Origin of the sequence: Pseudomonas sp. PDM04 (assembly GCF_014851765.1) — a bacterium.
In the GTDB taxonomy this organism is placed as follows: domain Bacteria; phylum Pseudomonadota; class Gammaproteobacteria; order Pseudomonadales; family Pseudomonadaceae; genus Aquipseudomonas.
In genome coordinates this window covers 742,450-857,792 of sequence record NZ_JACVAI010000003.1, presented here as the reverse complement: position 1 = coordinate 857,792, position 115,343 = coordinate 742,450, and the positions used below count along the sequence as shown (strand labels likewise).

Here is a 115,343-nt window from a genome sequence, read left to right as displayed (position 1 = left end):
GTCGGCGCTGCGCCGCATCAAGGCATCGCGCATGCGGTTGAGCGGTACCAGCCCCTGGCCGATGCCCAGCCACAGCAGGCACAGGCACCCGAGCAACGCCACGCCGACCGGCACCGAGGCGGCCAGCAGGATCGACATGTTCAGGGCTTCGCGCTCGATCTGCCGATCAGCGGTGGTGATGCGCAGATCGCCCCGGGCCAGGGTGAAGCTGCGCCACGGCGCACCATCGATGATCTGATCGTGGAAGCCCATTTTCTCGGCTTCCAGGGTCTGCTGCGGGTCGGTATGGCTGCGGGCGAGGATTTCACCGCGCAACGAGCTGACCTGGCATGCCATGCCGCCCGGAATGTTCAGTTGTTCGGCGCTGAAATGGGCGCCCTCGCCCTTCGGCAAGGCCGGCAATTGCTCCATCAGGCCGGCCACCATGCGTGCTGACGCCACCAGGCGCTGGTCGAGGGAAAACATCATCTGGTTGCGCAGGTCGCTGAGCATCCAGGCCGCCGCCAGCGCCCAGATCAGGGCAAAGGCAGCCCCCAGGGTCAGACTCAGGCGCACACGCAGGCTCATCACTTCGATTCTTCTCCGCCATCGGCCGGCCCGAGGCGATAACCCAGGCCGCGCACCGTCTCGACGATGCCATTGCCGAGTTTGCGCCGCAGGTGATGGATATGCACGTTGAGGGCGTTGCTTTCCAGCTCGTCGTTGAAGCCATAGACGCTGTCTTTCAGCTGTTCGGTCGACAGCACCCGGCCCCGGTTGTGCAACAACGCCTGCAACAACGACTGTTCGCGCCGCGACAGGTCCACCGGTTGGCCGCCGAGCAGGGTTTCGCGGCTGCTCGGGTCGTATGTCAGGCGGCCGTGTTCGATCAGATTGACGCTGCGCCCCGCCACCCGCCGCAACAGGGTGTGCAGACGGGCGGCGAGTTCGCGCAAATCGAACGGCTTGAGCAGGTAATCGTCGGCACCCGCTTGCAGGCCATCGACCCGATCGGTCACCGAGTCGCGCGCGGTCAGGATCAGCACCGGAATTTCCAGGCCGCTGTGGCGCAGTTGCTGCAACAGCTTCAAGCCGTCTTCATCGGGCAGGCCGAGATCGAGCACCATCACGTCGAATTCCGCGACCTTGAGCATCGCCCGCGCCTTCGAGGCGGTATTGACGTGCTCCACGGTCAGGCCCTGCGCGGTCAGCCCGGCCACGATCCCGCTGGCGATCAGCTCATCGTCTTCGCAAACCAGTACGTGCATGGAACCTCCCGTGATAAAGACCCGAGTCAAACAGCCGCGGATTAAGCCGCAATTATGGCAAGCGACCGGGCTGACGAGAAGCACGCAGTGTTTTACCCTGATGCCGGCAAAACCCAGGACATCCGGGCTCGACGCATGGACACTGGCGGTTAATCATCGGTTAATCGCTACCCTCCACTGTGCACCCACTTGCACAGGAACAAGGCTTTTTCATGCGTCACTTCTTTCTACTGTTTATTCTGCTGATGTCGGGGTTGGTCCAGGCAGGCACCGATCCCTTCGCACCAAAGCCAGAGTTCCTGCCGGTCGACAAGGCCTTCGTCCTGACTTCCGAGCGCCTGGAATCCGGTGAAACCCAGCTGTTCTGGCAGATCGCCGAGGGTTACTACCTTTATCAGAAGCGCATGAAATTCGACGGGCTGGCCGCGCAGAACATGCCGGCCCTGCCCGAAGGCGAATCCCACAGCGACGAGTTTTTCGGCGAGCAGCCGGTGTATCGCCAAGGGCTGGAGGTAAAGATCCCGGCCGCGGCCAGCGGTCCGATCAAGGTCACCTACCAGGGCTGCGCCGATGCCGGCCTGTGTTACCCGCCGCAGACCCGGGTGATCGACCTGGGTGGCGGCGCGAGCGCAGCCACCGGCGGCGAAGCCCCGGACCAGGCCCTGGCCAGCGGCCTGCAACAACGGGCACTGGGCTGGAGCCTGCTGGTGTTCTTCGGCCTCGGGCTGTTGCTGGCCTTCACCCCTTGCTCGTTGCCCATGCTGCCGATCCTGGCCGGTTTGATCGTTGGCAGCGGCGCCACGCCCAGGCGCGGTTTTGCCCTGGCCACCAGCTATGTCGTGAGCATGGCGCTGGTGTACGCAGCGATGGGGGTCCTGGCGGCCCTGCTCGGGGCGAATTTGCAGGCATTGCTGCAAAACCCCTGGCTGCTCGGCAGTTTCGCCGCCGTGTTCGTGCTGCTGGCGTTGCCGATGTTCGGCTTCTTCGAGCTGCAATTGCCGGTGGCCGTGCGTGATCGCCTGGAAAACGTCTCACGCAATCAACGCGGTGGCAGCCTGCTGGGCGCCGGCGCGCTGGGCGCGCTGTCCGGTCTGCTGGTCGGTCCGTGCATGACCGCGCCGCTGGCCGGTGCCCTGCTCTACATCGCACAAGGCGGCAATGCGCTGCACGGCGGGTTGATCCTGTTCGCCCTGGGCATCGGCATCGGCGTGCCGTTGCTGTTGCTGGTGACCGTCGGCAATCGCTTCCTGCCCAAGCCAGGCGCCTGGATGAACCTGCTCAAGGGCGTGTTCGGTTTCCTGTTCCTGGCCACCGCGCTGCTGATGCTGCGTCCGGTATTGAACCCGTCTCTGTGGGTCGGCCTGTGCGGGGCGTTGTTGCTGATTGCCGCCTACAGCGCCTGGAAACAGTCGGAAGGTTTCACACGCGTGGCTCACCTGTTCGGCGCCAGCTCGCTGTTGCTCGGCTTGTGGGGCAGCCTGCTGATGATCGGCGCGGCAGGCGGCAGCGATGACCTGCTCCAGCCGTTGCAGGTCTACCGTGTCTCCAACGCCAGTGCCGCCGCCCGCCCGGTCGGCCACGAGGCCTTCACCACCATCAATGACCCGATCGCACTGCAACGGGAACTGGACGCCGCGCGGGCCCAGGGCCAGTGGGTGCTGCTGGATTACTACGCCGACTGGTGCGTGTCGTGCAAGGTCATGGAAAAGCAGGTGTTCGGCCAACCCCGCGTGCTGGATGCCCTGAGCGATGTGCGCTTGCTCCGGCTGGACGTCACCGCCGACAATGCCGCCAGCCGCGAATTGCTCGGCCGGTACAAAGTGCCGGGACCGCCGAGTTTTCTGTGGATCGGTGCCGACGGCGAAGAACGTCGCAGTCAACGCATCACCGGCGAGGTCGATGCCGACACCTTCCTGCAACGCTGGACCCGCACCCGAGACGCTCGTTAATGCTGACCCTGACCCTCGGCACGTTTGCCATCGCGCTTAATCACCTGCTGCTGATCAGTGCCCTGGCGCTGGCGACGTTTGTCGGCTGGCGCACGGCCAAGCGCGGTGGCGAGAACCCCGAGTCGGTGCTGTTCAGCCTGTTTCTGCTGGGCATGCTCGCCGCGCGGATCAGTTTCGTGGCGCTCTACTGGACGCACTATCGCAACGATCCATGGCAAGTGATCGACCTGCGCGACGGCGGTTTCCTCGCCCTGCCCGGGGTGATCGTGCTGCTGCTCGCCGCGTTCCATCGCGGCTGGCGTCGTCCGGGCCTGCGCCGCCCGTTGGGTTTTGGCGTGGCCAGTGGCCTGGCCTTCTGGTTGCTGGCAACTTTCTCCCTGGGCATCTACGAACAGGGCACGCGCCTTCCGGACATCGCCCTGCGCAATGCCGCCGGTGAAACCGTGCAACTGACCGACTACCAGGGAGGACCGCTGGTGATCAACCTCTGGGCCACCTGGTGCCCACCCTGTCGCCGGGAAATGCCGGTGCTCGAGAACGCCCAGCAACAGCGCCCGGACCTGACGTTCCTGTTCGTCAATCAGGCCGAAAGCATGCAAAGCGTCAGCACCTTCCTGGAAACCCAGGGGCTGAGCCTGTCCAACGTGCTGTTCGATGGCAGCGGCCGCCTGGGTCAGGCCGTCGGTTCAATGGCGCTGCCGACTACGCTGTTCTACAGCCCCGACGGTCGCCTGCTGGGCAGCCACCTGGGTGAACTGTCGGAAGCCAGCCTGGCCCGCGCACTGGAACACTTCGGTACGCCGAATTCGGCCACCCCCTCCACTTCGTCAAGGAAACTGCCATGCCCCGCCTCCGCCACCTGCTGACACTGACCCTCGGCGCAGCCCTGCTGCACCTTCCGGCGGTGCAGGCTGCCGAAGAATTGCCTGAGGCGATCAGGAAGATCGAAGCCAAGGGTGCGAAAATCGTCGGTCAGTTCGACGCCCCCGACGGCTTGCGCGGTTATGCCGCGCAGTATCAGAACCGTGGTATCGCGCTGTACCTGACGCCCGATGGCAAACATGTGTTGCTGGGTAACCTGTATGACGCCGACGGCAACGACCTGAGCAGCGCACCATTGCAGAAACTGGTGTATGCGCCGATGGCCAAGGAAGTCTGGGCCAAGTTCGAAGCCAGCCACTGGATTCAGGACGGCAACAAGGATGCGCCTCGTACGGTGTATCTGTTCAGCGACCCGAATTGCCCTTACTGCAACATGTTCTGGGAACAGGCACGGCCGTGGGTCAAGGCCGGCAAGGTGCAACTGCGGCACATCATGGTCGGCATCATCCGCGAAGACAGCCCGGGTAAATCCGCCGCCTTGCTGGCCGCCAAGGACCCGCAAAAAGCCCTGCAGGACCATGAGTCGGCGGGCAAGGCCAGCGCGCTCAAGGCCCTGAAAGAGGTGCCGCCCGCGATTCAGGCAAAACTGGCGGCGAACATGCAATTGATGGAAGACCTGGAATTGCAGGCGACCCCGGCGATATTCTACCTGGACGACAAGGGTGAACTGCAACAGCAGCAAGGTGCGCCTTCGCCGGACAAGCTGGTGAAGATTCTCGGGCCCAAGTAACTGGCCTGCCCCTGTGGGAGCGCGCCTGCTCGCCCCCACAGGAAATGCTCAGACCACCCGATTCCTCTCGCTTAGAAACTTCAGCAACGTCTCGGTCACGAACGACGGGTTCTCCAGGTTGGAGATATGCCCGGCCTCAGGCACCTGCACATACGGGCAACCGATCAGCTCCGCCATTTCCCGGGCTTCGGACGGCGGGCGCGGCTTGTCCTGATCGCCGCCCATCACCAGCGTGGTGGCGGCATTCAACTGCCCCAGGCGCGACAACTCATCCTCACGCCCGAACGTGATCCGCCCCATCGGCACAATGCTCTGACGCAGACGCTCCGCCGGCAGCGCCGCCAGTTTCGCGCGAAAGTCCCGGTACAGCGCCGACTGCGGGTCGATGCCTGGGCGGAAGAAGATCGGCACCACGATATCGAGCAGTGGCGCTGCAATCACGCCGCTGTCCTCGATCTGCTGGAGCAGCGAAAAATAATACTGGCGGGTCGGTTCGGGCTCGGCGCCGAGGTAGGTGTCCATCAACACCAGGCCGTTGAGCCGTTGCGGCGCCGACAAGGCCAGGCGCGCGCCCCACATGCCCCCTACCGACAGGCCGACCAGCGTCACCCGGTCGATGCCCAGTTGATCGAGCAAACCCAGGGCCTGGCGGGCGATGTCGTCCAGCGTTGCAGTGCCTTCGGGCAGTTGCCCGGATTCACCGTGGCCCCACAGGTCCAGGGCAATGACCCGGTAGTGCGGCGAGAGCGCAGCTATTTGCGGCGCCCACATGGCCTGGTCCCAAAGGTAACTGCCGGCCAGCAGAACGGCCGGGCCCGTGCCCTGGTCGATGTAGTGAAGGGGTTGTCCGTCAATCGTTACGAAGGGCATTGACTGGCTCCTCTGCCAAAAAGGGAGAAAGCAGACTGATGCGCAACGAATCGACCGTCAACGCACAAATTGTGACGAGCGTGCAGACACCATCGCTAGCGGGCTCGCTCCCACAGAGGCCTGCGGACACAGAGCCATCGTGGGAGCGAGCCTGCTCGCGGAGCGGTCGGTACAGGCACTGAAGAACTAGAACCCCTCCAACTCGGCCATCAGGTCATTCAGGCGGTCCGCCTTGTCCCCGGTGATCTCACTGGCCGCCAGCCCTTCGATGTACTCGGCCAGTTCCTGTACCGTGCTGCACTCGAACATGGCCCGCAACGGCACATCCCGTTGCAGGGTCTTTTGCACCCGCGAAGCGATCTGCGTGGCCAGCAACGAATGCCCGCCCAGTTCGAAGAAGTTGTCGCGAACGCCCACCTGATCGACCTTCAGCACTTCGGCCCAGATATCGGCCAGGGTCTGTTCCAGCTCATTGCGCGGGGCCAGGTAATCCTGGCCCTGCAACTGGCCGATCTCTAGCGCCGGCAAGGCCTTGCGGTCCAGTTTGCCGTTGGCGTTGAGCGGCATCCGCTCCAGCCACAGCCAGTGCAGCGGCACCATGTATTCCGGCAGCTCGGCGCGCAGGCGCTGCTTGATGCGTTCAAGGCGCTCGGTCGAATTCAGCGTGGCGTCCGCCGCCACCAGGTAACCGACCAGATGCTTGCCGTTCGCACCCTCCTGCACGCCGACCGCCGCTTCACGCACTTGCGGTTGTTCATGCAGGCGCGCCTCGATTTCACCCAGCTCAATGCGGTAGCCGCGAATTTTCACCTGATGGTCGATGCGTCCGACGTACTCCAGCACGCCGTCGCTGCGACGCCGGGCCAGGTCGCCGGTGCGATACAGGCGCGCGCCCGGTTCGCCAAACGGATCGGGCACGAACACCTGCGCGGTGCGCAGCGGATCGCTGACATAACCGCGCCCGACGCCGGTGCCGGCGACGCACAACTCACCCACCGCACCCAGCGGCACCAGCTCCAGTGCGCCGTCCAGCAAGTACAGACGGTTGTTGTCGGTGGGCGTGCCAATCGGCAGGTAACTGCCACGGGTCGAGGCCCTGTCGACGCGGAAGAACGCCACGTCATCCGAACACTCCGCCGGGCCATAGGCATTCACCAGCCCGATGTCCGGGTAACGCAGCAACCACTGATGGGCCAGTTCCGGCGGCATCGCTTCACCGGTCGGCAACATCCAGCGCAGGCCGTCGAGGCTCATGCGCTCCTGGGCGAGCATGCCCTGGATCAGCGACGGCACGCTTTCCAGCACGGTAATGCCCTGTGTCGCCACATGCGCCAGCAGTCCCTGTGGATCATGGGCAAGGGTATTTGGCACGATGTCCACCCGCGCACCGAACAACGGCGCGGCGAGGAACTGCCAGACCGAAATGTCGAAGCTTTGCGAGGCGGTCTGCGCGATCACGTCAGCCTCGCTCAGATTCAGGTACGGCACCTTGCTCAACTGGTTGTTGAGCATGCCACGCTGCTCGACCATGACGCCCTTGGGCAAACCGGTCGAACCGGAGGTGTAGATCACGTAGGCCAGGTTGTCCGGGCCGCTGTAGATCCCGGGGTTGGCCACCGAGCGATCGCTGGCCTGTACCTCCTCCCACACCAGTAACCGTGGGCGATGGGCACAGCCCGACTCCTCGAGCAACGCCAGCGCCTGCTCGCGACAGGCCTGGGTACAGACCAGCAAAGGCGTGCGGCTCAGGTCGATGATCCGGCTCAGGCGCTGGCTCGGCAGCCCCGGGTCCAGCGGCAGGTAACCCGCGCCCGCCTTGAAGCTGCCGATGATCATCCCCAGCAGATCGAGGCCGCGTTCGGCCAGCAACGCCACCGGCTGGTCCAGCCCGACCCCGGCTGCGATCAGCGCGTGGCCGAGACGGTTGCTGCACGCGTTGAGCTCGGCGTAACCGAGTTGGCGGTCAAGGCAACTGGCGGCGATGCGCTGCGGATGTGCGGCCACTTGCGCTTCAAACAACGCCACGTAGCTCTGCTCCAGCGGGTAATCATGGCTGCTCTGGTTGCAACCGTGGACCAGGAAATCTCGTTCCTCGGCGCCCAGCAGCGGCAAGTCGGCCATGTCGCCATGGAAACCTTCCACCAGCGCCAGCAACAGACGCTTGAACTCGCCGAGCATGCGCTCGACCGTCGATTCGTCGAAGTAACGCTGGTCGTAGGACAGGTGCAAGCCAAGGTCATCGCCCGGATAACACACGGCCGTCAGCGGGAAGTTGGTGTGGGTGCGGCCGGAGTCCGACGTCGCATTGAGGCTTTGCGCACGATCCAGCACCGACACCTCCACCGGGGCGTTCTCGAATACGAACAGGCTGTCGAACAGCGGCTGGCCCTTGGGCAACTCGCTGTTTTCCTGAATGCTCACCAATGGCAGGTATTCGTACTCACGCAGTTGCATGTTGCTGTCGAGCAGCGCCGTCAGCCACTGACGCACGCTGCAACGCTGATCGTCCCCGGGCATTTTCACCCGCAGCGCGATGCTGTTGATGAACAGGCCGACGGTGCGTTGCATCTCCGGCATCTCCACCGGCCGTCCGGCCACCGTCACGCCGAACAGCACGTCGCGATCACCGCTCAGGCGCCGCAGCACCAGGGCCCAGGCTGCCTGGGCGAAAGTGTTGATGGTCAACTGATGGGCCTGCGCCAGCTCACGCAATCGCGCACCGTCGCGGGCGTCGAGCCTTGTGTAGCGGTCACCGACGATCATGCCGCCGCTGTCGCCGGCGTGTTCGCGCAGGAACGGGCGGTCGCTGGGGATTGGCGTGGTCCGTTCGAAGCCTTGCAGATTGGCTTTCCACCACTGCCGCGCCTCGGCCAGGCTCTGGTGTTGCAACCAGCCGATGTAGTCGCGATACCGCGGCGCCGCCGTCAGTTGCGCTTCGCGGCCTTCGCCCAGGGCCCTGTAGATTTCGAAGAAATCGCTCATCAGCAGCGAGCGGCACCAGGCATCGATGAGGATGTGGTGGTTGCTCATCATGAACCAGTAGCGCGCTGCGCCGACGCGAATCAGGCGCAGGTGGAATGGCGCCTGGTTGAGCAAGTCGAAACCGGCTTCGCGTTCGCTCCTGAGCAGGCGTTGCAGCTTCGGCTCCTGCTCGTCGTCAGCGATGTCACACCAGTCGAGGTACTCGATTGGCGTGCTGCCCGGCTTGTGGATGACTTGCAGCATGTCTTCGCCAACGTTCCAGCAGAACGACGCACGCAAGGCTTCGTGACGGGCGATCACCGCTTGCCAGGCCTGGGCGAAACGCTGCGGGTCGAGTTCGCTGTTGATGCGATAGCGGTCCTGCATGTAGTAGAGACCGGTGCCCGGCTCGAGCAGGGTGTGCAGCAGCATGCCCTCCTGCATCGGTGTCAGCGGGTAGACGTCTTCGATGGCCGCTGCGGCAATCGGCAAGGCATCGAGTTGCGCCTGGGTCAACCTCGCCAGTGGGAAGTCCGACGGGGTCAGGCCTCCGGTGTCGTCGCGCAGGCAATGGTCGATCAGGCTCTGCAACTCGCCCAGATAGGCATCCGCCAGCTCGCTGATGGTCTGCGCATCATGGCGTTCGGCGCTGAAGGTCCAGCGCAGCACCAGTTCGCCGCCATAGACCTGACCGTCGACGCTCAGTTCGTTGGGCAGCGGCGCGTGCGGGTCGTGAGCGGCGCCGACTGGCTCGTCCAGCGGACGGAACAGCGCCTGCGCGCCGAAGCTCTGGTCGAACTGGCCCAGGTAGTTGAAGGTGATCGGCGCCATCGGCAGCGCGGCCATGGCCTCGCGGCACGGCTGATCCGCCAGGTAACGCAACACGCCATAACCCAGCCCCTTGTGGGGCACACCGCGCAGTTGCTCCTTGATCGCCTTGATCGAGGCGCCCTGCCCGGCGGCTTCCTCGATGCTCACCGGGGTCAGGCGCAGCGGGTAAGCGCTGGTGAACCAGCCGACCGTACGGGTCAGGTCGATGTCATCGAACAGCGTCTCACGCCCGTGGCCCTCCAGTTGAATCAACGCCGAGTCGTGGCCGCTCCAGCGGCACAGCACGCGGGCCAGGGCGGTCAGCAACAGGTCGTTGACCTGGGTGCGATAGGCGCTGGGCGCCTGCTGCAACAATTGCCGGGTGCAGTCGGCATCGAGGCGCACGCTGACCGTTTCGGCATGGCGATTCTGCCGCCCGCCGTCGGGGCGATCGCACGGCAGATCGGCACTCGGCCCGGCCAGTTGCGCTTGCCACCAGCCCAGCTCCTCGCGCAGGGATTCGCTGCTGGCATAGGCCTGCAGGCGTGCGGTCCAGTCCTTGAAGGCGCTGGTTTTCGCCGGCAGTTTCACCGATTGCCCGGCCTCCAGGTGCCGATACACCGTCTGCAGGTCGTCCAGCAACACACGCCATGACACGCCATCCACCACCAGATGGTGGATCGCCAGGAACAACCGTTGCTGCCCTTCAGGGCCATCGATCAGCAGCACCCGCATCAGCGGCCCCTGTTCGAGGTCGAGGCTGCGTTGCGCGTCCGCGAACAGCGCTGCGCATTTGTCCATGGACGTCACCCGCACCTGCCACAGCACCGGCAGATCGGACACGTCCTGGTGCACCGCCGTCCAGGCGCCCGAAGCCTGGCTGAAGCGCAGGCGCAAGGCATCATGCTGTTCGATCACCGCCAGCAGCGCCTGCTCCAGGCGATGGGGCTCGAGCACCCCGTTCGGTTCCAGCAGCACTGCCTGGTTCCAGTGCTGGCGCTGGGCAATAGCGGTGTCGAAGAACCAGTGCTGGATCGGCGTCAGGCGCGATTCGCCGCTGAGCAGGCCCTGCTCGGCGATGACCTGCTCGGCACGACTGGCGACGGCGGCCAGGGTTTGCACAGTCTGGTGCTGGAACAGGTCGCGCGGGCTGAAGTGAATGCCCTGTTGCCGCGCACGACTGACCACCTGGATCGACAGGATCGAGTCACCGCCCAGTTCGAAGAAGTTGTCGTTGAGACCGACCTGCGCGACGTTCAGCACGTCGCACCAGATCTGCGCCAGCGTCTGTTCCAGCAGGTTGCTCGGCGCCACGTAGCATTGACGATTGAGCTCCGGGTCCGGTGCCGGCAACGCACGGCGGTCGAGCTTGCCGTTGGCGGTCAACGGCATGCTCGCCAGCAGGATCAGGTGCGTGGGCACCATGTATTCCGGCAGTTGGGATTTCAGGTGAGCCTTGAGCGCTTCGCGCAGCTCGGCCTGTTGCCCGTCGTCCCCTTCGGCGACGTCGGCGACCAGGTAGCCGACCAGTTGTTTGCCGCTTGGCGCGTCGAGCGCCAGCACCACCGCCTCACGGACTGCGGCATGCTCCAGCAGACGGGTTTCGATCTCGCCCAACTCGATACGGAAGCCGCGAATCTTCACTTGATGGTCGATGCGCCCGAGGTATTCCACCAGACCGTCGGCGCGCTGACGCACCAGGTCGCCGGTGCGGTACATGCGCTCGCCGCCATTGGCGAACGGGTCGGCGACGAAGCGCTCCGCCGTGATATCCGCACGTTGGTGATAACCCTGGGCCAGGCCGGCCCCGCCGACATACAGCTCGCCGGTCGCGCCTGGCGGCACCAGCGCCAGGTCGGCATCGAGAATGTACGCCACGCGGGCGCCGATCACGCTGCCGATCGGCACGCTGCCCAGCCCTTCTTCCAGCACCGGCGGCGCCAGGCTGGCCAGCGGCATGACCACGGTTTCGGTCGGGCCGTAGGCGTTGAAGAACAGGCTCGGGGTGAACGCCGCGCGAATTCGCTGCAGGTGTTCGCCGGTCAAGGCTTCACCGCCGGTAATGCACATGCGCACCGGCAGGGTTTGGCCTTGCGTCGCCAGCCACTGCGCGAGCTGGCTGCCATAGCTGGGGGTGAAACCCAGGATGTTGATGTGATGGCGGCGGATCAGCCCGCAGATTTCCTCGGCGTCCCACTGGCCCTGCGCTCGCAGGACGACTTGCGCGCCGCTCAACAGGGGCACCAGCAGGCGCTCGGTCGCCGCATCGAAATTGATCGAATAGAAGTGCAGCTCGCAATCGTCCGGGCGCATGCCGAAGCGCTCGATGACGGCCTGGCAATGCATGGCGATTTCACCGTGGGACACCACCACGCCCTTGGGTTTGCCGGTGGAGCCGGAGGTGTAGATCAGGTACGCCTGATGTTGCGGCAGGCTGATGAAAGGCAGTTCGGTGGCCGGGTAATCGGCCAGTTGCGCCGCGTCTTCTTCCAGGCACCAGCGGGCGATGGTCGACGGCAGCTCGCCCAACGCGGCAAACATCGCCGCATCACTGAGCAGCAAGCCGACGCCGCTGTCTTCGATCATGTAATGCAGGCGGTCGAGCGGGTATTCCGGGTCCAGTGGCACGTAGGCACCACCAGCCTTGAGGATCGCCAGCAAACCAATGACCATTTCCAGCGAACGCTCAAGCGCCAGGCCGACGCGCACCTGCGGGCCGACGCCGCGTTCACGCAGCATCCAGGCCAGGCGATTGGCACGGCTGTCGAGTTCGGCGTAGCTCAGGGTCTGCCCGGCGAACGTCAGCGCCGGTGCATCCTTGCGCAGCCGTGCCTGCTCGGCGAACAGCTGATGCAGGCATTGGTCGAGGCGATGTTCGCCGGGCCCGACACCCAGGCTCTCGAACAACTGCCGTTGCTCGGCGACGGGCAGCAAGGGCACCTCGCTCAGCCGCTGCTGCGGATCGGCAACCAGCGCTTGCAGCAGGTTGCACCAATGCCCGGCCATGCGTGCGATGCGCGGCTCGTCGAACAGGTCGGTGCTGTAGGTCAGGCAGCAACCCAGGCGATGATCGAGGTCGGTGACCTCCAGGTTGAGGTCGAACTTGGTCGCCCGCGCATCGTTGGCCAGGTACTCGACCGTCATGCCGTCGAGCCGGCGGCTTTGCTGGAACTCCCAGCGCTGCACGTTGCACATCACCTGGAACAGCGGGTTATACGCGGCACTGCGCGGCGGCTGCAGCGCCTCCACCAGATGATCGAACGGCAGGTCCTGATGGGACTGGCCTTCAATGACGGTTTGGCGTACCTGCTCCAGCAATTCGCCGACCGACATCTGCCCGTCGAGCCGGCAACGCAGGACCTGGGTATTGAGGAACGCCCCGATCAGCCCTTCGCTTTCCGGGCGGATGCGGTTGGCCACCGGCGCGCCGATGCGCAGGTCGGTCTGGCCGCTGTAGCGGTAAAGCAGCAGCGCCAGGGTGGCGGTCATGGTCATGAACAGGGTCAGGCCGTTGCGGGCATTGAAGGCCCGAACCCGCGCCGCGAGGTCGTCGCTCAGGTCGAAACGGAACAGCTCGCCCCGATGGCTTTGCACCGGTGGGCGCGGACGGTCGGCCGGCAGTTCCAGCAACGGATGTTCACGGCCCAGTTGCGCGGTCCAGTAATCGAGCTGGCGCTGGCGCTCGCCGGACTCCAGCCACTGGCGCTGCCAGACGCTGTAATCCAGGTATTGCACCGGCAACGGCGCCAGCGGCGACTCGCGGTCATCGACAAAGGCTTCGTAGAGCGCGCTGAGTTCGCGGGCGAAAATATCCATCGCCCAGCCTTCGGTCACGATGTGGTGCAAGGTCAGCACCAGGTAGTGTTCCTGCTCGGCGGTCTTGGCCAGACAGGCACGCAGCAGCGGTCCGGTTTCCAGGTTGAAAGGCCGGTGTGCTTCGCTGTCCGCCAGTGCCTGCACCCGTTGCTCACGCAGGTCGACGTCCAGCGCCGAGAAATCCTGCCAGTCCATGCGCACGCCGGTTTGCGGGTGGACCCGCTGCTGCGCCACGCCATCGACGCTCGGGAACGTGGTGCGCAGGGTTTCGTGACGCAGGATCAGCGCCTGCAACGCCGTCTCGAAACGCCCGACATCCAGTACCCCGCGCAAGCGAGCCATGCCGCCAACGTTGTAGGCCGGGCTGTCCGGCTCCATCTGCCAGAGGAACCACATGCGCTGCTGGGAGTAGGACAGCGGCACCGGTTGGCTGCGGTCGACTTTCTCGATCGGCGGTTGCTGGTTGGTGCGGCCGCTGGCCTGGATCAACCGGACCTGCTCGGCGAATGCACCCAGTTCGCTGTGTTCGAACAACGCGCGCAACGGTAATTCGACGTCGCAGGCCTGACGGGTGCGCGAGATGATTTGCGTGGCCAGCAGCGAGTGGCCGCCGAGGGCAAAGAAGTCGTCGCGCAGGCCGACCTGCGCCAACCCCAGGACTTCGCGCCAGATCGCGGCGACCTGCTGCTCCAGCGCCGTGACCGGCTCGACATGTTCGGCCCCCTGCCAGCTCGGTTCGGGCAAGGCGCGGCGGTCGAGTTTGCCGCTGGGGCTCAGGGGCATTTCGTGCAGACGCAGGAGCTGCGCCGGCACCATGTAGTCCGGCAACTCGGCGGCCAGCGCGGTTTTCAGGCGGGCGCTTTGCGCCGCTTCGGTTTCATCGGTGAGCGCTGCAGTGTAGTAGCCGATCAACTGAGCACCGGCGGCGGTCTCGCGCACCAGCACCACGGCTTGGGCGACGCCCTGCTGGGTGAGCAGGCGAGCCTGGATTTCTTCCGGCTCGACCCGGAAACCACGCAACTTGACCTGCTGGTCGAGGCGGCCGAGGTATTCGATCACCCCATCGGCCGTCCAGCGGGCCCGGTCGCCGGTGCGGTACAGGCGCGCGCCCGCCCCGCCCACCGGGTCGACCACAAAACGTTCGGCGGTCAGGCCAGGGCGCCCGAGGTAGCCGCGCGCCAGCCCGATGCCGCTGATGCACAACTCACCCGGCACCCCGACCGGCAGCGGGTTGAGGTCGGCGTCGAGGATCCGGCAGATCACGTTGCCCAATGGCCGGCCAATCGGTGAGCGCTCGCCATCGAAGTTCGTGCAATGCCAGTGGGTGACGTTGATCGCGGTTTCGGTCGGGCCATAGCGGTTGTGCAGTTGCACCGCCGGCAGGTGTTCCAGCACTCGGCTGCGCAACTCGGCCGGCAAGGCTTCGCCGCCGGAGAATACTCGGCGCAGACTGGTGCACTCGGCGCTGAGCGGTTCATCGATGAACAACGCCAGCAGCGGCGGCACGAAGTGCAGCGTGGTCACACCGAACTGCTGCACCAATTGGGCAATGCGGTGCGGATCGCGATGCTCGCCGGGGCCGGCGATCAGCAAGCGCGCGCCGGTGATCAGCGGCCAGAAGCATTCCCAGACCGACACGTCGAAACTGATCGGGGCCTTCTGCATCAACACGTCGCTGTCGTCCAGGCGATAGCTGTCCTGCATCCATTGCAGGCGTTCGGCCAGGGCGGCGTGGGTGTTGCCGACGCCTTTGGGTTGCCCGGTGGAGCCGGAGGTGTAAATCACATACGCCAGGTTGTCGCCGTGCACATGCAAGCCCGGCGCCTGGCTCGGCCAGTTCTCCAGGTGCAGCGCGTCCATGGCGATCACGCAGACACCGTCGGCAGCCGGCAGGCGGTCGAGCAACGGGGTTTGCGTCAGCAGCAGCTCCACGCCGCTGTCGCGCAGCATGTAGGCGAGACGTTCGACAGGGTAATCCGGGTCCAGCGGCACGTAGGCCCCACCGGCCTTGATGATTGCCAGCAAGCCGATCAACAGTTGCGGCGAGCGTTCGGCGGCGATGGCCACGCACACGTCCGGCCCCACGCCTTTGTCGCGCAGGTAATGCGCCAGCCGGTTGGCCTGGGCGTGCAGCCCGGCGAAATCCAGCTGGCCACCCTCCCAGATCAACGCCGTCTGTTGCGGGGTCCGGCGCGCCTGTTCGCAGAGCAGTTCCGGCAGCCATCGGCTGGCTGGGTTGCACGGCGCAACGCTCCAGTGCGCTTGTTGCTCGAGCTCGTCCGGCTTCATCAACGGCAGGTCACCGACGGCGGTTGACGGTTGTGCACAGACCGCGCGCAGCAGGTGGCCGAAGTGCCCGGCCAGGCGCTCGATGGTCGCAGCGTCGAACAGTTCGCTGGCGTAGTCGAAGGACAGGCTCAAGCGCCCGTGACGATCCTCCTCGCTGTGCAGTTGCAGATCGAACTTGGCTTCGCGGCTGTGCCACGGCAGTTCTTCGGCAAGCAGGCCCGGCAGGCGCCGCAGGGCCCCGAGGTCCCGTTGCTGGTGATTGAACATCACCTGGAACAGGCCCTGCTCGCGGGCCTGGGGGAACGCTTCGAGCAGTTGTTCGAACGGCAGGTCCTGATGGGCCTGGGCGCCCAGGGTCGCGGCGCGGGTTTGCGCCAGCAGTTCAAGGAACGGCAGGCGCGAATCCACTTCGGCACGCAACACCTGGGTGTTGATGAAGAAACCGATCAGCCCCTGGGTTTCCAGGCGCGGGCGGTTGGCATTGGGCACGCCAATGCGGATATCGCGCTGGCCGCTGTAGCGGTGCAGCAGGCTCTGGAACGCCGCGAGCAAGAACATGAACGGGGTGGATTCATAGGCCAGGGCGGTCCGGCGAATGGCCTCGCTGAGGCTCGCCTCCAACCGTACCGTGTGGCGGGCGGCGCTGCCCAGGTGTTGCGCCGAGCGCGGGTGATCGGTGCTCAGGCTCAGGGTTGGATGTTCATCGCCCAACTGCGCCTTCCAGTAGGCCAGTTGCCGCTCGCCCTCCCCCTGCGCCAGCCACTGGCGCTGCCAGCTGCCGTAGTCCGCGTACTGGGTGGTCAAGGGCGCAAGCGCCACCGGTTGCCCCTGGGTGGCGGCGGCGTAAAGCCGCGAAAATTCGTCGATCAGCACAGTCAGCGACCAGCCGTCAGCGATGATGTGATGCAGGGTCACCAGCAACTGGTGCTCGTCATCATCGAGGCGCACCAGGGTCACCCACAGCAACGGGCCTTTCTCCAGGTCGAACTGAGTACGGGCTTCGTCGTCACGGATCTGTTGCGCCCGAGCCTCACGCTCGGCGACGGGCAGGTCGCTGATATCGATCCGCTGCAAATTGAAGGCGGTCGCGGCATCGACCTGCTGCAGCGCCACGCCATCACGCTCGAAGAAGCGCGTGCGCAGGGATTCGTGGCGTTCGATCAGGTGCTGGAAGCTGGCGAGCAAGGCCGCTTCATCCAGTTCGCCGCGCAAGCGCAGGGCACCGGGGATGTTGTAGGCGCTGCTCTGCGGGTCCAGTTGCCAGGTGATCCACAGGCGGTTTTGCGCCAGCGATTGCGGCAGCGCTTCGCTGCGCGACAGCGGGCTGATCGCCCCCTGGGCCAGCCCACCGTCCAGTTGTTGCTGCATGACGGCAGCGGTGAATGCGCCCAGGGTCGGCGCTTCGAACAGCAGGCGCAGGTTCAGCTCCAGACCCAGCGCTTCGCGCAACCGCGCCACCACCTGGGTCGCGGCGATCGAGTTGCCGCCGAGCAGGAAGAAGTGGTCATCGGCGCCGACCTGCGGCACGTGCAGTTGTTCGGACCAGATCTGGCCGATCAGACTTTGCAGTCCAGGACCGGTCTGCGGTGGTGTGTGCTCGGCAGGGGTCGCCGACGGGAACAGCGCATAGCTGTCGAGACTGCCATCGTCCAGGCGACTGCGGCAGGCCGAGCGCTGCAACTTGCCGCTGGAGGTTTTCGGCAAGGCCCCCGGATTGAGCAGCACCACCACGCCCGGGGCTTCCTGACAGGCCTCGGCCACGGCCTGTCGGATGGCCTTGATCAGCGCCTCGGGCGGCAGGATCTTCTGCACGCTGCGGCTGATTTCCGCCGCGATGCCTATGCTCTCCTGGCCGTCGACCGTCACGGCGAACGCCGCGACCCGACCTTTTCGCACCACTTCCACTTCCCGCTCGACCGTCTGTTCGATGTCCTGCGGGTACAGGTTGTGGCCGCGTACGATCAGCATGTCTTTCAGGCGACCGGTAATGAACAGCTCACCCTCGTGCATGAACCCCAGGTCACCGGTGCGCAGCCAGGTCTTGCCCTGGTGCTGGACAAAGGTCCCGGCGCTGGCCTCGGGGTTGCGCCAGTAGCCCTGGGCGATGCTTGGCCCGCTGGCCCAGACTTCGCCGACCGCCTGTCCGGCCCGTTCGTCGAGCGTCACGGGATCGACAATCAGCACCGCGTGGCCCGGCTGCCCGATGCCGCAGCTCATGATCGCGCTGCCCTCGCCCGGCTCGACACGGTGTTGCGCCAGTGCCTGTTCATCCACCCGCAGATGGCCGATGCCATGGCCGCGCGGTGTGCCGGCAACGAACAACGTGGCTTCCGCCAGGCCATAGGACGCCATGAAGCTGTCCGAGGTAAAACCACAACTGGCGAACTTCTCGGCGAAACGCTCCAGGGTGTCGAGGCGAATCGGTTCGGACCCGGAATACGCGACACGCCAGCCGCTGAGGTCGAGGCGCTCCAGTGCCGACTCGCTGACCCTCTCGCTGCACAGGCGATAGGCGAAGTCCGGCCCGCCGCTGATGGTGCCGCCGTATTCGCTGATTGCTTCCAGCCAGCGCAACGGCCGGCCGAGGAAGTACGCCGGCGACATCAATACGCAGGGCACGCCGCTGAAGATCGGCTGCAGCAGGCCGCCGATCAGGCCCATGTCGTGGTACAGCGGCAGCCAGCTGACGATCACATCGTCAGGGTTCACATCGATGCCGAAGCCATGGCGGATCAGCAATTCGTTGGCCACCAGGTTGCCGTGGCTGACTTGCACGCCCTTGGGCAGTGCCGTCGAACCGGAGGTGTATTGCAGGAAAGCGATGTGGTCGTGCGGCAGGTGCGGCTCGACCCAGCGTTCGGCCAGGACGCTGTCGAGGGTGTCGACGCACAACAGCGGCGGCGCGCCGTCTATCTGTTGCAAGGCATCGCGCAGCCCGGCACTGGTCAGCAACAGGCGCGGCCCGGCATCGCCGATGATCGACAGCAGGCGTTCCTGGTGATGACGCCTGGCCGATTCCGGCGGATAGGCCGGCACCGCGATTACGCCGGCATACAGGCAGCCGAAGAAGGCCGCGACGTAGTCCGGACCACTGGGGAACAACAGCACCGCACGATCACCGAACTCCGCCTCGGCCTGCAACGCCCCGGCAATCGTGCGGGCCCGCCGGTCCAGTTCGCGATAGCTGAGCACCACTGCCTGATCCGGGGTTTCGGCGAGAAAACGCAAGGCCACCCGATCCGGCGTCAGGGCCGCGCGGCGCTGAAGGGCTTGGACCAGTGTGCTAGGGATTTCGAACGCGTCGGTCATGAGGTTTCCTGCCTGAATTCGGCTTGCAAGTGGTATCGATGAGCGGATGTCACGCCCTTCAGGGGCATGCGGGACGTGGTCTTCGCCGACCACGCAAGGCATTGGCAATGCTGTTTTGACCGGGGCTCGCGCCCGCAGCCATTCACCAATGAGAACGGATGACGTCCTGAAATAATTAGTCGGCAGGCTGGATCGTCAATGGGGTGGGAGCGGCGAAAAAAGCCGCAGGCGCGCACTACAAGCGGGCGCGTCAATGTGTCGCAATTCTCACTCTGCACCTTTGATATGCATTGTTTCTCTTTCTCATTTGACAATCATTATCATTAAGAATAATTTGTCGCTCGATATGTCGGACGGCCCCTCGATCCCACCTGCCGTCCCATGACCCCATTCGCAGCAAGGTGATTTCCATGACGGAACAAGTATCGACAAGCACGTGCGATTCACCGCTACTTCAGGCATTCGTCGACAATCGACTGATACTGGTCAAAATTGCCGCGCGCATCACCGGTTGCCGGTCGCGTGCCGAAGATGTGGTTCAAGACGCGTTCTTCCGCCTGCAATCGGCACCGCCGATCACCTCCTCGATCAAGGCCCAGCTCAGCTACCTGTTTCAGATCGTGCGCAACCTGGCCATCGATCACTACCGCAAGCAGGCGCTGGAGCAGAAGTATTCCGGGCCGGAAGAGGAGGGATTGAATGTGGTGATTCAAGGCGCATCACCCGAAACCTCGCACATCAATTTCTCGACCCTGGAAAACATCGCCGACGCGCTGACGGAACTGCCGACCCGCACCCGCTACGCCTTCGAGATGTACCGCCTGCACGGGGTGCCGCAAAAGGACATCGCCAAGGAACTCGGCGTTTCGCCGACCCTGGTGAATTTCATGATTCGCGATGCGCTGGTGCATTGCCGCAAGGTGTCGGGCAGCCGGGCGGCTGTTCGGCGGTAGGTATCGAAACCGCGTCGCCTCCATCGCGAGCAGGCTCGCTCCCACAGGGTCATCCGATCGACCTGTGGGAGCGAGCCTGCTCGCGATGACTGACTGAAAATCGCCGCCGGCCTTGAAGCCTTCTCCTCAAGCCAACCCACACCGCTCGAAAAACCGCTCCCGCCCCAGCACCATCAACGCCGCGCGCTTGTGCGGAAAGTCGAACTCCTTCTCGCAATGAAACCGCTGGCCCTGCAGGTAGCCGATCATCTTCGCGTTATCGGCCCGCGGCTCGGCAACCACCCGCTGGGTGCGCGGATCGTCGAGAAACAGGTAATGGGTCAGCGCCGATAGCCAACTCGCCACCTTGTGCGGGCCGCGATGATGCTCTTCACCGACCAGCATGTGAATGCCACGGTCGTAATCGCCCGCCTCGTAGAACGGCGCGATGCGGTCTTCCTTGGCCCAGTAGGCTTCGAAATAGGCAAACGGCTGATCGTCGAAACAGCCGATCAGTGTCACGGTGTGCGGATCGGCCGCGAGTTTGTCCAGGTACTCGCGATGCTGTTCGAGGCTGCCTTCCTCCTGCCAGAAGTTCGCCACCCGCGCGCTGTTCTGCCAGCGGTTGAACCGTGCAAGGTCCAGCTCGATGTCCAGGGTTCGCAGGGAAATCCACGCTCCCAGCCGGGCGTCGAAGCGCCGATAGACTTCGCCTCGCGGTTTCATCGGGCGCAACGGATGACGCTTGCCGCCGCTGATCACCCAGTGCTGCGGGTAGCAGGCGGTCAGCGCATTGCCCAGCCACGGCTGCGGCAACTGCCAGAACAGCGTGCGCTGACCGTGGTACTGGCCGGCGTGGTCGGTCGGCACCAGCAAGCCGCTGAGCAAGGCTTGGGCAGGTGCTTCATCGAGGTGCCAGGTCAGTTGCTGACAAGACGCATCGCGGGCAAACAGCCAGTAACTGGCGGCCCACAAGGACTGGGCGTCGCAGCGCCCTTCGACGCGCAGCGTCAACCCGGGCTCATGGCTCAGGCGCAGGGTCATCAGCGGCTGCGTGTCCAGGCTCAGGTTCAGGCGGGTTTCGCTTTCTTCAGCGACAAGGCGCTGGCCCGTCGGCAGCGCCAGGGCACTCAGGTCATTCAGATCGGGCATGGGTCGGGCTCACGTTATTCGTCGACAGTTCAACGAGGTGACGTCAGCCAGAGGGAAAAATTTAAGCGGCGGCGATCAGCCGTGCGAATTCAGTTGCCCGGCACCGGCACTACCGCGATCTTGTACGGATCGAAAATCTTCATCATCTGGCCGTTGTCGCGCAACCCTTGCAGCAACCGCGCGAAGGCCTCGCCGCTGATCGGTGCGGCCGGGCGCAGAATGGCGTAGTGGTGATAGATCTGGTCGATGCGCTCGGACACCAGCAACTGGTCGCCGACCTTCTCGTTGCGCAACAGGTAATCGCTCAGGTAGGAGCGTGTCACCAGGGCAATGTCGGCCCGCCCGCGCAGCACCATCAGCAGGTTGCTGTCGTGGGAATAAGTCAGCGTGGCGTTGTAGTTCTGCGCGAGGTATTTGGGGTCGGCATTGAAATTGGAAAACTCGTAGTGATAGCCGCTGAACAGCGCCAGACGCTTGCCGGCCAGTTCGGCGAAATAGTCCTGCTGGCGATTGGGCAGGCGCTGCGCGACAAAGATCTCGGCGTCCTCCAGCCCCATGTCGACGCTGACGTGCGGGATGTCCTTCCAGCCCCACTGCGGGTTCTCGAAGATCGCCATGTCCACCCGGCCTTGCTTGAAGTCGCCAAAGCGTCGCGGAATGGACGTGGGCACCAGGACAAACTGGTAGTCAGTTTGCGAGGCATTGAGCGCCTCCACCAACTGCGGCAGCAGGCCCGTGTCGGCGCCGGATTCCGGGCGCACGGTATAGGGCGGGAAATGCGCGGCACCGACACGTACCAGTTGTGCGGCCGGAGACGACAATACCCAGCCTGTCGCAAGCGCTGCCAGCAAAAGCTGCGAAGCCGTCCGAATTGGCGAAGACCTCAAAACGTCCCACTCCCCAGTCATACCCATCAATCCATTCAAGCCAGGGGCTTTCGCCCACTTAGCCAGTTCCAGCAGTCCTGTGCAAACTATTGTTTCTCTTCCAGCACCAGAATCAATGCCTCATCGGCCAACTGATCGAGGCTCAGGCTGCCGCCGGGACGAAACCAGGTGGTGGTCCAGGACAATGCACCGGTCAGGAAGCGTCGCGTGATGAACACGTCGCCACGAATGAAACCGGCGGCCTTGGCCTCCCCCAGCACCTGCAGCCACAGCTCCTCGTAGATATCGCGCAGCGCCAGCACCTGGGCCTGACCGTCCTCGGACAACGAGCGCCATTCATACACCAGCACCGCCATGGCTTCACCGCTGCCGCCCATGATCGACTGCAACTCACAGCGGATCAGCGCCAGCACCCGTTCGCGCACACTGCCTGCCTCGGCAATGGCCGCGCGCATCAAGGCCGTGTTGTAGCGAATGGTTTCTTCCATCACCGCCCGCAGGATTTCGTCCTTGCTCTTGAAGTGGTGAAAGATGCTTCCCGACTGAATGCCCACGGCGCCGGCCAGATCACGCACGGTCGTGCGTTCGAAGCCTTTGTTGCGAAACAGGTGGGCCGCCACTTGCAGCAGTTTGCCACGGGCGCTGTCCGGGTCGGTCAACTGGTTGCTGTCGACCAGTTCGCGCATGACCTTCAGGGCTTTTTGCTCATCCACCCGTTCTCTCCTACAGTCGAGTCCATCGCCAAAACAGCGGGGTTGCGCGGGCAATTTAAGCTGGCGCAGGCAACCAAGCAAGCGCTCGGGCAGAAGATGTTCAAGGGATTTACAAACCAAGCGCTTGCTTGGTAGTCTCGGTGCACGTTCGATGGAGGTGACTATGGAAAGGTCTGTGCCCGAAAGTGTTCGCATCGGTTGCGCCAGCGCGTTCTGGGGCGACACCTCGACGGCTGCCGCACAATTGGTGGACGGTGGGCGCCTGGACTACCTGGTGTTCGATTATCTGGCCGAAATCACCCTGTCGATCATGGCCGGTGCGCGGATGAAGGATCCCCAGGCCGGTTACGCCGGTGACTTCATCGAAGTCCTCAGCCCCTTGCTGGGAAAACTGGCCGAACAGAAGATCCGCGTCATCAGCAATGCCGGCGGCGTCAACCCGCAGGCCTGCGCCGCTGCCCTGCAGGCGGCCTGCGACAAGGCCGGCGTGCCGCTGAAAATTGCCGTGCTGCTGGGCGATGATTTGCAACCGCAGTTCAAGCAACTGGCCAGTCGCGGCCTCCAGGAAATGTTCAGTGGCGCGCCATTACCGGCGCTGTGCGTTTCCACCAACGCCTACCTGGGCGCGCCGGGCATCGTCGAAGCCCTGCGTCTGGGGGCCGACATCGTGATTACCGGCCGCGTGGTCGACAGCGCCGTGGTCAGCGCCGCGCTGGTGCACGAATTCGGCTGGTCCTGGCACGACTACGACAAACTCGCCCAGGCCGCACTGGCGGGTCATATCATCGAATGCGGCGCCCAATGCACCGGCGGCAACTTCACCGACTGGCGCGACGTCCCCGACTACGAACACATCGGCTTTCCCATCGTCGAAGTCAGCGCCGACAGCCAGTTCATCGTCAGCAAACCCGAAGGCTCCGGCGGGCTGATCACACCACTGACCGTCGGCGAACAGATGCTCTATGAAATCGGCAACCCGCAGGCGTATCTGCTGCCCGACGTGGTCTGCGATTTCACCCAGGTCAAACTGGCGCAACAAGGCAAGAACGTGGTCCACGTCCATGGCGCCAAAGGCCTGCCGCCTTCCGACCAGTACAAGGTCAGCGCGACGTACCCGGACGGTTTTCGTTGCACCGCCAGTTGCCTGATCGCCGGGATCGATGCCGTCGACAAGGCGCGACGGGTCAGCGAAGCGATCATCAACAAGACTTCCGACATCTTCCTTCAGCGCGGTTGGGCTCCCTACAGCGAGGTGAGCATCGAACTGCTGGGCAGCGAGGCGACCTATGGCCCCCACGGCCAGCGCCACGACAGCCGCGAAGTGGTGATCAAGCTCGCCGTGCGCCATCCGGACAAACGGGCCCTCGTCACCTTCTCCCGTGAAATCGCCCAGGCGGCCACCGGCATGGCGCCAGGGTTGACCGGGATCGTCGGCGGTCGGCCGACGGTGTATCCGCTGATCCGGCTGTTTTCGTTCCTGATCGAAAAAAGCGCCTGCACCCTGCAGGTCGAGGTGGACGGCCAGCGTCACCCGTGCGCCCTGCCCGCCCCCGCCCCCCTCGCCAGCGCGGACCTGCCCCTGCCGGTCGCCCCGCCGCCCCCCACGGGCCGCGCCGATGCCAGCGTGGCGCTGGTCAAACTTGCCGTCGCGCGCTCCGGCGACAAGGGCAATCACAGCAACATCGGCGTCATCGCCCGCGAGCCGGAGTACCTGCCGTGGATCGCCGAGGCCTTGACCCCGGAAGTGCTCGTCGACTGGATGAGCCACGTGCTCGATCCGGTCCATGGACGCGTCGAGCGCTGGTACCTGCCTGCAACCCACAGCCTCAACTTCCTTCTGGAAAATGCCCTTGGCGGCGGCGGCGTGGCCAGCCTGCGCATCGATCCGCAGGGCAAGGCCTTCGCCCAACAATTGCTGGAGATTCAGATTCCAGTGCCTGCGCACATCGCCGATCAGGTCAACTAGAGGACTGCCGCCGTGGCCTACGATTCGATTTTCAAAGCCGATCTGTTTGCCGACCAGACCATCATCGTCACCGGTGGCGGCAGCGGCATCGGTCGCTGCACCGCCCATGAACTGGCGGCCCTCGGAGCCCACGTGCTGCTGGTGGGGCGCAAGGCCGCCCGGCTGGAAGCCGTGGCGGCCGAGATTGTCGAAGATGGCGGTCGCGCCGATTGGCAGGCGTGCGACATCCGCGAAGAGGAGGCGGTCAGGCAACTGGTCAGTGAGCTGATCCGCCAGCACGGCCCGATCCATGGGTTGGTCAACAACGCCGGCGGCCAGTTTCCGTCGACGCTGGCCGCAATCAACCAGAAGGGTTTCGAAACCGTGATGCGCACCAATCTGGTGGGCGGCTTCCTGATGGCGCGGGAAGTGTTCAACCAGTCGATGAGCAAACACGGCGGCGCCATCGTCAACATGCTCGCCGACATGTGGGGCGGCATGCCCGGCATGGGCCACTCGGGCGCGGCGCGCTCGGGCATGGATAACCTGACCAAGACCGCGGCGTTCGAATGGGGTTACGCCGGCGTGCGGGTCAATGCGGTGGCGCCGGGCTGGATTGCCTCCAGCGGCATGGACACCTACGAAGGCGCCTTCAAGGCAGTGATTCCGACCTTGCGCGAACACGTGCCGCTCAAGCGCATCGGCACCGAATCGGAAGTCAGCGCGGCGATCGTGTTCCTGCTCAGCCCCGCCGCCGCCTTCATCAGCGGCAGTACCTTGCGCATCGACGGTGCCGCCAGCCTGGGCGGACGGGCATGGCCGCTGCACAAGGCGACCCACAGCGAATCCTATAACGGCTTCCACCGCGCCTGTCTCCCAGACGTGCTTCAGGACAAGGACTAAGTCATGCCAGTGATCGAGTCACACATCGACCCGCTCAGCGAACAGTTTGCCCGCAACCGAACGGCCATGCTGGCCGCTGTGGAGCACCTCCGTCAGCTGGAACAGAACCTGCTGGACAAGGCCGCTGAAGCCAAGCCCAAATTCGACAAGCGCGGGCAGCTGCTGCCCCGCGAACGTCTCAACCTGCTGCTCGACCCCGGCGCGCCGTTTCTCGAGCTGGCGAGCCTGGCCGGCTACAAATTGCATGACGACAAGGACGGCAGCTCGGCCGGTGGTGGCTTGATCGCCGGCATTGGCTACGTGTCCGGCGCCCGGGTCCTGGTGATTGCCAACAACAGCGCGATCAAGGGCGGCACGATTTCCCCCAGCGGCTTGAAAAAGTCCCTGCGCCTGCAACAGATCGCCATGGAAAACAAACTGCCGGTGATCACCCTCGCCGAAAGCGGCGGCGCCAACCTCAATTATGCGACGGAGATTTTCGTCGAAGGCGCACGCAGCTTTGCCAATCAGGCGCGGATGTCGGCCCTGGGCCTGCCGCAGATCACCGTCGTCCACGGCTCGGCCACGGCGGGTGGCGCCTATCAGCCGGGGCTCTCGGATTACGTGGTGGTCGTGCGTGGCAAGGCCAAGCTGTTTCTCGCCGGACCGCCGTTGCTCAAGGCCGCCACCGGTGAGGTGGCCACCGATGAGGAACTCGGTGGCGCCGAAATGCACGCGCAAACAGCAGGCACCGCCGAGTACCTGGCGGAAAACGATGCCGACGGCGTGCGCCAGGTGCGCGAGATTGTCGCGATGCTGGCCTGGAACGCTCAGTTGCCCTGGTTACCCGAACGCCAGTGGCAGCCGCCGCGCTACCCCATCGATGAACTGCTCGGGCTGATTCCCGACGACCCGAAAAAACCCTACGACGTACGCGAAATCATCGCGCGGATCGCTGACGGTTCGAACTTCCTCGAGTTCAAGGGCGAGTTCGATCAACAGACCGTCTGCGGCCACTTGCAGATCGAGGGTCGCGCCTGCGGCTTCATCGGCAACAATGGCCCGATCACGCCCAAAGGCGCGAGCAAGGCCGCGCAGTTCATTCAACTCTGCGACCAGAGCCGCACACCCCTGCTGTTCTTCCATAACACCACCGGTTTCATGGTCGGCACCGAGTCCGAGCAACAGGGTGTGATCAAGCACGGCGCCAAGATGATCCAGGCGGTGGCCAATGCGCGGGTGCCGAAACTGACCATCGTCGTCGGCGGTTCCTATGGCGCCGGCAACTACGCAATGTGCGGTCGAGGCCTGGATCCACGCTTCATTTTCGCCTGGCCCAACAGCCGCACGGCGGTGATGGGCGGCGCTCAGGCCGGCAAGGTGCTGCGCATCGTCACCGAGGCCAGGCAGCTCAAGGACGGGCTGACACCCGATCCGAAAATGCTCGACATGCTGGAGCAGGTCACCGCGCAGAAACTCGACAGCCAGTCCACCGCGCTGTACGGCAGCGCCAGCCTGTGGGACGACGGTCTGATCGACCCGCGAGACACCCGCACCCTGCTCGGTTACTTGCTGGACATCTGTCATGAGGCCGACGTGCGGCCACTGCACACCAACAGTTTTGGCGTAGCCCGGTTCTGAGCCGGCCAGAGGAGAACAATAAAAATGATCTTCACCCAGGAACACGAAGCACTGCGCCGTACCGTGCGCCAGTTCGTCGATCACGAGATCAACCCGCACGTCGAAGAATGGGAAAAGGCCGGGCGTTTTCCCATCCACGAGGTCCTGCGCAAGGCCGGTGAACTCGGCTTGCTGGGGATTTCCAAACCGGAAAAATTCGGCGGCATGGGCCTCGACTACAGCTATTCGATCGTCGCCGCCGAAGAGTTCGGCACCATCCATTGCGGCGGGATCCCGATGTCCATCGGCGTGCAGACCGACATGTGCACCCCGGCGCTGGCGCGGTTCGGCTCCGATGAATTGCGCGAGCAGTTCCTGCGCCCGGCGATCAGCGGCGAGCAGGTCGGTTGCATCGGGGTGTCCGAGGTCGGTGCCGGTTCCGACGTTGCCGGTTTGAAAACCAGCGCCCGCAAGGACGGCGACGACTACGTGATCAACGGCAGCAAAATGTGGATCACCAACTCGCCAAGCGCCGATTTCATCTGCCTGCTGGCCAACACCTCGGATGACAAGCCGCACGTCAACAAGTCGCTGATCATGGTGCCGATGAACACCCCGGGCATCAGCCTCAGCTCGCATCTGGACAAGCTGGGCATGCGCAGTTCGGAAACCGCCCAGGTGTTTTTCGACAACGTGCGCGTCCCGCAACGCAACCGCATCGGTCATGAAGGCGCGGGGTTCATGATGCAGATGCTGCAATTCCAGGAAGAACGCCTGTTCGGCGCGGCCAACATGATCAAGGGCCTGGAGTATTGCGTCGACAGCACCATCGAGTACTGCAAGGAGCGCAGGACGTTCGGCAGCGCGCTGATCGACAACCAGGTCATTCACTTCCGCCTGGCCGAACTGCAAACGGAAATCGAATGCCTGCGCGCGCTGGTCTACCAGGCCACCGAGCAATACGTCAGAGGCCAGGACGTCACGCGTCTGGCCTCGATGGCCAAGCTCAAGGCCGGACGATTGGGCCGGGAAGTCACCGACAGCTGTCTGCAATATTGGGGCGGCATGGGCTTCATGTGGGACAACCCGGTGGCCCGCGCCTACCGCGATGTGCGGCTGGTCTCCATCGGCGGCGGGGCCGACGAAATCATGCTGGGGATCATCTGCAAACTCATGGGCATCCTGCCGGGGAAAAAGAAATGAGCCCCCTGCCGGATTGCCAGACGTTGTTGCTCGAACAGCATAACGGCGTGCTGCACATCACCCTCAACCGCCCGCAAAGCCGCAATGCCATGAGCCTGCAAATGGTCGCCGAACTGCGTTCGGTGCTGGCGGCCACCCGTGATGACCGGGCGATCCGCGCCCTGGTGATGGGCGGGGCCGACGGGCATTTCTGCGCCGGTGGCGACATCAAGGACATGGCCGCTGCCCGTGCCCAGGGACCGGGCGCCTATCGCGACCTGAACCGCGCGTTCGGCTCGCTGCTGCAAGCGGTGCAACACGCGCCGCAAGTGGTGGTCACGGTGCTGCAAGGGGCGGTGCTCGGCGGTGGTTTTGGCCTGGCTTGCGTCAGTGACATCGCCATCGCCGATCATAAGGCGCAGTTCGGCCTGCCGGAAACCAGCCTCGGCCTGCTGCCCGCGCAGATCGCGCCTTTCGTGGTCCAGCGTATCGGCTTGACCCAGGCCCGTCGGCTGGCCCTGACCGCCGCACGCTTCGATGGCATGCAGGCACGTCGCATGGGCCTGGTGCACTTTGTCGAACAGGACCCGCAGGCCCTGGCCGAACGCCTCGATGAAGTGTTGGCCCATGTGTTGTGCTGCGCCCCGGGGGCGAATGCGGCCACCAAGCAGTTGCTGCTGGCCAGTGCGCTGCAGCCGTCGGATGAACTGCTCGATCAGGCGGCCGAGTGGTTCAGTGAAGCGGTGACTGGCGCGGAAGGAACCGAGGGCACCATCGCCTTCGTGCAGAAACGCAAACCGGGGTGGTCCTGTTGAAAGGCATCGCGAGCAGGCTCGCTCCCACACTTGAATGCGTTGCCACTGTGGGAGCGAGCCTGCTCGCGATGACGGCCTGACCGGCAACATCAACACTCGAGGAACAGCCCAATGCCCGGATTCAACAAAATCCTGATCGCCAATCGCGGTGAAATTGCCTGCCGCATCCAGCGCACCGCCCAGGCCCTCGGCTATCGCACCGTCGCAGTGTTCAGCGACGCCGATGCCGATGCCCTGCACGTACGAATCGCCGACGAAGCCGTCAACATCGGCCCGGCCCCGGTGCAGCAGTCCTATCTGAACACGGCGGCCATTCTCGAGGCCGCCCGCCGCAGCGGCGCCGACGCGATCCACCCCGGTTACGGTTTTCTCTCTGAAAACGCCGGCTTCGCGCGCGCCTGCCAGCAGGCCGGCCTCACCTTCATCGGCCCGAGCCCCGACGCCATCGAGCTGATGGGCAGCAAACGCCTGTCGAAACTGGCCATGCTCGACGCCGGCGTCCCCTGCATCAAGGGCTATCAGGGCGCCGAGCAGGACGACGCGACGCTGAGCCGCGAAGCCGAACGCATCGGCTTTCCGCTGATGATAAAGGCCAGCGCCGGCGGTGGCGGGCGCGGCATGCGCCTGGTGCACGATGCCGCGGACTTGCTGGCGCAGGTTCGCACCGCGCGCTCGGAAGCCTTGAATGGGTTCGGCAGCGATGAACTGATCCTCGAACAAGCCCTGATCGATCCGCGCCACGTCGAAGTCCAGCTGTTCGGCGATCAGCACGGCAACCTGATCTACCTCGGTGAGCGCGACTGTTCGATCCAGCGTCGTCACCAGAAAGTCATCGAGGAAGCGCCCTGCCCGGTCATGACCGCCGAACTGCGCCAGGCCATGGGCGAAGCGGCGCTCAAGGCCGGTCGGGCGGTGAATTACGTGGGCGCCGGCACCGTGGAGTTTCTGCTGGACGCGCGTGGGCAGTTCTACTTTCTGGAGATGAACACCCGGTTGCAGGTGGAGCATCCGGTCACCGAACTGATCACCGGCCTGGACCTGGTGGCCTGGCAACTGCACATCGCTCAGGGGCAGCCGCTGCCGTTGCGCCAGGAGCAGGTGCAACTCAGCGGCCACGCCATGGAAGTGCGCCTGTATGCCGAAGATCCGACCCAGGGATTCCTGCCGCAGACCGGACGCGTCGTCGCCTGGCAGCCGGCCCTGCAAAACGGCGTGCGCATCGACCATGGCCTGGTCGAAGGACAGCACGTCAGCCCGTTCTATGACCCGATGCTGGGCAAGCTCATTGCCCATGGCGCGACCCGGGAAGAGGCCCGGCGCAAGTTGCTGCGGGCGGTGCAGGACAGCGTGCTGCTGGGCCTGCCGAGCAATCAGCGCCTGCTCGCCAGCCTGCTGGACCACCCACAGTTCATCAGCGGGACGTTCAGCACCGGCTTCATTCCGACATTTTTCGCCGACCATCCGTGCCTGCACCCTCATGTTCCCGGCGCCGAAGAACTGGCGACGGCAGCGGCGCTGTTCCATCACACCTCGGCCCAGGCTCATCCCGGCGCACGGGCCGGTTGGCGCAACAACGCCAGCGTGCCGCTGAAGTACCGCATCGGTGTCGAGGATCAGGACTGGCCGGTGCAGATCAACGCGGTCGCAGGCGAACCTTATCGCGTCGAGGTCGGCACGCGGGTGCTCGCCCTGAGTGTGATTCACTGCGACGGGCACTGGGCCACCCTGGAAATCGATGGCCTGCGCCAGCGCCATGCCTATCGCCTCGAAGACGGACAGCTCTGGCTGTTTTCCCGCCCCGGCAGCCTGCGCCTGGTGGACCGCACACAGGCGCAGGTCAGCCGTCAGGCGAGCGCCAGCTCCGGCACGCTCAAGGCGCCGATGGACGGAGCGATCGTCGATGTGCTGGTGACAGAAGGCAGTCCGGTGAGCAAAGGCCAACTGCTGGTGGTGCTCGAAGCCATGAAGATGGAGCATCCGCTGAAATCCGGCATTGATGGCGTGCTCAAGCGCTTGCAGGTGAGGGTGGGCGACCAGGTGAAAAACCGGCAGATTTTACTGGAGGTCGAATAACCCGCTAGGCGGATGCGTCGGCTTTGGCTACGCTCAAGCGCATCAGCACGCGGATATCAGGAACCCTGCAATGCCTCATTGGCTGGTCATTGACCTGGAAGCCACCACCGATGAAGGCGGTTGGCCGGTCACGGAAATGGAAATCATCGAAATCGGCGCCACGCTGGTGGATCGCCAAGGACGCGAGCAGGACCATTTCCAGCGATTCGTGCGCCCGCTGCGGCGGCCGCTGCTCACGGCGTTTTGCCGGGAGCTGACCCACATCACCCAGGCCAACATCGACAGCGCACAACCCTTGACCGAAGTCTGGCCATCTTTCGAACGCTGGCTGGGCCAGCATCACTCGCGCCTGGAAGGCTGGGCCAGTTGGGGCGACTACGACCGCAAGCAACTGGTTCAGGAATGGCAGCGCCTGCAACTCGACAGCCAGCTGAGCCGCGTACCGCACATGAACCTCAAGCAGCGCTTTGCCAAGGCCAGGAGGCTGGATCGCCCGCTGGGCCTCAACGGCGCACTGCAACTGGCGGGATTGCAGTTCAACGGCCAACAGCACCGGGCGCTGGAGGATGCGCGCAATACAGCACGTCTGTTACCGCTGATTCTGCCCCTCTAGAGAGGTGACGCGGCCCGGGGCCTTGTGCATACTGGCCGGCCTTTTTCAGCCCTTTTCGAGGAATCGCCCATGTTCAAAGTCAACGAGTACTTCGACGGCACCGTCAAGTCGATCGCGTTCGGCACCGCTGAAGGTCCGGCGACCATCGGCGTCATGGCTCCGGGCGAATACGAATTCGGCACCAGCCAACGGGAAATCATGCACGTGGTCAGCGGCGCCCTCACCGTCAAGCTGCCAGACAGCAGCGACTGGGAAACCTTCGACGCCGGCAGCCAGTTCAACGTGCCCGCCAACAGCAAGTTCCAGCTGAAAGTGGCCGTCGACACCGCTTACCTGTGCGAATACCGCGGCTAACCCTGCGATTTCAAGCGCAAAAAAAATGCCCGTGTCCCAGGACACGGGCATTTTTCATTCAGGCTCGTTTATTCCAGCACGGTCACCGGCATGCCCACTTCGAGTTGACCGTTACCGTCGTTGACCAGGTTCTGGCCGAACATCGCCCCCTCTTCCCGGGCCCGGTATTTCTGCAAGGTCGCGAACGGTTCACGGTCGTCGCTGCGCACGCCGGTCTGCGGATCGATGGTGGTCAGGATGCAGCGTGAACACGGCTTGACCACGCGGAACTCGACCTCGCCAATGCGGATTCGCTTCCAGTTGTCCTCGGCGAAAGCCTCGGCGCCCTCGATCACCAGGTTCGGCCGAAAGCGCAGCATTTCCAACGGGCGCCCGACCTTGTTCGACAAATCCTCGAGGGAGGCCTGGCCAATCAGCAACAAGGGGAAACCATCGGCGAACGCCACCTGATCGTCGTCCTTGCCGTAGCCCGCCTGCGTGGTGCGCGCGCGGTCCAGCGGTATCTGCACAAGGCGAGTCGGTTTGCCGATGAAGCCACTGACCCAGGCGGCCGCCTCGTCACCGGCATCGGGCACACGCAAGGTGTCGCGCCAGATGGTCACGCCGCGCAGCTCTGCATCATCTGCCGGCAGGGCGACATCGATCGTCGGGTGGCCCGGCGCGCTGAGGGTCAAACCGCCACGGGCATTCCACAACGCCGACAACTGACTCATCTGCGCCACTGCACGCTGGGTCAGGAAACGCCCGCTGGCCTCGTCCACCAACATCCAGCGTCGATCCCCGTCCAGCCCGAGCTTGTCGAGGCTGACCTGATTCAAGGCTTCGCCCTTGCCGGATTTCAACGGAAAACGATAAAGCGCGCTCAGACGCAGCATGTCCAGCTCCCCAGATGGTCAAAAACGCCACCCTATACGAGCTTCAGCGCCGAATCAAAGCGCAAATCGTGGAAGCGAGCCGGCTCGCGAAAGCGATTCCACATTCAGCCTGAATGTCGAATAGCAGTCTCGCTCCCACAGTAGGCGTCAAGCAGGCACAGCGTCGAGCATCAGGCGCTGGCGCACCACGTCGACCAGCTTGTCCGGCTGGAATTTGGAGAGGAAATTGTCGCAGCCGACCTTCTTCACCATCGAGTCGTTGAAGCTGCCCGACAGCGACGTGTGCAGCACCACGTAGAGGCCGCGCAGGCGCGGGTCATTGCGGATCTCGGTGGTCAGGCGATAACCGTCCATTTCCGGCATCTCCGCGTCGGTAAAGACCATCAGCAGCTTGTCGGTCATGTTGACGCCGGTGTCCGCCCAGCCCTTGAGCATGTTCAACGCTTTCAAACCATCGCTGGCGATGTGCATCTTCACGCCCAACTGGCCCAGGGTGTCGCGCAATTGCGAGAGGGCCACGTTGGAATCGTCCACCAGCAGCACTTCGCGGCCACGGGCACGCTCCAGGACCGGATCGTCGAGTTTGTCGCGGGACACCTTGGCGTTGTACGGGACGATTTCAGCCAGTACTTTTTCGACGTCGATGATTTCCACCAGTTGATCGTCGACCTTGCTGATCGCGGTCAGGTAATGCTGGCGGCCAGCGCTGCTCGGTGGCGGCAAAATGGCTTCCCAGTTCATGTTGACGATGCGGTCCACGCCACCGACCAGGAAGGCCTGCACCGAACGATTGTACTCGGTGACGATGATCGTACTGGTCGGACTGGGCACCAGCGGACGCATGCCGATGGCCTGGGACAGGTCAATCACCGGCAGGGTCTGACCACGCAGGTTGACCACACCGCAGACGAACGGGTGACGCTGGGGCATCAGGGTCAGCTTCGGCAGTTGCAACACTTCCTGGACCTTGAACACGTTGATTGCGAACAATTGCCGCCCCGCCAGTCGGAACATGAGAATTTCCAGGCGATTCTCACCCACCAGTTGCGTGCGTTGGTCTACCGTGTCGAGAATGCCGGCCATCAATGACTCCTGGGCTTGTTCTGATGAATTCACTAAAGAGGGTTATCGGCTGTTTTGGCCGGAGCTTGACCCCCGCACAAAATGCCATCACAGCATTGATGTCACATTAACATCATGCTTTACTAGCGTCCTCAATTCATCTGCTTCAATCCCTGCGGCGCGACCACAATTCGCACGTTAGGTTCCCGTGCGTAAGGGAATCCCTGAGCAACAATCAGGCCCAACCTGATATTCGCAATATCCAATAGCCATTAATGTGACGCCATTCTCACTGCATGAACGGAGTCAGGCTTTTGTGTGCGATCGCAGATCAGTGGATTTCCACCTTCTCGAGCTCCCCTGCCTGCCTTCACGTCGGTTGGAACGCGATCTCTTACAACCGGCCAGCATCGGCTTCAGACCATCCTAATCAATACAAACGACACGCCCTCACTTGACATGAAGTTGTGGAGATAAGCATGCCGAACGACCGTAAAGAGTGGGCCCAACGGCTCCCGGAATTTCTCGTCGAGGCAGAAACGCTCCTGGCCAAATCCGAGGAGTGCCTGAGTCATCTGCAATTGATCAGCAATGACAAGGACGCCATCGAGTGCATGATGAGCACCCTGCTGAAACTGGCCAGCAAGGCCGACGCCCTCGCGCTGGTCGCTGTTTCGGAGTTCTCGCTGCACATTCATGGCCTGCTCAATCATGCCCAACAACACATGGACCTGCATGCCCAGGCACTGGGAGCGCTGAAAGACTGCTTCACCCTGATGGCATGGCAACTCGAATTGATCGATCAGACAACCGGGCAACTGTGCCTGGATGACAGCGAACAGACATCGCTGATCGAAGCCTTTGCCTTCCAGGTCGGGCAAAGCCAGTTTCATCCACCCGCCCACGCAAAACCGCTCAGGCTCATCTCTTTTCCATAACCCCGTCGTGGGTTTCTGCCAACTATGCAGTGGTTCGTATTCTTATTTACCATGAGACCAATCGGTAACTTGAATACACTTGCGCGACGCGATTGAATATTGCGCCTACGACAATTCGATACAAAAAAACCTTCTCCCTGAAAACTTCCCCATTGTGGAACTAACGTCCTACACCCTTTAATTCCTGACGACTCGGACATATTTACCAAACGCGACCAACGGTATCTTAAGTGGTATTATGCCGGCCATTAATTGAAGTCAATTATTGGCAAACAGTGACCCAGACAGAGACTCGTCGACAACTCGACCGGTCTGCCCGCAGCGAACATCCATTGGCTCCATCCGTTATGTACGCCAGCCTCAAGTCAATTATCTCGTGGCCACCCTCCGGAGAAAACGCACGCCGGTTCACGCTGTTGCTGTGTGCCTGCTCGACACTTGGAAACCTGGCGGTCTTTTGCCTGTCCACCCGCCTGCCCCTCATTCTGCTCTTGCTCAATATGGCGACCCTGGCTGCACTCCTGGTGCAGTATGGTCTTTCGCGAAAGTCGATAAAATTCGAACCCCAGGAGTTGGCTGACCGACTGTTGAAGGTTCAGGAAAATGAACGCCACCGACTCAGTCGCGAACTGCATGACGATATCGGCCAATTGCTCACAGCCGCCAAACTTCAAGGGCAATGGCTCAAGCGCCGAATGCCTGAAGAACTGCAGGAGCAATGCGCCGTGCTTTGCGACACCCTGGAAGAAACCCTGACCAAAGTCCGGGATGTATCGGCCATTCTCAACCCCAGGCAGTTGACGAGCCTGGGACTGGAAGCCAGCCTGCGTGCGCACCTGCTCAAGACCCTGGCCAATACACCGGTGAACTGGAGCCTGGAATGCCACTCGCGCCTGACCGGCATCCCCGAAGAAATGGCCCTGGCTGCCTTCAGGATCACCCAGGAAGCCGTCACCAACATCCTGCGCCATGCCGATGCGAACAACCTGTTGGTTCGCCTGCAACGCCAGCCTGAGGGCCTGACGTTATCGATCAGCGATGATGGCCAGGGATTCGCCCCGGCATCAGACCCGGGGCGCGAGGGCCAACGCGGAATGGCCGGGATGTCGGAACGGATCGACCAGTTGGGAGGCACGCTGCGTGTGATCAGCGAGCCCGGCAAAGGCACTCAAATCGAAGCTCTCTTCCCCTGGGCGCCGCGTGCGCTGGAACGGGCCAGTACCCATAAGGTTATGCATTGACTTGTAATTTACTACTGGTGGATGACCACTCGCTGATCAGGGCGGGCGTGCGCGCCCTGGTGCTGGATATCCCCGGCTATGCGGTAATCGGTGAAGCCAACGACGGCTCGCAGTTGCTGGAGATGTTCGAGCAGTTATCCCCGGACATCGTCCTGCTGGACATTTCCATGAAGCAGACCGGCGGCCTGGAAGCCTTGCAGCGGCTCAAGCGTCTGCATCCGCAAAGCAGGGTGTTGATCCTGTCGATGCACACCGACCCGGCATTGATCATGCAGGCACTGGAATCCGGTGCCCATGGTTATCTGCTCAAGGACACCACGGCCACCGAGCTCGAACATGCCCTGATGGCCTTGAGCAATAACGAACGCTACCTCAGCCCGGCCATCGCCCACACCGTCATCAACCAGGCGCTGACCCGAAACCAGAAGCTGCAGCCCGACCCCGCCGACTCGCACAACCTGACGGCGCGCCAGCTGGAAATCCTGCGACTGATCGTTCGCGGCAAATCCACCCGGGAAATCGCCAACGGCCTGGGCCTGAGCATCAAGACTGTTGAAACCCATCGCTCGCAAATCATGAAACGCCTGCAGATCTACGACGTGGCCGGGTTGGTGCTGTTCGCCGTGCGCGAGCAGATCATCAGCCTGGATGACTGATTGCCGTCGGATGACTCAGTAACGGCGAGTCAGGCGGCAAATGCACCCGCAGTGCCGCCGGGCGCGCCGAGAAGCGCAGACTGTCGCCTTCCAGAGGCTCGCCATCGAGGTTGATGCAGAGGCCTTCCGCAACCTTGATTTCAACCCACGGCAGGCGAGCCCGCACGAACAGGCTGTCCATCCCGAAGCCATCGGAGAGCAGGCTTTTCAACGTACCGACCACTTCCTGCGGGGCCGGCAGAATGCTGATATCCAGCAGACCATCGTCAGCCAAAGCCTGCGGGCATAACTCATGCCCACCCCCCGCCTGGCGACCATTGCCAATGCCCAGCGCCAGCAACTCGCCGCTCCACTGGAAATCCGGGCCATTGAGTTCACCATAAGCCGCATGCAACTCACTGAAGCGTGACAGCCCGGTGAACAGGTAAGCCGCGCCTCCGAGCACTTTTTTCAATTCCTCGGAGGTGTTAGCGGTGACCTGACTGCCAAAGCCACCCGTGGCCATATTCAGGAACACCTGCCCACCCACCTCGCCGAGATCAATGGCACGCGGCTCGGTATCCAGAAGGTCCAGGGCCTGGGCTGGCTCAAGGGGCACCCCGGCGGCGCGGGCAAAGTCGTTGGCGGTTCCCAGCGGCATCAGCACCAGACTGGCCTGCGTCGAATGCGCGGCCATGGCCTCGGCAATGTCGCGCAATGTCCCGTCCCCCCCGCCGGCAATGATTCGCTCGTATCCCGCCGCCAGCGCTTCGTCCACCCATCGTTGAGCGTCGCCGGCCTCCCAGGTGAGGCGTACAGCCAGCTCCCAACCTTGTGCACGTCGATCCTGAACAGCCGCCCGGACCTCCTCGTTGAGCGCCTGTTTACCGTGCAGAATCAACAGTGCCTTGCGTTCGCCCATCGTGGTCACTCCCGTGTGTGTAATACGTATGGAAATGTGACCCCTGCGCACCGCATAAAAGTCGCAAAAATATGAATTATTTCAAGCTGAACGCTGGCGAGGTCCTACAAAGCGGGATTTTTTCTTACAAAACGTGAGGAATCGGCTCAATTGACCCGCGAGGATGATTGGTCCAACTTGGCGATCAGGTTGACCCGTCATCACCCGCACTACAGGGACGTACCATGCAAAGCCTTGACACCCATGCACCGGTCGCTCCGGTCTCACCGCTCGCAGAAAGGCGGGCCTTTTATCAAACCGAACGGAAAACCACAGCACAATCCACTGGAGAAGTTGATATGGAACCTCGTGTCGTCGAGCTGGAAACGCACCTTAAATACATCCGCAGAGACATGGAGGAAGTCCGGTGCGACGTCAGGTCCATCAAGCACAGGCTCGCCTATTCCGCCGGCGGAACAGCCGTCGTGCTCGGCCTGCTCGGATGGATCGCCAACAGCCGCTTCGATCAACTGGTGGCCCTGGTCGTTCATTAAGCGGCAACCACACAGGCTAAACCCGGCTCAATGAACCGGGTTTGCGCACGACAGGCCTCAGCCCAGCACTTCACTCAACGGAATGAAGCCAACGCTGTCACCTTCGACCAAGGTGCGTCCTTCCAGCACCTCCACCAGGCCATCAGCCCACGCAGCACTGCGCAAGACGCCCGAACTCTGGTTTCTGTAGATGATTGCCCGGCCGTTCTCGAGGCGTCCGCGCAAATACTCACGTCGCTGACCGGCCTTGGGCCAGGCAAATCCGGCTGGCACCTGGAACTTCAGGGGCTCAAGCTCCGTGACGCCCTGGCGGCGCAGGAGGTAGGGCTTCGCCAACAACGCAAAGGTCACCAGAGTCGACGCCGGATTTCCGGGCAAACCGATCACAGGAACACCACGGAAATGCCCGAACGTCAGCGGCTTGCCCGGCTTGATCGCGAGTTTCCACAAGGTCAGCTCGCCCTCTTCCCGCAGGACGATACCCAGGAAATCCGCCTCCCCCACCGAAACGCCGCCGGTCGACATAATCAGATCGACATCCTTCAGCTCACCCAGGCGGGCACGCGTCGTCTCAAGGTTGTCGGGAAGAATGCCGGCGTCGATCACTTCACAACCCAGACGTTGCAACCAGCTGCACAGCAGCACTCGATTGCTGTTGTAGATCTGGCCCGGCCCCAACGCCTGCCCCGGTTCAACCAGTTCATCGCCCGTGGACAGTACAGCGACGCGAACCTTGCGGACCACGTCCAGCTCCGCACAGCCCAGGGACGCCGCCAAACCCTGCTCGATCGAGCCCAGTCGCGTGCCCGCAGACAGGATCAGCTCACCAGCGGTGGCTTCCTGGCCCTGTGGACGAATATTTTGCCCAGACGCCAACGCCTCGGTGAATCGGACACGGTCATCGGCCAGCACCTCGGCGTTTTCCTGCATCTCGACGCAGTCGGCGCCTGCCGGGACCGGTGCGCCGGTGAAGATTCGTGCACACGTCCCTGGCGTCAAAGGCTGCGCAGCGTTACCCGCGAAAACCTTCTGGCTGACCGGCAACGGCTCTCCCGTCCAATCGGCCGCGCGCAAGGCGTAACCGTCCATTGCACTGTTGGGCCACGGCGGCAGATCCAGCGTCGAGACCAGGTCATCGGCCAATACGCGGCCCTGTACCTGTGCCAGCGGCAGGCGTTCACGCTCGACGATCGGCGAGAGCGCAGCCATTTCCAGCAAGCGCGCCTGAGCCACTTCGAGCGCCATCAAGCTGCCGGTCTTCCCTGGCTTACCCGCGGGATTCACAAGGCGCCGCCTGTTTCAGATGAGGCACGAAATTGCACGGACGGTGCCGGGAATCCAGTTGCTCGGCAAGAATGCCGTCCCAACCGGTGCGCACGGCATTGGTCGAACCCGGCAGGCAGCACACCAGCGTGCCGTTGGCGAGGCCGGCCAGGGCCCGGGATTGAACCGTGGAGGTACCGATATCCGCTACCGATATCTGGCGGAACAGCTCGCCAAAGCCGTCAACCTGCTTGTCCAGCAGGCAGCTGACGGCTTCAGGCGTACTGTCGCGTCCGGTGAAGCCGGTGCCGCCGGTGATCAGCACCACCTGTACGACATCGTCGGCAATCCAGTTGGCAACTTGCGCACGAATTTTGTAGAGATCATCTTTGAGCAGAACCCGGGCGGCCAGGTTATGACCGGCAGCGCTCAAGCGATCGACGAAGACCTGGCCCGAGGTATCGGTTTCCAGGGTACGAGTGTCACTGACCGTCAACACCGCGATATTGAGCGGTGCAAAAGGTACATCAGCCTTGGCTTTCATAGGCTCATCCAGTTGTAGGAGAAACAGCCCGGTGTTATATCACAGCGCCCTCTTTTTTTGCCGCTCCCATGGAGACCTGCCATGAGCTCGAACACACCGCTGCCACCCTGCTCCATTCTGCTCCTGGCCGGTGGACGCGGCCAACGCATGGGCGGTCGCGACAAGGGCTTGATCGAGTGGCAAGGCGAACCCCTGATCGCACATCTTCAACGCAAGACCCGTCCGCTGACCGACGACCTGATCATCTCCTGCAACAGGAATCTGGATAAATACGCGCCCTACGCCGACCGGTTGGTCCATGATGACGAAGGTGAGTTTCCCGGCCCCCTGGCCGGTATTCGTGCGGGCTTGCAGGTCGCTCACCATCGCTTCCTGATGGTCTTGCCCTGCGACGTGCCACGCATCGACACCGCGCTGTTGCACAGCATGCTTGAAACCGCCGGCCAGCATCCGGATCACCCCTTGATGCTGCGACACGGTGAACACTGGGAACCCCTGCTCAGCGTGATTCCCGTCGCACTGCGCGATACGTTCGAAAGTGCCTGGCATGACGGCGAGCGCAGCCCGGGTCGCATCATGCGCAAACTGGGCGCCACCGCGCTGCAATGCCCCGACAACGATCCGCGCCTGGCCAACCTCAATACGCCGCAATTGCTCAATGTCCCCATCAACGCGTCAGAGTGACACTAGCCAAGGAACTTGCGCGCGTTGTATACGTCTCACCCACAGTGACCAAAAGAATTCCCATCGGAGATACACTCATGACTCAACGGACCCTCGCCACTTGCATGCTCGCACTGGGCCTAGCGACCCTGGCCGGTTGCGCATCGCCTACTGTGATCACCCTGAATGACGGTCGCGAAATCCAGGCCGTCGACACCCCGAAATATGACGACGAAGCCGGTTTCTACGAGTTCGAACAATTGGACGGCAAGCAAACCCGCGTCAACAAGGATCAGGTTCGTACCGTTAAAGAGCTGTAAGAGCCGGATGCGAAAAAGCCCGCTTCATGCGGGCTTTTTTACGCCTGAAAACCGCGCTCACCATGACAAGGTCAGCGTGCTTGCAAAATCTCGTTGCTCACCGGTGACCGGATCGACGAACCGCAAGCCCTGGGCGAGCAGCTTCAGGGGGTTGGCATAATCGTCCGGGGCGTCCTTGACCACGTGCGGGTAGAACGGGTCATTGCAGATACTGGCTCCCAGCGCCGTCATGTGCACACGCAACTGGTGCTTCTTGCCCGTCACCGGGTAAAGGCCGTAACGCCATAGATCACCATTCTTCTCCCGGACTTCGACAGCCGTCTCGCTGTTACAGGCACCGGGGCCTTCCTGCATGCGGAAAAACGGTTCGCCATCGATCAACCGGCTTTTGTGAGTCAGGGGAAAGGTCAACTCCGGTAACGCCCGGGCAATGGCCTCGTAGCGTTTTTCGATCTGTCGCGTGGGAAACAACGATTGATAGGCGGAACGGCTCAGAGGGTTGGCGGAAAACAACACCAACCCCGCCGTATGCCGGTCAATGCGATGCAAAGGCACGAGGTGCGGGTTATCCAGGCGCCGGATCAACCGCCGCAGCAGGGTCTGCTCCACGTACTCACCCGCCGGGGTCACCGGCAGGAAATGCGGTTTGTCGGCGACCACCAGATGCTCGTCGGCATACAGGATCGACTCGATCACCGGGATGGGCTTCTCGTCCGGGACTTCGCGAAAATAATGAATCCGCAAACCTTCCCTGTAGGCCAGATCCAGGGGAATGGGCACGCCATTGCCGTCAAGGACGCGCCCCCGGGCAATCCTGTCCAGCCATTGCTCGCGGCCAATGGCGCTGAAGTGTTCACACAGGCAATCGAGTACGGTCTGCCACGACCCCGGCGGCAGGTAAAGTGTACTGGCCTGGTTGTGCGCAGCGGAAAATGAAGTAGTGGACATACAGACGCTCGGACCCTCGATGCAGGCCCGCATTATCCAGCAGCGCCCTCATCGAGCCTAGAAAAGAATCCTCAGGCTCGGATCGACTGAGCGCTGGCGGCCGCTTCGGTGTACTCCTTGAGCCAACGCAGCACATCCACCGCTTCCCAGCGCATCGGATCATAGAGTGCATACAACAATCCCTGATAGCCCACGACGTCCAGCTGTCGGTGATAACCCGCACGCTGGAACAGCGCTTCGATCTCGGCAAAACAGGTGTTGAAATGCAATTTGTTGAACGGTGTCTTGCCTTCCGTGACCAGGCCGTCCAGGCGCAACTCACTGACAGCCTCCCGCACGACGTCCGCCGACATCAGGTTAACGCTGCTCTTCAATTGTTCGACATTGACCAAGGTGCATCCTCTGACTGGCGCGATTGCCTGTGCGGAACCGAAAGATAACGACAGGACAGGCAACCCAGTTAACTGTATGAACATACAGTAACCGAATAAACCCGCTTCGCCAATGCTGGAGCACATTCAAAGCATCGGTCGGTCAGCGCAGAAACGCGACCACCTGCTCGGCGTCGAACGGCCAGTCGAGTTCGGCCCCCGTATCCAGGCGCCGCAGGACCGGAATGCGCAAACCGTAGTCTTCGACCCAGTCTTCGTTCTCCGCAATATCGACCAGTTCCACCAGCAAACCGTGCTCGACCAGCGGCATCAGTTCTTCTTCGGCAAGCTCGCAAAGGTGACACCCCAGGGTGCCGAACAGCTGACATTCAGGAGGCATGAGTGAAGGATCCGGCAAAATAGGCACTTATTCTAGGCCGGGGATCAGAAGCAGTCGAGTCACTGCCCAGGCCCACTGGCACAGGCGAAACTCGGAAAGATTCGGGCAACGGCTGACACACATCATCCGCCCCTGGTAACAATTGCGTGATCCTCGCCGCTTTTTGCCTCTACGCTGGAGTGGCCAGCGTTCGTTCCCGGAGTGTCCCGTGTTTGCCAATCTGCTGATCATTCTCGCCTCCTCACTGGTGGTGATTGCCTTGTTCCAGCGTCTGCGCCTGCCGCCGGTACTGGGCTATCTGTGTGTCGGGCTGATGATCGGGCCGACGGCGTTCAACTGGGTCAACGAGAGTGAAGAATTGCCCGATCTCGCCGAACTCGGGGTGGTGTTCCTGCTGTTTTCCCTGGGGTTGGAGTTTTCCCTGTCGAAAATGCTCGCGTTGCGCAAGGTGGTGTTCAGGCTGGGCAGCCAGCAAGTGCTGCTCACCGCGCTACTGCTGGGCGGGCTGCTGATGCTGTTGGGCCTGCCGGCGACGCCTGCGCTGCTGCTGGGTGCCGGCCTGTCGCTATCGTCCACTGCCATTGTCAGCAAGGAGCTGGGCAGTCTCGGCGAGATTTTCAGCAGCCACGGGCAGAACGCCATCGCCGTGCTGCTGTTCCAGGACGTGGTGGCCGTGTTGTTGCTGACCCTGGTACCGGTCTTCGCCGGCAGCAGCGATCAGGCCTGGTACTGGGCATTGCCGGTGACACTGGGCAAGACCGTGGTGCTGTTCTTCGGCCTGCTGCTGGCCAGTCGCTGGTTATTGCCGCGCCTGTTCCACGAAGTGGCGGCTGCCCGCTCCCCGGAGCTGTTTGTACTGCTGGCCTTGGTGATCGTGTTGCTGACGGCCTGGTTGACTCATCTGCTCGGACTCTCGCCGGCGCTGGGCGCGTTTCTCGCTGGCATGTTGCTGGGGGAAAGCCACTATCGCCATCAGATCGAAGCCGACATCCGCCCGTTCCGCGACATCCTGCTCGGCGTGTTCTTCGTCAGTATCGGCATGCTCATCGACTTGCAGCTGTTCGCCAGCCACGGACTGCTGATTCTTGGCCTGACCCTGGGGTTGCTGGTGATCAAGGGCTGCGTCGTCGCGCTGCTGGTCAGATGGCGTGGCAGTGACGCCGAGACTGCCTGGCGCAGCGGCCTGGCCCTGGCCCAGGGCGGCGAGTTCTGCTTTGCGCTGATGGCCCTGATGCAACAGAACGAACTGATGCCGGCCGAGATTGGCGGGTTGCTGCTGGCCGCAACCTTCTGCTCGATGCTACTGACGCCCCTGTTGCTACGGGCCGCACCGCGCATCGCCTTGCGCCTGCATCGCAAGCCCAATGAGGAAGCCAAGCTCGAGGAAATCAGCGCGCTCAATGCCGGGTTGCACAGCCATGTGGTGATTTGTGGCTACGGTCGGGTCGGTCAGTCCATTGGCCGCTTTCTGCGGCACGCCCAGCAACCCTACATCGCACTGGACAACGACCCGGTGCGCGTCCAGGAAGCTGGCGTGAGCGAAACCTGCGTGCATTATGGAGACTCCCGTCGGGGCGAGCTGCTGGTCGCCGTCGGGCTGGAGCGTGCGCGGCTGCTGGTAATCGCCGTCGACCAGGCCGACATAGCCCTGCTGATACTCAAGGAGGCCCGCCGGTTCAATCCGGCGGTGCCGATCCTGGTGCGCACCCGGGACGACAGCCAGTTGACCGAGTTGAAAGCGGCGGGCGCCAGCGAAGTGGTGCCCGAACTGCTCGAGTCCAGCCTGATGCTCGCTTCTCATGCGCTGATCATGCTGGGCCTGCCCGGCCAGCAGGTCCAGGATCGGGTCGATCAGGTGCGGCGCGATCGTTATCGCCTGTTGCACGACTTTTACCCCGGCGCCGAGGACGTGGAGAATTGATTCAATCCTGGCTGACGGCGCCGATCTTGTGCACCGACAGGTCGGCACCGTAATACTCTTCTTCCTGGCTCAGGCGCAGGCCGTGCAACGCCTTGATCACCCCGTACACCGCGAAGCCACCGGCCAGCGCAACGACCACGCCCAGCGTCGTGCCGATCAACTGACTGATCAGGCTTACACCGCCCAGGCCTCCCAATGCGCTCTGGCCGAAGATGCCACAGGCGATCCCGCCCCAGACACCGCACAGGCCATGCAACGGCCAGACACCCAGCACATCGTCGATGTGCCATCTGCCTTGGGCGGCGGTAAAGCACCAGACGAACAGGGCTCCGGCAATGGCTCCCGTCACCAGCGCACCCACCGGGTGCATCAGATCGGAACCGGCACAAATCGCCACCAGCCCGGCCAACGGGCCGTTATGCAGAAAGCCCGGGTCATTGCGCCCAACGATCAACGCCGCCACGGTGCCACCGACCATCGCCATCAGCGAGTTGACCGCCACCAGGCCACTGACCCCCTGCAGGGTTTGCGCGCTCATCACGTTGAAACCGAACCAGCCAACGATCAGGATCCACGAGCCCAGTGCCAGGAACGGGATGCTCGACGGCGCGAATGCCACCAGTCTTCCCTCGCGATAACGTCCCTGCCTGGGTCCGAGCAGCAACACCGCCGCCAGTGCCAGCCAGCCGCCCATGGCGTGGACCACCACCGAACCGGCGAAATCATGGAAGCCGGCGCCGAAATGCTCCAACAACCAGGCTTGCAAGCCATAGTTACCGTTCCAGATCATGCCCTCGAAGAAGGGATAGATGAACGCCACGATCAACGCTGTGGCGCACAACTGCGGCACGAACCGGGCGCGCTCGGCGATGCCGCCGGAAATGATGGCGGGTATCGCAGCCGCAAACGTCAGCAGGAAGAAAAACTTCACCAGGCCGTAACCATGATCGGCATTGATCACGGCTGCCGGTTGCAGGAATGTCACGCCGTAGGAAATCCAGTAGCCTATAAAGAAGTAGGCCAGGGTCGAAATCGCGAAGTCGCTGAGAATCTTCGACAGGGCATTGACCTGGTTCTTCTGGCGAACCGTACCGACTTCGAGAAAGGCAAAACCGGCGTGCATGGCCAGGACCATGACCGCACCGATCAGGATGAACAGGGTGTTGGAGCTGTGGACCAGACTCTCCACAGCGCTTTGCAGATTTTCCATGGATGGGCAGACCTGAAGGCTAGAAAAAGCACCAAAGCAGTTCGCGCAGGACGCTCATGCACCAAGTTGACCCCATCTGGAGTCGACGGACTGATCCAGATGAACCGCTTTGGCGCAAAAAAGGGAAACCTTCGCGCGGGTTTTCGTTATTGAGATAAGGTTTTGCTCGATTCACGCCCAGCAACAGCGCAGGCATGCGGGCTGACGCACCACGACAAAGCAAAAGACGTACCACTGATTTGTACTGAACCTTCGCGCAAGGCTCATACTCGAACGCAACAGAAGCCACTTACGGAGATTCACCATGGCCAGCCTCAAGGCAAAGACTGCTCAAGAAATCCTGATGAACGACTTTCAGACGCTCGTCAGCGACACCGAACGTTTGCTGGAACACACGGCCACCCTGGCGGGCGATCAGGCTGACGAGTTGCGCGAACAAATCCACGACAGTCTGCTGCGCGCACGCGAAACCTTGAAACTGACCGAAGACTCCTTGCGCGAACGCGGCCAGGCCGCTGTCACCGCTACCGAAGACTACGTCCAGGCCAACCCATGGCAATCGGTCGGCATCGCCGCCGGCGTGGGTTTCCTGATCGGTCTGCTGGCAACGCGGCGCTGATCATGGCGATCGGTGAATCCGGCTCGTCCGCAACGGGCCCAGGCTCCTCATCGCGGCGCCTGGGCGCCGCATTCCTTGGATTGCTGCACAGCCATGTCGAACTGTTCGGCATCGAATTGCAGGAACAGAAAGCCCGCACCGTCAGCCTGTTGCTGTTCGCCGGCCTGGCGCTGGTGTTTGCCTTGCTGTTGCTGGTGGGCCTGTCGACGCTGGTCCTGATCCTGTTCTGGGACACCTATCGCCTGCCCGCCATCATCGGGCTCTGTGTGTTCTACACCCTGGCCTGCATCTTCTGCGGACTACGCCTGAGAGCCGCAATCTTCGATGAGTCCTCGCCCTTCCACGGCACGCTGGAAGAACTGGCCAATGATCGGGAGCGACTGTTGCCATGAACCTGCCCGAACTGCCTCGCAACAGCTCACGCACGGAGATGCGCAAGGCGCTGATCCGCCTGCGCATGGAAATGCATCGACAGGAAATACGCCAGGAGTCCTCGCAACTGCTGCAACCCCTGCAGCGGGTACGCGGGATGACACAAAACCTGCACAGCGGTCTGGGCATCAAGCATGCCCCGCTCTGGGGCATGGCGGCCGTTACCCTGCTGGGGTTCCTGACCGGCAAGGGTGCCAAAAGCGGTGGCGCCAGCGGCCTGACGCGACTGGTACGCCTGGCCACCACCCTGGGGCCATTGATCAAACTGGTCGTGACCGCCCCACCCAAACACTGAAGCCACTATCTGGCTGCATTCTTGCAACGTCTGCGCGATGAACCTCTTCAACGAGAGGTTCAGGCCTGCGTGCCCGATGGCTGACAGGTGGTATCCAAAAACAAGATCGACTAAGGAGGCTTCGTGATCGACGGGCAACCGCTCGCCTGCTTTCAACCATTCATCGATACCGCTACCGGCCGTATCGCAGGCGTCGAGGCCCTGGGGAGGCTGCGCCAGACTGATGGTCGACTGGCGTCTGTAGGACCACTGTTTGCCGACCCGCGAACACCGGCCATCGCCCTTCGCCGGCTCGATCGCCAGATCCGCGATAACGCCTTGAGTCGCCTGCACGAAGCACCCAATGACTGGTTTCTCGGCCTGAACATGTCGCCGCGCTGGATCAATCGCTTGCGTGCGGGTCAGGCGCTGCCGAGTCTCAAGCAATTGAGCCGGCATGACGTCGATCCCCGGCGCATCGTTTTCGAGATCACCGAACTGGGTGGCGACATCCAGCGCCTGGCCGACGTGGTGACGCGATATCGCCAAGCAGGTGCACGCATCGCCATCGATGATTTCGGCGCGGGCTACTCGCAGCTCGATCGCGTGCTGGCCCTGCAACCGGACATTCTCAAGCTGGATATGCGACTGTTCCAGGCTGCCGCACTGGGCGGCCCGAGCAGCGATGTGGTCAAGGCGCTTGCGCAGATGGCGGAGAAGACCGGCTGCTGGATCATTGCCGAAGGAGTGGAAACCGAAGCGCAACTGAATTTCGCCCTGGAATGCGGCTCACGCTACGTGCAGGGCTACCTGTTCGCCGGGGCGCAAACGGACTTCTTCGCCACGGACGCCTTCGTCGAGCGCTTCGCCCAGTTGCGTCAGCGCTATGTCCAGCAGAAGCTGGCCGAACGCGGCCGGTTGATGCTCATGCGCCAGCAACTCTGCGAGCTGATGGCCATCCTGCAGACCTGGGCCCAGGCCCGTGCCCCGCTCAGCGCCCTGCCACAACTGGATGCCTTTCCGTGGTTGTTGCGGTTTTATCAATGCGACCGCCATGGCACGCAATTGACGCCGAACATGGAGTGGCGCAACCAACGCTGGGAAGCGGACGATCGCTACCTGGGGCACAACTGGTCATGGCGCCCGTACTTCTATCAACTGCTGGCCGAAGGCTGGGAGGAGCGCCGGCTGACGCTTTCCAGCACTTACCGCGACGCCACCAGCAATCAGTACTGCCTCACGGCCGGACAGTTTTTCAACAACGGCGAGCGCCTGCTGCTCATCGATATCGATGCGGCCGGCCTCTAGTTCCACTTGCAGGCACTGGCGCGAAACGGGAAGCTAGGCGCTCAGTCACCTGACGGAGAGAACCAGCCTTGGATTGGCAAACCCTGCTTACCCGCGAACGCCTCGGGAAACCTCTGCACAGCTCGGAAGAACTCGGCCGCAGTCCTTTCCACAAAGACCACGACCGCATCATTTTCTCCGGTGCCTTTCGCCGCCTCGGGCGCAAGACCCAGGTCCATCCGGTCACCAGCAACGATCACATCCACACGCGCCTGACCCATTCGCTGGAAGTCAGTTGTGTCGGCCGCTCACTGGGCATGCGGGTCGGTGAAACCATCCGCGGCGCCCTGCCCGACTGGTGCGAACCGAGCGATCTGGGCATGGTCGTGCAATCGGCTTGCCTGGCTCACGACATCGGCAACCCGCCCTTCGGTCATTCCGGTGAAGATGCGATCCGCCACTGGTTTCAACAAGCCGCAGGTCGGGGCTGGCTGGACGCGATGAGCGAAGTGGAACGCCACGACTTCCTCAACTTCGAGGGCAATGCCCAGGGTTTCCGGGTGCTCACCCAGCTGGAATATCACCAGTTCGATGGCGGCACCCGGCTGACCTACGCCACGCTCGGCGCCTACCTGAAATACCCCTGGACGGCCAAGCATGCGGACTCTCTGGGCTACAAGAAACACAAGTTCGGCTGTTATCAGAGCGAGCTGCCGCTGCTGGAACAGATCGCCCATAAGCTCGGCCTGCCGCAACTTGAGGACCAACGCTGGGCACGCCATCCGCTGGTGTACCTGATGGAGGCCGCGGATGACATCTGCTACGCGCTGATCGACCTCGAAGATGGCCTGGAAATGGAATTGCTGGAGTACGCCGAAGTCGAGTCCCTGCTGCTCGACCTGGTCGGCGACGATCTGCCGGAAACCTATCGCCAACTCGGTCCGCTGGATTCGCGTCGACGCAAACTGGCGATCCTGCGGGGCAAGGCCATCGAGCACCTGACCAATGCTGCGGCCCGTGCCTTTGTCGAGCAGCAGGACGCGTTGCTGGCCGGCCGGCTGCCCGGCGACCTGGTGGAGCACATGCACGGTCCCGCCAAACGCTGTGTATTGAATGCAAAAGACATGGCGCGCAAGAAAATCTTCCAGGACAAGCGCAAGACCTTGCACGAAATCGGTGCCTACACCACGCTGGAAATCCTCCTCAACGCTTTCTGCGGCGCAGCGCTGGAGCAGCACAATGGTCGCACACCCTCTTTCAAGAGCCGCCGCATCCTCGACCTGCTGGGCAATAGCGCGCCCAACCCCGATGGACCGCTGCACACCTCGTTCCTGCGCATGATCGACTTCATCGCCGGGATGACTGACAGCTATGCCAGCGAAATGGCACTGGAGATGACCGGCCGTTCAAGCCACTGATGCAAAACGGTCGATGGGTCATCGAGTTACAAAAAATGGCCATCGACCCCTTCCTGTCCAAGTGCACTCAGCGATCTGCGAATCGCCCTACACCTCGTGCCGAGCAAACTGATCGAATGCTAGCCATTCTTGCGAAACAATGAGGCGCCCCGCTGTGTGAGAGATGAAGCGTGAGTAATCCCGGGTCAAAAGACGATTTACGCATCCTGCTGGTGGAAGATCATCCCTTCCAACTCATGGCGACTCAGTATCTGCTTGAAAGTTACGGCTTCACCCAATTGACAACTTGCGACAGCGCTCAGGGGGCCCTGCAACAAATGCTGACGGCGGGGCAACCGTTTGACATTCTGTTGTGCGATCAATGTCTTCCCGATCTTTCCGGACTTGACCTGGTCGAACTCGCCAGTCATCAAGGGATGATCAGGCAGGCGATACTGTTAAGCAGCCTCACGTGTACAGAACTTGACGGACTTGAGAAAACTGCGAACGCCCATGGATTACCGTTGCTGGGTTATTTGATAAAACCGTTGAAACAATCAGAATTCAGAAAATTGTTGAACTCAATCAAAATATAAAACCAACCCCCGATAAAACCCACTCAAAGTCATATATATACTTACAAACTACCCCGTCTGAACCCGGCTGATCGCCACTTACTTCCCTTCCTCATTCAAAACCTATTTGTTCCGTAGTCCTATTCTTTTTCGATTGTAGGAAGTTTCCTATATTGCAGCTTCCAGCCCGTCAGTTCATGCGTCCTGTCAACTATCTGAGCTAAGGTGCGCGCTTTATCTGAGCTCGCATGGGATTTGATTATGAACTCCGTTTTTATTGTCGACGATCACCCTGTCATCCGACTTGCCGTCAGAATGTTACTGGAACACGAAGGTTATAAAGTGGTGGGCGAATCCGATAACGGGGTCGATGCCATGCAGATGGTCCGCGAATGCATGCCTGACCTTGTCATTCTCGATATCAGTATTCCCAAACTGGACGGCCTCGAAGTCCTTGCCCGCTTCAACGCCATGAGCACCCCGCTGAAGACACTGGTATTGACCGCACAATGCCCGACGCTGTTCGGTATCCGCTGCATGCAATCCGGTGCATCGGGTTATGTCTGTAAACAGGAAGACCTGAGTGAACTGGTCAGTGCCATTAAAGCGGTATTGTCAGGTTACAACTATTTCCCCAGCCAGGCCTTGAACCCGGTTCGCGGCGATGACATTCGATACGCCGAACTGGAACTGTTCAAGTCAGTCAACGACAGGGAACTGATGGTCTTGCAACTTTTTGCACAGGGTCGCACCAACAAGGAAATCGCCAAAGGCATGTTCCTGAGCAACAAGACCGTCAGCACCTATAAAAAACGACTCATGCAAAAACTCAAGGCCAAATCCCTGGTTGAACTCATCGAGATGGCAAAACGTAACGCGTTAGTGTGAGCCGCAGGATGACCCGTCGTATAAAGGATTATCTGACACTCATGGTCGCAGGTGTATGCCTGAGCACTGCAGTGAATGCGGCGCATATCGCAAGCGAAGACTTCACGCTGCTCAGCCGCTCGACGGTCAGGCCCCTGGACGTCCAGCTGAACGTCACACAACGACAATGGATTGCCGGCAAGCGCGAACTGGTTCTCGGCACATCGGCCCCGGACTACCCTCCTTTCGACCTGACCATCAGCGGCAAGGATTACGAAGGTTTCACCGCCGATTATGCGGGCATTCTTGGCAAGACCCTTGGCTTGCCGGTCAAGGTCCAGCGCTTTGCGTCCCGTGGCGCGGCCATCAGGGCACTGGAAAAAGGTGAAGTCGACCTGCTCGGCACGGCCAATGGATTCGAAGCGCACAATGCCGACATCGTGCTGTCCGCACCGTACGCCGTGGACCAGCCGGTTCTGGTCACCCGCGAAGGCGAAACCCGCTCCCTGACCGATGGCCTTGCCGGCTTGCGCCTGAGCATGGTGTATCACTACCTGCCCCTGGAGGAAGTCAGGAGCCTCTATCCCAAGGCGATCATCACGTCCTATCCCTCATACCAGAATGCAATCAATGCGGTGGCCTTCGATCAGGCCGACGTCTTCCTCGGCGACACCATCTCGACTCACTACATGATCAACAAGGGTTACCTGAACAACATCCGCATGGCCAACTTCGGCAAGCACGAAGCCCATGGGTTCAGTTTCGCCGTGCACAAGGACAACCCTGAACTGCTCGGGATCATCAACACGATGCTCACGGCCATCCCCGCCAACGAACGACAGAACATCGCCGAGCGCTGGAGTGCGGGCAGCGACATTCTTCTCACCGACCAGAAGCTGCAACTCACCCATGCCGAAGAACAGTGGCTGACGCAACACCCAGTGGTGCGCGTGGTGGTCAACGAAGCCTTTGCCCCCCTGACCTTTTTCGACAGTGACGGCAATTTTCGCGGGGTCACCGCCGACCTGCTCGAACTGATCAGGTTGCGTACCGGGCTGCGCTTCGACATCCATCGCAGCCGCAGCGATGACGAGATGATCGAGCAGATCAAACACGACAAGGCCGACATGATCGCCGCCCTGCTCCCCAGCGCCGATCGCGAAACACAGCTGAATTTCACTCGGCCCTACCTGCAGAATTCCTTCGTGCTGCTGACCCGCAAGGCCGCCGACAGCCCGGCCAACCTTCAACAGTTGGAGGGCAAACGCCTGGCCATCCCCCAGGGCCATCCACTACTGGATTACCTGCGCCGCGAATTCCCGCGCATCAGGCTGGTGCAAACGCCGGATTCGTTCAGTGCCGTGGAGTTGCTCGCCGAAGACAAGGCAGAAGGCGCGGTGAACTCACTGGTCATCGCCAACTATTTCATTTCGTCTCGTTATTTTGAACGCACATTGCAGATCCGCACCACCATCGGTACCCGCCAGGCCGCGTTTTCCCTGGCGACCGGACGCGATGCCAGGGAGCTCAATGCCATTCTCGACAAGGCACTGCTGAGCATCGCCCCAGAGGAACTGGGCATCATCAACAGTCGCTGGCGTGGCTATTCGGCCTCCTCGCAAAGTACCTGGCGCAACTACCAGCGACTGTTCTATCAGATCGTTATCGGCGCCGGCGCGTTGCTGCTGCTCTCCGCGGCCTGGAATGCCTACATGCGTCGCCAGATCAAGCAACGCCAGGCGGCCGAACGAGCACTGAACGATCAGTTGACCGAACGCCGCCAACTGGTCGAACAGCTGCGCCATGCGAAGGAGCGGGCCGACGAAGCCAACCGTGCCAAGAGCACCTTTCTGGCGACCATGAGCCATGAGATCCGCACACCGATGAATGCGGTCATCGGCATGCTCGAGCTGACGCTCAAGCGTATCGATAGCAACCACGCCGACCGCCCGGCCATTGACGTGGCGTACAACTCGGCCAAGGACCTGCTGGAGCTGATCGGCGATATTCTCGACATTGCGCGCATCGAATCCGGGCGCCTGAGCCTTAGTCCGGAGCGGGTCAATCCGAGCGAAATCGTCGGGTCGGTGGTGCGAATCTTCGAGGGGCTGGCCCGTCAGAAAAATCTCGAGTTGCTGGTGGAGCTCCATCCGGCCAATCCGGCGACCGATGTCCTGCTGGATCCGATGCGTTTCAAGCAGGTCTTGTCGAACCTGGTGAGCAACGCGATCAAATTCACCGAGCAGGGCCATGTCCGCATCACCGTCGAGTTGCTGGCCACGGCGCAACCCGAGCATGTGCGGATGCTGTTGCAGGTCGAGGACAGCGGCATTGGCATCAGCGAACGCGACCAGCGCCGCTTGTTCGAACCGTTTGCCCAGGCCGACGCTACCGGACAGTCAGGCCGAGGCGGCGCAGGACTGGGCCTGGTGATCAGCCGGAGCCTGTGCGAAATGATGGGCGGTACACTCAAGCTGGACAGCCAGCCAGGCGTGGGTACCCAGGTACAGGTTTCGCTGCTGTTGCCCACGCTGCCCATGGAGCAGGTGTCTCCATCCTCGGCCCCGCCGATCCACACGAGCACCGCCCCCTTGAATATTCTCGTGGTCGACGATCATCCGGCCAATCGCTTGTTGATGTGCCAGCAACTGGAGTTCCTGGGCCACCGGTTCAGTGTTGCCGAGGAAGGTGAGGCGGGCCTGCAGGCATGGAAAGCCGAGCGATTCGATCTGGTGATCGTCGATTGCAACATGCCGATCATGAATGGGTACGAGCTCGCCCGCGCCATTCGTGACGATGAACAGCAGTCGCATCGCCCGCGCTGCACCCTCCTCGGATTTACCGCCAATGCCCAGCCGGAAGAACTGCAGCGTTGCAGACAGGCCGGGATGGACGACTGCCTGTTCAAGCCATTGACGCTGGCCGCCCTGAGCCAATGGGTCGCCGGGATCGTGCCGACCGACCGCGATCCGGCCTTCAGCGTGAGCGGGTTGCACTCGTTGACCGGCGGCAACCCGGCCATGGACCTGCGTCTGCTGAGCGAATTGCTCACCAGCAACGCTGCGGACCGACAAGCGCTGCTCGCCTTGTCCGGGTCTGACGAGCCGCAGCCGTTCCTCGATATCGCGCACAAGATCAAGGGGGCCGCGCGGATCGTCCAGGCCCGCCGCCTGATCGAATGTTGCGAAACGCTCGAACACGCCTGTCGCGGCACCTTTCAAGCAGACGAAGTGGACCGGTGCTGCGAAGCGCTGGTGCGCGCAATGCTCGAGCTGGAGCAAGCCTTGCAGCAACAAATTGCGCAAATCGACAAAAGCAGAATGACGGAGCCTTAACTATGCTTGATCGCTGAGCAGTGTGTTCCCCCCATGGAGAGACTCCGCAATGCCCAACCCACTGCGTCCGGATCAACGGCGGCTTCCCCTGCACGTGCACATCAGCGTGATGTTCACCCTGCTGCTGTTACTGACCGGCGTGGTACTGGGGCTGTTCAACTATCAGCAAACCACGCAGATCATTCTGTCCAGCAGTGAAAAACTCTTCCAGCGCATCGAGCAGGACGTCCGTCTGGACCTGCATGCCACCTATGAACCTATCCGCCATCTGCTGAGCCTGCTGGTACTCGACCCGGCGACACAGGCTTCCAGCCTGGAACAACGCCTGGCATTGCTCCTGCCTTTCAGCCAGTCGCTCAGGGACAACCCCGACCTGGCGTCGTTGTACGTGGGTTACGACAGCGGTGATTTCTTCATGGTCAGGCCGTTGCGAACACCCGCCCTGAAAACCCTGCTCAAGGCACCGCCGGCAGCGGCTTATCAGGTCTGGAGCATCGAACGCCTCGACGGCGAACGGGAGCACTCGCAAACCCTGTTTTTCGATCAGGACCTGAACCCCATCAGCCGTCAGGACAACCCCGATGACCGCTTCGATCCTCGCACCCGCGCCTGGTTTTCCAGTGCCCGCCGTGGCAGCGACCAGATCACCACCGAACCCTACGTGTTTTTTTCCACCCATAACGTCGGCACCACCCTGGCCCGTCGCAGCGGCGCACACGCCGTCATGGGGGCCGACCTGACGTTGGCCGAACTGTCCGCGACCCTGGCCAAGCATGTCGTCACCCCTGGCACCGAGATCGTGCTGCTGGATGCCGAGGGCAACGCCATCGCCTACCCCGACAGCAGCAAGCTGATCGTTGACGACCAGACTGCGCGCCTGAGCAAGGCCGCCGACCTGAGCCCCGGACTCGCCGCATTGCTCGGCAGCCCTGCCGGCGGCCAACGGCTGATGGCCGCTGGCCGTCAATGGATCGTTGCTCGCAGTCACATGGAGGAAGGCGGACCTCAAGGGTTGCAACTGGCGCTGCTGGTGCCGGAAGACGAATTGCTCGCCGATGCCTATCGCATGCGCTGGCAAGGTGCGTTGATCACACTGGCCACGCTGCTGTTGTGCCTGCCGCTGGGATGGCTGACCTCGAGGATTCTGGTCAAGCCCTTGAGCACGCTGGTGCAGGAAGCCGATGCCATCCGCAGTTTCAATTTCCACTTCCCCATATCCCGCCGTTCTCTGGTCCTTGAAGTCGATCAACTCAGCGTGTCGATGGCCCGCATGAAGGACACCCTGGCCAGCTTTTTCCAGATCACCGACAGCCTGAGCGCGGAAACCCGGTTCGCTCCTTTACTCGAACGGGTGTTGTTCGAAACCGTGAAAATCGGCCAGGCCCAGGCGGGCCTGATCTACCTCAGGGAAAACGATGGCGATCGCATGGAGCCCCAGGGACTGGTCATCGACGGTCGCTCGGAGGCATTGCCAGCGTTCGGCATTCGCGGCCACGACAGCCAGGACCCGCACAGCCCGTCATGGCTGCAGCAGTTGTCGAGTGCCAACAATGTGGTCACCAGCCTCGGCTTCGAACAGGCGGGAGATTTGCAGAAGGTGCTGCTGGCAATGGACAGCCCGAGGGTGCACCTGATCGGTATCCGTCTGCACAATCGCCACAACGAAACAGTGGGCCTGCTGATCCTGCTGCTGGCGGACAGCGGCGATCAAAGTGATCTGGAAAAGCTTCGTCCGGATCGTATCGCGTTCCTCCAGGCAGTCTCCGGGGCCGCAGCCGTGAGCATCGAAAGCCAGCGGCTGCAAGCCAGGCAGAAACAGTTGCTGGACGCGTTCATTCAATTGCTGGCCGGGGCGATCGATGCCAAGAGCCCCTACACCGGTGGCCACTGCCAGCGGGTGCCGGCACTCACCCTGATGCTCGCCCAGGCTGCCGCGGCCAGCCAGGAACCGCCCTTCAATGACTACCATCCCACCGAAGACGAGTGGGAGGCGCTGCATATCGCGGCGTGGCTGCATGACTGCGGCAAGGTCACCACCCCCGAGTACGTTGTCGATAAAGCCACGAAGCTCGAAACCCTGAACGACCGAATCCACGAAATCCGCACCCGTTTCGAGGTTCTCAAGCGCGACGCCTGGATCAGCTACTGGCAGGCACTGGCCCAGGGAGGCAACGAGCAGCAGCTGGCCGAGCGGCGCGATGCCAGTCTCGCGGCGCTGGACGATGACTTCGCCTTCGTGGCCCGCTGCAATCTCGGTGGCGAGGCGATGGCCGAATCCGATCTGCAACGCCTGCGCAGCCTGGCCCAACGCACCTGGACCCGCACCCTGGACGATCGCCTGGGGGTGTCATGGGAAGAGAACCGGCGCCAGGCGCTGACCCCGGCACCGGTGCTGCCTGTCAGCGAAGCGCTGCTGGCGGACAAACCCGAACACCTGTTCGAACGCGCCGAAGCCGAACTGATACCGCAAGACAACCCCTGGGGCTTCAAACTCGACGTGCCCCACTACAAGTACAACCGTGGCGAGCTCTACAACCTGAGCATCGCCCGGGGCACGCTGACGCGCGAAGAACGTTACATCATCAACCACCACATGGTGCAGACGATCCGGATGCTCAGCCACCTGCCTTTCCCGGATCACCTGGGTAACGTGGCGGAAATTGCCGGCGGCCATCACGAAAAAATGGACGGCACCGGTTATCCGAAACGGCTGAAACGCGAGGACATGAGCCTGCCGGCACGAATGATGGCGATTGCCGATATTTTTGAAGCGCTGACGGCGGCCGACCGCCCCTACAAGAAAGCCAAGTCATTGAGCGAAGCGCTGGGCATCATGGCCACCATGTGCCGTGACGCCCACATCGACCCGCAGTTGTTCGGCCTGTTCATCAATGCCGGCATCTATCGGCAGTACGCCGATCAATTCCTCGATCCTCAGCAGATCGATGCAGTGGACCCGCCAACCCTGCTGGGCAAGGCTGGCCTGGCATGATCAGCAATCGGTCAGGCGCAGGAAAATGGCCGCCAGCTGTTCGATGCCGGCCTGGTCCTCTGCGCTGAACCGGGCGAGTTTCGGGCTGTCGAGGTCCAGCACGCCGATCAGGCGACCGTCCTTGACCAACGGCACCACCAGCTCGCTGTTCGATGCGCTGTCGCAGGCGATATGCCCGGGGAACGCATGGACGTCTTCGACCAACTGGGTCTGCAAGGTCGCGGCCGCCGTCCCGCACACCCCGCGCCCGAAGGGAATTCGCACACAGGCGATCTGCCCCTGAAACGGGCCCAGCACCAGCTCGTCGTTGCGATTGAGGTAGAACCCGGCCCAGTTCAGGTCATCGAGCTGGTTGAACAGGAACGCCGAGAATTGCGCGGCGTTGGCAATGAAATCACGCTCGTCCGCCAGCAGGGACTCCAACTGAGCATGGAGCATGCCGTAGCCCTCCAGCCCCTGGCCACTTTGTTGTAAATCGATCATGCCTTGTGCTCCAACAGCTTCAGTCCCACCCAGTAGCGGGCAAATTGATAGGCGCAACGTCCATTGCGATTACCCCGTCCGGTGGCCCAGCGCACCGCCAGGATGTCCAGTTCCTCGTCTCGCTGCCACGGCAGCCCGGCCTTGTCGGCCAGTTGGCCGATCCAATGCTCGACCACGTTGAGAAAATGTTCCTGGGTAAACGGGTAGAACGACAGCCACAGGCCGAAACGGTCCGACAGCGCGATCTTGTCTTCCACGGCTTCGCTGGGATGCAGTTCCCCGTCGACACGCTTCCAGTTTTCGTTGTCGCTCTCCTTTTCCGGCACCAGGTGGCGGCGGTTGGACGTGGCGTACAGCAAAACGTTGTCCGGGGCCTGCTCGAGGGAACCGTCGAGCACGCTCTTGAGCACGCGATAATCGCCTTCGCCCGCCTCGAACGACAGGTCATCGCAAAACAGTATGAAACGCTGGGGCAACTTGGCGATCTGTTCGACCACCCGCGGCAAGTCCGCCAGGTGATCGCGCTCGATCTCGATCAACCGCAGGCCGGCCTTGGCGTGTTCGGCCAGCAATGCGCGCACCAGCGACGACTTGCCGGTGCCACGCGAGCCCCAGAGCAACGCGTGGTTGGCCGGCATGCCGTCGATGAACTGCTGGGTATTGCGCCCCAGTTGCTCCAGCTGACGCTCGACTCCGATCAAGTCGGACAGGCGCATGTCGAGGCTGACCTGCAGCGGCAACAGAAAACCGCTGCGCCCCTCGCGTTGCCAGCGTGCTGCCAGGCATTGCGTCCAGTCGATGGCTTGACGGGGCGCAGGCAGCAGGGGTTCGATACGGGCCAGGACGGCATCGGCGCGTTCAAGAAAAGCATTCAGTCGGGAATCCACGTCTTCTCCTCGGGCACGTTCACAGTAATGATGGCACTGCAGCGGCAAACAAAGCTTTCGGTGCCGGGGTCCCCCTTGTTGCACAAGGGCTCGCGAGAACATCGGTAGCAATGCATGATCGACTATGCTTGAGCAGCGAAGGGAAACGGAAGTGGTTCGACACCCCATGGATATCAAGTTCACCAACCGGCTGTCCTATAAACAGGCCCGGCTTACCGTGCTGGTCGGTTTTATTCTGGGCACGCTGCTCAGCCTGCTGCAAATAGGCATCGATTATGCCAGCGAAGACGCCTCCATCAACCGGGAAATACAATCCCTGCTGGAAATCAGCCACAACCCCGCCTCGCGCATTGCCTACAACATCGACGCCGAACTGGCCCAGGAGCTGACTCTGGGCCTGTTGCGCTCACCGGCGATCATCGGCGCACAACTGACCGACAACAACGGCTCGGTGCTGGCCAACGTCAGGCGCCCCGGCGCGCAGAGTGGCTACCGTGTCATCAGCGACTTCATGTTCGGCGCCGATCGTGCGTTTGAAGACCGCCTGTACCTGGACCACCTGCCGAGCGAATCCCTCGGCACCCTGCGCCTGGATGTCGACACCTATGCCTTCGGCAGCCGGTTCCTGAAGCGGGCCGAGGTGACCCTGCTCAATGGTTTCGCCCGCAGCCTGTTGCTGACCTGCATCCTGTTGGCGCTGTTCTACGTAATGTTGACCAAACCCCTGGTGCGGGTCATTCGCGAACTCAGCAGCCGCGATTCGCGCAGCATCAAACCCACCTGGCTGGAGTGCCCGAGCGGCCATGAGAACGACGAGATCGGGGTGTTGGTCAAGGTCGCGAACCAGCAGTTCGAAAACATCGCGACCGAAATCCAGCAGCGGCGCAATGCTGAAAACCGCCTGACCGATTACCTCGGACAACTGGAAAACATCGTGTCGGCACGCACGACGGAACTCAAGGCGATCAACTCCCGGCTCAGCCAGTCCAATCAGGAACTGGAAATCGCCCGCAGCACCGCCCTGGACATGGCCGAAGCGCGCTCGGTCTTCCTCGCCAACATGAGCCACGAGATCCGCACGCCCCTCAATGGCTTGCTGGGAATGATCGCGCTGTCGCTGGACGGCCCGCTCACCGCCGAACAGCAACAACAGCTGTCCATTGCCCATGACTCGGGCAAAGTGCTGGTGGAATTGCTCAACGATATTCTCGACCTGTCGAAATTCGATGCCGGCCAGCTGGAACTCGAACACATTCCCTTCGACCTTGGTGCTTTGATCGAGGACACCGCCAACCTGCTGTCGCAGAACGCCGCGCCCAGCGTCGAACTGACCTGCCTGATTGAACCGGCGTTTCCGGCCCTGGTGCTCGGCGACCCGACGCGTGTGCGGCAGATCGTCAGCAATCTGCTGTCCAACGCCCTCAAGTTCACCCGTTTCGGTCGCGTCGATGTGCGCCTGTCGACCTACGAAGAAGGCGTCAGGATCGAAGTCTGCGACACCGGCATCGGCATTGCCCAGGACGCCCAGGTCAAGATCTTCCAGCCCTTCACCCAGGCCGGTGCCGGCATCACCCGGCAATTCGGCGGCACCGGCCTGGGGCTGGCGCTGACCTACAACCTCTGCGAAGCCATGCAGGGACGGCTCACCATCAGTTCCGAAGCGGGCTTTGGCAGCCAGTTCTGCGCCGACTTGCCGCTGCCTTGCCACACTCGCGCCCTGCCCCCGGCCTCCTTGCGCGGCAATGTCATTGCGATCACGGCGGCCAACAGCGGCCTGGCCGAACTGTTACAGAGTCTGCTGCCGGGTTGGGGGCTCGATTATCAGCAGCGCGCGATCGACGATCCGATGACGAACCTGTCACCCGACATGGTCATCACCGACTGCCCGCAGTGCCTGTTCAGTATTCGCCCCCATTGCACGGCACCGATCCTGCTGGTCACGGCCTACGGCAGTTTCCTGCCCAGTGAGGAGGCCAGCGCCCTCTCGCCCCTGCAACAACAGGCGCGTCCGCTGGCGCGCAATGCGCTGTACCAGACATTGCGCCGCATCCTGCAACCGGAAATCAACACCCTCAACGATGCCCGACTCGAAGCCCTTTCACCCCAGCGACGCGGACGGGTGCTGCTGGTCGAGGACAACCCGGTCAATCAACTGGTGGCCAAGGGCATGCTGGGAAAACTCGGCTGCGAGGTGATCGTCGCTGCCCATGGTGGCGAGGCGCTGGATCAACTGGAGCACAGCGAATTCGACCTGGTGCTGATGGACTGCAACATGCCCGTGATGGACGGCTATGAAGCCAGCCGGCAGATCCGCCGTAGCGGGCGCTGGCCGCAGTTACCCATCGTCGCTCTGACCGCCAACGCCATGTCCGAAGAACGCGAACGTTGCCGCGCCGCCGGCATGAGCGATTACCTGGCCAAACCGTTTCGACGCGAAGAACTGGCCACGCTGCTGGATATGTGGATGCCCACTACGACAGCGCCTTGATTTGCCCCAACAGGTGATCCAGGCCGGTGCGCAGGTCGCTGAGCTGATCCAGATCGACACCGCTGTCGCACAACAGGCGGGCCTTGAGCGGCCCGACCTGCTCGCGCAAGGTCTGCCCGGCAGGCGACAGGCTCAAGTGCACCTCCCGCTCGTCCCGCACCGAACGCTGGCGCTGGACCAACTGCAATTGCTCAAGACGTTTGAGCAACGGTGTCAAGGTCCCGGAATCCAGCGCCAGGCGCTCACCCAGGGCCTTGACCGTCGGTTGCTCGGGCGCCACGTCCTGCCATTCCCACAGCACCAGCATCGCCAGGTACTGCGGATAGGTCAGGCCCAGTTGATCGAGCATCGGCTTGTAGGCGCGGATCACCGCCCGCGAGGCCGCGTACAGCTTGAAGCAGAGCTGGTTATCGAGTTTCAGGGAATCGACGGACAAGTCGTTCATTTGAGCAGGGCTTCGATCTCGCGGCTCAAATCCTGTGGCTTGGTGGCCGGCGCGAAGCGCTTGACCAACTGGCCATCCTTGCCGATCAGAAACTTGGTGAAGTTCCACTTGATGCCCTGGGAGCCCAGCACACCCGGCGCGCGCTTTTTCAACTGCACGAACAGCGGATGGGCACCGGCACCGTTGACCTCGATCTTCTTGAACAGCGGGAAGCTGACGCCGTAGTTCAGCTCGCAGAACTCGGAAATCGCCCCCTCGTTACCCGGCTCCTGCTTGCCGAACTGATTGCAGGGGAAACCGAGCACCACCAGCCCCTGGTCCTTATAGGTCTGCCACAACGCCTCGAGACCTTTGTACTGGGGAGTAAAACCGCATTTGCTCGCGGTGTTGACCACCAGCACCGCTTTGCCGGCGAAATCCGCCAGGGTCTTTTGCTCTCCCTTGATGGTGGTGCAAGGGATGCTCAGCAAATTGTCGCTCATGGTATGCGCTCTCGTAGGGAGTTGGACGAGGTAAAAATAGCGAGCAATTGAATTGTGTGCAATTTAAATATCGAAGAAGCGATCGGTCGATCGCTTCCCCAGGCTCAGCCGCGCGGCACCAGGTCCAGGCACACCGAGTTGATGCAATAGCGCAGGCCGGTCGGCGGCGGACCGTCCGGGAAAACGTGCCCCAGGTGCGCATCGCACTTGGCGCAGACCACTTCCGTGCGGATCATGCCGTGGCTGACGTCACGGATTTCGACCATGGCGCTGTCGGCGATCGGTTCGTAGAAACTGGGCCAGCCGCAGCCGGAGTCGAATTTGGTTTTCGAGTCGAACAGCGGCTCATTGCAGCAGATGCAGTGGTAGACGCCGTCGACCTTGCTGTCGTTGTACTTGCCGGAAAACGGCCGTTCGGTGCCCTTGAGGCGGCAAACGTTGTACTGCTCCGGATCGAGCATCGCCCGCCATTCTTCCAGGGTTTTTTCCAACTTTTCCATCATCACACCTCAGCAGCTGAAAAAGCCCGATCTGTACCTTTTCCACGGATCGGGCGGCACGTATGATTGCGCCTCGTCAAACGCCAGTCTGGCAGCCAGTCCACGCGCATTCAAACGGATTTGTGGGTGCCGCCTCTCAAGGCGCCAGGTCTGTGTGTTTACGCAGGATTCCCAGTACGGTAGGTCAAATGCCGCCTGGATCGTTCATTTTCGGGAACACATCGCCATGCAGGTCAGCAAATCGAACAAGCTCGCCAACGTCTGCTACGACATTCGCGGCCCAGTGCTCAAGCACGCCAAACGCCTGGAAGAGGAAGGCCATCGCATCCTCAAGCTGAACATCGGCAACCCGGCGCCCTTTGGTTTCGAAGCGCCGGACGAAATCCTCCAGGACGTCATCCGCAACCTGCCAACGGCCCAGGGCTACAGCGACTCCAAAGGCCTGTTCAGCGCCCGCAAGGCGGTCATGCAGTACTACCAGCAAAAGCAGGTGGAAGGTGTCGGCATTGAGGACATCTACCTGGGCAACGGCGTCTCCGAGCTGATCGTGATGTCGATGCAGGCGCTGCTCAACAACGGCGACGAAGTGCTGGTGCCGGCGCCCGACTATCCGCTGTGGACCGCCGCGGTGAGCCTGTCGGGCGGCAATCCGGTGCACTACCTGTGCGACGAGCAAGCCAACTGGTGGCCAGACCTGGCCGACATCAAGGCCAAGATCACCCCCAATACCAAAGCGCTGGTGATCATCAACCCGAACAACCCGACCGGCGCCGTGTACTCCAGGGAAGTGCTGCTGGGCATGCTGGAACTGGCCCGCCAGCACAACCTCGTGGTTTTTTCCGACGAGATCTACGACAAGATTCTGTACGACGATGCCGTGCACATCTGCACCGCCTCGCTGGCGCCAGACTTGCTCTGCCTGACGTTCAACGGCTTGTCCAAGTCCTATCGGGTGGCCGGCTTCCGCTCCGGCTGGATTGCCATTTCCGGTCCGAAGCACCACGCGCAAAGCTACATCGAAGGCATCGACATGCTGGCCAACATGCGCCTGTGCGCCAACGTTCCGAGCCAGCACGCCATCCAGACCGCACTGGGCGGCTATCAGAGCATCAATGACCTGGTACTGCCGCCAGGCCGCCTGCTGGAACAACGCAACCGCACCTGGGAACTGCTCAACGACATTCCCGGCGTCAGCTGCGTCAAGCCGATGGGGGCGTTGTATGCATTCCCGCGCATCGACCCGAAAGTCTGCCCGATCCATAACGATGAGAAGTTCGTCCTCGACCTGCTGCTGTCGGAGAAGCTGCTGGTGGTGCAAGGCACGGCCTTCAACTGGCCATGGCCGGACCACTTCCGCGTCGTGACCCTGCCGCGTGTCGATGACCTGGACATGGCCATCGGCCGTATCGGCAACTTCCTCAAGTCCTATCGCCAGTGACGGTCTGAGCGGGTGCGGCTTTCCCGGGGAAGCCGCACCAGGATTAATTCAGCAACACATCTTTGCGACCGGCCCCTGGTTGCGACCTTTCTGGCTGTCCGATAGCGCACCGAGTGCTCGCGTCCAACGTTGACGGGGGGCTGCGACGGCATTTGCCTGACAATCACTTCCCTCGCTGCCATCGGAAATACCCTGCAACCGACTAGACTCTGGCTGTAGGACACAGTTTGAAATAGTCACCCAGTTGAATAGCCGGGTGCAGCACCTTATATACCCCGCAGTACGCTACATCTTTAGCATAAGGAGATTTCTACAACCATGATGCGCATCCTGCTGTTTTTGGCCACTAACCTTGCGGTCGTGCTGATTGCCAGCATCACCCTGAGCCTTTTCGGCTTCAACGGGTTCATGGCGGCCAACGGGGTTGATCTCAACCTCAATCAGCTGCTGATTTTCTGTGCGGTCTTTGGTTTCGCCGGCTCGCTGTTCTCGCTGTTCATCTCCAAGTGGATGGCGAAGATGAGCACCAGCACCCAGATCATCACCCAGCCGCGCACCCGCCATGAGCAATGGCTGCTGCAAACGGTCGAGCAACTGTCCCGCGAAGCCGGGATCAAGATGCCCGAAGTGGGGATTTTCCCGGCCTACGAGGCGAACGCCTTCGCCACCGGCTGGAACAAGAACGATGCACTGGTCGCGGTCAGCCAGGGCTTGCTCGAACGGTTCTCGCCGGACGAAGTGAAGGCCGTGCTGGCCCACGAAATCGGGCACGTGGCCAATGGCGACATGGTCACCCTGGCCCTGATCCAGGGCGTGGTGAACACCTTCGTCATGTTCTTCGCGCGGATCATCGGCAACTTTGTCGACAAGGTGATCTTCAAGAACGAAGAAGGCCAGGGCATCGCCTATTACGTGGCGACCATCTTCGCTGAACTGGTTCTGGGCATCCTGGCCAGCGCCATCGTCATGTGGTTCTCGCGTAAACGCGAGTTCCGCGCCGACGAAGCCGGTGCACGCCTGGCCGGCACCAGCGCGATGATCGGCGCCTTGCAACGCCTGCGGGCCGAACAAGGGTTGCCCGTGCACATGCCGGACACCCTGAACGCATTCGGCATCAACGGTGGCATCAAACAGGGCTTCGCCCGTATGTTCATGAGCCACCCACCGCTGGAAGAGCGTATCAACGCCTTGCATCGTCGCGGTTGATCGACTCGGCAGCAAAGAAAAGGCCCGCAGTGATGCGGGCCTTTTTTTCGTCTGGCATTTGTCGTGGCGCGTCGCGAGCAGGCTCGCTCCCACGGGTCGAACACCGTCAATGTGGGGGCGAGCCTGCTCGCGATGAGGCCGGTGCAACCCACTGATCTATCGAGTGCAAACCCGATAAACCCGCTCCTCCAGCCGCGTGACGCCCTGCTCGACGAACTTGCCATTTTCCTCCAGGACATCCTGGTCCTCGAGAATCTTCAGCGACCACACCGATCCAAACATCCGTTGCACTTCCTCATCGAGCACGGCGAATGGCGGCCCGTCCTTTTGCGCCTGGTCGTAATCCAGGGTGATCAAAAGCCCCAGTGCGTCCTTGGACAGAACACGCTTGAGGTGAGCAGCGTATTGCTCACGCATCGCGGGCGGTAGTGCGATCAGCGCTGCACGGTCGTACAACCCCGCGCAATCGGCCACATCGCCGGCCGTCACATCGAAAAAATCGCCACACCACAGCTCGATGGACCCGGCCCGATAGACCTTGAAGGGCCCCTGCACACTGACGTCAGGGTCAAACTGATGCTCCTCGAAGAAATCCTCGATGGCCTTTTCCGACAGCTCGATTCCCAGGACTTCATGTCCCTCCTGCGCCAGCCACAACAAATCCAGGCTCTTCCCACACAGCGGCACCAGTACCCGCGCGCCCTCCTCCAGCCCCAGTTGCGGCCAGAATCGCTGCAGATAAGGGTTGACTTGCGGCAGGTGGAAGCCGATCTGGTTCGACTGCCAGCGCTTGTGCCAAAACTCCGGCTGCATATACATCTCCGAAAAATTCGATCAAAACACCCTAAAACTTATATTAGATTTAGATCAATGATCTGATTGAAGATGGGTCATCTTACTCTCTGGAGCTCCTTCATGTTCCCCAGCCTGTACATATCTCACGGCTCTCCGATGCTGGCCCTGGATCCCGGCGCCAGTGGCACTGCGCTGGCGCGAATTGCAGCCGAACTGCCGAAACCCAGGGCGATCGCGATTGTTTCCGCCCACTGGGAGAGCGATGAGCTGCTGGTCAACGCCAACCCCCATCCGGAAACCTGGCATGACTTCGGCGGTTTTCCCAAGGCGCTGTTCGAGGTGCAATACCCGGCGCCCGGCGAGCCGCAACTGGCGGCGACGGTGGTCGAGTTACTGGCGAGCAGCGGTTTGCCTTCGCGCATCGATACCACACGGCCCTTCGACCATGGCGTCTGGGTGCCGCTGTCGTTGATGTACCCACAGGCCGATATTCCGGTGGTGCAGGTTTCGCTGCCCACACGCCACGGCCCTGCCCTGCAGACCCGCGTCGGGCATGCATTGAACAGCCTGCGCCAGCAGGGCGTGCTGTTGATCGGTTCCGGCAGCATCACCCATAACCTGCGCGAGCTGGACTGGCACGCCGGCCCGGAAAGCGTGGAGCCGTGGGCGAAGGTGTTTCGCGACTGGATGATCGAGAAGCTTGAGGCCGATGACGAAGCCGCACTGCACGACTACCGCCGGCAGGCGCCAAACGCCATACGCAACCACCCAAGCGATGAGCACTTGTTGCCGCTGTACTTTGCACGCGGCGCCGGGGGCAGGTTCAGCATCAGCCACCAGGGTTTCACCATGGGCGCGCTGGGCATGGATATATACCGGTTCGGCTGACGAAGCCCGGGCCAGGCTCACACGACGTCTACGCCCACGTGAATCGCATCGTGTCGCCAGAACTCCAGGTCGCAGTCGATCAATCGCTCGTGCTGATCGTAGTTGACCCGGGCGATGCGCAACCCCGGACTCCCGACCGACACCCGCAGCGCCGCTGCGGCGTCGACCGACAATGCGGTCGGGACGATTTCAAAACGCACTCGGCCGTAATGCAGGTCGTAGTGCCGTGCATACAGCTCGGTCATCGACTGATTCAGATCGAACGCCAGGATCCCCGGAAAATATTGCGGATTCAGGTAGTGCTCCACGTACAGCACCAGCCGTTCATCGATCCTGCGCGCCCGGCAGATCTGAATCACGCTCGACAGCGCCGGTAACTGCAACCAGGCACACACCGCTGCCGACGCCGGCTGCAAGCGCGCCGAAATCACTTCGGTGGATGGCACCCGGCCCTGGGCGCTGACCATCGCGTGAAAGTGACTGCGCTGCATCAGGTTGTAGGCCAGGCGCGGTGGCGACACGAACCACCCCCTGCGTTCCTCGCGATAAATCTGCCCTTGCGCCTCCAACTGCAGCAACGCTTCACGCACGGTGATACGCGTGGTGCCGAACAACTCACTGAGCTTGCGTTCGGCCGGTAACTTGCTGCCCGGCGCCAACAACCCGTGATCGAGCTGTTCCTGAAGAACCTGCCCGATGGCTGTCACCGCTTTGGTTGCCTCAATACGCATCAACGTTACCTATCTGGACTAGACCAGCACTGTTTCGGGGCAGAGCCCGGGTTTGATTCGGCTCCATCAACTTCCTGCAAGCCTAGGCACTGCTGATGACTGGTAGATGACAAAAGCACCGAACGGTCGCGTCGTTTCTCTGCAATTTAGTGGCCAAGCCCCGCAGTTTCGGTGCGTTGGCCATGGTCTACGCTTATCCCCAACCCTGAGCATTGCGCCATGAAAAAAACAGGCCGGGCCATGGACGACATCAAAATGTCATCCAGCCCCCCTAGATTGGCTCAGGTATTGCTGACCTAGACCAACACCACCGCAATCGCAGCGTTGAAAACGCCCAAAGGAGCTTCGGAATGAAAAAGCTTTTCCTGGCATCACTGTTAGGCTCGACCATTGCCCTGTGTACCGCCGCCATGGCCGCTGATGATCTGAAAACCCTGGAAGCCGCTGCGAAAGCGGAAGGCGCGGTCAACAGTGTCGGCATGCCCGATGACTGGGCCAACTGGAAAGGCACCTGGGAAGACCTGGCCAAGCAATACGGCCTGAAACACATCGACACCGACATGAGCTCGGCGCAGGAAATCGCCAAGTTCGCGGCGGAAAAAGGCAATGCCAGCGCCGATATTGGCGACGTCGGCGCAGCGTTCGGCCCGATCGCGGTCAAGCAAGGCGTGGTGCAACCGTACAAGCCAAGCACCTGGGAGCAGATCCCTGACTGGGCCAAGGACAAGGACGGCAACTGGGCCCTGGCCTACACCGGGACCATCGCCTTCATCATCAACAACAAGTTGCTGCACGGCTCGCCGGCGCCGACCAAATGGGCGGACCTCAAGAACGGCAAGTACAAGGTCTCGATTGGCGACGTAAGCACCGCCGCCCAGGCCGCCAACGGTGTACTGGCCGCCGCACTGGCCAACGGTGGCGACGAGAAGAACCTGCAACCGGCGCTGCTGCTGTTCGCGGACATCGCTAAGCAGGGTCGCCTGTCCATGGCCAACCCGACCATCGCCACGATGGAAAAGGGTGAAATCGAAGTCGGCGTGGTCTGGGATTTCAACGGCCTGAGCTACAAGGCCAAGATGGCCAACCCGGATGACTACACCGTGCTGATTCCATCCGACGGTTCGGTGATTTCCGGCTACACCACCATCATCAACAAGTACGCCAAGAATCCCAACGCCGCCAAGCTGACCCGCGAGTACATCTTCAGCGACGCCGGCCAGATCAACCTGGCCAAGGGCAACGCCCGTCCGATCCGTGCAGAGCACATCACCCTGCCGGCTGACGTCAAGTCCAAGCTGCTGCCGAACGAGCAGTACAAAGGCGTGACACCGATCAAAGACGCGGACGCGTGGGAAAAGACTTCGAAGGCGTTGCCGCAGAAGTGGAACGAAGAAGTCATTGTTGAAATGAAGTAAGGCGGTAGCCCACTTGCTGGAGGGCTGATGCCAATCCCTGTGGGAGCGAGCAGGCTCGCGACAGGCGATCTGATGTTCAACACGGTTGTTGACCGATGGTCGCTCATCGCGAGCAGGCTCGCTCCCACAGAGGATCACTGTTAATCCCGAATGTCTGTTTCGCGGAGTTTTCGCCCCTATGAAGCACAACGTCATCCTGGTCGTGCTCGACGGTCTCAACTACGAGGTTGCGCGTCACGCCATGGGGCACCTGCAGGCGTATGTCGGCGCAGGACGCGCGGCACTCTACAAGCTGGAGTGCGAACTGCCCGCGCTGTCCCGTCCGTTGTACGAATGCATCCTGACCGGCGTGACGCCGATCGACAGCGGCATCGTGCACAACAACGTCTCGCGCCTGTCCAATCAGCGCAGCATCTATCACTACGCCAGGGAGGCCGGGCTCACCACCGCGGCGGCGGCCTATCACTGGGTCAGCGAGCTGTATAACCGTTCGCCTTTCGTCGCGGCCCGTGATCGTCATACCGACGACCCGCAACTGCCGATCCAGCACGGGCATTTCTACTGGAACGACCACTACCCGGATTCACACCTGTTCGCCGACGCGGAACACCTGCGTCTGCGCCACACGCCGAACTTCCTGCTGGTGCACCCCATGAACATCGACGACGCCGGACACAAACACGGCCTCGACACGGCGCAATACCGCAACAGCGCTCGCTCGGCCGACATCATCCTGGCCGACTACCTGCAAGGCTGGCTCGACGCCGGCTACCAGGTGCTGGTGACCGCCGACCACGGCATGAACAACGATCGCTCCCACAACGGCCTGCTGCCGGAGGAGCGCGAAGTGCCCCTGTTCGTCCTGGGCGACGCCTTCAGCCTCGACGCGGGCGCCGCACCGAAACAGACCGACATCTGCGGCACGGTCTGCGAACTGCTGGGCGTGGCCCACGACAAACCTGTCTGCCGGGAGTTGCTCAAGTGAATGCCATGACTCGCGGCAAATGGTTGGCGGCCTTGTGCCTGGTGCCGTTCACCCTGTTCTTTATCGTGTTCGAGATCGCCCCGCTCGTCTGGGTGATGATCAACAGCCTGCAATCGGAAGAGTCCGGCTGGGGCCTGGCCAACTTCAGCAAGATCTTCGGTTCGAAGTTCTACCGCCAGGCGATCCAGTACAGCCTCGAGATCAGCTTCTGGTCGAGCGTGTTCGGCATCATCATTGCCGTCCTCGGCGCCTACTCCCTGCGCCGGGTCGATTCGAAGCTGCGCAACTTCGTCAACGCCTTCGCCAACATGACCAGCAACTTCGCCGGCGTGCCCCTGGCCTTCGCGTTCATCATCCTGCTGGGGTTCAACGGCAGCTTCACTATCATGCTCAAGCAGGCCGGCATCATCCAGGATTTCAACCTGTACTCGAAAACCGGCCTGATCATCCTCTACACCTACTTCCAGATCCCCCTCGGCGTGCTGCTGCTCTACCCGGCCTTCGATGCATTGCGTGAAGACTGGCGCGAGTCCGCCGAACTGCTGGGTGCCAGTGGCTGGCAGTTCTGGCGCCACATCGGCTTGCCGGTGCTGACCCCGGCGCTGCTCGGCACCTTCGTGATCCTGCTGGCCAACGCCCTCGGCGCCTACGCCACGGTGTATGCCCTGACCACCGGCAACTTCAACGTGCTGCCGATCCGCATTGCGGCAATGGTGTCCGGCGACATTTCCCTCGATCCGAACCTGGCCAGTGCGCTGGCCGTGGTGCTGGTGGCGTTGATGACCCTGGTGACCGTCGTGCATCAGTTGCTGTTGAAGAGGAGCTACCATGTCTCGCGCTGAACTGGGCCCCGTCGGTATCTATCACCGGATCGTGGTGTATCTGCTGTTCGCCATACTGCTGCTGCCGCTGGCCGGGACACTGGTGTACTCCATCGCCAGCAGTTGGTCGGCGACCGTCCTGCCCAGCGGCTTCACGCTCAAATGGTACATCGCGCTGTGGAGCGACCCGCGTTTTCTCCACGCCTTCGGCCAATCGCTGCTGGTCTGTGTCGGAGCGTTGATCCTGTCGGTGGTGCTGATCCTGCCGCTGCTGTTCGTGGTGCATTACCACTTCCCGAAACTCGATGCGCTGATGAACATCCTGATCCTGCTGCCCTTCGCGGTGCCGCCGGTGGTGTCGTCCGTGGGCCTGCTGCAACTGTACGGTTCCGGGCCGTTTGCGATGGTGGGTACGCCGTGGATCCTGATCGGCTGCTACTTCACGGTCGCCCTGCCGTTCATGTACCGGGCGATCACCAACAACCTGCAAGCGATCAACCTGCGCGACCTGATGGACGCCGCGCAATTGCTCGGCGCCAGCACCTGGCAAGCGGCCTTCCTGGTGGTGCTGCCCAACCTGCGCAAGGGTCTGATGGTGGCATTGCTGCTGTCGTTCTCGTTCCTGTTCGGCGAGTTCGTCTTCGCCAACATCCTCGTCGGCACCCGCTACGAAACCCTGCAGGTCTACCTCAACAACATGCGTAACAGCAGCGGCCACTTCACCAGCGCGCTGGTGATTTCCTACTTCTTCTTCGTACTGGTTCTGACCTGGGCGGCCAACATTTTGAACAGGGACAAAAGCGAATGAGCTATGTCAGCGTCCAACACCTTCAGAAAAATTACGCCGGCACCACGGTGTTCAGCGACATCAACTGCGAAATCCACAAGGGTGAGTTCGTCACCCTGCTCGGTCCGTCCGGTTGCGGTAAATCGACCTTGCTGCGCTGCATCGCCGGACTGACCCCGGTCGATGGCGGAAAGATCCTGCTCGACGGTGTCGACATCGTGCCCCTGAGCCCGCAAAAACGCGGGATCGGCATGGTGTTCCAGAGCTATGCGCTGTTCCCGAACATGACCGTCGAACAGAACGTCGCGTTCGGCTTGCGCATGCAAAAGGTCAACAGCGACGACAGCCTCAAGCGCGTCGCCGAGGTGCTGAAACTGGTGGAGCTCAGCGACTTCGCCTCGCGTTATCCGCACCAGTTGTCCGGCGGCCAATGCCAGCGTGTCGCTCTGGCCCGGTCACTGGTGACGCGGCCACGGTTGTTGTTGCTGGACGAGCCGCTCTCGGCCCTCGATGCGCGGATTCGCAAACACTTGCGCGAACAGATCCGTCAGATCCAGCGCGAGCTCGGCCTGACAACCATCTTCGTGACCCACGATCAGGAAGAAGCGCTGACCATGTCGGACCGGATTTTCCTGATGAACCAGGGAAAAATCGTACAGAGCGGCGACGCCGAAACCCTGTACACCGCACCGGTGGACGTGTTCGCCGCCGGTTTCATCGGCAACTACAACCTGCTGGATGCCGACAGCGCGAGCAAACTCCTGCAACGGCCGATCAGCCATCGCATTGCCATTCGCCCGGAAGCCATCGAACTGAGCCTGGAAGGCGAGCTGGATGCACAGGTGCGCAGCCACAGCCTGTTGGGCAACGTGATTCGCTACCGGATCGAAGCGCGAGGCGTGGAACTGGTGGTGGATGTGCTCAACCGTTCGGCGAGCGATCTGCACCCCGACGGTCAGCGCCTGGCACTTTCCATCGATCCGACGGCCCTGTGTGAGGTAGCCTGATGCCTTTGTTGATGCTCAAGAGAGAACTGCACTGATGGCCCTGGCAATTTTTGATCTGGACGAAACCCTGATCCACGGCGACTGCGCCACCCTGTGGGCCGAGCAAATGGGACGCCTGGGCTGGGTCGATCCCGAGTCGTTCATGCGCCGTAACAATGAGCTGATGGACGCCTACAGCCATGGCAAGCTGCGCATGGAGGACTACATGACCTTCAGCCTGGAGCCGATGATCGGGCGCACACCCGCCGAGATCGATCACCTGGTCGGCCCGTGGGTCGAGGACTTCATCGAACCGATCATCTTCAGCGACGCCACCCGGGCCATCGCCGCCCACCGCAAGGCCGAGGACCGGATTCTGGTGATCTCGGCGTCGGGCACGCACCTGGTTCGGCCGATTGCCGAACGCCTGGGCATCGACGAGATTCTCGGCATCGAGCTGGAGGTGCTGCATGGGGTGTACAGCGGCAACACCACCGGCACCCTGACGTACCGGGAGGGCAAGATTACGCGCTTGCTGGAATGGCTCGATGCGGAAGAGGAAAATCTCGAAGGCGCAAGTTTCTACTCGGACTCACGCAACGACTTGCCGCTGCTGCTCAAGGTCGATTTTCCACACGTGGTCAACCCGGATCCGGTCCTGCGTGAACACGCGGAGAAAGCCGGCTGGCCGATTCATCTCTGGAAGTGACCCTGTGGGAGCGGGCTTGCTCGCTCCCACAGTCATGCTGCTGTCAGCTCAAACTCTCGTCGATCACCAGCACCACCTTCCCAGCCACCTTGTTGCTCGCCAGCTCCGCAAACGCCGCTTCGGCATCCTTGATCGGGAAGGTCCTGGCCAGTTGCGGGTTCAGTCGGCCTTCGGCGAACAGCGGCCACACGTGCTGGCTGAGATCACTGAACAGATCGGCCTTGAACTGATCGTCGCGACTGCGCAGGGTCGAGCCCAGCAGTTGCACGCGCTTGGCCAGCACCTGTGCCAGATCCAGCTGCGCCTCGCGGCCACCCATCAAGCCAATCAGCACCCAACGGCCATCACTGGCCAGCAGTTTCAGGTTCAGGGCGGCGTAGTGACCGCCGACCGGGTCAAGGATGACGTCGAACGGCCCCAGGTCCCTCAGGCTGTCCAGGTCATCGCTTCGAACCACGCCACCCTGGGCGCCCAGCGCTTCGCAGTACGCCAGGCGCTCGGCGGAACCGACACTGACCCAGCACGGGTTGCCGAACGCCTTGCACAGCTGAATGGCAGCTGAACCGATTCCACTTGCGCCGGCGTGCAGGAGAACTTTCTCACCGGGTTTGAGCGCAGCCAATTGAAACAAATTCAGCCAGACCGTGGCATAGACTTCGGGCAGCGCTGCCGCCTCGATCAGGGACAATCCTTGCGGCACCGGCAGCACATGCCGTCCGTCGACAACCACCTCTTCGGCCATTCCGCCCCCGGCCAGCAAGGCGCAGACCCGGTCACCGACCTGCCAGGACGAGCCCGGGCCGACCTCGCTGATCACTCCGGAACACTCTAGACCGAGCACCTGACTGGCCCCTGGCGGCGGCGGATAAAGGCCCGCTTTTTGTAATAAATCGGCGCGATTAAGACCCGCAGCCGACACTCGAATGCGAACTTGCCCTACGTCACATGTAGGACTGGGCTCTTCAACCCATGCCACTTGACCTTCCACGCCTTGCAATGCTTTCACAGTGCCTCCATAGTGAGTCTGGACTGAGCCCGAAGCTGTATCGACGGGCTTTTTGCATTATGCGACCGGCTCTCGTGGAACCGGCGACTTCAAAGACGGCCTAATATGCGTTATCAATTGTCCCTGCGTCGAATCGGCATGAAGCACCTGTTCCCCAGCACCGCCCTCGCCCTGTTTATTGGTATCGGCCTGATGCCGATGTCGAGCAATACGTTCGCAGCCAATAGCTGGGACAAGCTTCAGCCTGATCGTGACGAAGTGATCGCCAGCCTGAATGTCGTCGAGTTGCTCAAACGCCACCACTACAGCAAGCCGCCGCTCGATGATGCGCGCTCGGTGATCATCTACGACAGCTACATCAAGCTGCTGGATCCGTCGCGCAGCTACTTCATGGCCAGCGACATCGCCGAATTCGACAAATGGAAGACGCAGTTCGACGACTTCCTCAAGAGCGGCGACCTGAACGCCGGGTTCACCATTTACAAGCGCTATCTGGACCGCGTCAAGGCGCGCCTGGACTTCGCCCTTGCCGAGTTGAACAAAGGCGTCGACAAGATCGACTTCAACACCAAGGAAACCTTGCTGATCGACCGCAAGGACGCCCCTTGGCTCAAGTCCACCGCCGAACTGGACGACCTGTGGCGCAAGCGCGTCAAGGACGAAGTACTGCGCCAGAAGATCGCGGGCAAGGACCCCAAGCAGATTCAGGAAACCCTGACCAAGCGCTACAAGAATCAACTGGCGCGCCTGGACCAGACCCGCGCCGAGGACATCTTCCAGGCGTACATCAACACCTTCGCCATGTCCTACGACCCGCACACCAATTATCTGTCACCGGATAACGCGGAGAACTTCGACATCAACATGAGCCTGTCCCTGGAGGGCATTGGCGCCGTGTTGCAGAGCGACAACGATCAGGTGAAAGTCGTCCGCCTGGTGCCAGCCGGCCCGGCGGACAAGACCAAACAGGTCGCTCCGGCCGACAAGATCATCGGCGTTGCCCAGGGCAACAAGGAAATGGTCGACGTCGTTGGCTGGCGCCTGGATGAAGTGGTCAAGCTGATCCGTGGTCCGAAGGGCACCGTGGTGCGCCTGGAAGTCATCCCGGCCAGCAACGCGCCGAATGACCAGACCAGCAAGATCGTGCCGATCACCCGCGAGGCGGTGAAGCTTGAAGACCAGGCGGTGAAAAAGTCGGTCCTCAACCTGAAACAGGACGGCAAGGACTACAAGCTCGGCATCATCGAGATCCCGGCCTTCTACCTGGACTTCAAGGCCTTCCGTGCCGGTGATCCGGACTACAAGAGCACCACTCGCGACGTCAAGAAACTGCTGACCGAGTTGCAGAAAGAGAAAGTCGACGGCGTGGTCATCGACCTGCGCAACAACGGCGGCGGCTCCTTGCAGGAAGCCACCGAGCTGACCAGCCTGTTCATCGACAAGGGGCCGACCGTGCTCGTGCGTAACGCCGATGGCCGCGTCGACGTACTCGAAGATGAAAACCCGGGCGCCTTCTACAAAGGCCCGATGGCGCTGCTGGTCAACCGCCTGTCTGCCTCGGCTTCGGAGATTTTCGCCGGCGCCATGCAGGACTATCACCGCGCACTGATCATTGGTGGCCAGACCTTCGGCAAGGGCACCGTGCAGACCATTCAGCCGCTGAACCATGGCGAACTGAAACTGACCCTGGCCAAGTTCTACCGGGTTTCCGGCCAGAGCACCCAGCATCAGGGCGTTCTGCCAGACATCGATTACCCATCGATCATCGACACCAAGGAAATCGGCGAAAGCGCCCTGCCGGAAGCCATGCCGTGGGACACCATCCGTGCGGCCATCAAGCCTGCGGTCGATCCGTTCAAGCCGTACCTCACCCAGCTCAAATCCGAGCATGACGTGCGCACGGCCAAGGATGCGGAGTTCGTGTTCATTCGCGACAAGCTGGCCCTGGCGCAGAAACTGATGGCGGAAAAAACCGTCAGCCTCAATGAAGCCGATCGTCGTGCCCAACATGCCGATATCGAAGCCCAGCAACTGGCGATGGAAAACATCCGTCGCAAGGCCAAGGGTGAAGAGCCGCTCAAAGAGCTGAAGAAAGAAGACGAAGACGCCGCAGCGGCCGAGCCGGACAAGGTCAAACCGGAAGACGATGCCTACCTGAGCGAGACCGGGCGCATCCTGTTGGACTACCTGAAACTCAACACGGCGGTGGCCAAGCACTAAGATGATGGCTTTTTAATGCTGACGCCCTCGAGGCGTCATCAAACAGTCATCAATCTGTCGTGAAATACAGGACTGGGACTTCTCTTGAACAAGAGCGCTCCCGGTCCTTTTTTTTAGCCCGAGATCGCCATGACCACGACCGAACAGCTGAGTGCGTTGAGTTCAATCCTGACTCAAAGCGGTTTACACAGCCTGTTCCAGCCCATCATTTCGCTTTCCGAACGGCGAATTGTGGGCTTTGAAGCCCTCAGTCGCGGCCCTTCCAACAGCCCGCTGCACTCGCCCATCGCCCTGTTCGCCGTCGCCCGTCAGGCCGGTCGCTTGAACGAACTGGAAATCGCTTGCCGCGAGAGCGCTTGCCGACGCTTTCACGAACAGCAACTGCCCGGCAAACTGTTCCTCAACGTGTCGCCGGAATCCCTGCTCGAAGCCGCCCACCAACCGGGCCGGACCCTGCAACTGCTGAAGGATTTCGGTATTCCGCCCAGCCAGGTGGTCATCGAGCTGACCGAACAGACGCCGATTGACGACTTTCAACTGCTGCAAAATGCACTCAATCACTACCGGGCGATGGGGTTCTCCATTGCGCTGGATGATCTGGGGGCCGGCTATTCAAGCCTGCGTCTGTGGTCCGAGTTGCGACCCGACTATGTGAAGATCGACCGGCACTTCATCGACGGCATCCATCAGGACGCGCTCAAGCGTGAGTTTGTCGGCTCGATCATGCAAATCGCCAAGGCCTCCCGGGCCCGGGTGATTGCCGAGGGGATCGAGTTGCCGGAAGAGCTCGCGGTGCTGACCGACATGGGCGTCGACCTGGTCCAGGGTTATCTGCTCTGCCGGCCACAGGAACATCCGCCGAGGGATGCGCGAAACCTGATGCCCAAACAGGATAGCGCCGCCGTGGCGTTGAACGACGAGGGCAGCGACCTCAGCGCCTTGCTCAACGATCAGCCCGCGGTCGCCCGGGATACACCGACGGCAACGGTGCTGGAAGCCTTCCGACGCCAGGCCAACCTGAACTCGCTGGCGGTGCTCGACGAACACGGACGTCCTTGCGGCATCGTACACCGGCATTCGCTGTCGGACGCCCTGCTCAAGCCGTTCGCCACCGACCTGTTCGCCCGCAAACCCATCAGCCGGCTGATGAGTGACGATTTCCTCGCCGTGGAAATGAGCCAGTCGCTGCAACAAGTCAGCCGCCTGATCACCAGCCGCGCCCGGCAACGCATCGAAGAGGACTTCATCATTACCTTGAACGGTGGCTATCTGGGTTTGGGCCGGGTCATCGATGTGCTGAAGCTGATTACCGAACTGAAGATCCAGCAAGCCCGCTACGCCAACCCGCTGACCCTGCTGCCGGGCAATGTGCCGATCCAGCAATGCCTGACGCGATTGCTGCAACAGCAACGGGAGTCGATCATCTGCTACGTCGACATCGACAGCTTCAAACCCTTCAACGACATCTACGGCTACGGTCGTGGCGACGAGGTCCTGCTGTGCCTGGCGCAATGCCTGAACGATCGCGTCGACCCCTCCCGTGACTTCGTCGGCCATATCGGCGGCGACGACTTCCTGCTGGTGCTCGGGCCGGACGACTGGCGCAAACGCCTGAACCAGTTGCTGGACGACTTCCAGAGCCAGTGCCGACGCTTCTACCGCGCCGAACACCTGGAAGCCGGCTGCTTCATCGCCCCCAACCGTCAGGGCGTGCGCCAGGAGTTCGCGCTGCTGTCGCTGTCGATCGGTGTGGTGCATTTGCATGCGCAAGCCTGCGCCCACCTCGACGCGAGCCAATTGGCGGAAATGGCGTCCCAGGCCAAGCACCACGCGAAGAACATACCGGGGTACAGCGTGCACGTGATCGATAGCCTGGCGACGGCAGAGCCTGAAGTGCAATGCTGACCGCTCCCACACCACACTTGTGGGAGCGAACCCGCTCGCGAAAAACGTCCGGAGAACGCGGGCATCCAGGCATTCAGGCATTCAGGCATTCAGGCATTCAGGCATTCAGGCATTCAGGCATTCAGGCATTCAGGCATTCAGGCATTCAGGCATTCAGGCATCAGCGTCATCGTTAACGACCTTCGCGAGCAAGCTCGCTCCTACAAAGAACCGCGCATACCACAAACTATAGGAGCGAGCTTGCTCGCGAAAAACGCCCGGACAACACGGGTATCCAGCCCCCGCGTCATCGTTAACGACCATCGCGAGCAAGCTCGCTCGACTACCGATACGACCCGTTTGCACCAGTTCATGGAAATCGCTACACCTGAGGGAAAGCTCGAAGAACTTACCCAGGCACTTCGCCGTTCCTATACAAACGACACATCGATTCTATCGACGTTGATTTCTATGTATTTTTGATTCAAGGCAGGATATTGGTAATGAATTTCCAGATCTATAAAGTCAATGACCGATCGAAGAATCGGGCCATCCAAATAACCATGAACCACACAAGAGAACCCATTTTGGGAGCTATCCACTTTTCTCTCCCCATCCTTTGCCAGCATTACGCAATCGGGCTCAGACAAGATCAGATTGAACTCCACCGTATAGTGCTTTCCAACTTCAATAAAATAGGGACAATAGCTCGTGAAGCACTTGATCGCGGTGCCTCCGACGAGCAACACAACCTCCTCCTCAACAATTTCGTCGATTTCGAGAACTAATGCGTCGTATTTTTTAATCATTTACAGGTCTCACAGTCTTATCCCGTGCGTCTCCGTTTATAGCTCTCCAAAAATCTTTACCACTTTTAGTGTGTAACGTCGTAATTTCCTTATTACTATTTGTACCTACAAATGCAAACTTAGACTCTCCCCGCCGATTATTTCCGATAAATTCTAGATATCCCGCTCGAATTTCACCTTGATATTTGTAGTCCACGCGAGTTCCTTGATTCACAACATCTCGAGCGATCTGTAGGTATTCTTCTTTAGTCTCCGCGCCAAATTCGGCGCGGTGTTTTTTGTAATGTATATCTAGCTTTTCTTCACTACCGAAATCTTGAGGGCGTGATTTCGATTGTGGGATATCTGGCTCTCCCTCATCAACCCTAGCGCCAGACGTATAATCTGGCTCCCCACACCCAGGCCTCCCAGCCCCAGGACAACTCCCGCTCAACCCCAACGGATCAACCCACCCCGTCGGGTTCAGCGCATACCGATACTGGTTCAGCCCCCCCGCCAATTTCACCGGGTCGGGCGTGAGGTAGCGGCCTGTATCCGGATCATAGTAGCGATGCCGGTTGTAGTGCAGACCGCTCTCGGTGTCGAAGTATTGGCCCTGGAACCGCAGGGGTTGCTCGATGTGCTCCCCACCGCCTTGGGCCAGCTGTGTGACTTTACCGTAGGCGTTGTACTTCGCTGACCAGACGATTTCGCCGCTGTAGTCGGTCAGTTCCTGCGGTGTGCCGAGGTGGTCGAGTTGGTAGTAGAACGGGCAGGCCTGGCTTGGGCCTTTGCCGTCGAGCAGGGCCAGGGGGCGGAAAGTGTCGGGTTCGTAGAGGTAGCTGCGGTAGTGGGCGCGACTGCTTTCGGCAACGAGGTGGTCGCCCTGCCAGAAGAACTCGGTGGTGTGGCCGTCGACGGTTTTGGCAATGCGGCGGCCGAAGGCGTCGTAGCGGTAGCTGGCGACGCGGCCATCGGGTGAGGTGACGCCAATCAGGCGGTGCTGACAGTCGTAGCGGTATTCGGTGACGAGTGTTTGCCCGGTGCCGCGACGTTCGCGGATGAGGTTGCCGAAGGCGTCGTAGTCGTAATGCCGGTCACCCTGCATCAGCAGGCGATTGCCGGCGACTTTTGCCACGCCCGGGCGGTCCTGCATCAGCAGGTTGCCGGCCGGGTCATGGGCGAAGCTCTCGGCGGGATCGTCGCGGGTGTGGCGTACGCGGGTCAGGCGGTTGAGGGCATCGTAGTAGTAGCTGCGCTGGCCGTGGCGGCTGTCGGCGAGGGTGGCGAGATTGCCGTTGACCGCATAGCTGTAGTGGCGCATGTACAGCGCTCGGTTTTGCCGGTTGATCGCGTGTACTTGCAGGCGGCCCTGCTCGTCGTGGTGGTAGTGGCTGGTGAGTTGACCCTGTTGCCGTTGCAGCTCGCGGCCAAAGGCAAACTGGTGGGTGGTGAGGCGTGCGCCGTTGAGGTCGATGGCGCTCAGGGTGCCGCCCTTTTCGTGGTGGTAATCCAGCTGGCTGCCGTCCGGCAGGCGCAGGCGGTTGAGCTGGCCACAGGCATCGTAGCCATAACGCAAGGTGCCCCAGCCCTGATGCTCGGCGATCAACCGGTCCTGCAGGTCGTACTCGAACTCCAGCGGATGGTCGTGGCCATCGTTGACGCAGATCAGCCGCCCCAGGCTGTCGTAGCGGTACTCGACCTTGCAGTCATCGGGCAGCGTCTTGAGCAACAGCCGCCCCGCCGAATCACGCTCATAGGCCGTGACCTGCTGCGAGCCGTCCTTGCCGAATTCGGTTTTCTCCAGCAGATGCCCATTGAGGTCGTAGGCATAGGCCGTACGTTGCCCATCGAACCCCTGCTCCTCGCGGATCAGACCACCGGGCGTGTAGGCCAGCCGGTATTTTTCGCCGGATTCGTTTTCGATTTCCGTGAGTAACAGCTGCGCGTTGTCGTAGCGATACCGTCGTTGGGAGCCGTCGGGATTGATCCGCCGGCTGACCAGGTGCAAGTCTTCGAAGTACTCGTAGCGCGTGACGTGGCCAAGCTCATTGCACTCGGTGGTGAGTTTCCCGTAGGCGTTGTAGCGCAAGGTACGGGTGGCGCCTGTCGGCAGCGTCGTCTGGACCAGTCGTCCAACGGCGTCCCACGCGTACCGGGTGACGTTGCCGTTTTCGTCCTGACGGGTAATCTGCCGCCCCAGCGCATCGTAGGAAAACTGTCGATGTCCCCCGTCCGGCAAGGTTTCTTCGACAAACTGGCCCAGGGCATTGCTGACGAAGACATGCCGGCTGTTGTCCGGGTAGCGGATCGACAGCAGTTGCCCCTGTTGATCGTAGAAATAGTGAGTGACCTGCCCATCAGGATCGGTGGCGGCGGTAATGTCGCCCTGAGCGTTGCGCTCATAGCGCCACACGGCCTTGCCGCGAGAACGGGCATGCAGGAAACCGTTGCGGTACTCGTAGGCAGTCGGCTCATCCTGCGGTGGGATCAACGCCACCAGCCGTCCCACTTCGTCGTAGTGGTACTCGGTGATGGCGCCCAGCGGATCCTGTTCGGCGATCAACCGGCCCTGGTCGTCATAAGCCTTGAGGTGTTCGCCGCCGTCGAGCCCGACCTGGCGCACCAGCCGCGCGCGCTCGTCGTGCTGGTAAATTTCCTGGCGGCCATCGAGGTTGTGAACAGTGACAAGGCCCGGGTCATCCCAGACATAACGCGCGTCCATCTGGGTAAACGATGCCCAATGCCGGATGCATCGCGCCGCCCTGCCGGCCCTTTCCCATTCCCAGTAGAAACTCGCACCACCGGCCAGTTGCCGCTGGAGGATGACGTGCTGGTCATCGTAGTCGTAGCGTTCGCTTTCACCGGCCGCGTTGCTGGCCTCGATCAGTTGTCCCCGTTCGTTGTAGCGATAGCTGACCAGTGTCTGCTCGGTCACCCAGGACTGCTCCAACGTGTCCGCCGGGACAAACCGCTGGTAGTCGACCGCCACCAGATGGCGGCGGTCATGACGCAGCTGCAGGGCCCGCCCGGCGCCATTGTCGAGGCGTTTGAGGCGCCCCTGGGGGTCACGGGTGATTCGCAGGCGATTACCGTAACCGTCGCTGATGGCGGTCAACTGGCCGTTGATGAAGTGATAGAAACGCACTTCATCGCCGGCTTGGGCGAGAATCAGTTCTTCAGGCTCATCGCCCAGGTAAATGGCCGCACGCGACAGGCTGTTGTGGATCGCCGGACGTTCGATCGTGGGCAGCGCAAAGGCAGTCCGGCGATTTTCATGGTCGATCCAAAGAACGCCGGCGCCTTCGATCTGCAGTCGATGGGCCAGGCTGTGACTCCAACCGTGGCCGAGGCCGCTATCGATCTCAACCGCACTGGTGCGATAAAGTCGGATGAATTCGAACCGCAGGATGCCATCCAGCGCGCCGTCGGTGAGGGTCAGCAGCTCTTCGCCAGTGACCATCGACACCGGGCATTGGTGGGTGGCGGTCCTGTCGACGGTATCGGCGCTGTCACCATTGGGGTTGGTGGCCTGCTTCGCAACGTCGTCGTGGTGTTCGTTCTGTTTGAGCGTGGTGTTGCGCCTGGCGTCCCAGCGCAACTGCACCCCGCCGTTTTTCACCCCTGCCGTCGCGCCTCTCGCAGCGACCGGTTTATAACGACCGACGTAGCCCATGAAGGTGTCGACGATCGCGACCATCGACTTCACGAAAGCCATGGCGGCGTTGAACAGCTGCACGCCGTACCTGGCCAGGCGCGCGGTCAACCAGGCAACGCCCACCCCGACCACACTCAACACCAAGCCGATCAACAGGTCGATGACCAACCCGACGACAACCTTGGCAATGGCCTCGGCCGATGCCCCGGCCAGTCGCGCCGGGGGCAGCATCTCCAGCCACAAGGTGGCGGTGCGCATCAGCAAACACAGGGCGGCCTCGTCACTGGCCAGCAGCATGGCTTTTTCCATCTGCTCGGGCGCGCTTTTGGCGAGCCCGGCCAGCTCCCCGGCGCTTTCACCGAGTTTTTCGGCGAAGGCCAGCGGGTCTTTCAGAATCTCGGAAACTTCGCCAATTCCATCCCAGACCGCCTGAATCGCCGCCCAACTGCCGGCGAGCAGGCCGTTACCCACAGCCGTCATCGACGCGGATGCCGATGGCGGCGACCACTGCGGCTTGAAACCTTGCCACTGGCCGCGCAGCCAGCTTTCCAGCTGCCCGGTGAGGCCCTTGTAGGAAGCGAACAGTTGATCAATCTGGTCCGGCGTCACCTCGCTGTGGACATGCACACGGTAGAACTGGCCGGCCATGCCCTTGAACGTTCCCCTGCCATGCCGATCAAGGGTGAGCGGGGTCTTTTGCCCCCCCTCGACCGCGATCACATCGACCTGAAGGTTCCCCAATGGAATGTCATGAACCGATTCGAACCGGCTTTCGATCTGCAGCAACCCGTTGCGCGGGCATTGCGCCACGCTGGAGAAAAAGTCGTTATCGCCACTGCTGACCGACGTGGTGGTATTGCCCAGCTTGATCTGCCGCTCCATGCCCAGGAGCGATGGCATGTCCGTTGCGCGGCTGACCTCGTCTGCCGTGCGGGTTAAAAAACCCTGCAATTGCTGGCGATAAAGGCTGAGTGTGTCGGCGAAACCGTCGAGCTCCTGCTCGATGCGAGCAATGTGCGCCATCAGCGCACCGCTACGTGAGCAGTGAAGTCAGAAAACCGGTCGATCATGGGCAATCCCTCGCGAAAATGAGCACGCGAGACAATGCGGAGGTTCAAAAGAGAAAGAAGTCAGGAAAGTAAGAGGTGGATGTAGGGTAAATCCCTAATTAGCGCTTTTCAGAATCAAGCAGACAAAAACGCCAACGTGGCGCCAGGTTGCCCTGTCGCCACGTCAGTGGGTGTCTATCAAAGGGGTTACCGGGCGGTGTCGCGATCGGCCAATTGCGCCAGCTTGATCTCGGCCAACGGGTGCCCCGCTTTCACTGCCAGGTTCCAGAACCGGGCGGCTTCCACCGGGTCCGGTGCTTTGCTCGCACTTCCGGCCAGGCTGATCACGCCGACTTGATACGCCGCCTTGCCATCGCCCGCCAGCGCCGCCAGGCGCAGCAAGCGCACGCCTTCTTCACGGGCGCCGATGCCCACACCCCGGAAGGTCAGAATGTGGCCGTAGAAGCTCTGCGCGCCGACATCGCCCAGGTTGGCCATGCGCGAGAACTGGCTTTCCATCCAGCCCCACACCTTCGGCTGGCGCACGGCCCATGTCCAGTGGAAAAGCCGACGGGCCAGCCAGTACCCCGCCCGCGCCTTGATACGTAACAACATTCAGGCCTCCGCCGATTCCGGGTATTCGTACTCGAAGACGCGCACCACTTCCGACGCATGCCAGGACGCCGCCGCGACGCCATCGGACGGCCCGGAGAAACGTCCCAGGCGTTCGACACATTCGAAAAAACCGGTGCGCGGCAGGCGGCTGGCACCCTGGCTGATCACCAGCGAACTGCGCAGGGGCTGTTCGGCCTTGGCGTCCAGCGCGGCCAGATGCTCCAGTGCCGCCGTCAAGGTTTGCATGGCCGGCGTCGGCAGTTGCAATCGCTCCAGCAACGCGCGGTAGGTCAGCAGGTGTCGCTGACGGCGAGCCTGATCAAGCTCGCCCAGCAACCCGTCCCAATGTTGACGACTGATGCGTACGCTCACGATTCATCCCTCCACCCTGGCACCGTCAGTTCCCAGGCCAGACTGCGGCGAATCGCAGCGTCGGGCTGACGCTCGCCACTTTCGATCATGGCCAGATAAGACGGGCTGATGCCTACCGTGCGGGCGAGCGCCTCGATGGCGATGCCCTTTGCTTCGCGCAAACTGCGTAGTTGATCCAGGCCCGGGAGAATCGGGTCCGGTGTGGCCGGCTGACGCCCTGGGGCGGCCTGCGGCGGTTGCTGGTCAATGCCTGCTGCTTTCAGTAAAGCCTGATACTGAGCCCACGGCAGAACCGCGTATTCGGGCTCGCCTTCGCGTGTGATTATCTGAATATCCATGACTTCCCCGTAGGACAACGACACTAAACGAGTCGGTGCTTTTCCTTGGAAGTGTAATCCTAACAGCGGCCAAGGTCGCGGGGTATGACTATAGGGACGATCCCTAACAAAATCAGGCTTTTTTCGGGCCCTGAAGCTGAAGTTGCTCCGGGGTATCGGGCAGCCGCTCGACCACCACCAGTTTCTCCGGCACCTGGCGGTTGCGCCAGGCACGAAAGGCGTTGAGCTCGTCGTCGAGCACCTTCATCAGCCAGGCGAGCACGGCGATGTCATCGAGCATGCCGAACACCGGGATGAAATCCGGAATCGCGTCCACGGGGCTGAGGAAATACATCAGGCCGGCCACGACCGAGAGCAACGCTTTCGGGCTGATGGCACGGTATTCGCCTCGCCAGTACGCCAGACACAACGACTGCAACAAGCGCAGATCTTCCTTGAGCTTGCCCAGGCGGTTGCCTTGGCTGGCGCTTTTGCTGGCCACGGCAAACAGCAGCGTCGGCAATCTGCCACGGGCCAGCAGGCGTCCGGCCAGCGGCAGGAAACGAGCGAAATTCCACGGAGCTTTCATCATTCCTCCCACTGCAAGGTTATCCACACAAATTGTGGATAACCTTGTGAACAGACCGGCAATTCACGGCTGAAAGGCCCGTTTCACAAGGGCCTCGCTTAGATCGGGCGTTTTTTACTCACATAAAAAAACCCAATATTTCATTGACTTGGCACCCCCGGCGCGGTTAGCGCAGGTGCCTCAATGGCTCTGACTGCATCCTGCCACATCCGTTCGCTTTGTTTACCTTCACCAGGCGCCAGATGCAACAACGCCCCGCATGAGCGAGGCGTTGCTGGCAGAGCGGGCGCTGATTACTTCGCAGCGTCTTCTTGCTTGGCTGGGTCCTTGATGGCCAGCAGTTCCAGCTCGAACACCAGCACCGAGTTGGCTGGAATCGCCGGGCTAGGGCTTTGCGCGCCGTAGGCCAGTTCGCTAGGAATGTACAGCTTGTACTTCTCGCCAACGTGCATCAGCTGCAGGCCTTCGACCCAACCCGGGATCACGCCGCTGACCGGCAGATCGATCGGGCTGCCACGCTCGACGGAGCTGTCGAACACGGTGCCGTTGGTCAGGGTGCCGGTGTAGTGCACGGTCACGACGTCAGTCGGCTTCGGCTGCGGGCCGTCGGCCTTCTTGATCACTTCGTACTGCAGGCCCGAAGCCGTCGTGGTGACACCGGCTTTCTTGGCGTTGTCCTCAAGGAATTTCTTGCCGGCGGCAGCCGACTCTTCGCTCATCTTGGCCATGCGCTCTTCGGCACGCTTTTGCAGGGCGGCAAAGGCTTCGACCAGTTCTTCGTCTTTCAGCTTCTGCTCTTTCTTGCCGACGGCATCTTCGATGCCCTGGGCAACGGCTTTGGAGTCCAGATCGTCCATGCCTTCCTGAGCCAGGCTCTTGCCCATGTTCAGGCCAATCCCGTAGGAAGCTTTTTGCGCCGGGGTTTTCAGCTCTACGCTGGTCTGCGAATCACAACCCGCAAGTACCAGGCTAACCAGGGCCACCGCCGCCGCCAACCGATGCTGTTTCATGCTATTTCCTTGTTCATGCCAAAAGGGCAATCGAGTAAAGCCGCGAGCTTATCAGGCGGCCACGACCAATGGCTACCGGGATGAGAACAGGATGTTACCGATAAGTTCAGGTGTTTTAACGCATTTACGCATTCCAATGATGAAGCTTCTGTCATCCGCACCTCACGGACGCAAACTGACCTGTGTCATCTCTGGCGTAATGGCCACTTGCCGCAAATTTTCAGCTCAGGCATAAGGAAGCGATAAATCGACAAGGATTGTTAACTTGCGCCTCTTCTACCGATTGCTGATTCTGATCGTGGCACTGCTGGGCCTGTGCCTGGCGGTGGTCCTGTATTACGTCGCCAACCCGAAACTGCCGAGCGGGACACCCGCGCAACAGGTGCACTACCTGGAGCAGTGGAGCGCGAACGACCGCCAGACTTACTATTTCACCCCCCAGGGCACGCAAGTCAAAGGCCTGCGCTATGACTGGTTCACCGCGCTCGAACTCCCCTTCTCGCAGCAACGCTTCGCCGCGCCGGAGTACCTGGCGCGTTTTGGCTTCCTGATCGATCCCGACCAGAAAGCCACGCCGAACAATCCGGGCAACCTGCCCGTCGGCTTTGCCCGTCATCAGAACCCCGGCAGCCCGGATCAGTTTCTCGACATTACCTGTGCCGCTTGCCACACCGGCGAGCTGCGCTTCAACGGCCAGGCAATCCGCATCGACGGTGGCTCGGCGCAACACGTCTTGCCTTCCAGTGTTCCTACACTACGCGGTGGCAGTTTCGGACAGGCCCTGGTCGCCAGCCTGGCCTCGACTTACTACAACCCCTGGAAGTTCGAACGTTTCGCCCGCAACGTGCTGGGCCCGGACTACGACGCCCGACATCAGCAACTGCGCCAGGACTTCAAAAAGTCCCTGGACACGTTCCTCAAGGTCGCCTGGAACGATACCCACCGCGGGCTCTATCCGACGCAAGAAGGCCCTGGCCGCACCGACGCGTTCGGGCGCATCGCCAATGCCAGTTTCGGCGATGCGATTTCCCCGAGCAATTACCGGGTCGCCAACGCGCCGGTCGACTACCCCCAGCTGTGGGACATGTGGACCTTCGACTGGGTGCAGTGGAATGGCTCGGCGCAACAGCCCATGGCGCGCAATATCGGCGAAGCCCTGGGCGTAGGCGCGACCCTGAATTTCTTCGACGAGAACCGGCAGCCGCTCAGGGGCGAGGACCGATACCCCTCCAGCGTGCGGGTGCGCGACCTGCACCTGATCGAGGAAACCCTGCAACGACTCAAGCCACCGGCCTGGCCGGAGGAACTGCTTGGTGCCATCGACAAACCGTTGGCCGCCAGGGGCCGGGGGCTGTTCGCCGAAAACTGCGCCGGTTGCCACGTGCCGAAGGTGACCCAGGAGGGTGAGCGCTGGGTCCAGCATTTGCACATGCTGCCCGTCGAGATCATCGGCACCGATCCGACGGCTGCCAACAACATCGCCAACCACCGTTTCGACCTGACCGCGCTGCAATGGGACCCGGCCGAACTGCAGAACATGGAGGTCAAGCTGCACCCCAAACCCACGGAGCCGCTGGACCTCAGCCAGCTGTCGGTGGCCAAGGGCCTGGCCTACGTGACGGCATTCGTCGAGAACCGCGCCTACCGCGAAGCCAACATCACCGCGCAGGAGAAGCCGCAATTCGACGGCTTCGGCCTGCCGATCGGCGTGCGGGAAAAAGTCGCCTACAAGGCCCGGCCCCTGGCGGGCGTCTGGGCCACGGCGCCATTCCTGCACAACGGCTCGGTGCCGAGTATTTATCAATTGCTGTCGCCCCAGGATGAACGCGCCACCACGTTCTATCGAGGCACGTTCGAGTATGACCCGCGCCACCTGGGCTATCGCACCGAAGCCTTCACCAACGGTTTCCTGTTCGATACGCGGATCACCGGCAACCGCAACAGCGGCCATGAATTCCGCGCCGGCGAACGTCGCAATGGCGTCATTGGCCGGCTGCTGCAACCCGAAGAACGCTGGGCGCTGCTGGAGTACCTGAAAGTGCTGGGCGGCCCGCTGGAGAAACAATTGCCATGATCATGACCACCTTCAAAAAGGAACTGCCGCTGCTGGCCAGGCTCTGGCTGTGGTTGGGGCGCCTGCTCGGCAAGATCCTGCTGATTGCACTGGGTATCGGCCTGCTCGGCTGGGCACTGGCCAGCGCCTGGTTTGCCTGGCAGCACCGCGGGCCGGTGTCGGCGCTGGAGCAGATCCCGGACGGCGAAGCCGCCATGACCCAGGACGTGATCCAGACCGCCGTGCGCATTGTCGATCAGCACCGCGAAGGCACCCGTTACCTGCGCGACGCCCACGCCAAGGCCCATGGCTGCGTGAAGGCCGAAGTCCAGGTGTTGCCGGAACTGGCGCAGGAACTTCGGCGCGGCGTTTTCAGCGAACCGGGCAAACGCTGGCAAGCCACCCTGCGCCTGTCCAACGGCAACGCCTATCCGCAGTTCGACAGCATCCGCGATGCCCGGGGCATGGCGATCAAACTGCACGATGTTCCAGGCAAACAACTGCTGGCCAACCGACAAGACCTGCACGAGCAGGATTTCGTGATGTTCAGCCACCCGAACTTCTTTGTCAGCAACGTTGCCGAATACCGTCAGAATGTCGCGGCACAGGCCGACGGCAAAAAGGTCATGGCGTTTTTCCCTGGCTGGGATCCGCGCAGCTGGCAAATCCGCCATTTGTTCATTGCCCTGGCAACGCTGTCTGCGCCGCCGCAAAGCCCGACCCGGACCACCTATTTTTCCGTGTCGCCCTACAAGTTCGGCGAGGCCAATGCCAAGTTCAGGGTCATGCCGGATCCGGATAACTGCCCGGCCTACACCTTGCCCAGGCAGAATCAGGACCTGCCGAACTTCCTGCGCAGCGCCCTGACTCAGCAACTGTCCACCGACCGGATACCGGCGTGTTTTGTCTTGCAGATCCAGCGCCAGGACGCGAACCGGTTCATGCCGATCGAAGACACCAGCATCGAGTGGCGCGAGCAGGATGCACCTTTCGAAACCGTGGCCCGCATCACCCTGCCCGCCCAGGACTTCGATACCCCGGCGCAGAACCTGCAATGCGACAACCTGTCGTTCAACCCGTGGTTCGGCCTCGAGGCGCATCGGCCGATCGGCGGGATCAACCGACTGCGCAAGGCGGTGTACGAATCGGTCAGCGACTATCGGCACAGCCGAAACGCCCCGTAAGCGCAACCGGTCAAGCTGTAAGGCTCGCGATGGAACCAGGAACGACCTGGGGGCAGACGCCCCGCAGTATCCTTGACATCCATCGCGAGCGCGCTCGCGCCAACAGGGGAAAGGGTCGTCACCACACGGCGATGTGTGAGTCGGCCCGCGGTTCGGTGCCGCCGCACAACACACCGCTCACCGGGTCACGCAGAATGATCTGGCCGCGACCATAGTCGGTCAGGTCATTCGCGATCTGCACCTGATGCCCGCGCCGGGCCAGGGCGTTGGCCAGGTCGCGGGAAGCGCCCTGCTCGATGCCGACCTTCATTTCGCCCAGCCATTGCCAGCGCGGAGCGTCCAGCGCCGCTTGTGGGTTGAGGCCGAAATCCACCAGGTTCATGACCATCTGCACATGCCCCTGGGGTTGCATGTAGCCGCCCATCACCCCGAACGGACCGAGCGCTTCGCCGCCCTGGCTGAGGAACCCGGGGATGATGGTGTGAAACGTCTTCTTGCCCGGTGCCAGGCAGTTGGCGTGGGCTGGATCGAGACTGAATTCCTGGCCGCGATTCTGCAAGGCGATGCCACTGTCGGGCAGCACCACCCCGGAGCCGAAGCCGTGGTAGTTGCTCTGGATGAACGACACCATGTTGCCCTGCGCATCGGCGCAGGCCAGGTACACCGTGCCGCTGGCATGGGGATCGCCGGGCGCGGGCGGCTGGGCCTGTTCGCCGATCTGCGCGCGGCGCCGGGCACTGTAGGCATCGCTGAGCAGGTCAGCCACCGCCACACGCATGTGCTGCGGATCGGTGATGTAGTGCAGGCCGTCGCTGTAGGCCAGCTTCATGGCCTCCAATTGACGGTGCCAGGTCTGCTGGCTGTCACGGTGGTCGAAGTCGAAGCCTTCGAGGATTTTCAAGGTCATCAGCGCCACCAGGCCCTGGCCACTCGGCGGGATTTCCCAGACGTCGACGCCCCGGTAGTTGATGTGGATCGGCTCGACCCATTGCGCCCGGTAATCGGCCAGGTCCGTGGCACGCAGGTAACCGCCGGTGGCCCGGGAATGGGCATCCAGGCGTTGCGCCAGCGCGCCGCGATACAGGCTTTCACAGGTGGTGGCCGCCAGTTCTTCCAGGGTCCGGGCCTGAGCCGGGTTGCGGAACAATTCGCCGGCCCTGGGCGCTCGACCGTCGATCAGGAACGTCTCGAACCAGGGCTCGAGCAACGCGTCGCGGTGCGGGCTGAATTCATCCAGGGCGACCTGCCATTGATGGGCGACAACCGGCGACAAGGGAAAGCCCTCGCGCGCCAGGCTGATGGCCGGTTGCAGCAGGTCGGCAAACGGCAGCTTGCCAAAACGCCGGGACAGTTCGGCCCAGGCCGAAGGGCATCCGGGCACGGTGACCGGGGTCCAGCCGTACAACGGCATCTGTGAGTGCCCCGCCGCCTTGACCGCCTCGATGTCGAGCGCCGCCGGCGCGTGGCCGTTGGCGTTCAACCCATGCAACTGGCCCTGGGTCCAGACCAGCGCAAACGCGTCACCGCCGAGGCCGCAGCCGGTGGGTTCGACCACGGTCAGGGCCGCCGCCGTGGCGATGGCCGCATCGATGGCGTTACCGCCCTGACGCATGATTTCAATGCCGGCCTCGGCGGCCAGGGGCTGCGAGGCGGCGACCATGCCTCGGCGGGCAAACACGCTCTGGCGCTGGGAGGGATAGGGGTACTCATGGGCAGAAAATTTCAACATGGCAAACACTCGTCAATTCATTGGCCGGACTTGATCCGGTTCCACTCTCGGGTGATCAGGCGCTGGATCGCATCCGGCAGGTCGGCGGAAACAAAGGCGTGGCTGATCACGTCATCGCCGGGGTAGATGCCGGGATTGCTGCTGACCTTGGGGTCCATCAGCGCGGTGGCGTCCTTGTTCGGGTTGGCGTAGCCCACGTAATCGCTGACCGGCGCGATCACCTCGGGGCGCAACAGGTAATCGATCAACTGATGGGCGCCGGCGGCATTGCCCGCGTCCTTGGGAATGGCCAGCATGTCGAACCACAGGTTGACCCCTTCCCTGGGCAGCAGGTAGCGGATGTCAGCCTGTTTCCCCGCCTCTTTCGCACGGGTCTGGGCCTGCATCACGTCGCCGGAATAACCGATGGCCACGCAGATATCGCCGTTGGCCAGGTCCGCGGTGTATTTCGACGAGTTGAAATAGGTCACCGACGGCTTGAGCTTCATCAGCAGTGCCGAGGCTTTCTTGTAGTCTTCGGGGCGGGTGCTGTTGGGGTCCAGGCCCAGGTACAGCAAGGCCTGGGGAATGATCTTCACCGGCGCATCGAGAAAGGCAACGCCGCAGCGCTTGAGCTTGGCGAGGTTGACCGGATCGAAGACCATGGACCAGGAGTCCAGCACCACGTCCTTGCCCAGGACAGCGCGGACTTTTTCCTCGTTGTAGCCGATGCCCACCGTGCCCCACATGTAAGGCACAGCGTATCGATTGCCAGGGTCGGCGGCTTCCAGGCGCTGCATCAAACGCGGATCGAGGTGTTTCCAGTTACCCAGCAGGTTGCGCTGCAACGGCTGGTAGGCGCCAGCACGGATCTGCTTGGACAAGAACTGGCTCGAAGGCACGACCAGGTCATACCCCGAATGACCGGACAACAGCTTGGCCTCGAGCATTTCGTTGGTGTCGAAAATGTCGTACTGAACCTTGATCGCGCTGGTCTGCTCGAAATTTTTCAAGGTATCCGGTGCAATGTAGTCGGACCAGTTGTACATCTTCACCACCGGTTCGGCGGCGTGCACCTGGGGCAAAACGGCGGCCAGGCACAAGGCTGCGGCAAGACGGGATAAACGCATCGACAACTCCTTGGAAAAAATCACAGCACACGGCTGAGAAAGGCTTGCGTACGGGGATGGGTGGGGCGGCTGAAAATCTGTTCCGGCGGCCCTTGTTCAATCAACTCGCCCTGGTCGAGCACCACCACACGGTCCGCCACTTCCCGGGCAAAGCCCATTTCATGGGTGACCACGACCATGGTCATGCCTTCCTCGGCCAATTCCTTCATCACTTGCAACACCTCGCCCACGGTTTCCGGGTCCAGGGCACTGGTGGGCTCGTCGAACAGCATGGCCTGGGGTTTCATCGCCAGCGCACGGGCGATCGCCACGCGCTGCTGCTGACCGCCGGAGAGCATCGACGGGTAGTGCGCGGCCTTGTCCGCCAGGCCAACCCGTGCCAGCAGGCTGCGGGCGTGTTCCAGCGCCTGGGCCCGGGGCACGCCGAGCACGTGGATCGGCGCTTCGATGATGTTTTCCAGGGCGGTCATGTGCGGGAACAGGTTGAAACGCTGGAACACCATGCCGATGTCCCGGCGCTGACGGGCGATTTCGCGTTCCGAATCACGTACCAGGCTGCCATCCGCGCGTTCGCGGTAGCCCATGGCCCGGCCATTGACGCGGATCCGTCCGCCCTGGATGTCCTCCAGCAGGTTGATGCAGCGAATGAAGGTGGTCTTGCCCGAACCCGAGGCGCCGATCAGCACCACCACTTCCCCGCGCCGCACTTGCAGGGAAACGCCCTTGAGAATCTCCAGATCGCCAAAGGACTTGTGAATGTCCTGGGCATCGATGATCACGTCTTCGTGTGCCATGCTTAGCGTCCCCGCAGCAGTTTCAGGGTCTGGCGGCCGAACATGCGGCTGCTGGCAGGCGGCGGCGAGGGCCGGTCCGACTGGCCGAAGCGTGTTTCCAGCCATCGCTGGAAGAAGCCCCAGAGCGTGGTCAGCATCAGGAAATAGATCGCCACCACCAGGTACAGCTCAAACACGCGGAAGGTCGCCGAGGTCACCATCTGCGTGCTCAGCAGCAACTCCTGCACACCAATCACGCTGACCAGGGTGGTGTTCTTGAGCATCACATTGAATTCGTTGCCCAGCGGTGGAACGATCACCCGGAACGCCTGCGGCAGTACGATCCGCCGCATCAGCTTGCCGAAGGTCATGCCCAGCGAGCGCCCGGCCTCGTACTGGCCCTTGTCCACGGCGCCGATCCCGGCACGGATGATCTCCGACATGTAGGCGCCTTCATTCAGGCCCAGGGCGATGATCGCCGCCTGGATGTTGCCCGGCACCACCAGCCCGAACAGCTCCAGGTCCTCGAAGCGGAAAATCCCCCCCGCCGCCAGCGCGGTGTAGAGAAAGACAATCTGCACCAGCAGCGGCGTCCCCCGCATCAGCCACACGTAAAAGCGCACCGGCAGGTGCAGCAAGGGGTTGCGTGACAAGCGCATCAGCGCCGCCACCAGCCCCAGCGCACAGCCCATCAACATCGCCAGCACACTGATCAGGCACGTCAGCCAGAGCCCGGTGAGGTAGACCCCGCTGGGCTGCAACAGGTACTGCCAGAACACATCCCAATTGAAATTCATCAGGGGCACGCCTCAGTCGAGTTTGTCGCTGTCCACATGCCATTTGGCGAGCAGTCGGGTGTAGCTGCCATCGCTGCGCATGTCGCCGATGATCTGCTGCACCGCCGCCGTCAGTTGCGGGTCGTCCTTGCGAATACCCAGGCCGGTGAGAATCCGGCTGAACGCCGGCACCCCCTCCTCGAACAGATTCGGGGCCATGGCCGCGTAGTAACCGGCGGTTTCCACCGTGGTGCCGTAGGCGTCGACCTGGCTGATGCGCAAGGCCTGGAAGGCGTCGGTGTCCGTGTTGTAGACCACCAGTTTCATCGGCGCCTTGCCCGCCTTGGCCAGGGTGTCGTTCTGTGTGTCGAGCAGGGTCTTGATGGTCGAGCCGTTCAGCACGGCCACCTTGTGCGTGGACAGATCGTCCAGCGTTCTGATGTGTTTCGGGTTGCCCTTGGGCACCACCACCGCCTGACTCGAATACATGTAATTGACGATGTCGATCACCTCACGGCGCTCGGGCTTGTCAAACAACTGGTCGACGATCATGTCGCATTGCCGGGCAAGCAGCGCCGGCAGCAACCCGGAGAACGGAATCACCCGCCACGTCACCTGTTTGTTGCCCAGGCGCCTGGCAATTTCCTCGCCGAGATCGACCGTCAGGCCCTTGGGCTTCTGCGCCTCGTCGAACGACACCAGAGGCGGCGAATCCATGCCCGAGCAGTACGTGAGCTTGTCGACCGTCTGTAATCGGTCCGGCACCACGGGGGCAGCAAGCGCCCACTGTGCGCAAAGTCCAAGGGATACCGCGGCAAACAAGGCGCTTGTTTTGTGCATGACCAGACACTCCAGTTCGGTTAGTAACGGGGGCAGTACTCAAAGTCACAACAGGGTCGGGCTCAGGCCCGCTTCGAGGCTTATTTTTCTGTTTGCAGGAATTTGATCAGCTCCGGGACCGTGCCTTCGATGTGCTCGCGCACCACCGCCTCGGCCTGTTCGGCATTGCCGGCGCGAATTGCATCGAGGATCACGGCGTGCTCCTGGCGCGCACTCAGGGGTTTGTCGACGTGCTGCAACCACAGGCGCATGGGCGCCTCGATCAGCGAATACAGGGCCGAAATCTGCTTCAGCAGCCGGGGCCGGCCGCTGAGGCTGCACAGGTATTCATGGAACTTGCGGTGGCGGCTGACCCATTCGGCGCTTTCGTCGCGGTAGTCATCCATTTCGTCGAGCAGGCGTTCCAACGCCGCCAACTGGCGCTCGCCGATATGGGCCACGGCCACCCGCACGGCCAGGCCTTCGAGGGCGCTGCGCATCTCGAACACTTCGTGCAATTCGTCGATATCCAGGCCACTGACAATCGCCCCGCGGTTGGGCCGCAGCGTGACCAGACCCTGTGCATCGAGGCGGCGAAAAGCTTCGCGCACCGGCATGCGGCTCATCCCGATTTCACCGGCGATGTCCTCGGCAATCAGCCGGTCGCCCTTGCGGTAACGGCCGCAACAGATCGCTTCGAGGAGAAAGTTGTAGGCCTCTTCCTCGGCGGTCAGGGGCTGACGTTCAACGAAAGCGGGAGCGAATTGCATGGCGGCACCTTTTGAATTTTTGTATCCAATTATCCACATATGCAAAAAAGCACAATGCGTGCCAGGCATCGACCGAGCGGCCCAAGCAATTGATTTGAAAGATTTATAGGAACGATCTTGGCGCGAAGGTGAACGGGTGCCCGCCCCTGCACAGATAGTTATTGCTACCTAATGGCTCAAAACGAGGTTCCAAAAGGGTGCAGAACGGTATCGAAGTAACACCTGGAGATAAGGTTTCAGCGTGGCGAAAAGCGGGTCAGGCATACCGCGACTTCGGTATTAACTCGGTGTACCCGAGCCCGTTGTCTTTTGGTCTCAAGTAGCCATCTTGCGTTGGACGCTGCGCTGTGCGGCTGCAATCCTGCGCCGGTGCGCCGGATCGGCAGCCTCAACGACAAGGAGTTCCCACATGCTTGGTTACTACGCCCAGTACAGTCACTACTACATCACCCTCCTGATGGCCTGTACGACGCTGCTCTTCGCCCTGCCGATATTCATCGCGCCCCTTGCCTGGGCCCGTGCGATGCGCTGGACGATTCCCGAGGACCAGCATCTGGCGATCTATTTCGGCCGCTGCCTGGGCGCCTTCATCCTGGTCATCGAAGTGGCGATGCTGCGCTCGGCCAGCACCGGCACGCACTTCAGCTATGCCTTCGATTTGCTGTTCGTGGTGTTCAGCCTGATGTTCGTGGTGCACGTCTACGGCGCGATCAAGCGCATCCAACCCATCACCGAGACGCTGGAAATCGGCTTCTGGATGATCCTGTTCGTGCTCAACGTGCTGTTTTATCCGGCCACGTCGATCACGCTCTGAAACAGGCGGCGCGGCGACGCGAAAAACGCCAAACGCCAGACAGCAAAAAGCCCGCTAAAAAGCGGGCTTTTTCCGTGGTGACCTGGCGTTCAGTGCTCCAGGTGACCGAATATGGCGCAGCGGACGGGACTCGAACCCGCGACCCCCGGCGTGACAGGCCGGTATTCTAACCGACTGAACTACCGCTGCGCGTAGCGTTGAAAGCAAGTGGTGGGTGATGACGGGATCGAACCGCCGACATTCTGCTTGTAAGGCAGACGCTCTCCCGGCTGAGCTAATCACCCTGTACCTTCATTGCGGGGCGCATTGTGCCACAGATTTTCATAATGTGTTGATTTAATTGACAAATATCTCAAAAAATCTGAAAACCCGTGATCCGATACGACCTGCAGAAACAACAGGCGAAAAAAAGCCCGCATCAGCGGGCTTTTCGTTGGTGACCTGGCGTTCAGTGTTCCAGGTAACCGAATATGGCGCAGCGGACGGGACTCGAACCCGCGACCCCCGGCGTGACAGGCCGGTATTCTAACCGACTGAACTACCGCTGCGCGTAACACTGGAAGCGAATGGTGGGTGATGACGGGATCGAACCGCCGACATTCTGCTTGTAAGGCAGACGCTCTCCCGGCTGAGCTAATCACCCTTCACTTTCGGTGTGGCGCGCATTCTACGGAGCAGCCCCACCTCTGGCAAGCACTTTTTTAAATAATTTTTTCAGGCCTTCCAAAGGCTTAGAGAAGGGTTGGCCTATGGCGCCACGAAGAGAATAATGCCCCACTTTGTATAAAGGAGAGACTCGCCCCATGTGGTTCAAAAACCTGCTTATCTATCGCCTGACCCAAGATCTGCCTTTTGATGCCGAGGCGTTGGAAACTGCACTGGCCACCAAACTGGCGCGTCCCTGTGCAAGCCAGGAGTTGACCACCTACGGTTTCACCGCGCCCTTCGGCAAGGGTGAGGATGCGCCTCTGGTGCACGTCAGCGGCGACTTCCTGCTGATTTCCGCGCGCAAGGAAGAGCGCATTCTTCCGGGCAGCGTCGTGCGTGACGCGGTGAAGGAAAAGGTTGAAGAGATCGAAGCCGAGCAAATGCGCAAGGTCTACAAAAAGGAACGCGACCAGATCAAGGATGAAATCATCCAGGCCTTCCTGCCTCGCGCCTTTATCCGTCGCTCGTCGACCTTCGCCGCCATCGCGCCGAAACAGGGCCTGATCCTGGTCAACTCGGCCAGCCCGAAACGCGCCGAAGACTTGCTGTCGACCTTGCGTGAAGTCATCGGCACCCTGCCGGTACGTCCGCTGACCGTGAAGATGGCCCCGACCGCCATCATGACCGAGTGGGTCACCACTCAGAAAGCCGCAGACGACTTCTTCGTGCTGGACGAATGCGAACTGCGCGACACCCACGAAGACGGCGGCATCGTGCGCTGCAAGCGCCAGGACCTGACCAGCGAAGAAATCCAGCTGCACCTGAGCACCGGCAAGGTGGTCACTCAGTTGTCGCTGGCCTGGCAGGACAAACTGTCTTTCGTCCTCGACGACAAGATGGTGGTCAAGCGCCTGAAGTTCGAAGACCTGCTGCAGGACCAGGCGGAACAGGACGGTGGCGACGAAGCCCTCGGCCAGCTGGACGCCAGCTTCACCCTGATGATGCTGACCTTCGGCGACTTCCTGCCGGCACTGGTGGAAGCGCTGGGTGGGGAAGAGATGCCGCAGGGGATCTAGCGCTTGCTGTGGGAGTGGGCAAACCCGCTCCCACAAGGTTTTGATGCTTACTGAATAAGGAACAGGCCATGCGTGCACTGGCTGCATTGAGTCGCTTCGTCGGCAACACCTTCGCTTACTGGGTCCTGATTTTCGCCGTGGTGGCGTTCCTGCAACCCGGGTGGTTCATCAACCTGAAAGGCGCCATTGTGCCGCTGCTGGGGCTGGTGATGTTCGGCATGGGCCTGACCCTGAAACTCGAAGACTTCGCCGAAGTCGCCCGCCATCCCTGGCGCGTGGCTCTGGGGGTTGTCGCTCATTTCGTGATCATGCCCGGCGTGGCGTGGTTGCTCTGCCAGGCTTTCCACTTGCCACCGGAAATCGCCGTTGGGGTGATTCTGGTCGGTTGCTGCCCAAGCGGCACCTCGTCGAACGTGATGACCTGGCTGGCGCGTGGTGACCTGGCGCTGTCGGTGGCCATCGCCGCCGTCACCACTCTCCTCGCTCCGCTGCTGACGCCGGCGCTGATCTGGCTGCTGGCCTCGGCCTGGTTGCCGGTCTCGTTCATGGAGCTGTTCTGGTCGATCCTGCAAGTGGTGCTGCTGCCGATCGTGCTCGGCGTGGTCGCCCAGCGTCTGCTCGGTGACCGGGTTCGCCACGCAGTGGACGTGCTGCCCCTGGTGTCGGTGGTGAGCATCGTGATCATCGTCGCGGCGGTCGTCGCGGCCAGCCAGGCGAAGATCGCCGAGTCCGGCCTGCTGATCATGGCGGTGGTGATGCTGCACAACAGCTTCGGTTACCTGCTGGGCTATTTCACCGGGCGCCTGTTCAAGCTGCCCCTGGCCCAGCGCAAGTCCCTGGCCCTGGAGGTCGGCATGCAGAACTCAGGCCTGGGCGCCGCGCTGGCGAGCGCACACTTTTCGCCGCTGGCGGCCGTGCCCAGTGCGCTGTTCAGCGTCTGGCACAATATTTCCGGGGCATTGCTCTCGACGTATTTCCGCCGGATGAGCGAGAAGCAGGATCGCGACACCGCAGGGCAACAGGCCACGGACTGAGTCCACGCTTGATCCCCGGTTTAATGATGGGCACTCTATGGCGCAACGCGAGGACGACCTTGCGGCTCATTCGAGTCATTACTCTGGGGACGACCCCGTCATCGATGGAGGTCTGTCATGTCCTGGATCATTCTATTCTTTGCCGGCCTGTTTGAAGTGGGCTGGGCGGTCGGCCTGAAATATACCGATGGCTTCAGCCGCCCTCTTCCCACCGCCCTGACCGTGGCCGCCATGGCCATCAGCCTGGGCCTGCTGGGCCTGGCCATGAAGGAGTTGCCGCTGGGCACCGCCTATGCGATCTGGACCGGCGTCGGGGCCGTCGGCACGGTCATCGCCGGTATCATCCTGTTTGGCGAGTCCATGGCGCTGTTCAGGCTCGCCAGCGTGGCGTTGATCGTGGCCGGGCTGATCGGCTTGAAAATCAGTACCTGAGCAACGCTCGCTCATGAAAAAGCCCGCCCCTCTGTCCATAGAGGGGCGGGCTTTTTTCAGGGTGGCGTTGGCTGATCAGCCTTCGGCCAGTGCCATGCGCTCACGGGTGACCGAAGTCTTTTCCGTGTGCTCCAGCTGCATGCAGCGCTCCAGGAACAGGTACATGTAGTCGTAGCTTTTGCAGATGGCCTGACGCAACTCGCCCTGCAGGGATTTGCTCGGGTTCACCCCGGCGAGCGTGCAGATGATTTCCAGCGCTTCCCAAGGATGGGCGTCGTCATACTGGGCATGCATCTTCAGCCACTTCATGGCCCGCTTGCGATCCTCCTCGGGAAACGCCGCCGCATACACGCCCGTCGAACAGACCAGCGCCGACCACTCTCCGGTCGCGCCTTCAATGGCGTAGTTGGTGGCGGCAATGGCGACGATCAGCGAGTCGGCCGAACTGGTGTGCCAGCACCAGTGGCTCAGGGCGTGAAGTTCAGGCGCAACCTGCTGCGCCTGCAAGTCCTCGAGGCTGACGCCATGTGCGCGACTCCAGTGCACCCAGTAGTCGGCGTGGTTCAGTTCCACACGAATGTTGCGCATCAGCCAGCGACGCGCCATGTCCTCGCCGGGATGGCGGGCGAAGCGGGTCTTGGTCAGGTTCTGGGCCATGTAGAGCGCGAATTGTTCGACCACCGGCCAGCCACCGATCAGGTAGTGACGCATGGTCCTGGCGCTGAGCTTGTTATCGCGCATGCGCTTGTACAATTCGTGCTCGACGACCCGGCGTTTACTCTCGCTGCAGTCCTGGATCAGTTTCTGAGCCCAGGCGGGGTAACTTGCAGCTTCCATGAGGGGTCCGGTTCGGTTGAATGAGTCGATCACTGTCGGGTTCCTTCTGATTGTGATTGTAAGGATCAGCGAGAGATTTCAACGGAACGTGCCAGGCGCCTTGAACAGCAAAGGTTGAGGCCTGGCAGGACGACATTGCAGACTATCGCAGGTAAACAGATGCGGGCGCTCAATGACATACCCTTGAGCGTAATCCACCCCGATTTCCAGCAATGCCTGCTCGATCTGGGGCGTTTCAACAAACTCGGCAATCGTACGCTTACCCATGACATGGCCGATGTGATTGATCACCTCGACCATGGCGCGGTTAATCGGGTCGTCCAGCATATCCTTTACGAAACTCCCGTCGATCTTCAGGAAGTCTACAGGCAAATGTTTCAAGTAAGCGAATGAGGACATTCCGGCACAAAAGTCATCCAGCGAAAAATGACACCCTAAGCCTTTGAGCTCGTTGATAAATCTGATTGCGCTGCCAAGATTGGAAATTGCGCTGGTTTCAGTGATTTCAAAACAAATCATTTCAGGCGGTATCGCGTAGGCCACGAACTGCTCACGCAGGAAATCGAGGAACGCCTCGTCTCCGATGGTGCTGCCTGACAGATTGATCGCACACATGGCCAATGGCCCCTTGTTTCGCTCGGCGATGCACTGGGCAATGATCTTGAATACGTTCTGCACGACCCAGCGATCAAGGGAGCTCATCAGGCCATAACGCTCGGCGGCCGGGATGAAACTGTCAGGGAGAATCATGCGACCGGCTTCATCATGCAGGCGCAACAGGATTTCAATATGGCCGCTGCCCTGTTCGGCCTGCCCCAGGGCCGCAATTTCCTGGGCGTACAGACAGAAGCGGTCTTCCTCCAGCGCCATGTGCAGACGCTGGACCCAGGCCATCTCACCGAAGCGCAGGGACAGTTCCGAGTCATCGGCGTGATACACCTGAACCCGGTTTCGACCCTTTTCCTTGGCCATGTAGCACGCCATGTCAGCCGCGCGCAGTGAGGTTTCGAGGGTGGTCGGGTGCTGGTTGACGTGGACCAGCCCGATGCTCACGGTGGTGACGAATGGTCGGCCTTTCCAGACGAAATGCAGGTTTTGCACGGTCTGACGCAGGCTCTCGGCAATTTTTTCCGCCGCTTCCGGGGCGCAATTCTCCAGCAGGATGCCGAACTCGTCGCCGCCGAGCCTGGCCAGGGTGTCGCCCTCGCGCAAACCCGATTGCAACAGCGCGCAGATATGCCGCAGCAGCTCGTCCCCGGCGGCATGACCACAGGTGTCGTTGACCAGCTTGAATTGATCCAGATCGAGGAACATCAGCGCATGGCGCGCTGGCAGTCGGGTCAGACCGTGCAGCACCTGTTCCAGGCGATATTCGAACTCGCGGCGATTGGCCAGGCCGGTCAAGGCATCGTGGGTCGCCTGCCAGGACAGGTTGGCGATGTACTGCCGTTCCTGGGTCATGTCGTGCAGGACCAGCACCGTGCCGCTGACTTTGCCGGCATTGCGGATAGGCGCCCCCACCAGGGTGACCGACACCGTGCTGCCATCCAGGCGCTGGATCAGCTTGGAGTGTTCACTGCCGCCGGTGAGCTGGCCGCTCTGGATGCGTTCGATCAGGGTGAAGCCCTCGGCCTGGGCGTTTTCGTCCAGCACATTGAACAACGCAGCCAGGGGCAGGCCGCTGGCCTGTTCGGCTTTCCAGTGGGTCAGGGCCTCGGCCGCCGGGTTCATGTAGGTGATGGCACCTGCCACATCCGTGGTGATCACACCGTCACCGATCGATTGCAGGGTGATCTGTGCCCGATCTTTCTCCAACTGCAAGGCGTCGGCAAATGCATGGCGTTGCTTGAGCAGCTTATGGGTGCGCATCAGGGCCAGGACGATCAGGCCCAGGGCGGTGGCAAGGTTGGTGATCAGCAACAGGCGAAGAATGACCCGCGAGCCCTCCCCCAATGCATCGCTGAACGCTCTCGCCGCCGGTGTGACCTCGTCGTTGATGGCAAAAATCTGCGCCTTCCAGCGTTGAATGTCAGCGTCGGAGGCCTGAGCAGCGGTGATGTTCTGGTGCATCTCCCGGGCAACTTCATCGAGCTTGACCAGGTAGGCGTCCCCCACAGTCCAGCGGTCGATGGCCTTTTCCAGGTAACTGAAGTGACGAAAATTGAGGTACAGCCAGATCAGACTGGAAACGTCATCCGGGTGGTTGCCGCCCTTGAGAATCGCCACCCGTGCGGCCTCGATGTCCGGAGGCTGACGATCCAGCGCCACGCGCAACTCATGGCCACCCTGAGGCACAGCGATAGCATTCTGAAATTTATGAAAGATCGTCTCGTCACGACTGTCGGCGTAGAGATTGAGGTAATAGATCGCGTCTTTCTGGCCCTTCGACCAAAGGCTTTCACCGGCTACATAACCGCGCACCGCCGACAGAACATAGAGGCTGACGCCGCCCAACAGCGCCTGAAACAGCACCACGGCAATAAAAGGCCATACGATGCCCAGCAACCGTGGCGTTCCGAGAGTCCGCGCTTGATTCATGAGGTCCCTTTATTAAGCACTGCTTGATCGTCTTCCGGACGAAATCGCTACCGCAAGACTAGGGGGCGTTTTCAATTCCGGCAAGCGACGGATCTACGCCCACGCCCTGCACGCGCGGAAGGTAGATATGTACCACCCGAGCGCCTTTCGAAACCGATGTACTGCACGCCCGGCTTTCCTCCCATGCAGGAGGGGAAAGCGTTACAAGGAGTGCGACATGCCAACGAGCCCTTTTACTGCATCTGATTCACCCACCACCGAAGAAATGTGCGCCAGGCAAGGCCTGAGCCTGGATAACGGCCCGGATATCGGTGCGTTGGCCCGGCGGCCGACGGCCCGCGACCACAGACGGTACAAAGCCCTGGTGCGCGCCTCTCCCGACCTCGCGCACGCCCTGTCCATCGACCAGTACGTGGCAAAAGGCTTCGATGCTCTGATCATCGACACCGTTCAGCACTTCCTCGGTGGCAAGCCCTCCCTGGTCCATCATCTGTTCAGCGACGTCCTGAAGTCCGTGTCCGCAGAGGAGCTGCGCGCCTCCCCCTGTGGTTACCTGCGACAGATCCTCGACTCGGCGCCAGCCCAGGACCTGGCAGGGCGCTTGCTCAAGAAGCTCAAGTGGTACGGCGCCGACCCCGGTGAACAGACCCCGGCCTCCGTCCGACATCAATGGGTGCGCAAAGCCATAGGCGTTTCTGTGCAAGCCTGGGCGACTGGCGAACCGCAGGCGCTCGCCGGATTCAATTGGCAAGACCCCTCGCACTGGGGAAAGAGCTACCCGACCCTGCGTGCGGATTTCGAAAAGCACCTGCTGCTCAGCCGGCGAGCCACCACGGGCAAAGAATCGATCATGCTGGCGCACGTGCTGCAGGCCTCGCTCTCAAGGGACTTCGCGGTGCGGGATATCCCTACCGACCTGCGTTACAAGAGTTCGATGGTGTGGGTGAACTTCATGCACGGTGTGCTGCTGGCCGATGAGCTCGGCCTGGACCGGTCGCCCCCCTTGTCCTTCCAGCAGCTCATCAACCTGCCGCTGGAGCGCAGCGCCACGGCCTCGCCTGAAGAACTTGAACGCATTACCCGACTGAGGCTCGGCCCTGCCCTGCAATGGGCGGTCTGCATGGGCGTCGTTGCAACGAAAACACCCTCCGATTACGACGCGCAAGACATCGAGCGCGCAATGACGGCCCTGGAAAGCCACGGCGAAAGCCTGAACAACGCAGTGCAGACTCTGGATTTGGCGCCCCCCGAACGGTTGAAAATGGCCAAGCGGATCAAGGACGAGCAGTTTGGCGCCCACGGCCTCGAGTCGGACGGATTGCGCTTTTTTGCCCTGGATGCCTCGGCCCGCGAGGGTGCCCGGGACGTTCCGCCACTGAAACGCCCCGGCCACGCGTTTCTCGACCTCTACGCGGACGGCCGGTTCGACGACGGCAAAAGATGGGGCGTGACCCAGAGCGACGGGAAAACGCCAACCCGGCAAACCTTCCGAATCGACGAGCAGCGGATGAGTCAGTCGGAACGCAAGGATCCTGCAGGCGAGTACAGGACGGTGTTTCACGGGGAAGTTGGCATTGCTTCCGGCAAACAATTGCCGGATATCAATGCGCAGTTCGAAAGCGCCTTCGACCACTACCTCTCCACCCTGCGGGCGGCCTATCAGACCCTGATCGCCAGCCTGCTGGCCTCACTGCCATTGGCTGAACGCCGGGCGCTGGAACAGGGTTACGTCCAGGTGCTCGGGTTGCGGCAGAAAGTCAAAAAAAACGGGCAATCGGCAGACGTCCGGGCCAGGAAGGGTTTCCTGCTCAAGGTGACCCACGCGGAACAAATCACCTATTACGAACTGATCCCGAGTGCAGGCTTCATTTGCCGGCGAATCGCCTTGAGGTTTTCGACCATCAACGGCGTTCGTACCGAATTCCCCCTGCACGCGTCGATTCCCAACCAGACCTACTCCCCTGAGCATGACCTCAGCACCTCGCTTCTGCTGGACTGGTCCGCCCACGTTCATGGCAAGGTGCCTGCCCCCCAGGCGTATTGCGTGGGGTTCCTCGATACCGTGGCGCACATTCCGACGACGACACCCTCCGACTCGGGCGCGATCAGTGAAGCAATGGCGCTGACGCCCCGGCTGAAGGCGATGGCCCGCTGCATTGCATCGAATTATCTGTTCGTCGACGAACAGCATCTGCGTCTGCAGGCCCGCGGCATGACGACCTTCGATACCCTCAGGGTCGAGAGCGCGCAACGTCGAGACGCGTTCATCGAGATTGCCAAAGGGTTCGTGCCCTTCTGGGGCAGTATCGAAGACCTGTCATCGAGCGATACCGAAACGAAAATCCTCGGCGTGAGCGGGCTGCTGCTGGACCTGGCGTCATTCCTGTTCCCCATTGGCAAGTTCATCTCCGGCTCGGTGCGCCTGGCCAGGCTCACCAGCGGCGCCTCGCGCATGGCCGTCAAGGCAACCCTGCCCTCCTACTCAACGCTGACCCGCAAACTCCTCACCGCGTCGCTGCAAAACCTCAATCCGCTGGACGGCATTCCGTCACTGCTGAAATCGACGCTCAGCGGTATCGGCCATTCGCTCTTCACCCTCGGTCGCCTGGGCATAAAAGGCGTCAAGTACCTGATCGGACACTCGGCAGACCACTATCGCCTGGCCGACCACCTCTATCAGGTCATCGATCCGGGACGCTGGAAACCGCTGGCCAACGGCGATGAGCTGGCAACGATCGACGGCGTAGATGACGTACTCGTGCGCAACACCGGCACCTCGGACGGCCGACGCTTCCACCTCGTCGACCCCGTCACATCCTTGCCCTACGGCCCACGGCAGCCCGACAACCGTCGACACTTCAGGCAGGGCCGCTCGACCTTCAAGACATTGCCTGCAACCGAGTCCCACGCCTGGGTAGAAGTGCCAGGCCACGCCCACGTCCGTGAACTGCTTGAGGTCGATGGGCGTACCACGCTGCTGATCGATGACATCCCCTATCGCCTGGACGGCGATCAACTGCGCCGTGCCGACCTGATCGACGATAAGACGATCTACAAGCACCTCCCCTGCCGGATACGGCGCATGGACGGCCCCAACACCGTTTGCACTACGCGCTATGTCACCCACAACCCGGCACCGACGCCGCCCCCTGGCAGCCATGACCCGGGCAAGGGGTTTGCCGAGTGGTTCGGCGATCAGGTCTATACGCCGGCTTTTTTGACGCGGCCCCTGCTGTTCAAGGCCCTGCGTACCTACAAGCGACTCGATGCCAGCCTGTTGTTCCAGAAAGGCCTCTACGGACGGATCAAGGTGCGGATCCGCCGCGGCAACCGTTTCGACAGCCTGGAGACAGGCGCCATCATCGTCCCCGCCCTCAATGAGCCCAAGCACTATGTCTTCACCCGCCTGGGCCCGGGAGATTTCTATGTCGGCGAGCGCCGTGCAGGGACAGGCGTCTTCGCACCGCTGACCCTGCACACGGCGCAAACCCTGCCCGCTGACCTCGCCGACGAATTGAAGACCGTCTACACCGGCTCCCTGAACGCCAACAACATGGCCAGGATTCATGGCGCGAGCGCCGTGGAGCGTGCGATGAAAACCATGGACGACATTGCCATTCCCATTGGCGGTCACGCCAACCCGCCGGACGGGCTCAAATGGCTCAAGGTCGACACCAGTCCGGGCGAAGCGGTGCTGTTCGACCATCGAACGCGAATGATCGTGACCCAGCTGGCGGACGGCGCGGCCTCCTGGTCCCGCAGCCGCAACGCTTCGGACACCTTTCGCCAACGGACCGCAGAGATCTTCGACACCTTGTTCAGCGAAAAGACCATCACCGTCGAGAGCAACAGTGACTTGAAGATCAACAAGGCCATGGACAGGTTCCAGGCGCTGCTCCCGGCCAATTTTCAATCGCAGAATCCGAGGAACATTGCGTTCGCGGACGTGGTCACCGCTGAGGGCAAACGCGAGGTCTATGTCAGTGTGTCGGGAGGGTTGGGGCTCACGGGAGAGCTTCCGCTGTTCAAGGCTCCATTTGCGCCCGATGGGGTGATCGTCAACGGCACCACTTACTTCAATGTCGACTTCGGCCAGACCTTCCCCCGAACGTCGCTGAACCTCTCAAGCGATGGAAAGGTACTGGCCATACCCCACACCATCAAGGACATCGATACCTACACACCGCAGATGACCCGCCGCCCGACCTCCCTGGACAGCGAAGCCAAGCTGATCAGCACACTCCGGGAAAAGTACCCGCAGAACGACCTGCTGGCCTCGGTCGACGTGGCTACCACCATGCCGCCGTGCAACAGCTGCTCGGTGGTGATCAAGGCATTCGGTCATGACGGCGCCGCCGACGCCCTGCAGGTACTGTGGCAATGACCTACAACTGCTGCAAATGCCCGTAGAGCTTGGCGTACAACCCGCCATCGGCAATCAGTTGCTGATGGTCGCCATCCTCGGCAATCTGCCCGCCGTCGAACACCAGGACCCGGTCGGCCTGCTTTACCGCTGACAGGCGGTGGGCAATGATCAGCGTGGTGCGCTGGCTCAGGAACCGCGCCAACGCCTGGTGCAGGTTGTACTCGGTGGCGGCATCCAGGGCCGAGGTGGCTTCGTCGAGAATCACCACCTTAGGCTCCGCCAGCACCATTCGCGCAATCGCCAGCCGCTGCCGCTGGCCGCCGGACAAACGCACGCCGGAACGGCCGACGACGCTGTCCAGGCCATTGGGCAGCTCACGGATGGTGGCGTGCAACTGGGCGATTTCCAGGGCCTGCCAACAGGCTTCGTCGCTGCGGTCACGGCCCATGGTCAGGTTGGCCCGCACGGTATCGTTGAACAGCGCCGGGTGTTGCAGGACCACGGCGACGTTTTCCCGCACGGTTTCCAGGCCGATTTCCTGCTGGGTCGAACCGCCGAAGCGGATCGTCCCGGCCAGTGGCGTGTACAGGCCCAGCAGCAATTGCACCAGCGTGCTCTTGCCGCCACCGCTGGCACCGACGATCGCGACTTTTTCACCGGGGGCAATCGACAGGTTCATCTGGTTCAACACCAGTTCGTCGCCGTAGCCAAAACTCAGCCCCTGGACTTCGATGCCGACGGTCTCGCGACCGACGAACGGATCGACACCGCCCGGGTATTCGGGCTCGTCGGCCCTGGCCAGCAATTCATTGATCCGCGACAGCGCGCCACCGGCCGCGTAGTAGGCGTATTGCAGGTTCAGCAATTGCTCCACCGGACCGATCATGAACCACAGGTAGCTGAATACCGCGAGCATCTGGCCGATGGACAGGTCGGAGAACAACACCGTGAGCATGGCGGCGGCACGGAAGATATCGATGCCGAACTGGAACAGCAAACCGCTGGCCCGGTTCGAGGCATCGGTTTTCCACTGCGACGTCACGGCGTAGTCCCGCACTTCCCGTGCGCGCTGGCCGAGGCGTCCGAGGAAAAAGCCCTGGCGGTTGCCGGCGCGGACTTCCTGGATGGCATCGAGGGTTTCGGTCAGCGCCTGGGTGAATCGCGAGGTACTGTCGTTCTCGAGCTTCTTCAGGTGTTTGACGCGCTTGCCCAGCAACACCGTGGCGTAGATCACCAGCGGGTTGAACAGCATGATCAGCAGCGCCAGTTTCCAGTGCATCCAGATCAGGATGCTCGCGGTGCCGACCAGGGTCAGCATGGCCACGAGGAAACGGCTGAGGGTTTCGCCGACGAATTTGTCCAGGGTATCGAGGTCGGTCACCAGGTGCGTGGTCACGGTGCCGCTGCCCAGGCTTTCGTATTCGCCCAGCGAGATGCGTTTGAGCCGCTCGATCAACCGGGTGCGGATGCGGTACACGATGTCCTTGGCCAGGGCCGCGAACAACCTGGCCTGCACCACGTTGAACAACAGGGCCGCGCAGCGCAGCAACAAGGTCACCAGCAGCATCAGGCCGATGTACCCCGCCGCTTTCTGCCAGCCCTGCGGCAGCAGGTGGTTCATGACCTTCAGCGCAGAGTCGCCGTGCCCCAGCAGCACTTCGTCCACCAGCAACGGTAGCAGCAGGGGGATGGGCACACTGCACAGCGTCGCCAGCAAGGCGACAAAATTGGCGATCCACAGTGCTTTCTTGTGTTGCAGGGCCAGGCGGCGGATTTCCGCCCAGCTCAGTCGATCGACACGCCTGGCAGCCGCTGTTTCATCGTGCCGGTCATGCACAGGCGGCGCGCTCCAGCCAGCGGCCGAGCAATGGCGACAGGACGCTCAGGGGCTGGTAACCATTGGTCAGCAAGGCCAGTTGGCCGTCACGTTCGGCCAGCAGGGTCGGAAAGCCGGCGATGCCCAGGTCCTGGACCCAGGTGAAGTCGGCGGCCGTCGCCGTGTGCATGTCGGCCCGGTCGAACGCGGCCGCGAACTCGATGCGCGGCACGCCCGCCTGTTCCGCCAGCTCCACCAGCACGCTGGCGTGGGTGACGTCGCGACCCTCGACGTAGAACGCCTGCTGGATCAGCCCGAGCAGTGTCCATGCGCAATCCGGTGCCAGGCTGCGTGCGGTGACCAGCGCACGGCAGGCCGGCTCGGTGTCGTAGACAAAACCCTCGGGCAACGCGCCCTCGGTCTTGAACGGTTGGCCCGTGGCCTCGGTGACCGCTTGCCAATGCTCGAGAATATAGCGACGGGTGGTTGGCTCCAGCGCCGAGCCGCTACCGGTGCGCAAGCCGCCCACTACCAGGTGCACTTCCACGCCGGCCGCCTGCGCCTGCTCGACCAGCGCTTTGGCCACTGGCGCAAAGCCCCAGCACCAGGAACACATCGGGTCCATCACATAGAGCAGGCGGCGTGCAGACATGGTTCAGGCCTCGGAAGGGGTTTGCTTGTAGTTGTAGCCGATTGGGTGAGGCATGTTGCGAGCCTTGGCCAATTCGATCTGCTTCTGCCGGTCAATCGCGCTGCGCCGGGTCTTCTCGCTCAGGTTATCCCAGCAATGCGGGCAACTGATACCGGCCACATAGTGCTCGGATGCGCGGTCTTGCACACTAACCGGCGTGCGGCAGGCGTGGCATTGATCGTAGTCACCTTCGCTGAGGTCATGACGCACGGTCACGCGGTTGTCGAAGACGAAGCAGTCGCCCTGCCATTTGGTTTCTTCCTGTGGCACCTCTTCGAGGTACTTCAGAATGCCGCCCTTGAGGTGATAGACCTCGTCGAAGCCTTCGCTGAGCATGTAGCTGGAAGCCTTCTCGCAGCGAATGCCGCCCGTGCAGAACATCGCGACCTTCTTGTGCACGGCCGGGTCGAAGTTGGCTTTGATGTAGTCGGGAAATTCACGAAAACTGGTGGTCTTCGGATCGATGGCGCCTTCGAAGGTGCCAATCGACACTTCGTAGTCGTTGCGGGTATCGATCAACAGCACTTCGGGATCGCTGATCAGCGCGTTCCAGTCCTGCGGCTCGACATAGGTGCCGACCTTTTTATTCGGGTCTACACCGTCGACACCCAGGGTCACGATTTCTTTTTTCAGCTTGACCTTGGTGCGGTAGAACGGCTGCTCGTCGCAGTACGACTCTTTATGATCGATGTCGATCATGCGCGGGTCGTTCTTGAGCCAGGCCAGCAGGCCATCGATGCCTTCGCGGCTGCCGGAGACGGTGCCGTTGATGCCTTCCTCGGCGATCAGCAGCGTGCCCTTGATGCCGTTGTCGACCATGGCTTGCAGCAGGGGCTCGCGCAGCTCGACGTAGTTTTCCAGGGTGACGAACTTATACAGTGCCGCCACGACAATCTGTTGTGTCATGGGTGATTCTCCAGGTGGCTACCCTCGTAAGGGGTGAACCGGATTCAAAAAAAAACGCGCCGGGTCAGCGGCGCGTTGCGGATTCTAGCAAAAAACCAGGGGTCAATGCTTGCTGCCGCCAGCGCAGGTCGGCGAGGCCGGAGCCGTGTCGATCTGTGCCCATTCCTGCGGGGTATAGGTATGCAGCGCCAACGCATGGAACTCGCCCATCAGCTCGCCGAGCGTGCCGTAGACCTTCTGGTGGCGCTTGACGCGATTGAGTCCTTCGAACTGCTGGCTGACCACCACCGCCTTGTAATGGGTTTGCACCCCACGGCTGTGCATGTGGCTTTCATCCAGCACTTGCAGGTAGTCGGGCTGTAGCAGGCCCAACGTCGATTCGATGCGTTGTTGCATGGTCATGCCCGGGCTCCGCTCAAGGCTTTTTCTTGGCAGGAGCGGCAGCCTTCGGCTCCAGCTCGGCCGTCATGTCGGCCAGCAGCTTGTTCACCACCGGCACCGCGCTTTCCAGCTTGGCCTGGGTCATCTGGGCCGATTGCTGGGTCAGCTGTGGCATTTTTTCCAGGACTTTCTTGCCCAGTGGCGACTGGTAGAACGCGACCAGGTCTTTCAGCTCGGATTCGCTGAAGTTGGTGGTGTAGAGCTTGACCATGTCCGGCTTGAGTTTGTTCCAGCCAATGGCCTGGTCCAGCGCGGCGTTGGCTTTGGCCTGGTAGGTTTCCAGCAAGGCTTTTTTCGACTCGGGCGCTTTGGTCTGGGCAAAGCGTTGAGCGAACATCTGCTGCACTTGCATGTACACCGGAGTGCCGAGCTTGTCAGCGTGCGCCAGGGTCAGGAAAGCCTCGGCACTGGCGTTGTGGCTGGCGGTATCGGCAAAAACAGGGCCGCTGGCGCAAACCAGTGCAACCGCGGTACAGATGGCACGAAGACGAGTCATCGAGTTTCCTTTTCTAGCAGGCGAGGTAAAACCCCAAGGGCGACCATTCTGCGCCTAAAAAAGTGTGTCACTCAACCCCAAGCCTTGCCGCGCCTGATTTAGAAGGGTTGAATGGTCGAAAACCAGACCGATGGAACCACGGCCGGCATGCACGGCCTAAACTGCGCAATTGGACCTTCAGGAGTGAGCACGATGAGCCGTATCGAAACCGACAGCCTGGGCCAGGTTGAAGTCCCGGAAGAAGCCTACTGGGGCGCTCAGACGCAACGCTCGCTGATCAACTTCGCCATCGGCAACGAACGCATGCCGCTGGCGGTGCTGCACGCATTGGCGCTGATCAAGAAAGCCGCGGCGCGGGTCAACGATCGCAACGGCGACCTGCCTGCCGATATCGCCCGCCTGATCGAACAGGCCGCCGACGAAGTGCTCGACGGCCAGCACGACGACCAGTTCCCGCTGGTGGTCTGGCAGACCGGCAGTGGCACCCAGAGCAACATGAACGTCAACGAGGTGATCGCCGGGCGTGCCAACGAACTTGCCGGCAACCCGCGTGGCGGCAAGTCGCCGGTGCACCCCAACGATCACGTCAACCGCTCCCAGAGCTCCAACGACTGTTTCCCCACCGCCATGCACATTGCGGCCGTCCAGGCGGTGCAGCAGCATTTGCTGCCGGCGATCAGCGAACTGTCCGGCGGGCTGGCGGAGTTGGCCGCGCGCCACATGAAGCTGGTCAAGACCGGTCGCACCCACATGATGGATGCAACGCCGATCACCTTCGGCCAGGAACTCTCGGGGTTCATCGCACAGCTGGATTACAGCGAACGGGCGATCCGCAGCGCACTGCCGGCCGTCTGTGAACTGGCCCAGGGCGGCACGGCGGTCGGCACCGGATTGAACTCGCCACACGGTTTCGCCGAAGCCATCGCCGCCGAACTGGCAGCGCTCTCCGGCCTGCCGTTTGTCACCGCCCCGAACAAGTTCGCCGCGCTGGCCGGCCATGAACCGCTGACCACCCTGTCGGGCGCGCTGAAAACCCTCGCCGTGACCCTGATGAAAATCGCCAACGACCTGCGCCTGCTGGGTTCCGGCCCCCGTGCCGGTTTCGCCGAGGTGAAGTTGCCGGCCAACGAACCCGGCAGTTCGATCATGCCTGGCAAGGTCAACCCGACCCAGTGCGAAGCGCTGTCGATGCTGGCCTGCCAGGTCTTGGGCAACGATGTCGCCGTCGGTTTCGCGGCGAGCCAGGGGCACCTGCAACTGAACGTGTTCAAACCAGTGATCATCCACAACCTGCTGCAATCGATCCGCCTGCTGGGCGATGGCTGCAGCAACTTCCAGCAGCATTGCATTGCCGGGCTGGAGCCGGATGCCGGGAAAATGGCTGAACACCTGGAACGCGGGCTGATGCTGGTCACCGCGCTGAACCCGCATATCGGCTACGACAAGTCGGCGGAAATCGCCAAGAAGGCCTATGCCGAGGGGCTGACCTTGCGCGAGGCGGCGTTGCAGCTGGGGTATCTGACCGATGAAGAGTTCGATGCCTGGGTCAGACCGGAAAATATGCTGGAGGCTGGGGCCAAGGGCTGATTGTTCAGCGCCTGACACACTGCCATCGCGGGCAAGCCCGCTCCTACAGGTGGGGGAAGTCACCTGTGGGAGCGAGCCTGCTCGCGATGGCAGCAACGCGGTCTAGCCGGCCGCCATCCGCGCACGCCGCGCCCGCAGCCCGGTGATCAGCGACGGGCCCAAGGCCACCAGCGCCGACCCCAACACCACCAGCACCGCCCCGCCATACCCCAGGCCATTGATCGTCTCGGCCTGCACGAAATCGGGCCATAACCAGGCGGCAACGGCCACTGCCCCGAAGGTCACCAGCGGTGTGATTGCCAGCGTCGCGCTCACCCGTGAGGCTTCCCAATGCGCCAAAGCCTCGGCGAACGCGCCATAGGCAATCAGCGTGTTCATGCAGCACGCCAACAGCAGCCAGCCTTGCAGAGGGTTGAGTTGCAGTGCTTCGAGCGGATGGACCCACGGCGTCAACAGCAGCCCACAGAACAGATAGATCACCATCATCACCTGCAACGAATTCCATACCGTCAGCAATTGCTTCTGTCCCAGGGCGTAGAACGTCCAGACCGTGGACGCCAGCAACACCAGCAGCACGCCGGCGGTGTAGTCGCTCAGCGAAGTGAGCAGCTCGGTCAGGCGCTGGTTGAAAAACAGTCCGAAGCCGATCAACAGCACCAACAGGCCAATGCCCTGCCCCAGACTGAACCGCTCCTTGAACACGAACACACTGGCGATCAGCAACATGATCGGTCCCATCTGCACCACCAGTTGCGCGGTGCCGGGGCTGAGCAGGTTCAAGCCCATCAGGTACAGCACGTAGTTGCCGACCAGCCCGCACACCGCCATCGCCACCAACCAGCCACCGCGCGGCCCGAGCACTTTGCGGCTGGGCAAGCGTCGGGTCGCCGCCAGGTAAATGAACAGGCAGCTGCCGGATACCATCAGTCGAAACCAGGTGACCGTCACCGGGTCCATCACCAGCAGCACTTGCTTGAGCTTGATCGGCAGGATTCCCCACAACAGCGCGGTCAACAGGGCCAGGAACAGTCCGTAAACCCAGCGACCGGATGAAATGTGCATGCGTACCTCAGGGCCAGATGGCAGAAACCACCATTCTAGGCGCAGCGGCCGATGGCACACAGGGACAGTTGGCGAGCCGACGCGAATGAAACTGTGCGGGTCGCAACGATAAATTGGCGATTGCCGTCGATCGGGTCGCCAGGCGGTGCAAGCGGTTCATGCATAAGCTGATGGCAG

The 115,343-nt window shown here is 61.9% G+C and carries 93 protein-coding genes and 4 tRNA genes (1 of these 97 running past the window's edge); 48 read left to right on the top strand and 49 right to left on the bottom strand.

Annotated elements, in window-relative coordinates; genetic code table 11:
- On the bottom strand, positions 1-570 hold the 5' portion of the coding sequence (locus IB249_RS15920; RefSeq protein ID WP_192306313.1) for an ATP-binding protein. The gene continues 753 nt to the left of window position 1, outside the view; the window shows 570 of its 1,323 coding nt (coding positions 1-570); its start codon is at positions 568-570; its stop codon lies off the left edge, out of view.
- Complete coding sequence (locus IB249_RS15915; protein ID WP_192306311.1) at positions 567-1,247, bottom strand: response regulator; 681 nt, start codon at positions 1,245-1,247, stop codon at positions 567-569. Before IB249_RS15915 ends, IB249_RS15920 begins: the two co-directional genes overlap by 4 nt.
- A gap of 212 nt (positions 1,248-1,459) precedes the next feature.
- Between IB249_RS15915 and dsbD the strand changes: the two genes are divergently transcribed.
- From dsbD to dsbG, 3 genes are read left to right on the top strand one after another with little or no spacing between them, the layout of a single operon-like run.
- Positions 1,460-3,196: a protein-disulfide reductase DsbD gene (gene dsbD / locus IB249_RS15910; RefSeq protein ID WP_192306309.1), complete on the top strand. Its 1,737-nt coding sequence runs from the start codon at positions 1,460-1,462 to the stop codon at positions 3,194-3,196.
- A complete protein-coding gene (locus IB249_RS15905) occupies positions 3,196-4,062 on the top strand; it encodes a TlpA disulfide reductase family protein (RefSeq protein ID WP_192306307.1) in 867 nt (288 codons plus the stop codon). The genes dsbD and IB249_RS15905 overlap by 1 nt, the downstream gene beginning before the upstream one ends.
- On the top strand, positions 4,038-4,808 hold the full coding sequence (gene dsbG, locus IB249_RS15900; protein WP_192306305.1) for a thiol:disulfide interchange protein DsbG: 771 nt from the start codon (positions 4,038-4,040) through the stop codon (positions 4,806-4,808). The genes IB249_RS15905 and dsbG overlap by 25 nt, the downstream gene beginning before the upstream one ends.
- 48 nt (positions 4,809-4,856) lie before the next feature.
- On the opposite strand, the gene IB249_RS15895 is transcribed toward dsbG, so the two are convergent.
- Positions 4,857-5,678: an alpha/beta fold hydrolase gene (locus IB249_RS15895; RefSeq protein WP_192306303.1), complete on the bottom strand. Its 822-nt coding sequence runs from the start codon at positions 5,676-5,678 to the stop codon at positions 4,857-4,859.
- A 186-nt stretch (positions 5,679-5,864) separates the two neighbouring features.
- Positions 5,865-18,863, bottom strand: coding sequence for a non-ribosomal peptide synthetase (locus IB249_RS15890; RefSeq protein WP_192306301.1), 12,999 nt, complete (start codon positions 18,861-18,863; stop codon positions 5,865-5,867).
- A gap of 410 nt (positions 18,864-19,273) precedes the next feature.
- On the opposite strand from IB249_RS15890, the gene IB249_RS15885 reads away from it, so the two are divergent.
- A complete protein-coding gene (locus tag IB249_RS15885; protein ID WP_192306299.1) occupies positions 19,274-19,816 on the top strand; it encodes an RNA polymerase factor sigma-70 in 543 nt (180 codons plus the stop codon).
- A 126-nt stretch (positions 19,817-19,942) separates the two neighbouring features.
- Here the strand turns inward: IB249_RS15885 and IB249_RS15880 are convergent, their stop codons facing one another.
- The 3 genes from IB249_RS15880 to IB249_RS15870 form a co-directional block, all read right to left on the bottom strand.
- Complete coding sequence (locus tag IB249_RS15880) at positions 19,943-20,947, bottom strand: GNAT family N-acetyltransferase (RefSeq protein WP_192306297.1); 1,005 nt, start codon at positions 20,945-20,947, stop codon at positions 19,943-19,945.
- Positions 20,948-21,036: 89 nt separating this feature from the next.
- A complete protein-coding gene (locus IB249_RS15875; protein ID WP_192306295.1) occupies positions 21,037-21,855 on the bottom strand; it encodes a substrate-binding periplasmic protein in 819 nt (272 codons plus the stop codon).
- Positions 21,856-21,920: 65 nt separating this feature from the next.
- Positions 21,921-22,547, bottom strand: a complete 627-nt coding sequence (locus tag IB249_RS15870) for a TetR/AcrR family transcriptional regulator (protein WP_192306293.1) — start codon at positions 22,545-22,547, stop codon at positions 21,921-21,923.
- 175 nt (positions 22,548-22,722) lie between these two features.
- On the opposite strand from IB249_RS15870, the gene IB249_RS15865 reads away from it, so the two are divergent.
- The 8 genes from IB249_RS15865 (at position 22,723) to IB249_RS15830 (ending at position 32,031) form a co-directional block, all read left to right on the top strand.
- Complete coding sequence (locus IB249_RS15865) at positions 22,723-24,513, top strand: acyclic terpene utilization AtuA family protein (RefSeq protein ID WP_192306291.1); 1,791 nt, start codon at positions 22,723-22,725, stop codon at positions 24,511-24,513.
- Positions 24,514-24,525: 12 nt separating this feature from the next.
- Entirely contained in the window at positions 24,526-25,395 is an 870-nt protein-coding gene (locus IB249_RS15860; RefSeq protein ID WP_192306289.1) for an SDR family oxidoreductase, read from the top strand.
- A 3-nt stretch (positions 25,396-25,398) separates the two neighbouring features.
- Positions 25,399-27,015, top strand: coding sequence for a geranyl-CoA carboxylase subunit beta (gene atuC, locus IB249_RS15855; RefSeq protein WP_192306287.1), 1,617 nt, complete (start codon positions 25,399-25,401; stop codon positions 27,013-27,015).
- A 24-nt stretch (positions 27,016-27,039) separates the two neighbouring features.
- The gene (atuD, locus tag IB249_RS15850; protein ID WP_192306286.1) at positions 27,040-28,197 is read left to right on the top strand and encodes a citronellyl-CoA dehydrogenase; all 1,158 of its coding nucleotides are present in this window, start codon (positions 27,040-27,042) and stop codon (positions 28,195-28,197) included.
- Positions 28,194-28,991, top strand: coding sequence for an enoyl-CoA hydratase/isomerase family protein (locus IB249_RS15845; RefSeq protein WP_192306284.1), 798 nt, complete (start codon positions 28,194-28,196; stop codon positions 28,989-28,991). Before atuD ends, IB249_RS15845 begins: the two co-directional genes overlap by 4 nt.
- 111 nt (positions 28,992-29,102) lie before the next feature.
- A complete protein-coding gene (locus IB249_RS15840) occupies positions 29,103-31,064 on the top strand; it encodes an acetyl/propionyl/methylcrotonyl-CoA carboxylase subunit alpha (protein WP_192306282.1) in 1,962 nt (653 codons plus the stop codon).
- 70 nt (positions 31,065-31,134) lie between these two features.
- Positions 31,135-31,677: an exonuclease domain-containing protein gene (locus tag IB249_RS15835; protein WP_192306280.1), complete on the top strand. Its 543-nt coding sequence runs from the start codon at positions 31,135-31,137 to the stop codon at positions 31,675-31,677.
- Between the two features lie 69 nt (positions 31,678-31,746).
- A complete protein-coding gene (locus IB249_RS15830; protein WP_192306278.1) occupies positions 31,747-32,031 on the top strand; it encodes a pyrimidine/purine nucleoside phosphorylase in 285 nt (94 codons plus the stop codon).
- Positions 32,032-32,099: 68 nt separating this feature from the next.
- Here IB249_RS15830 and IB249_RS15825 read toward each other — a convergent pair whose 3' ends face one another.
- Positions 32,100-32,906: an MOSC domain-containing protein gene (locus tag IB249_RS15825; RefSeq protein WP_192306276.1), complete on the bottom strand. Its 807-nt coding sequence runs from the start codon at positions 32,904-32,906 to the stop codon at positions 32,100-32,102.
- Positions 32,907-33,053: 147 nt separating this feature from the next.
- Complete coding sequence (locus IB249_RS15820) at positions 33,054-33,989, bottom strand: chemotaxis protein CheV (RefSeq protein WP_192306275.1); 936 nt, start codon at positions 33,987-33,989, stop codon at positions 33,054-33,056.
- Between the two features lie 458 nt (positions 33,990-34,447).
- Between IB249_RS15820 and IB249_RS15815 the strand changes: the two genes are divergently transcribed.
- The 3 genes from IB249_RS15815 (at position 34,448) to IB249_RS15805 (ending at position 36,803) form a co-directional block, all read left to right on the top strand.
- Positions 34,448-34,906, top strand: coding sequence for a hypothetical protein (locus IB249_RS15815; RefSeq protein ID WP_192306273.1), 459 nt, complete (start codon positions 34,448-34,450; stop codon positions 34,904-34,906).
- A gap of 347 nt (positions 34,907-35,253) precedes the next feature.
- Complete coding sequence (locus IB249_RS15810) at positions 35,254-36,147, top strand: sensor histidine kinase (protein WP_192306417.1); 894 nt, start codon at positions 35,254-35,256, stop codon at positions 36,145-36,147.
- Positions 36,144-36,803: a response regulator transcription factor gene (locus IB249_RS15805; RefSeq protein ID WP_192306271.1), complete on the top strand. Its 660-nt coding sequence runs from the start codon at positions 36,144-36,146 to the stop codon at positions 36,801-36,803. Before IB249_RS15810 ends, IB249_RS15805 begins: the two co-directional genes overlap by 4 nt.
- Here IB249_RS15805 and yegS read toward each other — a convergent pair.
- Positions 36,787-37,704 carry a lipid kinase YegS gene (gene yegS, locus IB249_RS15800; RefSeq protein ID WP_192306269.1) on the bottom strand — a complete coding sequence of 306 codons (918 nt, stop codon included), beginning with the start codon at positions 37,702-37,704 and terminating at the stop codon, positions 36,787-36,789. The genes IB249_RS15805 and yegS overlap by 17 nt on opposite strands.
- Before the next feature lie 224 nt (positions 37,705-37,928).
- Between yegS and IB249_RS15795 the strand changes: the two genes are divergently transcribed.
- Positions 37,929-38,237 (top strand): hypothetical protein, encoded by a 309-nt coding sequence (locus tag IB249_RS15795; protein ID WP_192306267.1) that lies wholly within the window; start codon positions 37,929-37,931, stop codon positions 38,235-38,237.
- 57 nt (positions 38,238-38,294) lie between these two features.
- Here the strand turns inward: IB249_RS15795 and glp are convergent, their stop codons facing one another.
- Positions 38,295-39,521, bottom strand: coding sequence for a gephyrin-like molybdotransferase Glp (gene glp, locus IB249_RS15790; protein ID WP_192306265.1), 1,227 nt, complete (start codon positions 39,519-39,521; stop codon positions 38,295-38,297).
- Positions 39,505-40,044, bottom strand: coding sequence for a molybdenum cofactor biosynthesis protein B (gene moaB, locus IB249_RS15785; protein ID WP_157711526.1), 540 nt, complete (start codon positions 40,042-40,044; stop codon positions 39,505-39,507). Before moaB ends, glp begins: the two co-directional genes overlap by 17 nt.
- 81 nt (positions 40,045-40,125) lie before the next feature.
- Here moaB and mobA point away from each other — a divergent pair, with 81 nt between their 5' ends.
- Together mobA and IB249_RS15775 are read left to right on the top strand one after the other, a co-directional pair.
- The gene (gene mobA / locus IB249_RS15780) at positions 40,126-40,728 is read left to right on the top strand and encodes a molybdenum cofactor guanylyltransferase MobA (protein ID WP_192306263.1); all 603 of its coding nucleotides are present in this window, start codon (positions 40,126-40,128) and stop codon (positions 40,726-40,728) included.
- 77 nt (positions 40,729-40,805) lie between these two features.
- A complete protein-coding gene (locus tag IB249_RS15775; RefSeq protein ID WP_192306261.1) occupies positions 40,806-41,027 on the top strand; it encodes a YgdI/YgdR family lipoprotein in 222 nt (73 codons plus the stop codon).
- Between the two features lie 57 nt (positions 41,028-41,084).
- Here the strand turns inward: IB249_RS15775 and IB249_RS15770 are convergent, their stop codons facing one another.
- The 3 genes from IB249_RS15770 to IB249_RS15760 form a co-directional block, all read right to left on the bottom strand.
- Complete coding sequence (locus tag IB249_RS15770) at positions 41,085-41,975, bottom strand: pseudouridine synthase (RefSeq protein ID WP_192306259.1); 891 nt, start codon at positions 41,973-41,975, stop codon at positions 41,085-41,087.
- Positions 41,976-42,046: 71 nt separating this feature from the next.
- Complete coding sequence (locus tag IB249_RS15765) at positions 42,047-42,367, bottom strand: transcriptional regulator (protein WP_192306258.1); 321 nt, start codon at positions 42,365-42,367, stop codon at positions 42,047-42,049.
- Positions 42,368-42,509: 142 nt separating this feature from the next.
- Positions 42,510-42,746, bottom strand: coding sequence for a glutaredoxin family protein (locus IB249_RS15760; protein WP_192306256.1), 237 nt, complete (start codon positions 42,744-42,746; stop codon positions 42,510-42,512).
- Positions 42,747-42,954: 208 nt separating this feature from the next.
- Between IB249_RS15760 and IB249_RS15755 the strand changes: the two genes are divergently transcribed.
- Positions 42,955-44,667 carry a cation:proton antiporter gene (locus IB249_RS15755; protein WP_192306254.1) on the top strand — a complete coding sequence of 571 codons (1,713 nt, stop codon included), beginning with the start codon at positions 42,955-42,957 and terminating at the stop codon, positions 44,665-44,667.
- A 1-nt stretch (position 44,668) separates the two neighbouring features.
- On the opposite strand, the gene IB249_RS15750 is transcribed toward IB249_RS15755, so the two are convergent.
- The gene (locus IB249_RS15750) at positions 44,669-45,877 is read right to left on the bottom strand and encodes an ammonium transporter (protein WP_192306252.1); all 1,209 of its coding nucleotides are present in this window, start codon (positions 45,875-45,877) and stop codon (positions 44,669-44,671) included.
- A gap of 304 nt (positions 45,878-46,181) precedes the next feature.
- Between IB249_RS15750 and IB249_RS15745 the strand changes: the two genes are divergently transcribed.
- The 9 genes from IB249_RS15745 to IB249_RS15705 all read left to right on the top strand — a co-directional run bounded on the left by IB249_RS15745 (position 46,182) and on the right by IB249_RS15705 (position 57,655).
- A complete protein-coding gene (locus IB249_RS15745) occupies positions 46,182-46,496 on the top strand; it encodes a DUF883 family protein (protein ID WP_192306250.1) in 315 nt (104 codons plus the stop codon).
- 2 nt (positions 46,497-46,498) lie between these two features.
- Entirely contained in the window at positions 46,499-46,888 is a 390-nt protein-coding gene (locus IB249_RS15740; protein WP_192306248.1) for a phage holin family protein, read from the top strand.
- The gene (locus IB249_RS15735; protein WP_192306229.1) at positions 46,885-47,223 is read left to right on the top strand and encodes a hypothetical protein; all 339 of its coding nucleotides are present in this window, start codon (positions 46,885-46,887) and stop codon (positions 47,221-47,223) included. The genes IB249_RS15740 and IB249_RS15735 overlap by 4 nt, the downstream gene beginning before the upstream one ends.
- 123 nt (positions 47,224-47,346) lie before the next feature.
- Positions 47,347-48,510 carry an EAL domain-containing protein gene (locus IB249_RS15730; protein ID WP_192306227.1) on the top strand — a complete coding sequence of 388 codons (1,164 nt, stop codon included), beginning with the start codon at positions 47,347-47,349 and terminating at the stop codon, positions 48,508-48,510.
- A gap of 68 nt (positions 48,511-48,578) precedes the next feature.
- Positions 48,579-49,907 carry a deoxyguanosinetriphosphate triphosphohydrolase gene (locus IB249_RS15725; protein ID WP_192306225.1) on the top strand — a complete coding sequence of 443 codons (1,329 nt, stop codon included), beginning with the start codon at positions 48,579-48,581 and terminating at the stop codon, positions 49,905-49,907.
- Positions 49,908-50,143: 236 nt separating this feature from the next.
- On the top strand, positions 50,144-50,482 hold the full coding sequence (locus IB249_RS15720; protein ID WP_412548014.1) for a response regulator: 339 nt from the start codon (positions 50,144-50,146) through the stop codon (positions 50,480-50,482).
- A 240-nt stretch (positions 50,483-50,722) separates the two neighbouring features.
- Positions 50,723-51,349 carry a response regulator transcription factor gene (locus tag IB249_RS15715; protein WP_192306221.1) on the top strand — a complete coding sequence of 209 codons (627 nt, stop codon included), beginning with the start codon at positions 50,723-50,725 and terminating at the stop codon, positions 51,347-51,349.
- Positions 51,350-51,357: 8 nt separating this feature from the next.
- Entirely contained in the window at positions 51,358-54,663 is a 3,306-nt protein-coding gene (locus IB249_RS15710; protein ID WP_192306218.1) for a transporter substrate-binding domain-containing protein, read from the top strand.
- Positions 54,664-54,712: 49 nt separating this feature from the next.
- Positions 54,713-57,655 carry an HD domain-containing phosphohydrolase gene (locus tag IB249_RS15705; RefSeq protein ID WP_192306216.1) on the top strand — a complete coding sequence of 981 codons (2,943 nt, stop codon included), beginning with the start codon at positions 54,713-54,715 and terminating at the stop codon, positions 57,653-57,655.
- On the opposite strand, the gene IB249_RS15700 is transcribed toward IB249_RS15705, so the two are convergent.
- Positions 57,656-58,138, bottom strand: a complete 483-nt coding sequence (locus tag IB249_RS15700) for a GAF domain-containing protein (protein ID WP_192306214.1) — start codon at positions 58,136-58,138, stop codon at positions 57,656-57,658.
- Complete coding sequence (locus IB249_RS15695) at positions 58,135-59,025, bottom strand: ATP-binding protein (RefSeq protein ID WP_192306212.1); 891 nt, start codon at positions 59,023-59,025, stop codon at positions 58,135-58,137. The genes IB249_RS15700 and IB249_RS15695 overlap by 4 nt, the downstream gene beginning before the upstream one ends.
- A 166-nt stretch (positions 59,026-59,191) precedes the next feature.
- Here IB249_RS15695 and IB249_RS15690 point away from each other — a divergent pair, with 166 nt between their 5' ends.
- Positions 59,192-61,513, top strand: a complete 2,322-nt coding sequence (locus tag IB249_RS15690; RefSeq protein WP_318653502.1) for a response regulator — start codon at positions 59,192-59,194, stop codon at positions 61,511-61,513.
- On the opposite strand, the gene IB249_RS15685 is transcribed toward IB249_RS15690, so the two are convergent.
- The 3 genes from IB249_RS15685 to msrB form a co-directional block, all read right to left on the bottom strand.
- Positions 61,497-61,958 carry a MarR family winged helix-turn-helix transcriptional regulator gene (locus IB249_RS15685; RefSeq protein WP_192306208.1) on the bottom strand — a complete coding sequence of 154 codons (462 nt, stop codon included), beginning with the start codon at positions 61,956-61,958 and terminating at the stop codon, positions 61,497-61,499. The two genes, IB249_RS15690 and IB249_RS15685, sit on opposite strands and share 17 nt — an antisense overlap.
- Complete coding sequence (locus IB249_RS15680) at positions 61,955-62,440, bottom strand: glutathione peroxidase (RefSeq protein ID WP_192306206.1); 486 nt, start codon at positions 62,438-62,440, stop codon at positions 61,955-61,957. The genes IB249_RS15685 and IB249_RS15680 overlap by 4 nt, the downstream gene beginning before the upstream one ends.
- 104 nt (positions 62,441-62,544) lie before the next feature.
- The gene (msrB, locus tag IB249_RS15675) at positions 62,545-62,940 is read right to left on the bottom strand and encodes a peptide-methionine (R)-S-oxide reductase MsrB (RefSeq protein ID WP_192306204.1); all 396 of its coding nucleotides are present in this window, start codon (positions 62,938-62,940) and stop codon (positions 62,545-62,547) included.
- Positions 62,941-63,166: 226 nt separating this feature from the next.
- Between msrB and IB249_RS15670 the strand changes: the two genes are divergently transcribed.
- Together IB249_RS15670 and htpX are read left to right on the top strand one after the other, a co-directional pair.
- A complete protein-coding gene (locus tag IB249_RS15670; protein ID WP_056856383.1) occupies positions 63,167-64,378 on the top strand; it encodes a pyridoxal phosphate-dependent aminotransferase in 1,212 nt (403 codons plus the stop codon).
- Positions 64,379-64,696: 318 nt separating this feature from the next.
- Positions 64,697-65,584, top strand: a complete 888-nt coding sequence (gene htpX / locus IB249_RS15665) for a protease HtpX (protein WP_192306202.1) — start codon at positions 64,697-64,699, stop codon at positions 65,582-65,584.
- Positions 65,585-65,740: 156 nt separating this feature from the next.
- On the opposite strand, the gene IB249_RS15660 is transcribed toward htpX, so the two are convergent.
- Positions 65,741-66,397, bottom strand: coding sequence for a thiopurine S-methyltransferase (locus IB249_RS15660; RefSeq protein ID WP_192306200.1), 657 nt, complete (start codon positions 66,395-66,397; stop codon positions 65,741-65,743).
- 102 nt (positions 66,398-66,499) lie between these two features.
- Here IB249_RS15660 and IB249_RS15655 point away from each other — a divergent pair, with 102 nt between their 5' ends.
- The gene (locus IB249_RS15655) at positions 66,500-67,267 is read left to right on the top strand and encodes a DODA-type extradiol aromatic ring-opening family dioxygenase (protein ID WP_192306198.1); all 768 of its coding nucleotides are present in this window, start codon (positions 66,500-66,502) and stop codon (positions 67,265-67,267) included.
- A gap of 17 nt (positions 67,268-67,284) precedes the next feature.
- Here IB249_RS15655 and IB249_RS15650 read toward each other — a convergent pair whose 3' ends face one another.
- A complete protein-coding gene (locus IB249_RS15650) occupies positions 67,285-67,998 on the bottom strand; it encodes a UTRA domain-containing protein (protein ID WP_192306196.1) in 714 nt (237 codons plus the stop codon).
- Between the two features lie 350 nt (positions 67,999-68,348).
- Between IB249_RS15650 and IB249_RS15645 the strand changes: the two genes are divergently transcribed.
- From IB249_RS15645 to IB249_RS15620, 6 genes are all read left to right on the top strand, one after another.
- Complete coding sequence (locus IB249_RS15645; protein WP_192306194.1) at positions 68,349-69,413, top strand: ABC transporter substrate-binding protein; 1,065 nt, start codon at positions 68,349-68,351, stop codon at positions 69,411-69,413.
- Positions 69,414-69,591: 178 nt separating this feature from the next.
- On the top strand, positions 69,592-70,398 hold the full coding sequence (locus IB249_RS15640) for an alkaline phosphatase family protein (protein ID WP_192306192.1): 807 nt from the start codon (positions 69,592-69,594) through the stop codon (positions 70,396-70,398).
- Positions 70,399-70,403: 5 nt separating this feature from the next.
- Positions 70,404-71,240, top strand: a complete 837-nt coding sequence (locus IB249_RS15635; protein ID WP_192306415.1) for an ABC transporter permease — start codon at positions 70,404-70,406, stop codon at positions 71,238-71,240.
- Positions 71,227-72,027 (top strand): ABC transporter permease, encoded by an 801-nt coding sequence (locus IB249_RS15630; protein WP_192306190.1) that lies wholly within the window; start codon positions 71,227-71,229, stop codon positions 72,025-72,027. Before IB249_RS15635 ends, IB249_RS15630 begins: the two co-directional genes overlap by 14 nt.
- On the top strand, positions 72,024-73,013 hold the full coding sequence (locus IB249_RS15625; protein ID WP_192306188.1) for an ABC transporter ATP-binding protein: 990 nt from the start codon (positions 72,024-72,026) through the stop codon (positions 73,011-73,013). The genes IB249_RS15630 and IB249_RS15625 overlap by 4 nt, the downstream gene beginning before the upstream one ends.
- Positions 73,014-73,047: 34 nt before the next feature.
- Positions 73,048-73,701: an HAD family hydrolase gene (locus tag IB249_RS15620; RefSeq protein ID WP_192306186.1), complete on the top strand. Its 654-nt coding sequence runs from the start codon at positions 73,048-73,050 to the stop codon at positions 73,699-73,701.
- Between the two features lie 43 nt (positions 73,702-73,744).
- Here IB249_RS15620 and IB249_RS15615 read toward each other — a convergent pair whose 3' ends face one another.
- Positions 73,745-74,707: a zinc-binding dehydrogenase gene (locus IB249_RS15615; RefSeq protein ID WP_192306184.1), complete on the bottom strand. Its 963-nt coding sequence runs from the start codon at positions 74,705-74,707 to the stop codon at positions 73,745-73,747.
- Positions 74,708-74,845: 138 nt separating this feature from the next.
- On the opposite strand from IB249_RS15615, the gene IB249_RS15610 reads away from it, so the two are divergent.
- Positions 74,846-76,927 (top strand): carboxy terminal-processing peptidase, encoded by a 2,082-nt coding sequence (locus IB249_RS15610; RefSeq protein WP_192306413.1) that lies wholly within the window; start codon positions 74,846-74,848, stop codon positions 76,925-76,927.
- Positions 76,928-77,056: 129 nt separating this feature from the next.
- Positions 77,057-78,832 (top strand): bifunctional diguanylate cyclase/phosphodiesterase, encoded by a 1,776-nt coding sequence (locus tag IB249_RS15605; RefSeq protein ID WP_192306182.1) that lies wholly within the window; start codon positions 77,057-77,059, stop codon positions 78,830-78,832.
- A gap of 410 nt (positions 78,833-79,242) precedes the next feature.
- Here the strand turns inward: IB249_RS15605 and IB249_RS15600 are convergent, their stop codons facing one another.
- The 7 genes from IB249_RS15600 to IB249_RS15570 form a co-directional block, all read right to left on the bottom strand.
- Positions 79,243-79,620, bottom strand: coding sequence for a hypothetical protein (locus IB249_RS15600; protein WP_192306180.1), 378 nt, complete (start codon positions 79,618-79,620; stop codon positions 79,243-79,245).
- Positions 79,613-84,280 (bottom strand): RHS repeat-associated core domain-containing protein, encoded by a 4,668-nt coding sequence (locus IB249_RS15595; protein ID WP_192306178.1) that lies wholly within the window; start codon positions 84,278-84,280, stop codon positions 79,613-79,615. Before IB249_RS15595 ends, IB249_RS15600 begins: the two co-directional genes overlap by 8 nt.
- 233 nt (positions 84,281-84,513) lie before the next feature.
- A complete protein-coding gene (locus IB249_RS15590) occupies positions 84,514-84,921 on the bottom strand; it encodes a sel1 repeat family protein (RefSeq protein ID WP_192306176.1) in 408 nt (135 codons plus the stop codon).
- Entirely contained in the window at positions 84,922-85,293 is a 372-nt protein-coding gene (locus tag IB249_RS15585; protein WP_003223109.1) for a hypothetical protein, read from the bottom strand.
- Entirely contained in the window at positions 85,290-85,631 is a 342-nt protein-coding gene (locus IB249_RS15580) for a helix-turn-helix domain-containing protein (protein ID WP_192306174.1), read from the bottom strand. The genes IB249_RS15585 and IB249_RS15580 overlap by 4 nt, the downstream gene beginning before the upstream one ends.
- A gap of 112 nt (positions 85,632-85,743) precedes the next feature.
- Entirely contained in the window at positions 85,744-86,199 is a 456-nt protein-coding gene (locus IB249_RS15575) for a YkvA family protein (RefSeq protein ID WP_192306172.1), read from the bottom strand.
- Positions 86,200-86,492: 293 nt separating this feature from the next.
- On the bottom strand, positions 86,493-87,209 hold the full coding sequence (locus IB249_RS15570) for an FKBP-type peptidyl-prolyl cis-trans isomerase (protein WP_192306170.1): 717 nt from the start codon (positions 87,207-87,209) through the stop codon (positions 86,493-86,495).
- A 265-nt stretch (positions 87,210-87,474) separates the two neighbouring features.
- Between IB249_RS15570 and IB249_RS15565 the strand changes: the two genes are divergently transcribed.
- Together IB249_RS15565 and IB249_RS15560 are read left to right on the top strand one after the other, a co-directional pair.
- Positions 87,475-89,283 (top strand): di-heme-cytochrome C peroxidase, encoded by a 1,809-nt coding sequence (locus tag IB249_RS15565; protein WP_192306168.1) that lies wholly within the window; start codon positions 87,475-87,477, stop codon positions 89,281-89,283.
- Positions 89,280-90,446, top strand: coding sequence for a catalase family protein (locus IB249_RS15560; protein WP_192306166.1), 1,167 nt, complete (start codon positions 89,280-89,282; stop codon positions 90,444-90,446). The genes IB249_RS15565 and IB249_RS15560 overlap by 4 nt, the downstream gene beginning before the upstream one ends.
- Before the next feature lie 118 nt (positions 90,447-90,564).
- Here the strand turns inward: IB249_RS15560 and IB249_RS15555 are convergent, their stop codons facing one another.
- The 6 genes from IB249_RS15555 to IB249_RS15530 all read right to left on the bottom strand — a co-directional run bounded on the left by IB249_RS15555 (position 90,565) and on the right by IB249_RS15530 (position 96,422).
- A complete protein-coding gene (locus IB249_RS15555; RefSeq protein ID WP_192306164.1) occupies positions 90,565-92,175 on the bottom strand; it encodes a gamma-glutamyltransferase family protein in 1,611 nt (536 codons plus the stop codon).
- A gap of 17 nt (positions 92,176-92,192) precedes the next feature.
- Positions 92,193-93,284 carry a polyamine ABC transporter substrate-binding protein gene (locus IB249_RS15550; RefSeq protein WP_192306162.1) on the bottom strand — a complete coding sequence of 364 codons (1,092 nt, stop codon included), beginning with the start codon at positions 93,282-93,284 and terminating at the stop codon, positions 92,193-92,195.
- A 20-nt stretch (positions 93,285-93,304) separates the two neighbouring features.
- The gene (locus IB249_RS15545) at positions 93,305-94,078 is read right to left on the bottom strand and encodes an amino acid ABC transporter ATP-binding protein (RefSeq protein ID WP_192306160.1); all 774 of its coding nucleotides are present in this window, start codon (positions 94,076-94,078) and stop codon (positions 93,305-93,307) included.
- A 2-nt stretch (positions 94,079-94,080) separates the two neighbouring features.
- Positions 94,081-94,854: an amino acid ABC transporter permease gene (locus IB249_RS15540; RefSeq protein WP_192306158.1), complete on the bottom strand. Its 774-nt coding sequence runs from the start codon at positions 94,852-94,854 to the stop codon at positions 94,081-94,083.
- A gap of 12 nt (positions 94,855-94,866) precedes the next feature.
- On the bottom strand, positions 94,867-95,673 hold the full coding sequence (locus IB249_RS15535) for an ABC transporter substrate-binding protein (protein ID WP_192306156.1): 807 nt from the start codon (positions 95,671-95,673) through the stop codon (positions 94,867-94,869).
- An 80-nt stretch (positions 95,674-95,753) separates the two neighbouring features.
- Complete coding sequence (locus tag IB249_RS15530) at positions 95,754-96,422, bottom strand: GntR family transcriptional regulator (RefSeq protein WP_192306153.1); 669 nt, start codon at positions 96,420-96,422, stop codon at positions 95,754-95,756.
- Positions 96,423-96,831: 409 nt separating this feature from the next.
- Between IB249_RS15530 and IB249_RS15525 the strand changes: the two genes are divergently transcribed.
- Positions 96,832-97,236, top strand: a complete 405-nt coding sequence (locus tag IB249_RS15525; RefSeq protein ID WP_192306151.1) for a hypothetical protein — start codon at positions 96,832-96,834, stop codon at positions 97,234-97,236.
- 112 nt (positions 97,237-97,348) lie between these two features.
- Here IB249_RS15525 and IB249_RS15520 read toward each other — a convergent pair.
- The 4 genes from IB249_RS15520 to IB249_RS15505 all read right to left on the bottom strand — a co-directional run bounded on the left by IB249_RS15520 (position 97,349) and on the right by IB249_RS15505 (position 97,879).
- Positions 97,349-97,425 (bottom strand) — tRNA-Asp (locus IB249_RS15520).
- A gap of 19 nt (positions 97,426-97,444) precedes the next feature.
- Positions 97,445-97,520 (bottom strand) — tRNA-Val (locus IB249_RS15515).
- 187 nt (positions 97,521-97,707) lie between these two features.
- A tRNA-Asp gene (locus IB249_RS15510) sits at positions 97,708-97,784 on the bottom strand.
- A gap of 19 nt (positions 97,785-97,803) precedes the next feature.
- Positions 97,804-97,879: transfer RNA gene (locus IB249_RS15505), tRNA-Val, on the bottom strand.
- A gap of 160 nt (positions 97,880-98,039) precedes the next feature.
- Here IB249_RS15505 and rdgC point away from each other — a divergent pair.
- The 3 genes from rdgC to sugE all read left to right on the top strand — a co-directional run bounded on the left by rdgC (position 98,040) and on the right by sugE (position 100,426).
- Positions 98,040-98,960, top strand: coding sequence for a recombination-associated protein RdgC (rdgC, locus tag IB249_RS15500; protein ID WP_192306149.1), 921 nt, complete (start codon positions 98,040-98,042; stop codon positions 98,958-98,960).
- Positions 98,961-99,028: 68 nt separating this feature from the next.
- On the top strand, positions 99,029-99,994 hold the full coding sequence (locus IB249_RS15495; RefSeq protein WP_192306147.1) for a bile acid:sodium symporter family protein: 966 nt from the start codon (positions 99,029-99,031) through the stop codon (positions 99,992-99,994).
- Positions 99,995-100,111: 117 nt separating this feature from the next.
- Entirely contained in the window at positions 100,112-100,426 is a 315-nt protein-coding gene (sugE, locus tag IB249_RS15490; RefSeq protein WP_192306145.1) for a quaternary ammonium compound efflux SMR transporter SugE, read from the top strand.
- A 75-nt stretch (positions 100,427-100,501) separates the two neighbouring features.
- On the opposite strand, the gene IB249_RS15485 is transcribed toward sugE, so the two are convergent.
- A complete protein-coding gene (locus tag IB249_RS15485) occupies positions 100,502-101,263 on the bottom strand; it encodes an iron-containing redox enzyme family protein (protein ID WP_225606976.1) in 762 nt (253 codons plus the stop codon).
- A 78-nt stretch (positions 101,264-101,341) separates the two neighbouring features.
- Entirely contained in the window at positions 101,342-103,801 is a 2,460-nt protein-coding gene (locus IB249_RS15480) for an EAL domain-containing protein (protein WP_192306141.1), read from the bottom strand.
- 217 nt (positions 103,802-104,018) lie between these two features.
- Here IB249_RS15480 and IB249_RS15475 point away from each other — a divergent pair, with 217 nt between their 5' ends.
- Complete coding sequence (locus IB249_RS15475) at positions 104,019-108,185, top strand: hypothetical protein (RefSeq protein WP_192306139.1); 4,167 nt, start codon at positions 104,019-104,021, stop codon at positions 108,183-108,185.
- Between the two features lies 1 nt (position 108,186).
- Here IB249_RS15475 and IB249_RS15470 read toward each other — a convergent pair whose 3' ends face one another.
- From IB249_RS15470 to IB249_RS15450, 5 genes are all read right to left on the bottom strand, one after another.
- On the bottom strand, positions 108,187-110,004 hold the full coding sequence (locus IB249_RS15470) for an ABC transporter ATP-binding protein (RefSeq protein WP_192306137.1): 1,818 nt from the start codon (positions 110,002-110,004) through the stop codon (positions 108,187-108,189).
- The gene (locus IB249_RS15465) at positions 109,997-110,635 is read right to left on the bottom strand and encodes a DsbA family protein (protein ID WP_192306135.1); all 639 of its coding nucleotides are present in this window, start codon (positions 110,633-110,635) and stop codon (positions 109,997-109,999) included. The genes IB249_RS15470 and IB249_RS15465 overlap by 8 nt, the downstream gene beginning before the upstream one ends.
- A gap of 3 nt (positions 110,636-110,638) precedes the next feature.
- Positions 110,639-111,580 (bottom strand): rhodanese-related sulfurtransferase, encoded by a 942-nt coding sequence (locus tag IB249_RS15460; protein ID WP_192306133.1) that lies wholly within the window; start codon positions 111,578-111,580, stop codon positions 110,639-110,641.
- Positions 111,581-111,682: 102 nt separating this feature from the next.
- Positions 111,683-111,982, bottom strand: a complete 300-nt coding sequence (locus IB249_RS15455; RefSeq protein WP_192306131.1) for a BolA family protein — start codon at positions 111,980-111,982, stop codon at positions 111,683-111,685.
- Between the two features lie 13 nt (positions 111,983-111,995).
- The gene (locus tag IB249_RS15450) at positions 111,996-112,517 is read right to left on the bottom strand and encodes a DUF2059 domain-containing protein (protein ID WP_192306129.1); all 522 of its coding nucleotides are present in this window, start codon (positions 112,515-112,517) and stop codon (positions 111,996-111,998) included.
- Between the two features lie 192 nt (positions 112,518-112,709).
- Here IB249_RS15450 and IB249_RS15445 point away from each other — a divergent pair, with 192 nt between their 5' ends.
- Positions 112,710-114,104 carry a class II fumarate hydratase gene (locus IB249_RS15445; RefSeq protein WP_192306127.1) on the top strand — a complete coding sequence of 465 codons (1,395 nt, stop codon included), beginning with the start codon at positions 112,710-112,712 and terminating at the stop codon, positions 114,102-114,104.
- Between the two features lie 102 nt (positions 114,105-114,206).
- Here the strand turns inward: IB249_RS15445 and IB249_RS15440 are convergent, their stop codons facing one another.
- Positions 114,207-115,166 (bottom strand): DMT family transporter, encoded by a 960-nt coding sequence (locus IB249_RS15440; RefSeq protein WP_192306125.1) that lies wholly within the window; start codon positions 115,164-115,166, stop codon positions 114,207-114,209.
- Positions 115,167-115,343: the final 177 nt, after the last annotated feature.

What these genes read in the sequence shown, in the direction of transcription:
- IB249_RS15440 (WP_192306125.1), bottom strand. Translation starts at nt 115,166, where the DNA reads ATGCACATTTCATCCGGTCGCTGGGTTTACGGACTGTTCCTGGCCCTG.
- IB249_RS15570 (WP_192306170.1), bottom strand. Translation starts at nt 87,209, where the DNA reads ATGAAACAGCATCGGTTGGCGGCGGCGGTGGCCCTGGTTAGCCTGGTA.
- IB249_RS15830 (WP_192306278.1), top strand. Translation starts at nt 31,747, where the DNA reads ATGTTCAAAGTCAACGAGTACTTCGACGGCACCGTCAAGTCGATCGCG.
- IB249_RS15590 (WP_192306176.1), bottom strand. Translation starts at nt 84,921, where the DNA reads ATGTTGTTACGTATCAAGGCGCGGGCGGGGTACTGGCTGGCCCGTCGG.
- IB249_RS15705 (WP_192306216.1), top strand. Translation starts at nt 54,713, where the DNA reads ATGCCCAACCCACTGCGTCCGGATCAACGGCGGCTTCCCCTGCACGTG.
- msrB (WP_192306204.1), bottom strand. Translation starts at nt 62,940, where the DNA reads ATGGAAAAGTTGGAAAAAACCCTGGAAGAATGGCGGGCGATGCTCGAT.
- IB249_RS15525 (WP_192306151.1), top strand. Translation starts at nt 96,832, where the DNA reads ATGCTTGGTTACTACGCCCAGTACAGTCACTACTACATCACCCTCCTG.
- atuC (WP_192306287.1), top strand. Translation starts at nt 25,399, where the DNA reads ATGCCAGTGATCGAGTCACACATCGACCCGCTCAGCGAACAGTTTGCC.
- IB249_RS15710 (WP_192306218.1), top strand. Translation starts at nt 51,358, where the DNA reads ATGACCCGTCGTATAAAGGATTATCTGACACTCATGGTCGCAGGTGTA.
- IB249_RS15655 (WP_192306198.1), top strand. Translation starts at nt 66,500, where the DNA reads ATGTTCCCCAGCCTGTACATATCTCACGGCTCTCCGATGCTGGCCCTG.
- mobA (WP_192306263.1), top strand. Translation starts at nt 40,126, where the DNA reads ATGAGCTCGAACACACCGCTGCCACCCTGCTCCATTCTGCTCCTGGCC.
- IB249_RS15745 (WP_192306250.1), top strand. Translation starts at nt 46,182, where the DNA reads ATGGCCAGCCTCAAGGCAAAGACTGCTCAAGAAATCCTGATGAACGAC.
- sugE (WP_192306145.1), top strand. Translation starts at nt 100,112, where the DNA reads ATGTCCTGGATCATTCTATTCTTTGCCGGCCTGTTTGAAGTGGGCTGG.
- IB249_RS15735 (WP_192306229.1), top strand. Translation starts at nt 46,885, where the DNA reads ATGAACCTGCCCGAACTGCCTCGCAACAGCTCACGCACGGAGATGCGC.
- IB249_RS15810 (WP_192306417.1), top strand. Translation starts at nt 35,254, where the DNA reads ATGTACGCCAGCCTCAAGTCAATTATCTCGTGGCCACCCTCCGGAGAA.
- IB249_RS15905 (WP_192306307.1), top strand. Translation starts at nt 3,196, where the DNA reads ATGCTGACCCTGACCCTCGGCACGTTTGCCATCGCGCTTAATCACCTG.
- IB249_RS15750 (WP_192306252.1), bottom strand. Translation starts at nt 45,877, where the DNA reads ATGGAAAATCTGCAAAGCGCTGTGGAGAGTCTGGTCCACAGCTCCAAC.
- IB249_RS15460 (WP_192306133.1), bottom strand. Translation starts at nt 111,580, where the DNA reads ATGACACAACAGATTGTCGTGGCGGCACTGTATAAGTTCGTCACCCTG.
- IB249_RS15885 (WP_192306299.1), top strand. Translation starts at nt 19,274, where the DNA reads ATGACGGAACAAGTATCGACAAGCACGTGCGATTCACCGCTACTTCAG.
- IB249_RS15595 (WP_192306178.1), bottom strand. Translation starts at nt 84,280, where the DNA reads ATGGCGCACATTGCTCGCATCGAGCAGGAGCTCGACGGTTTCGCCGAC.
- IB249_RS15575 (WP_192306172.1), bottom strand. Translation starts at nt 86,199, where the DNA reads ATGAAAGCTCCGTGGAATTTCGCTCGTTTCCTGCCGCTGGCCGGACGC.
- IB249_RS15540 (WP_192306158.1), bottom strand. Translation starts at nt 94,854, where the DNA reads ATGAATTTCAATTGGGATGTGTTCTGGCAGTACCTGTTGCAGCCCAGC.
- IB249_RS15820 (WP_192306275.1), bottom strand. Translation starts at nt 33,989, where the DNA reads ATGGCCGGCATTCTCGACACGGTAGACCAACGCACGCAACTGGTGGGT.
- moaB (WP_157711526.1), bottom strand. Translation starts at nt 40,044, where the DNA reads ATGAAAGCCAAGGCTGATGTACCTTTTGCACCGCTCAATATCGCGGTG.
- IB249_RS15875 (WP_192306295.1), bottom strand. Translation starts at nt 21,855, where the DNA reads ATGACTGGGGAGTGGGACGTTTTGAGGTCTTCGCCAATTCGGACGGCT.
- IB249_RS15700 (WP_192306214.1), bottom strand. Translation starts at nt 58,138, where the DNA reads ATGATCGATTTACAACAAAGTGGCCAGGGGCTGGAGGGCTACGGCATG.
- IB249_RS15680 (WP_192306206.1), bottom strand. Translation starts at nt 62,440, where the DNA reads ATGAGCGACAATTTGCTGAGCATCCCTTGCACCACCATCAAGGGAGAG.
- IB249_RS15845 (WP_192306284.1), top strand. Translation starts at nt 28,194, where the DNA reads ATGAGCCCCCTGCCGGATTGCCAGACGTTGTTGCTCGAACAGCATAAC.
- IB249_RS15645 (WP_192306194.1), top strand. Translation starts at nt 68,349, where the DNA reads ATGAAAAAGCTTTTCCTGGCATCACTGTTAGGCTCGACCATTGCCCTG.
- IB249_RS15630 (WP_192306190.1), top strand. Translation starts at nt 71,227, where the DNA reads ATGTCTCGCGCTGAACTGGGCCCCGTCGGTATCTATCACCGGATCGTG.
- IB249_RS15620 (WP_192306186.1), top strand. Translation starts at nt 73,048, where the DNA reads ATGGCCCTGGCAATTTTTGATCTGGACGAAACCCTGATCCACGGCGAC.
- IB249_RS15690 (WP_318653502.1), top strand. Translation starts at nt 59,192, where the DNA reads ATGGATATCAAGTTCACCAACCGGCTGTCCTATAAACAGGCCCGGCTT.
- IB249_RS15465 (WP_192306135.1), bottom strand. Translation starts at nt 110,635, where the DNA reads ATGTCTGCACGCCGCCTGCTCTATGTGATGGACCCGATGTGTTCCTGG.
- IB249_RS15560 (WP_192306166.1), top strand. Translation starts at nt 89,280, where the DNA reads ATGATCATGACCACCTTCAAAAAGGAACTGCCGCTGCTGGCCAGGCTC.
- IB249_RS15530 (WP_192306153.1), bottom strand. Translation starts at nt 96,422, where the DNA reads ATGCAATTCGCTCCCGCTTTCGTTGAACGTCAGCCCCTGACCGCCGAG.
- htpX (WP_192306202.1), top strand. Translation starts at nt 64,697, where the DNA reads ATGATGCGCATCCTGCTGTTTTTGGCCACTAACCTTGCGGTCGTGCTG.
- IB249_RS15635 (WP_192306415.1), top strand. Translation starts at nt 70,404, where the DNA reads ATGACTCGCGGCAAATGGTTGGCGGCCTTGTGCCTGGTGCCGTTCACC.
- IB249_RS15760 (WP_192306256.1), bottom strand. Translation starts at nt 42,746, where the DNA reads ATGCCTCCTGAATGTCAGCTGTTCGGCACCCTGGGGTGTCACCTTTGC.
- IB249_RS15775 (WP_192306261.1), top strand. Translation starts at nt 40,806, where the DNA reads ATGACTCAACGGACCCTCGCCACTTGCATGCTCGCACTGGGCCTAGCG.
- IB249_RS15660 (WP_192306200.1), bottom strand. Translation starts at nt 66,397, where the DNA reads ATGCAGCCGGAGTTTTGGCACAAGCGCTGGCAGTCGAACCAGATCGGC.
- IB249_RS15605 (WP_192306182.1), top strand. Translation starts at nt 77,057, where the DNA reads ATGACCACGACCGAACAGCTGAGTGCGTTGAGTTCAATCCTGACTCAA.
- atuD (WP_192306286.1), top strand. Translation starts at nt 27,040, where the DNA reads ATGATCTTCACCCAGGAACACGAAGCACTGCGCCGTACCGTGCGCCAG.
- IB249_RS15610 (WP_192306413.1), top strand. Translation starts at nt 74,846, where the DNA reads ATGAAGCACCTGTTCCCCAGCACCGCCCTCGCCCTGTTTATTGGTATC.
- yegS (WP_192306269.1), bottom strand. Translation starts at nt 37,704, where the DNA reads ATGGGCGAACGCAAGGCACTGTTGATTCTGCACGGTAAACAGGCGCTC.
- IB249_RS15600 (WP_192306180.1), bottom strand. Translation starts at nt 79,620, where the DNA reads ATGATTAAAAAATACGACGCATTAGTTCTCGAAATCGACGAAATTGTT.
- IB249_RS15555 (WP_192306164.1), bottom strand. Translation starts at nt 92,175, where the DNA reads ATGTTGAAATTTTCTGCCCATGAGTACCCCTATCCCTCCCAGCGCCAG.
- IB249_RS15720 (WP_412548014.1), top strand. Translation starts at nt 50,144, where the DNA reads ATGGCGACTCAGTATCTGCTTGAAAGTTACGGCTTCACCCAATTGACA.
- IB249_RS15890 (WP_192306301.1), bottom strand. Translation starts at nt 18,863, where the DNA reads ATGACCGACGCGTTCGAAATCCCTAGCACACTGGTCCAAGCCCTTCAG.
- rdgC (WP_192306149.1), top strand. Translation starts at nt 98,040, where the DNA reads ATGTGGTTCAAAAACCTGCTTATCTATCGCCTGACCCAAGATCTGCCT.
- IB249_RS15545 (WP_192306160.1), bottom strand. Translation starts at nt 94,078, where the DNA reads ATGGCACACGAAGACGTGATCATCGATGCCCAGGACATTCACAAGTCC.
- IB249_RS15915 (WP_192306311.1), bottom strand. Translation starts at nt 1,247, where the DNA reads ATGCACGTACTGGTTTGCGAAGACGATGAGCTGATCGCCAGCGGGATC.
- IB249_RS15670 (WP_056856383.1), top strand. Translation starts at nt 63,167, where the DNA reads ATGCAGGTCAGCAAATCGAACAAGCTCGCCAACGTCTGCTACGACATT.
- IB249_RS15450 (WP_192306129.1), bottom strand. Translation starts at nt 112,517, where the DNA reads ATGACTCGTCTTCGTGCCATCTGTACCGCGGTTGCACTGGTTTGCGCC.
- IB249_RS15835 (WP_192306280.1), top strand. Translation starts at nt 31,135, where the DNA reads ATGCCTCATTGGCTGGTCATTGACCTGGAAGCCACCACCGATGAAGGC.
- IB249_RS15640 (WP_192306192.1), top strand. Translation starts at nt 69,592, where the DNA reads ATGAAGCACAACGTCATCCTGGTCGTGCTCGACGGTCTCAACTACGAG.
- IB249_RS15715 (WP_192306221.1), top strand. Translation starts at nt 50,723, where the DNA reads ATGAACTCCGTTTTTATTGTCGACGATCACCCTGTCATCCGACTTGCC.
- IB249_RS15495 (WP_192306147.1), top strand. Translation starts at nt 99,029, where the DNA reads ATGCGTGCACTGGCTGCATTGAGTCGCTTCGTCGGCAACACCTTCGCT.
- IB249_RS15880 (WP_192306297.1), bottom strand. Translation starts at nt 20,947, where the DNA reads ATGCCCGATCTGAATGACCTGAGTGCCCTGGCGCTGCCGACGGGCCAG.
- IB249_RS15650 (WP_192306196.1), bottom strand. Translation starts at nt 67,998, where the DNA reads ATGCGTATTGAGGCAACCAAAGCGGTGACAGCCATCGGGCAGGTTCTT.
- IB249_RS15550 (WP_192306162.1), bottom strand. Translation starts at nt 93,284, where the DNA reads ATGCGTTTATCCCGTCTTGCCGCAGCCTTGTGCCTGGCCGCCGTTTTG.
- IB249_RS15535 (WP_192306156.1), bottom strand. Translation starts at nt 95,673, where the DNA reads ATGCACAAAACAAGCGCCTTGTTTGCCGCGGTATCCCTTGGACTTTGC.
- IB249_RS15475 (WP_192306139.1), top strand. Translation starts at nt 104,019, where the DNA reads ATGCCAACGAGCCCTTTTACTGCATCTGATTCACCCACCACCGAAGAA.
- IB249_RS15455 (WP_192306131.1), bottom strand. Translation starts at nt 111,982, where the DNA reads ATGACCATGCAACAACGCATCGAATCGACGTTGGGCCTGCTACAGCCC.
- IB249_RS15770 (WP_192306259.1), bottom strand. Translation starts at nt 41,975, where the DNA reads ATGTCCACTACTTCATTTTCCGCTGCGCACAACCAGGCCAGTACACTT.
- dsbD (WP_192306309.1), top strand. Translation starts at nt 1,460, where the DNA reads ATGCGTCACTTCTTTCTACTGTTTATTCTGCTGATGTCGGGGTTGGTC.
- IB249_RS15840 (WP_192306282.1), top strand. Translation starts at nt 29,103, where the DNA reads ATGCCCGGATTCAACAAAATCCTGATCGCCAATCGCGGTGAAATTGCC.
- IB249_RS15445 (WP_192306127.1), top strand. Translation starts at nt 112,710, where the DNA reads ATGAGCCGTATCGAAACCGACAGCCTGGGCCAGGTTGAAGTCCCGGAA.
- IB249_RS15815 (WP_192306273.1), top strand. Translation starts at nt 34,448, where the DNA reads ATGCCGAACGACCGTAAAGAGTGGGCCCAACGGCTCCCGGAATTTCTC.
- IB249_RS15740 (WP_192306248.1), top strand. Translation starts at nt 46,499, where the DNA reads ATGGCGATCGGTGAATCCGGCTCGTCCGCAACGGGCCCAGGCTCCTCA.
- IB249_RS15485 (WP_225606976.1), bottom strand. Translation starts at nt 101,263, where the DNA reads ATGGAAGCTGCAAGTTACCCCGCCTGGGCTCAGAAACTGATCCAGGAC.
- dsbG (WP_192306305.1), top strand. Translation starts at nt 4,038, where the DNA reads ATGCCCCGCCTCCGCCACCTGCTGACACTGACCCTCGGCGCAGCCCTG.
- IB249_RS15895 (WP_192306303.1), bottom strand. Translation starts at nt 5,678, where the DNA reads ATGCCCTTCGTAACGATTGACGGACAACCCCTTCACTACATCGACCAG.
- IB249_RS15825 (WP_192306276.1), bottom strand. Translation starts at nt 32,906, where the DNA reads ATGCTGCGTCTGAGCGCGCTTTATCGTTTTCCGTTGAAATCCGGCAAG.
- IB249_RS15795 (WP_192306267.1), top strand. Translation starts at nt 37,929, where the DNA reads ATGCAAAGCCTTGACACCCATGCACCGGTCGCTCCGGTCTCACCGCTC.
- IB249_RS15625 (WP_192306188.1), top strand. Translation starts at nt 72,024, where the DNA reads ATGAGCTATGTCAGCGTCCAACACCTTCAGAAAAATTACGCCGGCACC.
- IB249_RS15685 (WP_192306208.1), bottom strand. Translation starts at nt 61,958, where the DNA reads ATGAACGACTTGTCCGTCGATTCCCTGAAACTCGATAACCAGCTCTGC.
- IB249_RS15580 (WP_192306174.1), bottom strand. Translation starts at nt 85,631, where the DNA reads ATGGATATTCAGATAATCACACGCGAAGGCGAGCCCGAATACGCGGTT.
- IB249_RS15480 (WP_192306141.1), bottom strand. Translation starts at nt 103,801, where the DNA reads ATGAATCAAGCGCGGACTCTCGGAACGCCACGGTTGCTGGGCATCGTA.